This window comes from Xanthomonas sp. WCS2018Noco2-27 (assembly GCF_031843525.1).
Taxonomy (GTDB): Bacteria; Pseudomonadota; Gammaproteobacteria; order Xanthomonadales; family Xanthomonadaceae; genus Xanthomonas.
Genome location: NZ_JAVTIK010000014.1, coordinates 1 through 115,343 on the forward strand (window position 1 = coordinate 1; position 115,343 = coordinate 115,343).

General features: G+C 64.8%; 93 protein-coding genes and 10 other RNA genes (1 of these 103 running past the window's edge). 51 read left to right on the forward strand and 52 right to left on the reverse strand.

All coding sequences use genetic code 11. The features are described from left to right. The first annotated feature begins 173 nt into the window (after nt 1–173). From RQH86_RS18535 to modC, 8 genes are all read left to right on the forward strand, one after another. Nucleotides 174–797 carry an OmpW family outer membrane protein gene (locus RQH86_RS18535; RefSeq protein ID WP_311240348.1) on the forward strand — a complete coding sequence of 208 codons (624 nt, stop codon included), beginning with the start codon at nt 174–176 and terminating at the stop codon, nt 795–797. A 61-nt stretch (nt 798–858) separates the two neighbouring features. Continuing rightward, nucleotides 859–935, forward strand: a non-coding RNA gene (locus tag RQH86_RS18540) — sX9 sRNA. Between the two features lie 126 nt (nt 936–1,061). Continuing rightward, the gene (locus RQH86_RS18545) at nt 1,062–1,676 is read left to right on the forward strand and encodes an OmpW family outer membrane protein (protein WP_311240347.1); all 615 of its coding nucleotides are present in this window, start codon (nt 1,062–1,064) and stop codon (nt 1,674–1,676) included. Nucleotides 1,677–1,803: 127 nt separating this feature from the next. Continuing rightward, nucleotides 1,804–2,577 (forward strand): S1/P1 nuclease, encoded by a 774-nt coding sequence (locus tag RQH86_RS18550; RefSeq protein WP_311240350.1) that lies wholly within the window; start codon nt 1,804–1,806, stop codon nt 2,575–2,577. 13 nt (nt 2,578–2,590) lie between these two features. Next, a complete protein-coding gene (locus RQH86_RS18555; RefSeq protein WP_311240346.1) occupies nt 2,591–3,415 on the forward strand; it encodes an MBL fold metallo-hydrolase in 825 nt (274 codons plus the stop codon). 73 nt (nt 3,416–3,488) lie between these two features. Continuing rightward, complete coding sequence (gene modA, locus RQH86_RS18560) at nt 3,489–4,265, forward strand: molybdate ABC transporter substrate-binding protein (RefSeq protein ID WP_311240345.1); 777 nt, start codon at nt 3,489–3,491, stop codon at nt 4,263–4,265. A 16-nt stretch (nt 4,266–4,281) separates the two neighbouring features. After that, the gene (modB, locus tag RQH86_RS18565) at nt 4,282–4,968 is read left to right on the forward strand and encodes a molybdate ABC transporter permease subunit (protein WP_311240344.1); all 687 of its coding nucleotides are present in this window, start codon (nt 4,282–4,284) and stop codon (nt 4,966–4,968) included. After that, a complete protein-coding gene (gene modC, locus RQH86_RS18570; RefSeq protein ID WP_311240343.1) occupies nt 4,968–5,582 on the forward strand; it encodes a molybdenum ABC transporter ATP-binding protein in 615 nt (204 codons plus the stop codon). Before modB ends, modC begins: the two co-directional genes overlap by 1 nt. Before the next feature lie 134 nt (nt 5,583–5,716). Here the strand turns inward: modC and RQH86_RS18575 are convergent. From RQH86_RS18575 to RQH86_RS18590, 4 genes are all read right to left on the reverse strand, one after another. After that, nucleotides 5,717–5,792, reverse strand: a non-coding RNA gene (locus RQH86_RS18575) — sX9 sRNA. A gap of 158 nt (nt 5,793–5,950) precedes the next feature. Beyond that, a complete protein-coding gene (locus RQH86_RS18580) occupies nt 5,951–6,535 on the reverse strand; it encodes a hypothetical protein (RefSeq protein ID WP_311240342.1) in 585 nt (194 codons plus the stop codon). Continuing rightward, nucleotides 6,532–7,821: a TonB family protein gene (locus RQH86_RS18585; RefSeq protein ID WP_311240341.1), complete on the reverse strand. Its 1,290-nt coding sequence runs from the start codon at nt 7,819–7,821 to the stop codon at nt 6,532–6,534. The genes RQH86_RS18580 and RQH86_RS18585 overlap by 4 nt, the downstream gene beginning before the upstream one ends. Further along, nucleotides 7,811–8,176, reverse strand: a complete 366-nt coding sequence (locus RQH86_RS18590; protein ID WP_115554478.1) for a BlaI/MecI/CopY family transcriptional regulator — start codon at nt 8,174–8,176, stop codon at nt 7,811–7,813. The genes RQH86_RS18585 and RQH86_RS18590 overlap by 11 nt, the downstream gene beginning before the upstream one ends. A 148-nt stretch (nt 8,177–8,324) precedes the next feature. Here RQH86_RS18590 and RQH86_RS18595 point away from each other — a divergent pair, with 148 nt between their 5' ends. The 3 genes from RQH86_RS18595 (at nt 8,325) to RQH86_RS18605 (ending at nt 11,746) form a co-directional block, all read left to right on the forward strand. Beyond that, nucleotides 8,325–10,283, forward strand: a complete 1,959-nt coding sequence (locus tag RQH86_RS18595) for an acetyl-CoA hydrolase/transferase C-terminal domain-containing protein (RefSeq protein WP_311240340.1) — start codon at nt 8,325–8,327, stop codon at nt 10,281–10,283. A gap of 81 nt (nt 10,284–10,364) precedes the next feature. Further along, nucleotides 10,365–10,441: non-coding RNA, sX9 sRNA (locus RQH86_RS18600), on the forward strand. Between the two features lie 129 nt (nt 10,442–10,570). Continuing rightward, the gene (locus RQH86_RS18605) at nt 10,571–11,746 is read left to right on the forward strand and encodes a phosphatidylinositol-specific phospholipase C1-like protein (RefSeq protein WP_311240339.1); all 1,176 of its coding nucleotides are present in this window, start codon (nt 10,571–10,573) and stop codon (nt 11,744–11,746) included. A gap of 120 nt (nt 11,747–11,866) precedes the next feature. On the opposite strand, the gene RQH86_RS18610 is transcribed toward RQH86_RS18605, so the two are convergent. Further along, nucleotides 11,867–11,942: non-coding RNA, sX9 sRNA (locus tag RQH86_RS18610), on the reverse strand. A gap of 77 nt (nt 11,943–12,019) precedes the next feature. On the opposite strand from RQH86_RS18610, the gene RQH86_RS18615 reads away from it, so the two are divergent. The 3 genes from RQH86_RS18615 to RQH86_RS18625 all read left to right on the forward strand — a co-directional run bounded on the left by RQH86_RS18615 (nt 12,020) and on the right by RQH86_RS18625 (nt 16,751). After that, a complete protein-coding gene (locus RQH86_RS18615) occupies nt 12,020–14,734 on the forward strand; it encodes a TonB-dependent receptor (protein ID WP_311240338.1) in 2,715 nt (904 codons plus the stop codon). A 374-nt stretch (nt 14,735–15,108) separates the two neighbouring features. Continuing rightward, nucleotides 15,109–16,038 (forward strand): L,D-transpeptidase, encoded by a 930-nt coding sequence (locus tag RQH86_RS18620; protein ID WP_193552914.1) that lies wholly within the window; start codon nt 15,109–15,111, stop codon nt 16,036–16,038. Nucleotides 16,039–16,040: 2 nt separating this feature from the next. Next, complete coding sequence (locus tag RQH86_RS18625) at nt 16,041–16,751, forward strand: M23 family metallopeptidase (protein ID WP_115554480.1); 711 nt, start codon at nt 16,041–16,043, stop codon at nt 16,749–16,751. A 119-nt stretch (nt 16,752–16,870) separates the two neighbouring features. Here the strand turns inward: RQH86_RS18625 and RQH86_RS18630 are convergent, their stop codons facing one another. Next, entirely contained in the window at nt 16,871–17,635 is a 765-nt protein-coding gene (locus RQH86_RS18630; RefSeq protein ID WP_311240337.1) for an SDR family oxidoreductase, read from the reverse strand. A 33-nt stretch (nt 17,636–17,668) separates the two neighbouring features. Between RQH86_RS18630 and RQH86_RS18635 the strand changes: the two genes are divergently transcribed. Then, nucleotides 17,669–18,646 (forward strand): LysR family transcriptional regulator, encoded by a 978-nt coding sequence (locus tag RQH86_RS18635; RefSeq protein ID WP_311240349.1) that lies wholly within the window; start codon nt 17,669–17,671, stop codon nt 18,644–18,646. A gap of 292 nt (nt 18,647–18,938) precedes the next feature. Here RQH86_RS18635 and fhuE read toward each other — a convergent pair whose 3' ends face one another. Beyond that, nucleotides 18,939–21,122 carry a ferric-rhodotorulic acid/ferric-coprogen receptor FhuE gene (gene fhuE, locus RQH86_RS18640; RefSeq protein ID WP_311240336.1) on the reverse strand — a complete coding sequence of 728 codons (2,184 nt, stop codon included), beginning with the start codon at nt 21,120–21,122 and terminating at the stop codon, nt 18,939–18,941. Nucleotides 21,123–21,733: 611 nt separating this feature from the next. On the opposite strand from fhuE, the gene RQH86_RS18645 reads away from it, so the two are divergent. Next, entirely contained in the window at nt 21,734–22,807 is a 1,074-nt protein-coding gene (locus tag RQH86_RS18645; protein WP_311240335.1) for an alpha/beta hydrolase, read from the forward strand. 278 nt (nt 22,808–23,085) lie between these two features. On the opposite strand, the gene tkt is transcribed toward RQH86_RS18645, so the two are convergent. From tkt to RQH86_RS18710, 13 genes are all read right to left on the reverse strand, one after another. Continuing rightward, the gene (gene tkt, locus RQH86_RS18650) at nt 23,086–25,086 is read right to left on the reverse strand and encodes a transketolase (protein WP_311240334.1); all 2,001 of its coding nucleotides are present in this window, start codon (nt 25,084–25,086) and stop codon (nt 23,086–23,088) included. A gap of 243 nt (nt 25,087–25,329) precedes the next feature. Continuing rightward, the gene (locus RQH86_RS18655) at nt 25,330–26,610 is read right to left on the reverse strand and encodes a dicarboxylate/amino acid:cation symporter (protein WP_115513753.1); all 1,281 of its coding nucleotides are present in this window, start codon (nt 26,608–26,610) and stop codon (nt 25,330–25,332) included. A 1,316-nt stretch (nt 26,611–27,926) separates the two neighbouring features. Next, nucleotides 27,927–29,699 (reverse strand): BatD family protein, encoded by a 1,773-nt coding sequence (locus RQH86_RS18660; RefSeq protein ID WP_311240485.1) that lies wholly within the window; start codon nt 29,697–29,699, stop codon nt 27,927–27,929. Next, nucleotides 29,696–31,525: a tetratricopeptide repeat protein gene (locus RQH86_RS18665; protein ID WP_311240486.1), complete on the reverse strand. Its 1,830-nt coding sequence runs from the start codon at nt 31,523–31,525 to the stop codon at nt 29,696–29,698. The genes RQH86_RS18660 and RQH86_RS18665 overlap by 4 nt, the downstream gene beginning before the upstream one ends. Then, on the reverse strand, nt 31,522–32,529 hold the full coding sequence (locus tag RQH86_RS18670) for a VWA domain-containing protein (protein ID WP_311240487.1): 1,008 nt from the start codon (nt 32,527–32,529) through the stop codon (nt 31,522–31,524). The genes RQH86_RS18665 and RQH86_RS18670 overlap by 4 nt, the downstream gene beginning before the upstream one ends. Then, on the reverse strand, nt 32,526–32,987 hold the full coding sequence (locus RQH86_RS18675; RefSeq protein ID WP_311240495.1) for a DUF4381 domain-containing protein: 462 nt from the start codon (nt 32,985–32,987) through the stop codon (nt 32,526–32,528). Before RQH86_RS18675 ends, RQH86_RS18670 begins: the two co-directional genes overlap by 4 nt. Nucleotides 32,988–32,989: 2 nt before the next feature. Continuing rightward, nucleotides 32,990–33,952 (reverse strand): DUF58 domain-containing protein, encoded by a 963-nt coding sequence (locus RQH86_RS18680; RefSeq protein ID WP_311240488.1) that lies wholly within the window; start codon nt 33,950–33,952, stop codon nt 32,990–32,992. A gap of 22 nt (nt 33,953–33,974) precedes the next feature. Then, nucleotides 33,975–34,994, reverse strand: a complete 1,020-nt coding sequence (locus RQH86_RS18685; protein ID WP_055848668.1) for a MoxR family ATPase — start codon at nt 34,992–34,994, stop codon at nt 33,975–33,977. Nucleotides 34,995–35,282: 288 nt separating this feature from the next. Further along, nucleotides 35,283–37,259, reverse strand: a complete 1,977-nt coding sequence (locus RQH86_RS18690; protein WP_311240489.1) for a type IV pilus secretin PilQ family protein — start codon at nt 37,257–37,259, stop codon at nt 35,283–35,285. Between the two features lie 19 nt (nt 37,260–37,278). Further along, entirely contained in the window at nt 37,279–37,812 is a 534-nt protein-coding gene (locus tag RQH86_RS18695; protein WP_311240490.1) for a pilus assembly protein PilP, read from the reverse strand. Then, nucleotides 37,809–38,474 (reverse strand): type 4a pilus biogenesis protein PilO, encoded by a 666-nt coding sequence (locus RQH86_RS18700; protein WP_311240491.1) that lies wholly within the window; start codon nt 38,472–38,474, stop codon nt 37,809–37,811. The genes RQH86_RS18695 and RQH86_RS18700 overlap by 4 nt, the downstream gene beginning before the upstream one ends. After that, on the reverse strand, nt 38,471–39,256 hold the full coding sequence (locus RQH86_RS18705) for a PilN domain-containing protein (protein WP_311240492.1): 786 nt from the start codon (nt 39,254–39,256) through the stop codon (nt 38,471–38,473). Before RQH86_RS18705 ends, RQH86_RS18700 begins: the two co-directional genes overlap by 4 nt. After that, entirely contained in the window at nt 39,256–40,314 is a 1,059-nt protein-coding gene (locus tag RQH86_RS18710; RefSeq protein ID WP_055848653.1) for a pilus assembly protein PilM, read from the reverse strand. Before RQH86_RS18710 ends, RQH86_RS18705 begins: the two co-directional genes overlap by 1 nt. 119 nt (nt 40,315–40,433) lie before the next feature. Between RQH86_RS18710 and RQH86_RS18715 the strand changes: the two genes are divergently transcribed. Together RQH86_RS18715 and RQH86_RS18720 are read left to right on the forward strand one after the other, a co-directional pair. Further along, complete coding sequence (locus RQH86_RS18715; RefSeq protein WP_311240496.1) at nt 40,434–42,959, forward strand: penicillin-binding protein 1A; 2,526 nt, start codon at nt 40,434–40,436, stop codon at nt 42,957–42,959. Nucleotides 42,960–43,450: 491 nt separating this feature from the next. Then, nucleotides 43,451–44,098, forward strand: a complete 648-nt coding sequence (locus RQH86_RS18720) for a hypothetical protein (RefSeq protein ID WP_311240493.1) — start codon at nt 43,451–43,453, stop codon at nt 44,096–44,098. Nucleotides 44,099–44,274: 176 nt separating this feature from the next. On the opposite strand, the gene RQH86_RS18725 is transcribed toward RQH86_RS18720, so the two are convergent. The 11 genes from RQH86_RS18725 to kdgD form a co-directional block, all read right to left on the reverse strand. Then, a complete protein-coding gene (locus tag RQH86_RS18725) occupies nt 44,275–45,564 on the reverse strand; it encodes a citrate synthase (RefSeq protein WP_039409911.1) in 1,290 nt (429 codons plus the stop codon). 229 nt (nt 45,565–45,793) lie between these two features. Continuing rightward, nucleotides 45,794–46,036 carry a type B 50S ribosomal protein L31 gene (locus RQH86_RS18730; RefSeq protein WP_010364531.1) on the reverse strand — a complete coding sequence of 81 codons (243 nt, stop codon included), beginning with the start codon at nt 46,034–46,036 and terminating at the stop codon, nt 45,794–45,796. 71 nt (nt 46,037–46,107) lie between these two features. Next, nucleotides 46,108–47,046, reverse strand: coding sequence for a nucleoside hydrolase (locus RQH86_RS18735; RefSeq protein ID WP_055848642.1), 939 nt, complete (start codon nt 47,044–47,046; stop codon nt 46,108–46,110). A gap of 145 nt (nt 47,047–47,191) precedes the next feature. After that, nucleotides 47,192–49,336 carry an ATP-dependent DNA helicase RecG gene (recG, locus tag RQH86_RS18740; protein WP_055848639.1) on the reverse strand — a complete coding sequence of 715 codons (2,145 nt, stop codon included), beginning with the start codon at nt 49,334–49,336 and terminating at the stop codon, nt 47,192–47,194. A gap of 39 nt (nt 49,337–49,375) precedes the next feature. Continuing rightward, nucleotides 49,376–49,756: a RidA family protein gene (locus tag RQH86_RS18745; RefSeq protein ID WP_022972872.1), complete on the reverse strand. Its 381-nt coding sequence runs from the start codon at nt 49,754–49,756 to the stop codon at nt 49,376–49,378. A 705-nt stretch (nt 49,757–50,461) separates the two neighbouring features. Continuing rightward, the gene (gene garD, locus RQH86_RS18750; protein WP_311240249.1) at nt 50,462–52,003 is read right to left on the reverse strand and encodes a galactarate dehydratase; all 1,542 of its coding nucleotides are present in this window, start codon (nt 52,001–52,003) and stop codon (nt 50,462–50,464) included. Nucleotides 52,004–52,038: 35 nt separating this feature from the next. Beyond that, entirely contained in the window at nt 52,039–53,310 is a 1,272-nt protein-coding gene (locus RQH86_RS18755) for an OprD family porin (RefSeq protein ID WP_311240250.1), read from the reverse strand. Nucleotides 53,311–53,386: 76 nt separating this feature from the next. Further along, nucleotides 53,387–54,742: a glucarate dehydratase gene (gene gudD / locus RQH86_RS18760; protein ID WP_311240251.1), complete on the reverse strand. Its 1,356-nt coding sequence runs from the start codon at nt 54,740–54,742 to the stop codon at nt 53,387–53,389. A 19-nt stretch (nt 54,743–54,761) separates the two neighbouring features. Next, on the reverse strand, nt 54,762–56,141 hold the full coding sequence (locus RQH86_RS18765; RefSeq protein WP_311240252.1) for an MFS transporter: 1,380 nt from the start codon (nt 56,139–56,141) through the stop codon (nt 54,762–54,764). A 116-nt stretch (nt 56,142–56,257) separates the two neighbouring features. After that, complete coding sequence (locus RQH86_RS18770) at nt 56,258–57,838, reverse strand: aldehyde dehydrogenase (NADP(+)) (RefSeq protein ID WP_311240253.1); 1,581 nt, start codon at nt 57,836–57,838, stop codon at nt 56,258–56,260. Then, the gene (gene kdgD, locus RQH86_RS18775) at nt 57,838–58,755 is read right to left on the reverse strand and encodes a 5-dehydro-4-deoxyglucarate dehydratase (RefSeq protein WP_311240254.1); all 918 of its coding nucleotides are present in this window, start codon (nt 58,753–58,755) and stop codon (nt 57,838–57,840) included. Before kdgD ends, RQH86_RS18770 begins: the two co-directional genes overlap by 1 nt. Before the next feature lie 298 nt (nt 58,756–59,053). Here kdgD and RQH86_RS18780 point away from each other — a divergent pair, with 298 nt between their 5' ends. Then, on the forward strand, nt 59,054–59,923 hold the full coding sequence (locus RQH86_RS18780; RefSeq protein WP_055848622.1) for a LysR family transcriptional regulator: 870 nt from the start codon (nt 59,054–59,056) through the stop codon (nt 59,921–59,923). 76 nt (nt 59,924–59,999) lie between these two features. On the opposite strand, the gene RQH86_RS18785 is transcribed toward RQH86_RS18780, so the two are convergent. Together RQH86_RS18785 and RQH86_RS18790 are read right to left on the reverse strand one after the other, a co-directional pair. After that, nucleotides 60,000–60,076, reverse strand: a non-coding RNA gene (locus RQH86_RS18785) — sX9 sRNA. A gap of 55 nt (nt 60,077–60,131) precedes the next feature. Continuing rightward, a complete protein-coding gene (locus tag RQH86_RS18790; RefSeq protein WP_311240255.1) occupies nt 60,132–62,303 on the reverse strand; it encodes a bifunctional (p)ppGpp synthetase/guanosine-3',5'-bis(diphosphate) 3'-pyrophosphohydrolase in 2,172 nt (723 codons plus the stop codon). Nucleotides 62,304–62,502: 199 nt separating this feature from the next. Here RQH86_RS18790 and RQH86_RS18795 point away from each other — a divergent pair, with 199 nt between their 5' ends. From RQH86_RS18795 to RQH86_RS18835, 9 genes are all read left to right on the forward strand, one after another. Continuing rightward, the gene (locus RQH86_RS18795) at nt 62,503–63,201 is read left to right on the forward strand and encodes an HAD family hydrolase (protein ID WP_311240256.1); all 699 of its coding nucleotides are present in this window, start codon (nt 62,503–62,505) and stop codon (nt 63,199–63,201) included. 25 nt (nt 63,202–63,226) lie between these two features. Then, the gene (locus tag RQH86_RS18800; protein ID WP_311240257.1) at nt 63,227–64,180 is read left to right on the forward strand and encodes a sugar-binding transcriptional regulator; all 954 of its coding nucleotides are present in this window, start codon (nt 63,227–63,229) and stop codon (nt 64,178–64,180) included. A 185-nt stretch (nt 64,181–64,365) separates the two neighbouring features. After that, a complete protein-coding gene (locus RQH86_RS18805; RefSeq protein ID WP_311240258.1) occupies nt 64,366–65,709 on the forward strand; it encodes a sugar ABC transporter substrate-binding protein in 1,344 nt (447 codons plus the stop codon). 130 nt (nt 65,710–65,839) lie between these two features. Continuing rightward, entirely contained in the window at nt 65,840–67,135 is a 1,296-nt protein-coding gene (locus RQH86_RS18810) for a carbohydrate porin (RefSeq protein ID WP_311240259.1), read from the forward strand. Nucleotides 67,136–67,237: 102 nt separating this feature from the next. Beyond that, nucleotides 67,238–68,107 (forward strand): sugar ABC transporter permease, encoded by an 870-nt coding sequence (locus tag RQH86_RS18815; RefSeq protein WP_055848611.1) that lies wholly within the window; start codon nt 67,238–67,240, stop codon nt 68,105–68,107. A gap of 1 nt (nt 68,108) precedes the next feature. Beyond that, entirely contained in the window at nt 68,109–68,939 is an 831-nt protein-coding gene (locus RQH86_RS18820; RefSeq protein WP_311240260.1) for a carbohydrate ABC transporter permease, read from the forward strand. Nucleotides 68,940–68,964: 25 nt separating this feature from the next. Continuing rightward, a complete protein-coding gene (locus tag RQH86_RS18825) occupies nt 68,965–69,984 on the forward strand; it encodes an ABC transporter ATP-binding protein (protein ID WP_055848606.1) in 1,020 nt (339 codons plus the stop codon). 81 nt (nt 69,985–70,065) lie between these two features. After that, a complete protein-coding gene (locus RQH86_RS18830; RefSeq protein ID WP_202974316.1) occupies nt 70,066–70,845 on the forward strand; it encodes an SDR family oxidoreductase in 780 nt (259 codons plus the stop codon). 3 nt (nt 70,846–70,848) lie between these two features. Further along, a complete protein-coding gene (locus RQH86_RS18835) occupies nt 70,849–72,510 on the forward strand; it encodes an FGGY-family carbohydrate kinase (RefSeq protein WP_311240261.1) in 1,662 nt (553 codons plus the stop codon). Between the two features lie 450 nt (nt 72,511–72,960). On the opposite strand, the gene rpoZ is transcribed toward RQH86_RS18835, so the two are convergent. The 3 genes from rpoZ to RQH86_RS18850 all read right to left on the reverse strand — a co-directional run bounded on the left by rpoZ (nt 72,961) and on the right by RQH86_RS18850 (nt 75,193). Further along, nucleotides 72,961–73,260 (reverse strand): DNA-directed RNA polymerase subunit omega, encoded by a 300-nt coding sequence (gene rpoZ / locus RQH86_RS18840; RefSeq protein ID WP_002812428.1) that lies wholly within the window; start codon nt 73,258–73,260, stop codon nt 72,961–72,963. A 308-nt stretch (nt 73,261–73,568) separates the two neighbouring features. Continuing rightward, nucleotides 73,569–74,180: a guanylate kinase gene (gene gmk, locus RQH86_RS18845; protein WP_055848600.1), complete on the reverse strand. Its 612-nt coding sequence runs from the start codon at nt 74,178–74,180 to the stop codon at nt 73,569–73,571. Nucleotides 74,181–74,332: 152 nt separating this feature from the next. Continuing rightward, entirely contained in the window at nt 74,333–75,193 is an 861-nt protein-coding gene (locus tag RQH86_RS18850) for a YicC/YloC family endoribonuclease (protein WP_055848598.1), read from the reverse strand. 113 nt (nt 75,194–75,306) lie between these two features. Between RQH86_RS18850 and rph the strand changes: the two genes are divergently transcribed. The 9 genes from rph (at nt 75,307) to RQH86_RS18895 (ending at nt 83,121) form a co-directional block, all read left to right on the forward strand. After that, the gene (gene rph / locus RQH86_RS18855; RefSeq protein WP_055848595.1) at nt 75,307–76,032 is read left to right on the forward strand and encodes a ribonuclease PH; all 726 of its coding nucleotides are present in this window, start codon (nt 75,307–75,309) and stop codon (nt 76,030–76,032) included. Beyond that, nucleotides 76,029–76,421 (forward strand): VOC family protein, encoded by a 393-nt coding sequence (locus RQH86_RS18860; protein ID WP_311240262.1) that lies wholly within the window; start codon nt 76,029–76,031, stop codon nt 76,419–76,421. The genes rph and RQH86_RS18860 overlap by 4 nt, the downstream gene beginning before the upstream one ends. Continuing rightward, nucleotides 76,418–77,017 carry an RdgB/HAM1 family non-canonical purine NTP pyrophosphatase gene (gene rdgB / locus RQH86_RS18865; RefSeq protein WP_311240263.1) on the forward strand — a complete coding sequence of 200 codons (600 nt, stop codon included), beginning with the start codon at nt 76,418–76,420 and terminating at the stop codon, nt 77,015–77,017. The genes RQH86_RS18860 and rdgB overlap by 4 nt, the downstream gene beginning before the upstream one ends. 16 nt (nt 77,018–77,033) lie before the next feature. Continuing rightward, the gene (hemW, locus tag RQH86_RS18870; protein WP_311240264.1) at nt 77,034–78,191 is read left to right on the forward strand and encodes a radical SAM family heme chaperone HemW; all 1,158 of its coding nucleotides are present in this window, start codon (nt 77,034–77,036) and stop codon (nt 78,189–78,191) included. A 195-nt stretch (nt 78,192–78,386) separates the two neighbouring features. After that, nucleotides 78,387–80,813 carry a DUF1631 domain-containing protein gene (locus RQH86_RS18875; RefSeq protein ID WP_311260602.1) on the forward strand — a complete coding sequence of 809 codons (2,427 nt, stop codon included), beginning with the start codon at nt 78,387–78,389 and terminating at the stop codon, nt 80,811–80,813. Beyond that, nucleotides 80,810–81,157 (forward strand): PilZ domain-containing protein, encoded by a 348-nt coding sequence (locus RQH86_RS18880; RefSeq protein WP_055848580.1) that lies wholly within the window; start codon nt 80,810–80,812, stop codon nt 81,155–81,157. Before RQH86_RS18875 ends, RQH86_RS18880 begins: the two co-directional genes overlap by 4 nt. 59 nt (nt 81,158–81,216) lie before the next feature. Beyond that, complete coding sequence (gene pepQ / locus RQH86_RS18885) at nt 81,217–82,542, forward strand: Xaa-Pro dipeptidase (RefSeq protein ID WP_311240623.1); 1,326 nt, start codon at nt 81,217–81,219, stop codon at nt 82,540–82,542. A 71-nt stretch (nt 82,543–82,613) separates the two neighbouring features. Then, nucleotides 82,614–82,689: non-coding RNA, sX9 sRNA (locus RQH86_RS18890), on the forward strand. Nucleotides 82,690–82,725: 36 nt separating this feature from the next. Beyond that, nucleotides 82,726–83,121: an XVIPCD domain-containing protein gene (locus RQH86_RS18895; RefSeq protein ID WP_055848575.1), complete on the forward strand. Its 396-nt coding sequence runs from the start codon at nt 82,726–82,728 to the stop codon at nt 83,119–83,121. Between the two features lie 99 nt (nt 83,122–83,220). Here RQH86_RS18895 and RQH86_RS18900 read toward each other — a convergent pair. From RQH86_RS18900 to RQH86_RS18910, 3 genes are all read right to left on the reverse strand, one after another. Then, nucleotides 83,221–83,297, reverse strand: a non-coding RNA gene (locus tag RQH86_RS18900) — sX9 sRNA. 211 nt (nt 83,298–83,508) lie between these two features. Next, complete coding sequence (locus tag RQH86_RS18905) at nt 83,509–84,840, reverse strand: aminopeptidase P N-terminal domain-containing protein (RefSeq protein ID WP_311240622.1); 1,332 nt, start codon at nt 84,838–84,840, stop codon at nt 83,509–83,511. A gap of 13 nt (nt 84,841–84,853) precedes the next feature. After that, complete coding sequence (locus RQH86_RS18910; RefSeq protein ID WP_115513786.1) at nt 84,854–85,396, reverse strand: YecA family protein; 543 nt, start codon at nt 85,394–85,396, stop codon at nt 84,854–84,856. Nucleotides 85,397–85,633: 237 nt separating this feature from the next. On the opposite strand from RQH86_RS18910, the gene RQH86_RS18915 reads away from it, so the two are divergent. The 8 genes from RQH86_RS18915 (at nt 85,634) to RQH86_RS18950 (ending at nt 90,730) form a co-directional block, all read left to right on the forward strand. Next, nucleotides 85,634–85,855, forward strand: coding sequence for a TIGR02449 family protein (locus tag RQH86_RS18915; protein WP_311240625.1), 222 nt, complete (start codon nt 85,634–85,636; stop codon nt 85,853–85,855). Beyond that, entirely contained in the window at nt 85,852–86,151 is a 300-nt protein-coding gene (locus RQH86_RS18920) for a cell division protein ZapA (protein ID WP_311240621.1), read from the forward strand. The genes RQH86_RS18915 and RQH86_RS18920 overlap by 4 nt, the downstream gene beginning before the upstream one ends. Before the next feature lie 96 nt (nt 86,152–86,247). Further along, nucleotides 86,248–86,431: non-coding RNA, 6S RNA (gene ssrS / locus RQH86_RS18925), on the forward strand. 846 nt (nt 86,432–87,277) lie between these two features. Next, a complete protein-coding gene (locus RQH86_RS18930) occupies nt 87,278–87,868 on the forward strand; it encodes a 5-formyltetrahydrofolate cyclo-ligase (RefSeq protein ID WP_311240620.1) in 591 nt (196 codons plus the stop codon). After that, the gene (locus tag RQH86_RS18935) at nt 87,865–88,335 is read left to right on the forward strand and encodes an EVE domain-containing protein (RefSeq protein WP_311240619.1); all 471 of its coding nucleotides are present in this window, start codon (nt 87,865–87,867) and stop codon (nt 88,333–88,335) included. The genes RQH86_RS18930 and RQH86_RS18935 overlap by 4 nt, the downstream gene beginning before the upstream one ends. Nucleotides 88,336–88,462: 127 nt before the next feature. Continuing rightward, nucleotides 88,463–89,110 carry a ribose-5-phosphate isomerase RpiA gene (gene rpiA, locus RQH86_RS18940; RefSeq protein ID WP_311240618.1) on the forward strand — a complete coding sequence of 216 codons (648 nt, stop codon included), beginning with the start codon at nt 88,463–88,465 and terminating at the stop codon, nt 89,108–89,110. Between the two features lie 251 nt (nt 89,111–89,361). Further along, nucleotides 89,362–89,808, forward strand: a complete 447-nt coding sequence (locus RQH86_RS18945; protein ID WP_115554515.1) for a DUF192 domain-containing protein — start codon at nt 89,362–89,364, stop codon at nt 89,806–89,808. 40 nt (nt 89,809–89,848) lie between these two features. After that, a complete protein-coding gene (locus tag RQH86_RS18950) occupies nt 89,849–90,730 on the forward strand; it encodes a SirB1 family protein (protein WP_311240617.1) in 882 nt (293 codons plus the stop codon). 698 nt (nt 90,731–91,428) lie between these two features. Here RQH86_RS18950 and RQH86_RS18955 read toward each other — a convergent pair. After that, a complete protein-coding gene (locus RQH86_RS18955) occupies nt 91,429–91,620 on the reverse strand; it encodes a rubredoxin (RefSeq protein WP_082473519.1) in 192 nt (63 codons plus the stop codon). A 72-nt stretch (nt 91,621–91,692) separates the two neighbouring features. Here RQH86_RS18955 and thiE point away from each other — a divergent pair, with 72 nt between their 5' ends. Beyond that, nucleotides 91,693–92,316 (forward strand): thiamine phosphate synthase, encoded by a 624-nt coding sequence (thiE, locus tag RQH86_RS18960; RefSeq protein ID WP_311240615.1) that lies wholly within the window; start codon nt 91,693–91,695, stop codon nt 92,314–92,316. Between the two features lie 1,280 nt (nt 92,317–93,596). After that, nucleotides 93,597–93,672, forward strand: a non-coding RNA gene (locus tag RQH86_RS18965) — sX9 sRNA. 4 nt (nt 93,673–93,676) lie between these two features. Here RQH86_RS18965 and RQH86_RS18970 read toward each other — a convergent pair. Next, nucleotides 93,677–96,859 (reverse strand): TonB-dependent receptor plug domain-containing protein, encoded by a 3,183-nt coding sequence (locus RQH86_RS18970; RefSeq protein ID WP_055848545.1) that lies wholly within the window; start codon nt 96,857–96,859, stop codon nt 93,677–93,679. Between the two features lie 305 nt (nt 96,860–97,164). Between RQH86_RS18970 and hemL the strand changes: the two genes are divergently transcribed. Next, complete coding sequence (hemL, locus tag RQH86_RS18975; RefSeq protein WP_311240373.1) at nt 97,165–98,454, forward strand: glutamate-1-semialdehyde 2,1-aminomutase; 1,290 nt, start codon at nt 97,165–97,167, stop codon at nt 98,452–98,454. A gap of 640 nt (nt 98,455–99,094) precedes the next feature. After that, nucleotides 99,095–101,863 carry a LuxR C-terminal-related transcriptional regulator gene (locus tag RQH86_RS18980; protein ID WP_311240372.1) on the forward strand — a complete coding sequence of 923 codons (2,769 nt, stop codon included), beginning with the start codon at nt 99,095–99,097 and terminating at the stop codon, nt 101,861–101,863. Nucleotides 101,864–102,015: 152 nt separating this feature from the next. On the opposite strand, the gene azu is transcribed toward RQH86_RS18980, so the two are convergent. From azu to RQH86_RS19015, 7 genes are all read right to left on the reverse strand, one after another. After that, nucleotides 102,016–102,465 (reverse strand): azurin, encoded by a 450-nt coding sequence (gene azu, locus RQH86_RS18985; RefSeq protein ID WP_055848532.1) that lies wholly within the window; start codon nt 102,463–102,465, stop codon nt 102,016–102,018. 159 nt (nt 102,466–102,624) lie between these two features. Beyond that, a non-coding RNA gene (locus RQH86_RS18990) (sX9 sRNA) lies at nt 102,625–102,701 on the reverse strand. A gap of 134 nt (nt 102,702–102,835) precedes the next feature. After that, nucleotides 102,836–104,038: a pyridoxal phosphate-dependent aminotransferase gene (locus RQH86_RS18995; protein WP_311240371.1), complete on the reverse strand. Its 1,203-nt coding sequence runs from the start codon at nt 104,036–104,038 to the stop codon at nt 102,836–102,838. Nucleotides 104,039–104,068: 30 nt separating this feature from the next. Continuing rightward, complete coding sequence (locus RQH86_RS19000) at nt 104,069–104,572, reverse strand: RidA family protein (protein WP_311240370.1); 504 nt, start codon at nt 104,570–104,572, stop codon at nt 104,069–104,071. A 22-nt stretch (nt 104,573–104,594) separates the two neighbouring features. Continuing rightward, a complete protein-coding gene (locus tag RQH86_RS19005) occupies nt 104,595–105,020 on the reverse strand; it encodes a cytochrome c (RefSeq protein ID WP_311240369.1) in 426 nt (141 codons plus the stop codon). Continuing rightward, entirely contained in the window at nt 105,017–106,624 is a 1,608-nt protein-coding gene (locus RQH86_RS19010; protein WP_311240368.1) for an NAD(P)/FAD-dependent oxidoreductase, read from the reverse strand. The genes RQH86_RS19005 and RQH86_RS19010 overlap by 4 nt, the downstream gene beginning before the upstream one ends. Nucleotides 106,625–106,691: 67 nt before the next feature. Then, nucleotides 106,692–108,974 (reverse strand): TonB-dependent receptor, encoded by a 2,283-nt coding sequence (locus tag RQH86_RS19015; RefSeq protein ID WP_311240374.1) that lies wholly within the window; start codon nt 108,972–108,974, stop codon nt 106,692–106,694. A gap of 392 nt (nt 108,975–109,366) precedes the next feature. On the opposite strand from RQH86_RS19015, the gene RQH86_RS19020 reads away from it, so the two are divergent. Beyond that, entirely contained in the window at nt 109,367–109,984 is a 618-nt protein-coding gene (locus RQH86_RS19020) for an HAD-IA family hydrolase (protein WP_311240367.1), read from the forward strand. A 241-nt stretch (nt 109,985–110,225) separates the two neighbouring features. On the opposite strand, the gene RQH86_RS19025 is transcribed toward RQH86_RS19020, so the two are convergent. After that, entirely contained in the window at nt 110,226–111,452 is a 1,227-nt protein-coding gene (locus RQH86_RS19025) for an acetylornithine transaminase (RefSeq protein ID WP_311240366.1), read from the reverse strand. 72 nt (nt 111,453–111,524) lie between these two features. Here RQH86_RS19025 and RQH86_RS19030 point away from each other — a divergent pair, with 72 nt between their 5' ends. Further along, entirely contained in the window at nt 111,525–112,397 is an 873-nt protein-coding gene (locus RQH86_RS19030) for an ion transporter (RefSeq protein WP_311240365.1), read from the forward strand. A gap of 276 nt (nt 112,398–112,673) precedes the next feature. On the opposite strand, the gene RQH86_RS19035 is transcribed toward RQH86_RS19030, so the two are convergent. The 3 genes from RQH86_RS19035 to RQH86_RS19045 all read right to left on the reverse strand — a co-directional run. Beyond that, nucleotides 112,674–113,615 (reverse strand): YiiG family protein, encoded by a 942-nt coding sequence (locus tag RQH86_RS19035; RefSeq protein WP_311240364.1) that lies wholly within the window; start codon nt 113,613–113,615, stop codon nt 112,674–112,676. A 120-nt stretch (nt 113,616–113,735) separates the two neighbouring features. Next, nucleotides 113,736–114,722, reverse strand: a complete 987-nt coding sequence (locus tag RQH86_RS19040) for a YiiG family protein (protein ID WP_311240363.1) — start codon at nt 114,720–114,722, stop codon at nt 113,736–113,738. Nucleotides 114,723–115,060: 338 nt separating this feature from the next. Continuing rightward, nucleotides 115,061–115,343, reverse strand: partial view of an NAD(P)-dependent oxidoreductase gene (locus RQH86_RS19045; protein WP_311240362.1) — the end only. Its footprint extends 533 nt past the window's final position; 283 of the gene's 816 nt are visible here — the last part of the coding sequence; the start codon falls outside the window, past its right edge; the stop codon is at nt 115,061–115,063.

Genomic DNA, 115,343 nt, shown 5'->3' on the forward strand with positions numbered 1-115,343 from the left:
GACCGCCACGGCGCGCAGCGCTGCTGCCATTGCGCAGCGACGCTGCAGTCCACGCATGACCACCCGCATCGCGATGCCCCGGCGCGTAGTGGCCTTGGTTTGATCAGGATCAAGGCGGCAGCCGCGCAAACCTACAAGACTTCGTCCAACCCCTGCACACAACGAGAATCTCTATGCGTATGCGCTCTACCCTTCTGCTCGCCGGCTTGGCCGCCAGCCTTGCCAGCGTCCCCGCACTGGCTCAATCCAAAGGCGACTGGACCGTTGCCGTCGGCGCGCACCAGGTTGCTCCTAAATCCGACAATGGCCGCCTGGTCGGTGGCACGCTCGAAGCGGACGTGGGCAAGGACATCAAACCGACCTTTACCGCGGAGTACTTCATCGCCGACAACCTGGGCATCGAGGTACTGGCAGCGCTGCCGTTCGAGCACGACATCGCTCTGCGTGGGCTGGGCCGCGTCGGTAGCACCAAGCATCTGCCGCCGGTAGTGTCGCTGCAGTACCACTTCAACAGCCAGGGCAAGGTGTCGCCGTTCGTCGGCGCCGGCATCAATTACACGCGGTTCTTCGGCACCGACACCCGCGGCGCGTTGGCCGGTAGCCAGCTGGAACTGGACGATTCGTGGGGCCTGGCCCTGCATGCCGGCCTGGACTTCAAGCTCAGCGAGCGCGGCGCGCTGCGCGTCAACGCGCGCTGGATCGACATCGACAGCGAAGCACGCCTCAACGGCACCCGCATCGGCACGGTCAACATCGACCCGCTGGTCTACGGCGCGGCGTACGTCTACCGGTTCTAAGAGCAACTAACAAAAGGGCTGTGCTCACCGCCAGGCGGGTGCGGCTGGCGCTCGGTGCGGCATGTACCACGCGTACATGCCAGTTATGAGCGCGCCGCCCACACCCACCTGACGACTGCTCGCTAGGTTCTGTTAGCCACTCTAAGTCACAGCAGCAAGCCCGGTGCATCTCTGGCACACTTGACGTCCAGGGACGTGCATCCACCGCCGGAGTTGCGGACAGGTTAGTCACGTCGAACGCCTGTCCGACCTACCGGGGATTCCATGAGCATGTTCATCCGCACCGCCCTCGCCATCGCATTGGCCGCTTCGGCCACTCCCGTGCTTGCACAGTCGGCCGGCCACTGGACGACCGGCTACGGCGCGGGCTATGTCTCGCCCAAGTCCGACAGCGGCAACTTCGGCGGCGCACGCGCCGTGATCAAGGGCGCGCCCGCGCTGTCGTTCACCTACGAATACTTCATCCGCAACAATCTCGGTATCGAGGTGCATGCCGCCGTGGCAGGCAAGCACGATCTCGAGCTGGAAGGCGTCGGCAAGGTGGGCAGCTATTGGTCGGTGCCGCCCAGCGTGTTGTTGCAGTACCACATCAATGGCTACGGCACGGTGTCGCCGTTCGTTGGCGTGGGCATCAACTACACCACCTTCCTGGGTGAAGACACCGAGCAAGCGTTCGGCAATAGCGAGCTGCGGTTTGGCGACTCGGTCGGTGCCACCGCGCATGTCGGTGTGGACTTCATCTTCAACGACCGCAGCGGGCTGCGCGTGGATGCACGCTGGACCAATTCGCGCAGCAATGTCGATTTCAATGGCGCGCGGCTTGGCAAGGCGCGGGTCGATCCGTTGACCTATGGCATCTCGTACCTGGTCTATTACTGATCGCGCTGCCACCGTCGCGTTGATGCGCGGCGACGTGGCAACAACAGCCATCAAACCGTCCCGGACGGTTGCGTACAATCGGGGGATGAAGACGTTCTCCCCCTCTCTTGTTGTGCTTGCCGTGGCGCTGACCGCGGCCATCCAGCCCGTCACCGCATTCGCCTGGGGCCCGCAGGGCCACCGTCTGGTGGCGCGCGTTGCCGAAACCGAATTGAGCCCGCAGGCGCGCGCGCAAGTGGCGCAATTGCTTGCCGGCGAGCCGGACCCTACATTGCATGGGGTCGCGAGCTGGGCCGATGAATTGCGCGAACACGATCCTGATCTGGGCAAGCGCTCGGGGCCGTGGCATTACGTCAACCTCGCCGAACACGACTGCGGCTATGCGCCGGCGCGCGATTGCCCGGATGGCAACTGCGTGATCGCTGCACTCGACCGCCAGACTGCCGTGCTTGCCGACCGTCGCCAGCCGCTGGACGCGCGCCGTCAGGCGTTGAAGTTTGTGGTGCATTTTGTCGGCGATATCCATCAGCCAATGCACGCCGGTTATGCGCACGACAAGGGCGGCAACGATTTCCAGCTGCAGGTCGACGGCAAGGGCAGCAACCTGCATGCGTTGTGGGATAGCGGCATGCTCAACGACAGCCACCTCAGCGACGATGCCTACCTGCAACGCCTGCTGGCGCTGCCTGCGGCCACGGCGGTCTCTCCCGCGCTGCCGCCGCCGGCTGCGGCCTGGGCGCAAGCGTCGTGCAAGATCGCCGTCACGCCGGGCGTGTATCCGGCAGCGCACGTGTTGCCGGCCAGCTACATCGCCACATATCGTCCGATTGCCGAGACGCAGTTGCGACTGGCGGGCGACCGACTGGCCGCCGTCCTCAACGCCGCGTTGGCCACTCCCTAACGTGGAGACAGTGATGCAGCCCGAGGTTCTTGCGTTCTTCCATGCCGACAGCAGCACCTTCACCTACGTGGTCGCCGATACGGCGTCCGGCGCGGCGGCGGTGATCGACCCGGCCCTGGACTATGCAGCGGACACCGGCGCCATCAGGACCCACGCCGCGCAGGCCATCGTCGATGCCATCCGGCAACGCGGCTGGCACGTGCACTGGTTGCTGGAAACCCACGCGCATGCCGATCATCTGTCGGCCGCGCAGTGGTTGAAGCAACAGTGGCCCCAGGCGCGGGTCGGGATCGGCGAGGGAATTTGCCAGGTGCAGCAGACGCTAGCGCCGCATTATGCGTTGCCGCAGCACTTTCGCCCCGATGGTTCGCAGTTTGACCATCTGTTTGCCGATGACGAACGCTTTCTGCTTGGCGGCATCGAGGTGCGCGTCATTGCGGTGCCCGGGCACACCAGCGACAGCATTGCGTATCTGATCGGCGATGCGCTGTTTCCCGGCGATTCGTTGTTCATGCCCGACGCGGGCACGGCGCGCTGCGATTTTCCCGGCGGCGATGCGCGGCAGCTGTACGCATCGATCCAGCGCCTGTACGCACTTGCCGACGACACCCGCGTATTCGTCTGCCATGACTACGGCCCCGGTGGCCGGGCAGTGGCGCATCAGACCACCATTGGTGAGCAGCGGCGCAGCAATGTCCATGTGCGCGATGGCGTCGATGTCGAAGCATTCGTCGCCCAACGGCAGGCACGCGACGCTACCCTGCCCGAGCCGAAACTGATCCGGCCCGCATTACAGGCAAACCTTCAGGCGGGCCGCTGCGAGGACGTGGCTCCGTAGCGCCCGTTGGCGTTCGCCACGCCGGTCGGGCGCAGCCGCTATGATCGGTGCCTTCCCTCGGTTGGACATTCCCATGCGAACGATCGGTTTCTGGCAGCGCGCCCTGTGTGCGTTGATGCTCGCTTTGCCCGTCCTGGCCGCTGCGCAGACCCCGCCGGTCACCGTGTTCGCCGCCGCCAGTCTCAAGGAGTCGATGGACGAGGCCGCCGCCGCCTATGAAAAAGCCTCCGGTACGCCGGTGCGGGTGTCGTATGCGGCGAGTTCCGCATTGGCGCGGCAGATCGAACAAGGCGCACCGGCGGATGTGTTTTTCTCGGCCGACCTGGAATGGATGGACTACCTGCAGCAGCGCGGCCTGGTCGTGCCGGCGCAGCGCCGCAACCTGCTCGGCAATACGCTGGTGCTGATCGCACCGGCCACCAGTAAGGTGCGGGTGGATCCACGCACACCCGGCGCCATCGTCAAGGCGCTTGGCGAGAATGGACGCCTGGCAGTGGGCCAGACCAACAGCGTGCCGGCCGGCAAATACGCCGCCGCCTCGCTGCGCAAACTGGGCCAGTGGGATGGGCTGAGCAACCGCCTGGCCGAATCGGAGAGCGTGCGCGCCGCGCTGATGCTGGTCTCGCGCGGCGAAGCGCCGCTGGGCATCGTCTATGGCTCGGATGCACGCGCCGACCCCAAGGTGCGCGTGGTCGCCACCTTTCCCGCAGACAGCCACGACGCCATCGTGTATCCGGTGGCGGCCCTGAAAAACAGCAGCACGCCCGATGCCGCCAAGTTCGTGCAGTGGCTGAGCAGCAAGCCGGCCAAGGCGATCTTCGTGCGTCGCGGCTTTTCGTTGAAGGATTGAGGCACGCCGCCTGTCGATGTTCACCGCTGAAGAAGTCACCGCGATCGGCCTGAGCCTGAAGGTCGCGCTGGTTGCCGCCATTGCCAGCCTGCCGCCGGGCATCGCCTGCGGCTGGCTGCTGGCGCGGCGCCGCTTTCCGGGCAAGGCGCTGCTGGACGCATTGCTGCATCTGCCGCTGGTGATGCCGCCGGTGGTCACCGGGTATGCGTTGCTGGTGATGCTGGGCACACAGGGGCCGATCGGCAGCTGGCTGCTGGAACACCTCGGTGTGCAGTTTGCGTTTCGCTGGACCGGTGCGGCATTGGCCTGCGCGGTGATGGGATTCCCGTTGATGGTGCGCGCGATCCGGCTGTCGATCGAAGCCACCGACCGCCGCCTGGAAGCGGCCGCCGCAACCCTCGGCGCTGGCCCGTGGCGGGTATTTTTCAGCATCACCCTGCCGCTGGCATGGCCGGGCCTGGTGGCCGGCATGGTGCTGGCGTTCGCCAAGGCGCTTGGCGAATTCGGCGCCACAATCACCTTCGTGTCGAATATCCCCGGCGAAACGCAGACGCTGTCGTCGGCCATCTACGGCTTGATGCAGGTGCCGGGCATGGAATCGGGCGTTTGGCGCCTGGCCGGCGTGGCGCTGGCGATCTCGCTGGCGGCGCTGTTGTTGTCCGAGTGGTTGGTGCGCAGACAGTACCGACGCGAGGACGAGTGATGCTGGATCTGGATCTGCACCTGCAACGCGGCCATTTTCAGCGACGTATCCGTATCCAGGACGACGCACGCGTGGTGGCATTGGTTGGCCCCTCCGGTGCCGGCAAGACCAGCGTGCTCAATGCGATTGCCGGCCTAATGCGTCCGCAGGCCGGGCATATCCGCATCGATGGGCGCTGTCTGTTCGATCACGCGCGGGGCGTGGACGTGCCGACGCATCGACGCAGCATTGGCTATGTATTTCAGGATGCGCGGCTGTTCCCGCATCTGGATGTGCGGCGCAACCTGCACTATGGTCGACACGCGCGCGGTGCGGCGCCGTTCGGATTCGACGACGTGGTGGCCTTGCTCGGCATCGGCCCGCTGCTGCATCGCCGCCCGCGCAACCTGTCCGGTGGTGAGGCGCAGCGTGTGGCCATCGGCCGCGCCTTGCTGTCGCAACCGGCCATCCTGTTGTTCGACGAACCGTTGTCTGCACTGGACCAGGCGCGCCGCGAAGAATTGATCCCTTACCTGCAGCGCGTGCGCGACGAGATCCGTCTGCCGATGCTGTACGTCAGCCACAACCCGGATGAAGTGCAGCGCATTGCCGACAGCGTGCATGTGTTGGAGTGAGACGTTGATGGGCGATACGGCGGCGGTGCGGACTGTCCGCTGTATGCGGCAAGCACTCGTGTTGAGCCGACACCCATCACGGTGATCCGCGAGTTATCGTCTGCACGTTGTGGATGATTGCCGCGCCATAGAGCGGCCGATAGAACGTAGCGAGCAGTCGTCAGGTGGGCGTGGACGGCGCGGAGGAGCTGGAGTTTACGCGTGGCACATGCCGCACCGAGCACCGGACGCGCTCGCGGCGGTGAGCGCAGTCGTTTTGTTAGCTGCTCTTAGCTAAACCAGCGCCTATAGGATGACCGTTTGAACATCACTGCTGCACGACAGCTGTCACCACGCACGCCCAGATCACGCGTCGCAATCACGACCCTTCATTGCACAACCTTGCCGGTACGCACGCTCACCTTGCCTTGCCGCACTTCGAAGGTAAACGCGAATGACAACGTCACCGGTACCGGCTCCTCATGCGTCGCGCCGCTGCAATCATCCAGTGCCGCAGGCTGTGCGACACCCGGTGCATACGTGCACAGTGCGGCCGGCACGAATTGCCAGTGCTGCACGGTCGTGCGCACAGCCTGCAGCAGGTCGGTGTTCTCCGGCAGTCGCCCGGCCACGCACTCGTCGCGATCGGACAGGGGGTCCACGCGTTGCACTGCGCCGTCTTCGGCAAGAATCACGTGCGCGCATACCGTGGTTGGCGGCAAGGTCTGACGTGGCGAATCGGCCGGCAGTACCGGGGTCTCGCTGCGCAAGGCGCGCGGCATGCGGAACCGCTGCGTTTCCGCCAGCGTGTACGAGGCTATCGCAGCAGCGCCACCACCACCTGATTGCGGCGACAGCATGCGTTGATCTACCGAATCCTCACGCTGGCTACGCTCCTGCTCCGCCATGCGCTGCGTTGCACATCCGCACAGGCTCAGAGCGACGAGGCTGCACCATGCCAGACCGTACTTCATTGCAGTGCACCTTGTTTTGCGCATCCTGCGGATGCCACGCAGTTATCGGTGCGACTGGATTGCGAAGCGAGGCGCTCATCACCGCTCGCGTCGCTAGACGCACCCGCCTGTTCCGGCGGATCCATCTCGAACCGGACCGGCACACGCACCCGGGAAGCTACTGGCTTGCCGTCTGCAATCGCGGGCTTGAAGCGCCAGTGACGCGCTGCCTCTAGCACGGCCTGATCGAACACTCCGGCTGGCTGGCTGTGCACGATCACGACGTGGTCGGGTGCGCCGCTTGGGCTGACGTCGATCTGCAACTCGACAAGGCCTGCAAGGTTTGCAGCGATCGCTTCGGCTGGATAGCGGGGCGGCGGCATCGTGCTGAAATCCACTGCATTGCCTGGCGTCGGTGTCGCGCTCAGACGCGCAGGCTGGATGACCCAACTGGCAAGAGTGGCGACGGCTGCAACCAACATCACCATGCGCACGTTCCACCGTGCACGCCGCACCTTCAGCGCAGGCGCACGTAGCGCGGCGATGCGTTGCGTCAACGGATGCATCGCGGCCCAGTGGCACGCCAACGGCGACCATCTGTCGCCCAGTTGGCATTTGAGCATCGCCCCTGCATAGCTGCGACGCTTGTCCGGATGGCGCGCAAGCACGGCGGCATCGCACGCCAACTCCTGATCCAGCCGGAATGCACGCCATGCCACATGCAGGAGCGGATTGAACCAGCCGATGCACAGCAGCACGGTCGCCAGCAGGTTGGCGTGCAGATCGCCACGGCGCAGATGCAGTCGCTCGTGGGCCAGGATCAACGCACGCTCGTCGGCGCTATAGCGCGTGGTGAAATCCATCGGCAGCACAATCCGCGGACGCCAGAGTCCGAGCGAGGCCGGCAGACCGACATCATGCGTGGCCAGCCACAGCGTCTTGTCCAACGCATACAGCGCACCGAGACTGCGCATGAAGCGCCGCTGGCCACGCCACATGATGACCGCGCTCAGTACGGCGCCCGCCAGCCACACTGCGATCAGCCATTGCTGCACACCTGGCGCGCCAGTGCCGGCATCTGATGCGAACGGGATAGCAGCCAGCGCCGGCAGCTGCACTACCACCGCACCCACTGGCGGGCCAGGCAGCACCGCCGCCAGCAACGCGAGCGGCACGCTCGCCCAAAGTGCATAGGCTGCCGTGGCGCCCAGCCAGGTGCGCAGCGAACGGCGCAGCAGCAGGCACGCCAGCAACGCAACCGTGGTGTATAGCGTGGCGCGCAGCCACATCAGCGCATCAGGGCTCATCGTCCAACTCCTTGAGCAGACGCTTCAATTCGGCAACGTCGGAGGCGCTGAGCTTTCCGCGTTCGCTGAAGTGCGCCACCAGCGGCGCAACCCGCCCACCGAACAGACGTTGCAGCAGCCCTTCGCTTTGTTGCTGCACCCAGTGGTCGCGCTGGAGCAGCGGCGTATAGAGGTATTTGCGCCCCTCTTTTTGCGCTGCGATGGCGCCCTTGTTGAGCAACCGGTTGAGCAAGGTCTTGACGGTGGGCTCGGCCCAATGGGTCTGCGCCAACGCGGCAACCACCTCGTCCGCCGTGCGCGGCGCATGGTCCCAGAGCACCTGCATCACCACCGCTTCCGCATCGCTGATCGACATGCGATTACATCCGTAATTTTTTGCGATTACATGCGTAAACCGAATGCCTGTCAAGCGGCATGCCTGCATGGCGTTCCGGCGGCACCACCATTGGCGAACACGCACTGCAAGGCGGGCAGCGCCGCATCGGCTCGGCTACCCTGCACGGATGACCGAACATCTCACCGACCTCTCCTCCGCCGTGCAACGGATCCTGCAACGCATCGACGGCCCGTTGCGGGTGGGTGCACCGCTGGGCATCGGCAAGCCGCATCGGCTGTTGAATGCCTTGTACGCGCAGATCGAGAACACGCCCGCACGTCCGCTGGCGTTGTATACCGCGTTGTCGCTCAATCCGCCCAGGCCGGGCAAGGGGCTTGAGGCGCGCTTTGCGGCTGCATTTATCGCACGTCACTTCGGCGAGGACTTCCCGCGGCTTGCATATGTCGATGCCATGTTGCGCGATGCCTTGCCGGCGCATGTGCAGGTGGAAGAGTTCTACATGCAGTCCGGCGGTCTGCTGCAGTCCACGCAGGCGCAGGCCGATTACACCAGCTTGAATTACACGCATGCCGCGGCCGCAGTGGCGCAGCGCGCGCCAAATCTGATCGTGCAGAAAGTCGCGCGCGAACCCGGTGGTACGCGGCTGTCGCTGTCGTGCAACAACGACATCACCCAGGACACGCTGGACGCCGTGCAGGCATTGGGCCTGCCACGCCCGCTGCTGGTGGCCGAAGTGGACCCGCAGCTGCCGTGGATGGGTGGCGCTGCCGCGGTGGATGCAGCGTTCTTCGATCTGATCATCGACCTACCCGGCCCTTCGCCGCGTCTGTTCGGCCTGCCGCGCCAACCGGTGACGACCGTCGATTACGCCATCGGCCTGTATGCAAGCACGCTGGTGCGCGATGGCGGCACCTTGCAGATCGGCATCGGCACGCTGGCCGACGCATTGAGTCATGCCTTGGTACTGCGGCATACCGACAATGCGACCTATCGCCGCGTGCTGCAGGCGCTGGACCCAACCCTGGAGGCGCACCCCAGCGTGTGTGCCAGCGGCGGCCTTGAGCCGTTTGCGATTGGCTTGTATGGCTGCAGCGAAATGCTCAACGAAGGCTTCAAACAATTGGTGGACAGCGGCGTGATTCGCCGCAAGGTGCACGACGATCTACCGCTGATGCAGCGCATCGCCGATGGCAGCGCTGATGCCGCCGATCATGCGCGCCTGGCAACCGAAGGCGAGTTCCTGCACGGCGCGTTCTATCTCGGCTCGCCGGACTTCTATCAATGGCTGCGCGATCTGGATGCCGACACCCGCAATGCCATCGGCATGCGACGCATCAGCGAGATCAATCAGCTGTATGGCGGCAATGAAGCACTGGAGCGGCTGCAGCGCCGCGATGCACGCTTCTTCAATTCCTGCATGATGGCCACCGCGCTCGGTGCGGCGGTCTCCGACGGCCTGGAAGACGGTCGCGTGGTCTCCGGCGTCGGCGGGCAATACAACTTTGTCGCAATGGCGCACGCCCTGCCGCAGGCACGCAGCACCTTGATGCTGCGCGCCACCCGCGATGCCGGCGTAAAGACCGCCAGCAATGTGCGCTGGAGTTACGGCCACATCACGATTCCCCGCCATCTGCGCGACATCTACATCACCGAGTACGGCATCGCCGATCTGCGCCACAAGACCGATCAGGAGTGCGTGCTGGAAATGGCCGGCATCTGCGATGCGCGCTTTCAGGACGCGCTGCTTGCGCAGGCCGCCCAGTCACGCAAGCTGCGCACGGCACCTGTGCTGCCAGCCCGCGCACAACGCAACACGCCCGACGCGCTTGAACAGGCGATGGCGCCATTTCGACGCGATGGCAGCCTGCCCGATTATCCGCTTGGCAGCGATTTCACCGCGGTCGAACAACGCTTGCTACGCGCACTGACATGGCTCAAACGTGCCACCGCCAGCAAGGGCGCGATGCTGGCGACGCTGGCGCGTGCGGTGACATCGCGCGCTACCGACACGGCTGATGACACGGCCTGCCTGCAGCGCATGGCATTGGACACACCGCGCACGATGGGGGAGCGTCTCCAGGCACGATTGCTGGCCTATGCGTTGCGCCAAACAACACCACGATGAAACTAGTCATGTAGAGCGGCTAACAAAAGGACTGCGCTCACCGCCAGGCAGGCGCAGTCGGTGCTCGGTGCTCGGTGCGGCATGTACCACGCGTGCATTCCGGTTTTGAGTGCGCCGTCCGTACCCACCTGACGACGGCTCGCTACGTTTTATTAGCCGCTCTTAGTGATTCACTAGATTCGCCTGCACGCATCGAAGCGACTGACGCACGACGGCAACACTGCGGAAAGATGTGCGTCAAGCTACGCCCGGATGATGGCGACCACCTTGTTTCCTGGTGTCGCCGCATGGGTTTTGTTTCGGTTTTTCCCGCACGTTGTTCAGCCATTTACCGCAAAGCGAAGCAGTCGCGCATCGAACGAAGCAAGCTGCCGCACGCTGCACTGTTTGCCGCCTTGCTCATCAGCAATCTTGCGCTAGCTGCTGCGCCGCGCCTCACCGACCTGCAATACGTCGGGAGCCACAACAGCTACCACGCCGGGTTTGCACCCAGCGAAGCCACACTGCTGAAACAGCTCAATCCCGCGTTGTTCGCGGCACTGGATTACCGCCATCCGCCGCTGACGCAACAGCTGGACGATGGCGTCAGGCAGCTGGAACTGGACGTGTTTGCCGATGCCCAGGGTGGTCGCTACGCACACCCGGCGATCGCCGCGCAGATTGCCAAGGCCGGGCTGCCGCCAGCACCGGCCAGCGCACCCGCGGGCGTGATGGACACACCCGGCTTCAAGGTCCTGCACGTGCAGGACGTTGACCAACGCAGCACGTGCCAGCCGCTGATCGCCTGCCTGCAGCAGGTGCGCGACTGGTCCAGGCAACACCCCGGGCACGTGCCGATCTTCATCCTGCTGGAAACCAAGCAGGCGCCTGTGCAGCTGGGCTTTCCCAGCGTGCAGCCTGAGCCGTTCGATGCAATGGCCATGGATGCATTGGATGCAGAACTGCGCTCGGTCTTTGGACCGGGCGAATACGTCAGCCCCGACCAGGTGCGTGGCAGCGCGCGCACGCTCAACGCGGCGGTGCTTGCGCATGGCTGGCCGTCGCTGGCCGAGACGCGCGGCAAGGTGGTGTTTTTGCTCGACCAACGTACCGCCGGTGCGAGCTATCTGCCGGGACATCCGTCGCTGCGTGGCCGGGTCTGTTTCACCAATGCCGTGCCTGGCGAAGACGATGCCGCATTCACCGAACTCAACGACGGGCCTGCCGACACGATCACGCAGCTGGTGAAAGCAGGCTACCTGGTGCGCACGCGAACCGATGCAGACCTCAAAGAAGCACAGCAACACGACACCACCCGCCGCGACAGCATGCTGGCCAGTGGTGCGCAGCTGCTGAGCACCGACTTTCCCGCACACGAGCCGGCCAATACCGGTTACGAGGTGCGCTTGGATGGCGATGCGGTGGCGCGCTGCAATCCGCAGCGGCCGCCAACGTACTGCAAGGGCGTCGATCTGAGTCACTGATCGGCGCCACTGGCGTTGGCGCACATCGCATAGATGCAAACACAGACCCGCCGCAATGGAAGGCATCGGCACTGCACGCCTGCGCCCGCGTCACGGCCAGACGTTCCTTTCACTTGGAGCGGCTAACAAAACGTAGCGAGCAGTCGTCAGATGGGTGTGGACGGCGCGGAGGAACCGGCGTGTACGCGTGGTACATGCCGCACCGAGCACCGGACGCGCCCGCCTGACGACTGCACAGTAGGTTTGTTAGCTGCTCTTACACGAGCCCCCCGTATGCACACTCCCCGCACCCTCCATCGCCTGAGCTGCGCCATCGCACTGGTGCTGTCTGCACCCGTATTGGCCGAGACGCCCGAGCTGGCTACCACCACGCTGGATTCGGTCAACGTGCAGGCCAAGCATGCTGCCACGCCCGGCTCGCTCAACGAGCAACGCCTGTCCAGCAGCGTCAACAGCGTGATGAGCAAGCAGCAGATCGACGCCATCCCTTCGGGCGGCATCGCCGATGTCGTGGCGCATCTGCCGGGTCTGTCGTCGTACAGCGATATGCATCTGGGCCAGGCCACCACCGGCGAGAACGCCTACGTCAGCATCCGCGGCATGGACGCCAGCTACAACGCGTACACGCTCAACGGCTTCGGCATGCCGGAAACCGATGCGTCGACGCGCGCGATCTCATTGAACATGCTGGCGCCGTTCGGTATCCAGTCGGTGCAGGTGTCCAAGTCGCCCACACCCGACATGCCCGGCGATGCGATTGGCGGTGCGATCGACATGCGTACGCCCAACGCGTTCGATTTCGACCAGGACGTGTATGCCAAGAGCACCGCGCAAGGGCAGCTCAACACGCTGGCCTCGCACCTGGGCGGCAAGCACACCGGCGGCACGTTCCAGCAGGAAATCGCCTGGAAATTCGGTAGCGACCATGCGTTTGGCGTCTACGCATCGGCCTATTACGGCAAGAACAACAACATGGCGCAGGCACCGGCGCCCAACAGCAAATACGTGCCGGCCGATCCCGCACTGGCCAATGCAACCGATCTGCGCGCTGTCGGCCCGTTGAACAGCACGCGCTACAAATACAGCGTGTACACCAGCCAGATCGAACGCTATGGCGGCAACCTGTCGCTCGATTGGCAAGGCGACACCAGCGCACTCTATGCGCGCGCCATCTACGGCAGCTATGGCGTCACCGGGCAGCAGGATCAATCCAGTGCGCGCCTGGAAACCTATCTCAACCAACCCACGGCGGTGCGCGGCGGCTATTTCAATACCCACGACATCGACGAGAAGCTGGCGACCTTGCAGCTTGGCGGGCAGACCACGCTGGACCGTTTGCGCTTGGACTACGGCGCTTCGGTGGGGCGTGGTACGCGCAGCCGGCCGGATTATGTGTCGGCCAGTCTGTATGGCTTTACCCCGGGTAGCTTCGCCTTCGACCTCAGCGACCCGACCTACCCCGGCATCGGCCCCAGCGCGGCGGCGTTGAAGGACTTCTTCTACAACCTGGATTCGTCGCTGCTGTGGAAAGTGCAAGGCCACGATGCCGGCAGTCACGACAACCGCATCAATGCGCATACCGATATCACCTACCAGGTCGATGGCGATGTGCTGGACAGCGTCAAGGTCGGTCTGTCTGCCGATCACTCCGGCCGCGGCGCTTACGATCACCCGTTCTTCCACAAGGATGGCAACTTCGTCACCAACGGGCCGTACTTCGGTGGCCCCAATTACGCCTTCCCCACCGCTGGCGGACCGCCGCTGAGCGCCATTCCCGGCCGTCTTACCTACAACGCCTTCGATGGGCATTACGCAGGTCCGTTCAAGCTGCTGGACCGCAACTGGATGCGCGCACAAGCACTGCCCTACAAATACATCGACGACCCGAACGGCGCGGGCGTCTATACCGCCAACGACTACAACGCCAACACCACCTCCAGCACCGAAGCGATCTATTCGGGCTACGCGATGGCCGCACTGCATATCGGCCAGGTCAGCATCCTGCCCGGCGTGCGCTATGAGTTGACCCGCTACTCGGCCGATTCCTGGCAATCCAGCGGCGACGGCAACAGCGGCAATTTCGTCGGCACCGGCAGCACGTATGGGCAAGTGTTGCCCGGCATCAGCATCAACTATCGGCCCGACGATCTTACGGTCTACCGCGCCTCGCTACGCCGCAGTTTCAGCCGCCCGGCCTTTGGCCTGATTTCCGGCGAGACGGTGTACACCATCGACGACACCCAGCGCGTGGTCGGCATTTCCAAACCCAACCCCGATCTGCAGCCGAGCAAGGCCGACAACGCCGATCTGTCGGCCGAGTTCTACGACCACAACGGCGGCGTGCTCAGCGCCTCGACCTACTACAAGCGCATCACCGGCTTCATCTACACCTCGCAGTCGGCCACCAGCAACGACAACACACTCGGCGGATTGGTGCCCACCGGCACGACCTTCGAAAACGGCGTGCCGGTGACCATGCCGCAGAACGGCGGCACCGCCACGCTATACGGGCTGGAGCTGGCCGGCAGCAAGCGTTTGCAGAACTTGCCGGGCATCTGGAGCAACCTTGGCGTCACCGCCAACCTCACTCTGCAGCGCAGCGAGGCGGACAGCAAACGGGCCGATCAGCCGGAAAAAACCTGGTTGCCGCGTGCCCCCGAGCGCATCTACAACCTGGATCTGTTCTACGACGATGCACACCTGCGCGCAGACCTGAGCTACCACTACACCGGCCTGCAATTGCTGGGGCTGACCAGCGACCAGCTTAATTACTACCTGCAGCCGGTCAAGTCGTTGGACTTCAGCGCCACCTATCACCTGCCGCACCACGTCGACGTGGGCGTGTCGGCCAAGAACTTGCTCAACGCCGCCACGTTCTACGAAACCCAGGGCAAGTCCGATCGCTACATGGCCTACGACCCCGGCGCCGATGGCGCTTATGTGCAGACCGGGCGGGCGTACCTGCTGACACTGGGCTATACCTACTGACGACCAAGCGTGTGCGGCACGCGGCCAAATGCGTGCGCTCGGACGTGGGCGCACAGGTCAGCGGGCGATTATCTGCGAATGAGGCAGGCGGTCGATTTCCGGCAGATGGAGCGGACTTGCACATGCACACCTGTCCGCGACACCGCGCGCAACGTGGCGGTGTCGCGCAGGCGGTCGCGCAACGCAGCACCGTATCGTCGTGATTGGCCACTGGCCGCAGCGATACCACATCTCAAGTCAGTCAACGTGCAGCCATTTCACGCAGAAAGCGCAGCCCGGTCGGGCAAGGTGCGCGCATGCCTTTCCCGGATCTGCACATGCCATCACGCTCTTACGCTCGCGTTTGTTTGCTCGCTCTGTCGTTGAGCGCTTCGCTGTCTGCGCTGGCACAGGCACAGCAAGCCGCGCCTGCTACCGCACCTGCGCCGACGGCTACGCCTGCCGGAAAGGCCGTCGCGACCGGCGCACGCTCGGATCTGCATGCACAGGTACTGCTGGACCGCGCGCATTTTTCGCCGGGGCAGATCGATGGCGAACGTGGCTCGAATCAAAAGCGCGCGGTGTCCGGGTTTCAGGCCGCGCACAACATCAAGGTGACCGGCGAACTGGACGACGCCACCTGGCAGGCATTGCAGGCCGACAGCACGCCGGCGCTGGTGCAATACACACTCACCGATGCCGACGTTGCCGGCCCGTTCCAGCCGATTCCCAAGGGTCCCGCAGAGCAAGCCAAGCTGCCTTCGCTTGGCTATACCTCGGTGGATGAGTCCCTGGGCGAGCGCTTCCACGCCGACCCGGCGCTGCTACGCCAGCTCAACCCCGGCGTGGAGTTGAGCAAGGCCGGCGGCGTGATCCAGGTTCCCAACATCGACGGCGTTGCGCCGCTGGCCAAACCGGCCAAGCTGATCGTAGACAAATCCGACTCGACGCTGCGCCTGTTCGATGCCGACGGTAAGGTCTATGCGCAGTTTCCGGTGTCGTCGGGCAGCAAGCATGATCCATTGCCGATCGGGCGCTGGAAGATCCTGGGCATCTCGCGCGAACCGGTGTTCAAGTACAACCCCAAGCTGTTCTGGGACGCGAAGAAAGGCGATCAAAAAGCCACGTTGCCGGCAGGCCCGAACAATCCGGTTGGCCGGGTGTGGATCGACCTGTCCAAACCGCATTACGGGCTGCACGGTACACCGGAACCCGGCCATGTCGGCAAGACCGAATCGCACGGCTGCGTGCGTCTGACCAATTGGGACGTGGTCAATCTGGCCAGCGTGGTCGGCCCGTCGGTTCCGGTGGTGATGCAGGAGTAAGCATGAAACTGCTGATGATTCTGGTTGCAGGCGTGGCAATCGGTGCAGGCGGCTATTGGTGGCTGGAACGCAGTGCGCCGGAGGCAACGGTCACGCCGTCGGCGAGTGCGCCGACGGTGGTTGCGCAGCCCACCGACACTGCAGTGGTTGCTGCACCTGCTGCGCAACCCGCACCGACATCGCTGCCATCGGATGCTGTGCCTGCACAGCAAAGTCCGGCCGCGCCCGCACCGCCTGCTTCTACTCCGGCAGCCAATATGACATCAGCGGGCACCGGTCTGCTGATCCCGGTACAGGGCATCGACCGCAGCAAATTGCAGGACACCTTCACCGACGCGCGCAGCGAAGGCCGCGTGCATGACGCCATCGACATCCTGGCGCCGGCCGGTACGCCGGTACTTGCGGTGGCAGATGGCACGGTCGAAAAACTGTTCGACAGCGAACGCGGTGGACTGACCGTGTACCAGTTCGAGCCCGGCGGCACGTACTGCTACTACTACGCGCATCTGGAACGCTACGCCGATGGTTTGGCCGAAAAACAGTCCATCAAACGTGGCCAGGTCATCGGCTATGTCGGCAGCACCGGCAATGCCAATCCGGCCGCACCGCATCTGCACTTCGAGATCCATCGCCTGGGGCCGGAAAAGCAGTGGTGGAAGGGAGAGGCGTTGAACCCCTATCCCGTATTGCATGGCGATCAGCCCCTGCAGTGAGGCAACGACGCAACGCCTGGCATACATCGCCGCGCATCGTCATCGCGCTCCCCGCAATGCGCTGGCTTGCAAGCGGTGATGTCGTCGAACGGCATCGCCGCACTGTCTGACTCATCAAATCAGATCAACATCCCGCCCGAGACCTCGATGCGTTGTGCATTGATCCATCCGGTGCCGGGTGCGAGCAACGCTGCCACCACCGGCCCGATGTCGTCCGGCAGACCGGGCCGGCCCAGTGCCGTGACCGAGGACACCATCGCATTGACCTGCGCGTTGTCGCGCACGCTGCCACCATTGAAGTCGGTTTCGATGGCGCCCGGCGCCAGCGTATTTGCGCGAATGCCGCGTGCGCCCAACTCTTTTGCAAGATAGCGGGTGAACACTTCCACCCCGCCCTTCATCATCGCGTAGGCGGACGAACCCGGCAGCGCGAAGCGCGCGAGGCCGCTCGACACATTGAGGATGCGCCCGCCATCGGCGATCAGCGGCAGCAGCGCCTGGGTGAGGAAGTACGGCCCCTTGAGATGGATATCCACCAGCGCATCGAACTGCGCGGGCGTGGTATCGGCAATGGCCGCATGCAATCCGGTGCCGGCATTGTTGACCAGCGCATCGAACTGCGTGCGCCCCCAATCGGCGAGCACGTCCTTCAGCTGCGCAGCGAACGCGCTGAAGGTCTCGGCCTGCGCAACATCCAGCGGCAACGCATGCGCGCGCCGGCCCAGTGCCTGGATTTCGGCCACCACGGTGGCGGCTTCGTCGGCCTGGCTGCGGTAGGTCAGCACGATATCGTTGCCTGCGGCAGCGAGCGCAAGCGCGGCATTGCGGCCCAGGCCGCGACTGCCGCCAGTGATCACGGTGATGGGTGTGGTGGTGGTCGACATCGGCACGCTCCGTAGTGGGTGTGGCCCAGGCTATTGCGCTTGCTGCGCTACATAAATCGGCTCACGCTGATTGCACCGTTCAAGATAATCGACCAATCGATGGACACCCTGGAATCCTTGCGCGCCTTTTTGCGCGTTGCCGAGCTGGGCAGTTTCACCCGCGCCGCCGACACCCTTGGCTTACCCAAGGCTAGCGTGTCGACCGCCGTGCAGCGGCTGGAAGCATCTCTCGGCACACAGCTTTTGCATCGCACCACACGCCGTGTGCAACTCACCGGCGACGGCAAGGCGTTCTATCAGCGCAGCCGCGACCTGCTCGATGACATGGACGAGTTGCACAGCATGTTTCAGCGCGAGCATGGGCAGCTGCGCGGTCGCCTTCGCGTGGACATGTCGGCGGGCATCGCGCGTCATTTCGTGATCCCCGCGTTGCCGGCGTTTCTGGCACGGCACCCACAGCTGGAAGTGGAAATCAGCGGCACCGACCGTCGCGTGGATGTGGTGCGCGAGGGGTTCGACTGCGTGCTGCGTGTGGGCACGCTGGAAGACACCAGCCTGGTCGCACGCCCGCTGGGCGCGTTCCGCATCGTCAGCTGCGCCAGCGCCGAGTATCTTGCACGCCGCGGCATGCCAACGTGCCTGGACGATCTGGCGCAGCACGATCTGGTGCATTACGTGCCAACGCTCGGGCAGCGCTCGCCCGGCTTCGAGTATCACGATGGGCAGCGTTACCAACTGCTGCCCATGCGCGGCCCGGTGACGGTCAACAATGGCGATGCGTATCTGGCTGCTGCGTTGGCGGGGCTGGGCATCATCCAGGCACCGGCAAGCCCGTTGCGCCCGCATCTGGACAGCGGCGCACTGATCGAAGTGCTGGCCGATCTGGCACCCGAGCCGATGCCGGTCACGTTGCTCTACGCGCAACGCCGCCATCTGCCGCAGCGCGTACGCGCTTTCATGGACTGGGTAGCCGAAGTGATGGCACCGCAGTTGCAGCCGTTGTTGCCTTGAGAGAGTGCGATTGCAGTTGCGATCGCGATTTCGACCGTGTGGAGAAGATGCTGCGTTTGGATCGAACGGTGAAACTCGCGCCTCACTCCTGCAGCGCTGTCACTGCATTCCTGGCAACGGCTGCGACCAGCGTTGCGGCATGCGGCGCGAATTTTCCAACGCCACCGCCACCGCAAGCTCCGCGATACGTCAGCACAGAGCGACCCGACACACAAAAAAACACAGGCACCGGTGCAGGTGCCTGTGTCACTTCAGCAGGATCGAACGTCAAACCAGCTGACGTCGCCCTCGATCAGAAGTTGTAGTTGAAGGTCAGCATGCCGTTGCGCGATGCGCCCCATGCGCCGTAGCCACCATTGAATTGCGCGTAATAGCGCTTGTCGAGCAGGTTATCGACGTTGAGCTGCACCGAGAACTGCGGCGACAGACGGTAGCGTGCGAATGCGCTGACCAGGGTGTAGGCACTCTGCTGGAACGTGCCGTACACCGGGTCCACGTAGTACGAACGGTTCTGCCAATTGATACCGCCGCCCACGGTCAGGTCGCTCCACGCACCTTGCGGGGTGTAGCTGTTGAACAACTTGATGGTGGTGCGCGGCAGGTGCGTATTGATCGACGTGCCGCTGTCATCGCGGGCGGTGTAGTGCGAGGCACCGAAGGTCGCATTCCAGCCAGTGGCCAGACGGCCGGACAGCTCGAAGTCGAAGCCTTCGCTGACCACGCCATTGGCCGCCTCAAAAGCAGACTCGCTGCTGCCTGGCACAAAGCCGCCGGTGGCCACGCCCAGGTTGTCCTGCTCGATGCGGAACAGCGCCAGCGAGGCGTTGAGCTGGTCGTCGAACCAGGCGGCTTTGACGCCGGCTTCGTAGCCCTTGCCGCTCAGCGGATCGAGGTAGCCGCCGTTGGCATCGCGCAAGGTCTGCGGGTTGAAGATCTCGGTGTAGCTGACGTAGGTCGACCATACGTCGTCGATGTCGTAGACCAGACCGGCGTACGGGGTGACTTCGGTCTGGCTATCGGAAAACGGCACCAGCCCCTGCGCCGCATCGGCGTTGCCGCCATCGATTTGCCAATCGGTATAGCGCGCGCCCACCAGCAGCGTCAGCGGCTCGGCCAGCGAAAAACGTGCGGCCACGTAGGCGGCCTTCTGCTTGATGGTGCCTTCGCTCTGCACCGTGCGCGGGCTCCAGTTGGGTTCCGGATACGCGCCGTTCCAGCCGAGGTAGCTGTCCAGCGGCGCCGGGAAATCGAAGGTGCCGTTGTTGACGTACTCGCGGCGGTTGTAGCTGGCGCCGGCCACCAGATGATGCTCGCGGCCGAACAACTGGAACGGGCCTTCCGCGTAGACGTCGGCGCCATCGGCCTTGCGCTCGGTCTGGTAGTTGCCCGAATACGGCACCACACCACCGCCGGTGGCGCGGTCGAAGCCGAAGATCGTATAGAACGGATAGAACAGGTGATTGGACGCTTCGGTCTTCTCGTGGCTCACATTGGCTTTGAGGATCCAACCGTTGTCGAAGCTCTGTTGCAGGCTGGCGAAGGTACGCTGCAGACGCGTGTCCCAGAACGTCCAGTCGGCGGCGGGATTGAATGAGCGATCGTAATTGGTGCGGGTGCCATCGCTGTAGAAAAGCGGAAAACCGCCCCAGGTAACGTCGTCGGATTCCTTCTTCTGGTATTCGTAGCCCACGCTCAGTAAGGTGCTGTCGGTGAGGTCGGCATCGATGATCGCCGAGCCGATCTTCTTGCGCAGGTTGTAGCGATCCATATCGGATTCGCCGTCCTGATACACGCCGACCACGCGTGCGCGCACGGTGCCTTCAGGGCTCAGCGGCACGGTGACATCGGCCACGCTGCGGGTCTTGTTGAAGTCGCCACCGCCCACCGACACGGTACCGGTGAAGTCGCGGCTCACTGCATGCTTGCGTACCAGATTGATCGACGCCGACGGGTTGCCCGAGCCGGTCAGCAGGCCGGTGGCGCCACGCACCACTTCCACCCGGTCGTACAACGCCACGTCCAACGCCGAATCGCCATAGCTCCAGGCCTGCTCCATGTACGCCGGAATGCCATCGAACTGGTAGTTGTCGATGTAGAAACCGCGCGCGTAGAACTCCAGCCGCTCGCTATCGCTTTGGGCGACCGAGATGCCGGAGACGTTGTTGAGCACATCGGTGATGCTCTGCAGGTTCTGGTCGTCCATGCGGTCGCGCGTGATCACGCTGACCGACTGCGGAATCTCGCGCAGCGACAGGTTCATGCGCGTGCCGGCGGTGGTCTTTTCCACCGTATAGCCCTTAACCAGCTCGCCCTGCACGTTGAGCCGGTCCAGCGTGGTGACCTCGGCATCGCCGGCCGGCGTTTCGGCCATGGCCTGACCTGCCGACAATGTACACAGCGCGGCAAACACCGCATGCGACAGCGCGCGCGGGCGCGGCCCAATGAGAAGAAGACGCATTACGGTAAGACGGTTCATCACAGCTCCGGCGCAGACAGTCGAGGGCAAGCCGCCACGCGAAGGCGGCGGTATACAGGGGGAGGACGCACCGCGAAACCGCGGCAGTGCAACATTTTAATGGGAATGATTCACATTTTAAATAGGCGGCGTCAGGGTCGGCCGGCAGAAAGGCCGGCCCAAGCGAACGCCACAGCAAAGTTTTGCGCCTGCCAGCGGCCTCGACCGGTACACGCTCCTCGGCCAAGCGGACAGCACATCGAGGCGTCGCTCGCATGCAGCACGGACACATCGGCGCACTGAACTGGCTGCAGCGCTAGCGCGCGACAGCAGTGCCCACTGGCGACGAAGGGAGCGCGATCACAACGGCCCGGTCAGCACGGCCATCGCCACCGCTGACACCTGCGCCGCATCGCCTTGCCATCGCAGATCCCAGCCCCACGCGACTCGCAAACTGATCAGCGTAGTGGCGTGTAGTTACCAGCGAGGATCAGCGAGTACCAGCGATCAACCGATAGATCGCGCACTGCTGCGATCTGCATTGCAGCCGGACTCACGCTGCGGTGATACTCGGATGAGCGCCGCAGGACTGGCTTTGCGTAGCGCAAACACGCAGCACCACGAGGGATCGCATGAAGAAGACTTGGAAGAGTGGCGCGCTGTTGCTGCTTTGCGCCTTTGCTGTCGTCGACGCACACGCGGAAGAAGTCGCAGTGAGCGCTGCCTGCCAGCAGCCGGGCACCAGTGTTACGGAATCCGGCCTTGTGCAGATCGGCGGCATCGCGCAATGGGTCACCATCGACGGGCAGGATTGCCGCAACCCGGTCGTGCTGATCGTGCACGGCGGGCCGGGCAACCCCAATACGCCCTTTGCGCAACAGTTGTTCGGCAGCTGGACGCAGCACTTCACCATCGTGCAATGGGATCAGCGCGGCGCAGGCAAGACCTACGCTGCCAGCACGCCGGCCGATGGCGAAACGTTGACCTTGCAACGGCTGACCGACGATGGCGTGGCGATCGCCCGCTATGCCACGCAACGGCTGGGCAAGCGCACCTTGATCCTCATGGGTGGCTCGTGGGGGTCGGCGCTGGCGGTCAATATCGCAATGGCGCAACCGGACCTGTTTCAGGCCTATGTCGGCACCGCGCAACTGGCCAACTACCAGGACGATATGGCGGCGAGTTACGCAAAGACACTGCAGCTGGCGCGCGCGGCCAGCGATACCGAGGCCATCGGCAAACTGGAAAAGATAGGCCCTCCGCCGTGGACCAACCCGCGCAACTTCGGCATCCTGCGGCGCCTGACACGCACCTACGAAGCGCTGCAGACCGAGCCTGCGCCCGCGGGCTGGTTCACCTTCGCGCCGGACTACGACACGCCGGAATACCGCGCCGCGTACGAGGCAGGAGAGGATTATTCGTTCCTGCAGTTTGTCGGTCTGCACGGCGACGGCATGGGCCCGGGCATCGATCTGCGCACACTGGGCACCCGCTTCGCCATGCCGGTCTATCTGTTGCAGGGCGACCAGGACCTGGTCACGCCAGCAGAGGTCAGCAAAGCCTATTTCGATGCGATTTCTGCCCCGAGCAAGGCGTTTTTGCCGCTACCGCGCACCGGGCACGACCCCAACCCGACCATGATGGACGCGCAGTTGAAGGTACTGGAACGGATTCGTGCAGAGACGCTGGCGAAGCACGCGCGCTAGGAGCGGCGGACGCCACTACTGCACAGCCACCCGGCGGCCTGATGCTGCGTGGTGCAGCACTCTTGCATCAACGGCATGCCGCGACTGCTTGCCCCACGCGTAGACGTGTTCTGCAACTCAGACCTGCCACTTAAGCATTGCGCCCTCTCACCATCACAAGGGCCGGGAGCCGCAACCGATTCCGCAGCAATGTGCGCATCCAACGATGACGTCACTGGCAGCCACAACAAAAAACGCCGGCATTGGCCGGCGTTTTTCTTATCCGCAACGCTGCGCGCTTACAGCGCCTTCGCCGCCTGCACCACATGCTCGGCAGTGATCTTGAAGTACGCGTACAGCTGATCGGCCGGGGCCGAGGCGCCGAAGGTGTCGATACCAACCACATCGCCATCCAGGCCGACGTACTTGCGCCAGAAGCCGGTCACGCCCGCTTCAACCGCCACGCGCTTGCGCACTGCATTGGGCAACACCGATTCGCGATACGCCGCATCCTGGCGATCGAACACATCGGTGGACGGCATCGACACCACGCGTGTCTTCAAACCGGCCGCATCCAGTGTCTTCTTGGCTTCCACCGCCAGACCCACTTCCGAACCGGTGCCGATCAGGATCACGTCCGGCGTGCCGCCGTCGGCATCGGCCAGCACGTAGCCACCGCGTTCGATCAGCTTGATCTGCTCGGCGCTGCGCGGCTGGTGCTGCAAATTCTGGCGGCTGAAGATCAGGCAGCTCGGGCCGTCCTTGCGGGTGATTGCGGCCTTCCAGCTCACCGCCGATTCCACCGCATCGCCCGGGCGCCACACATCGTTGTTGGGGATGTAGCGCAGCGATGCCAGGTGCTCCACGGGCTGATGGGTCGGGCCGTCTTCGCCCAGGCCGATCGAGTCGTGCGTGTACACGTGGATGGCATGCGCCGGATTCAACGCGCTCATACGCACGCCATTACGCGCGTAGTCGCTAAACACCAGGAAGGTGGCGTCGAACGGAATGAAGCCGCCATGCAGCGCCAGACCATTGGCAATGGCGGTCATGCCGAACTCGCGCACGCCGTAATACACGTAGTTGGCATCCGGGTCGTCGGTAGCCACCGACTTGCTGGCCTTCCACAGGGTCAGGTTGGAATGCGCCAGATCGGCCGAGCCGCCGATCAACTCGGGCAGCAACGGCGCAAACGCTTCGATCGCCAGCTGCGAGGCCTTGCGCGAGGCGATGGTCTGGCCGTCTTCCTGCGCCTTGGCGATGTAGGCATCGGCCTGGGCGATGAAGTCGGCCGGCAGCTCGGCGTGCGAGCGACGGGTCAGTTCGGCAGCTTCGGCCGCGTACTGCTTGCCGTACTTGTCGAACAACTGCTCCCACTCGGCCTGACGCAGCGTGCCGGTGCCACCTGCGCGCCAGCCGGCGTAGATTTCTTCGGGAATTTCGAACGGACCGTACGGCCATTCCAGCGCCTTGCGGGCACCTTCCAGCTCTTCCTTACCCAGCGGCGCGCCGTGCGAGGATTCCTTGCCGGCCTTGGTGGGCGCACCGAAGCCAATTTTGGTGCGGCAGCAAATCAGGGTTGGCTTGTCGCTGTTTTCCAGCGCCGCTTCAATCGCCGCCTTGATCTTGTCGGCATCATGCCCGTCCACATCGCGGATCACGTGCCAGCCGTACGCTTCGAAACGCGCCGGTGTGTTGTCGTTGAACCAGCCATCGGTGTTGCCGTCGATGGAGATATGGTTGTTGTCCCAGAACGCGACCAGCTTGCCCAGGCCCCAGGTACCGGCCAGCGAGGCGGCTTCGTGCGAGATGCCTTCCATCAGGCAACCGTCGCCCATGAACACCCAGGTCCGGTGGTCGACGATCTGCAGCTCCGGGCGGTTGTAGCGCTGCGCCAGCAACTTCTCGGCCAGCGCAAAGCCCACTGCATTGGCGAAACCCTGCCCCAGCGGACCGGTGGTGGTTTCCACGCCGGGCGTTTCGCTGCGCTCGGGGTGGCCGGCGGTCTTGCTGTGCAACTGGCGGAACTGCTTGAGCTGCTCGATCGGCAGGTCGTAACCGGTCAGGTGCAACAGCGCGTACTGCAGCATCGAGCCGTGGCCGTTGGACAGCACGAAGCGGTCGCGGTTGAACCACTGCGGGTTGTTCGGGTTGTGCCGGAAATAATCGTTCCACAGCACTTCGGCGATATCGGCCATGCCCATGGGCATGCCGGGATGGCCAGACTTGGCGGCTTCGACCGCATCTGCGGCGAGAAAACGGATGGCGTTGGCCAGCTGGCGGCGGGTGGGCTGGGTCATGGGCGTCTATGGAAGCGGAGGGGAACACCGCTGGAAGCGGAGACCGCTATTCTCCCACAGAGCGTGTTAGCGGGGCCGGGATTGGGGGGTGCGGGAATGGAGAATTGAGAATGGGGAATCGGATGCAGTGTTGCAGCTTGGCAGCTAACGCCGCTCGCACCGCAGTCACCGCTGCGACGGAACCTCACATCACCCGTACCCATCGCACCAGCCCGCTCTTACCCATTCTCGATTCCCGATTCCCTATTCCTCGCCCTTGGCCACCAGGGTCGTCAACGCCAGATCGCCGGTGACATTGAGTGCGGTGCGGCACATGTCCAGGAAATGGTTCACACCCAGGATCATGCCGATGCCGACCGGATTAACCCCAACCATGGCGCAGATCAGCGCCACCACCGGCAGCGAGCCCGACGGCACGCCAGCGGTGCCGATCCCGCCCAGGATGCAGACCAGCATCACCATGAACTGCTGGCCGATGCTCAGGTCGACATTGAAGAACTGCGCCAGGAAGATCACCGTGACGCCCTCGAACAGCGCGGTGCCGTTCTGGTTTGCGGTGGCGCCAACGGTGAGCACAAAGCGCGACACGCGCGGCGGCAGACCCATTTCATCGGCCACGCGCAGGGCGGTGGGCAGGGTTGCGTTACTGGAGGCGGTGGAGAACGCCATCATCGTGGCCTCCTGGGTCTGCTTGAAGAAGCCCAGCGGCGAGCGCCCGGCAAACTTCACCGCCAGCCCGTAGCTGACCACCATGTGCAGGCCCAACGCCAACACCACCACGCCCACGTAGGCGCCCAGGCGGATCAGCAGATCGAACCCGAACAGCGCAGCCAGGTTGAACATGAAGCAGGCCACCGCATACGGGGCCAGACGGATCACCAACCCGATCAAGGTCATCGAAATTTCGAAGATGCCTTCGATGCCGCGCTTGAGCGTGGCGACCTTTTCGTCGGCGGTCAGCACCATGCCGACGCCGAACATCACTGCAAAGAACATCAGCGACAGGATCGCGCCATTGCTCGAGGCCGCCGCGACCACGTTGTTGGGCACGATCGACAACAGCATGTCCATGCCCTGCGGCTGGGTGCCGGAGCTGGAGATGATCTCGCGGGTGCGTTCGGCGTTTTCCTGGATCAGCTGATTGGCCAGCTGCGGGTCCACGCCCGCACCGGGCTTGAGCACATTGACCAGCACCAGACCGAGCAGCACCGCGATGCCGGACAGCACGACGGTATAGCCCAACGTGCGCCAACCCACGCGGCCCAGCGCGCGGATGTCGCCCATCTCGGAAATGCCCATCACCAGTGCCGAAAACAACAGCGGCACGATCAGCATGAAGATCAGATTGAGGAAGATCTGCGAGAACGGCGTGGTCACGTACTTGGTCGCCAGGCGCACCCACTCGGCATCGCTGCCGGCCAGATAGTAGACGGCCAGACCCAGCAATAGGCCGACGGCGAAGCCAATGCCCATCTTCCAATGCAGGGGCAGGCCCGGGCGGCGTGCGGCTGGGGATGCAGTCATCTGGTGGGCCTTGATCTGGACACAAAGGCCGGAGCTTAACAAACGCCATCAAGGCAGCCACGCCGCGCTGCACCTGGCCGAGGGTAGGTGTACCTCTCAACGGCAGTTGCTGCGAGCGTTGCGACGGCAACACACGCATCGCGCGCAAGGCCTGGCAGGTCCGGCCAGTGACCGGCTCGGCTTGAATCAGGAAGCAATTCCCTTACTGCAGCACGCGCATGTACTGCAGCACGCGCTCGTGGGTTGCTTTGTCGAATGCTCGCGCTTGGATGCTCGTGTCGATGCAGGCTGCCATTGCGCTTGGCGCTTGGCGGTTGGTGGTTGGCGCCTGGGACTTTGGGCTTGGCATCAACTCATTTCACTGCGGCTGAGGCCTTGAGCTTTGAGGCCGGATGAATCTTCTAAAGCCAAGCCGGTCGAGGGCGCGGTGCCCTCACCACTTCCGGGACACGCCGTAAATCCGTCCTTGGAGGCTCGGTGGCGGCATCCATGCCGCCACACGGTCCCGCAAGCGGCGAGGACACCGCACCATGACGTTGATCGGTGTTTGCCTGAAAAAGCTGATCGCAGCGCGTGGCACGCTAGTTTGCCGATGCAAGTGGCTGCGTTATCGACTTCAACAAACGTAGGCGCAAAAAGGTAGCGCTAGCGAGCGCCATGGATCGCAGAGCGAACTTACGCATTGCTCGCCCATGCACACCGACCATCGTGACCGGCCCTTGCCCGCTTACCGTCGCGGGACCTTTGGCGGCATGGATGCCGCCAAAGAGCCTAAACGGACGTACTTGCGGCGTGTCCCGCGATGGTGGGTGGGCAAGGGCCCTGCAGCGAAGTGGCCGTTGATCTGCCTGCGTTGGAAGGATGACAAAACGCGCCGTTATCCGAACGCAGGCGTCATGCCTTGCTTGCACCATGCACACCGACACTATTGATTGGTCCTTGCCCGCTCACCGTCGCGGGACCTTACGCGGCATGGATGCCGCGTAAGAGCTTACAAGGACGTACTTGCAGCGTGTCCCGCGATGGTGAGCGGGCAAGGGCCTCGCAGCCAAATCGCAGCCGCAATACCGTGTTTTCGGCAACGCAGCTGATCTCCGGAACTAGAAGCTACGAACACAACCTAGAAAACAATGTTCAGGCGCATGAGTCGACGACACGCTTAGAACCGAAGTGTCCGAATGAGACCTGAGTTCAGAGCGCCAGCCGCACCGACTGGCGACTGCACACGCGTTGTTAACTGCTCTGAGAGCCACAGCGATGCACAACTAAGGCGCCGCCTCATGACCTGTCGGCCTGCGCCGATGCCGCGCAGGCGATCAAGTCGCTGGCGGATACAACGGCGCCAGCACCTCAGGTTCTGCAGCGCTCGCGTGCCGCCAGCGAGGCCCCTTGGCAAAGGCCTCGCGCAATGCCGCACGCGCGCCCGCCACATCGCCATCGCCGCCCCAACGGGCGCGCTGCATGCGTGCCACCGCAGCGCGTTGGGCAGGATCCGCCAGCGCCGCCAGCACGCTGTCGATATCGGCCACGCCAGCCATGCCGCACAGCACGGTGGCCACATCGTCCATGCCACCGCTATCCAGCGCGCGGCGCAACTCGGCCACGCCATGCGTCACGCGCCGGCCAGGCACGGGCGCATCGCCGCCGTTGGCACTGGGAGCACTGTGCAAGCCACCGCGCTTACGCAACAACGCCCACACCAGCGTGACGACCCATAACAACGCAAAGCCCACCGACGCGGCGATCCAGCCCCATGGCCGTTGCGCGGGCAGTGGTGGCTGCAAACTCAGCGTGCCAGCCGTGGGCGCAGGCGCTGCAGCAGTGCTCGACGGGCTTGCGGCGGGTGCAGGCGCAGGCGCCGCGAAAGCGCCACTCCCCGCCGCCACATCCAAGGTCAGATCCGGCACCGAAGCCGTCTTCGCCGCGCCCGCGCCGACGTCCCACCACGCCACCTGCAGACCGGGCACGACCAACGGGCCGGCGCGGTTGGGCACGATCGAATAGCGACGGATCAGCCGCAGCTGCGGCGAGCCGTCCACAAAACGTTCTTCGTATTGCGGCGGCTCGGCGAACACCTGCGCATCGGGCACGCTCGGCGTGGGCAACTCGGGGAACTGTGCCTGGGTGGCGCCACGCGCGCTGGCTTCCACCACGAACTGCGTCGCTTCCCCGGCGGTTGCGCGTTGCGGCGTGGCCGTATAACGCAGCTGCAGGCTACGCAGAGGCAGCCACGGCTGCGGCGCAGCGGCCGGCTGCGCACGCACCTGCAGCGGAATGCTGGCGCTGCGCGCACTCAGTTCGCCATTGCCACGACCGAAATAATCATCGAAGAAACCGCCCACCGAGCGGCCATTGAAGCGCGCCGACGGCAATAGCAAGCGGCCGCTGCGCTCGGGCACTAGCAGATAGCGCCGCTCCACCACGTTGTACTGCCGTCCGTTGACCAGCTTGACCGAACTGACGTCATCGCCGATGCGTTGCAGCGATGCGCCATCGGGCGCTTCGAGATCGAGCTCGCCGGAGGCCAGCTGATTGGCGAAGTACAACCGCACCACCACGCCCACACTTTGCTGCACGTAGGGCTGCGGGTCGTCCACCTGCGTCTGGACGAACACCTCTTCATTGCCCTGCGCTGCGCTTGGCCCGCTGGCAGCGGCGCTGCCGCCACCACTGCGATTTCCATTGCTATTGCTATTGCTTGCCGGATCGTTCGCCGAGGCCACCACCTGCAGTCGCAGTGGCTCGGTGCGTTCGTTGCCGACCCGGATCGCAGGCACGATCAACTCGCCGCTCTTGCGCGGCGTCAACACCACGCCGAATAACGCGCGCACCGTCACCGACCCATTGGTCACCTGCATCTGCTGATTGGCGCTCTTGGCGCCCAGCGCAAAATCGTTGCGCAACGGCGAGTAATCCGGATCGACGCCGCGCTGGTCGGTTTCGATATTCAGCATGACCACATCGCCGGCATTGGCGCTGTCGCGGTCCAGCCAGGCGCGCGTGACCGCCCCCACCGGTGTGCAGACGAACAACATCGTGCTCGCCAGCATGCCGATCGCACCGCGGCGCAAGTGGTGTGTGCCGATCATCGTCCGTCCCGTTGTCTGCGTTCGTATTCCAGCCTGAATTTGGTGCGCAGCAGACTGCCCGGATCGTCCGGCACCCGCCGTAACCACGCATCCACTGCCTGACGTTGCTCGCGCTGCTCCGGCGTCTCGCTTGCCATCGCGGCCTCCGGCTTGCCTTTCGCATCGGCGCCTTTGTCGCCGGCCTGCGCCATGGCTTGCTGCATCTTGCGACGCTGCGCCTCGTCGGCCTGCTGCTGCGCCTTTGCATCGGCCGATTGCGGTGGCGTGTCTTGCTTGCTTTGCTCGCCCTTGCCGTCCTTGGACGGTTGCTGCTGCGACTTGCCGTCCTGCGGTGTCTGCGCGTCGGACGGTGGATCCTTGCCGTCCTGCTTGCCTTGCTCACCTGGGGTGTTCTGTCCATCTTTGCCGGCGTTTTTAGCGTTCTGCTGGTCTTGCCCGGACGACTCCTGACCGGGCTTGTTCTTGCCCGACTGGTTCTGATCCTTGGACTGGCCTTTGCCATCCTTGTCGTTCTGCTGCTGGCGCTTGCGCGCTGCATCGACCGCCGCGCGATTGGCGATCGCATCGGCCTGCTTGGGATGTTCTTTGAGCGCACGATCGTAAGCCGCAATCGCCTCGTCGTACTGGCCTTGTCGCGCCAGCGCATTGCCCAGGTTGTACCGGCCCTCGTCGGTCGGCACGCTTTCGAATGCCTTTTGCGCAGCGGCAAAATCGCCCTTGCGGTACGCCTGCACGCCGGCATCCAGGCGCTGCTGCTGCACCTGATCAGCGCGCTGCCACAAGGTGCCGTCGGCCGCCTGTGCAGGCTGCGCCAGCGGCAACACGCACATCAACGCGACCATCGCCACGACTGCGCGGCGTCGAAACGCCAACAGCGAAAACAGCATCACCGGCAGCACCAGCCAGTAGCCTTCGTCGAGCCAGGTCTTGCCGCCGTTGCCTTCTGAGGTTTCATCGGCCAGCGGCTGCTGCGCGGGATCGAGCACCCCCAGCGCTTGCAGATCGGCGTCGTCCGGCGCGATGCGCGCATAGCGCCCGCCGCCCTGCCCGGCCAGGTCGCGCAGGCTTGCCTCGTCCAGTTTTGCCTGCGCGATCTCGCCGCTGCCGGTGCGGTAGGCGGCGCCACGTGGACTGCCTAGGCCGAGTGCGGAAACATGGAACCCACCTGCGCGCGCGGTGCGTGCGGCGCTTTCCGCCGAGCCGTCGGCACTATCGCTGACCAGCAGGATATCGCCCTGTTTGAAGCCCGCCTGCTGCAACAGCCGGGCGGCCGCATCGATGGCCCTGTCGGCACGTTTGCCGTCCACCGGCATCACCGATGGCGACAGCGCATCCAGAAACAGCGCCACGTTGGCCGCGTCTTCGGTCAATGGCGCAACGGTAAAGCTTTCGCCGGCGTAGACCAGCAGCGCCACGTCGCCGCCAGCGCGCTTGCGCAGCAGCGTGGCCAGTTTGGCGCGGGCCTGCAGCAGGCGCGATGGCGGCAGATCGGTCGCATTGCTGCTGGACGACAGATCCAGCACCACCACCAACGGCATACTCGATTGAAACACCGGGCGCTCGATCTGCCGCCAGCTCGGCCCGCTCATCGCCACCACCGCAAGCGCATAGGTCAGCGCGGCCAGCACGAAGCCCCACCAGCCCCGCCGGCCACCAGCAACCAGCAAGGCCGGCAACAGATGCGCGTCCACGCTGTGGCGCCACACATTGGCGCTGCGTCGACGCAGGTGCCACAGCAGTGCTGCCGGCACGATCAGCAACAGCGCCCACAGCCAATCCGGGCGCAGCAAATGCAGTGCGGCCAATCCTTCAGACAGCGCGTTCATCGCCATCTCCGCGGCAGTACGTAAGCAAGCAAGGCAATCAGCATGGCTGCGCCCAACGGCCAGTGATAGCGTTCCACGCGCGGCTGCACGGATGGGCCGACCGCCTTGACCGGCTCCAGTCGATCCAGCTCGGCATAGATGCCAGCCAATTCTTCGGTATCGCGGGCGCGGAAGAAGCGCCCGCCGGTCTGCTCGGCAATCTTGCGCAAGCCCACCTCATCGATATCGTCGTTGCCGCCTGCCGGAATCGGCACACCGAACAACGAATAACCGCCGCTGCCGCCGAAAGCGATGGTGTGTACACGCACGCCCTCTGCCTTGGCCAATTCGGCCGCCTTCAACGGATTGAGCACACCGGCGGTATTGACGCCATCGGTGAGCAACACCACCACGCGCTGGCCCTGTTTCTGTTCGCGCAGCCGTTTGACCGACAACGCGATCGCATCGCCAATGGCGGTCTCGCGCCCGGCCAGCCCCACCACGCTGTCAGCCAGCTGGTCGCGTACGGAGGTCAGGTCGGCAGTGAGCGGTGTGAGCGCATAGGCGCGCTGGCCGAAGACCAGCAGGCCGACGCGGTCGCCATCGCGCCGATCCAGAAAGTCCGACAATACCGCCTTGGCGGCGGTAAGGCGGTCGACCACATTGCCGCCGAGCACCATGTCCGGCTCGCTCATGCTGCCGGACAGATCCACCGCCAGCATCATCTGCCGCGCCTCGCGCGGCGGCTGGATCACTTCACCCAATTGCTGCGGACGCGCCAGCGCGGCGCACAACAGAAACCAGCCCAGCCACGCCAGCCAGCGCGGCATGCGCAAGGCAGGCACGCGCCGCGCCTGGGCGACTGCATGCAATTGATCGGCATACGGCACACGTAGCGCGGCCGTGTCGGCACGGCGCTGCGGCCAGAACCACATCAGCAGCGGCAGCGGCATCAACCACCACGCCCACGGCCACGCGCAATGCGCCAACGCGTCCTGCCATTGCGACCACTGCAGCCAGTTCATCGCTGGCCCCGCATCAACCGCAAGAAACGTTGCCGCGCCAACGCCTGCACGGCATCCAGATCGGTCACTGCCGGTGCGCGTTGAAACCCACCTTCGAGCAAGGCCCGCCCTGGCCCCTGCGAAAACGCTGGGGTCTTGCTCTTGCGCCCGTCCAGAAACTGCAACCACGCCTCGCCCTGCAAGCGGTCGGCCTGCGCATCCACCGTGCGCGCCGCGCGGCGCAACAGCATCGACAAGGTCGCCAGGCGCTGCGCAGTCGTTGTCGCATGCTGCAGTTCGGCATCAAAGGCAGCCAACCAGCTGCGTTGCTGCCGACGACGGCGCCACCACCAGAACCACGCACTGGCCAGCACCAGCACGAGCGCAGCGATCACCAGCCACCACCCCGGCGCCAACGGCCACCACGACGGCGACGGCGGCAGATGGACATCGCGCAGCGGAAGCGACTGCGGTGCCATCGTCATGCGCCCCGCATCAGCGTGCTGCTGCTCAACCACGCATCGCTGGCATCGTCGGTAGACAGCCGATGCAAGCGCACGCCACGCGATCGCAGCGTCGTGGCCAGCTGTTCCAGCGGTGCGACGAACTCGGCCTGCCAGCGCGCACGCGCGGCCTGGCTTCCGAGGTCCACCGCAATGCGCTCGCCTCGCACATCAAAGCTCAGCGCCCGCGCCGGCGGCGACAGTTCCAGGGGATCGACCAGCACGATCACCACCACCTCGTGATGCAACGCCAGACCAGACCAGCGCGTCGCAGAAATCTTGCTCGCACTTCGCGCATCGGCCAGCACCGTCAGGCGCGCACCAGGACGCAGCAGGCGCGCCGCATGGTCCAACGCAACCTCCAGCCCGGCATCGCCAGACGGCGGTTGCGCATACCAGCGCGCCAATGCATCCAGCACCGGCAGCACACCGCGCTGACCCGACCGCGGTGCAATCGGCGCTTCGCTGGCGGTACCGCGCAACGCGGCAATCCGGTCGCCCTGCCGCTGCGCCAGCCATGCTGCCACCGCGCCAGCGCGCGCCGCCTGCACCGACTTGTAGCGCACCCGCGTCCCGAAAAAGAGCGAAGGCGAGGTATCGGCAACGATCAGACTCAAGCGTTCGCGCTCGGCCTGAAACAATTTGGTATGCGCACGCCCGGTCCGTGCGGTGACGCGCCAATCGATATGCCGCGCATCGTCGCCGGCGACATATTCGCGCGACTCGGCGTACTCCATGCCACGCCCGCGGGTGGCGGCCGGCACTGGCCCCACCAACCCATGTCGGCCACGCCCCGGCTGCCCGCGATGCAACGCGGTGCCGCGCAATGCGATCAACTCGGCAAGGCTCGGGCGCAAGCCATCGCCGGCAACGGACGAGGCAGGATTGGCGGGGGAGGAAGACGGCATCGAAGACATCGGAGTCGGGCGAGAGGGCGGCATCCCTCGGCAACCCGCTGCCCGATCAGGGCAGCGGAATCTTGTCCAGCAACGCAGCGACCAGGCGTTCGCCATCCCAGCCTTCCGCCGTGGCCTCGTAACTGGGCAACACGCGGTGGCGCAGCACGTCCGGCGCAATGGCGCGAATGTCGTCCGGGGTCACGTAGTCGCGCCCGGCCAGCCACGCACGCGCACGCGCACAGCGCTCCAGCGCAATCGAGCCACGCGGGCTCGCGCCCCAGGCAATTCGCCGCGCCAATGCAGGGTCGTAACGTTGCGGATCACGCGAGGCCAGCACGATTTCGATCAGATAGCGCTCGAGCTGTGGCGCCAGATGCACATCCAGCACCACACGTCGTGCGGCGAAGACGTCTTCCAGCGGAATCTTGTCCGGCACGGTCTCGTGCTTTTCCAGCGTGTCGCGCGCCGCTTCGCGTGCCAGACGCAGAATTTCTGCCTCCGCATCGGCCTGCGGATAACCGATACGCACATGCATCAGGAACCGATCCAGTTGCGCCTCGGGCAGCGGGAACGTGCCTTCCTGCTCGATCGGGTTCTGTGTCGCCATCACCAGGAACAGCTGCGGCAGCGCATAGGTATGACGACCGACAGTGACCTGTCGCTCCCCCATCGCTTCCAGCAACGCAGACTGCACTTTGGCGGGCGCGCGATTTATCTCGTCGGCCAGCAGGATGGGATGGAAGATCGGCCCTGGCATGAACTCGAAACGGCTGTCCTGCGGACGCCAGATCTCGGTACCTGTCAGATCGGAGGGCAACAGGTCCGGGGTGAACTGCACCCGCGCGAAGTCGGCTTCCAGTCGCGAGGCCAGCGCACGGATCGCGGTGGTTTTGGCCAACCCTGGCGCGCCCTCGACCAGCAAATGGCCATCGGCCAGCAAGGCGATCAGCAGCCGCTCGACCAGCGCAGACTGACCGACGATGCGCTGCGCCAATGACTCGCGCAGAGAAGTGAATTGACGATGCAGCCGGTCCTCGGCGGGCGCGGCAGCGGCTTCGGGGGGCAATAGCGGCGGTGCGTTCATAGGACCAGTGTGACCGATTCGAACGCAATTGGTTCACTTGCCGATGGCGAGAGGTTCAGTGAGTGACCGGGGTCATGCTCCCACCCAAGCCCTAGCGAGCGTGACCATTTACCGGTTAACAGCGCAGGGCAAACCTGAGAAGCAGAGATCTGGATAGATGCTCAGACGAGCATCAGACTATGCATACACCGCGCTCGGATGCGCGCTTGGCAGCACTCAAGCAGTCTCTAAAAAGTAGACCCTGAAAAAGAAGAAGGCCGCTTTCGCGGCCTCCTTCATGCATTGCGTTCAGCGCGCTGCGCTTGCCACTCGCAATACCTTTGGGGTGACAAAGACCAACAACTCGGCCTTTTCCTTGCTGCGCCCACGCTTCTTGAACAGATTGCCCAGGAAGGGGATATCGCCCAGAAACGGCACCTTCGACACGCTTTCACGATCCGTGAATTCGTATACACCACCGATCACTACCGTCTCGCCATCACCCACCAACACTGCCGTGTTGACTTCCCGACGGTTAATTTCCGGCACGGTACCGTACTGCGGCAGGTCGATAAATCGCGCAACCTCATCCTTTTTGACATTCATGTTTAAGAACACGCGATTGTCGTTCGTAATCGTCGGCGTGACCTTCAGTTCAAGCAGGACTTCCTTGAACTGCACATTGGCCTGGGACCCAGCACCTGCACCGGCCCCGCTAATGGTTACATAACCAATTTCGCGACCCTGCTTGATCACGCCTTCACGTTGATTTGCAGTCACGATACGCGGATTGGAGACCACTTCGCCACGCCCTTCCTCCTGCATCGCTGACAGCTCGATATCCAGATTAAAGTTCGAACCCAACAACGTATATGCCAACCCAGCCGCATTGCTATTGGTAAACCCACCAGCACCCAGATCAATATTTAAGCCCGACGGGAACAAAAATGCTGGCAGCGTACTACTGGTACCAGGGGTTGTGGGCGTCCGAGTATTATTAATCTCATTATTTCGCTGAGCCAGCGTATTTCGGTAATTATTCGCACTTTCAAGCGAGCCACTTAGAATTCCACGCCCAGTTGCACCTGAAATTCCGAATCTCGCACCCAGATCCCGCGCGAACGTATCTGTCGCGATCACGATCCGGCTTTCGATCAACACCTGATCAACCGGGCGATCAATATGCGAGATCAACTCGCGCATCTGCGCGACCTTCTTCGGAATATCGCTAATCATCAGGGTATTGGTGCGCTCATCGGCCACCAAACGGCCGCGTGGCGAGAGGAAACCGTTGTCCTGCTGACCTGCACCGCCTTGTCCGCCCTGACCGCCACCACCGCCACCGCCACCGCCACCGCCACCGCCAATGCCCTTCGCCTCGGTCAGCGCTTTAAAGATCACCGCAGCATTGTGGTAATTGATCTGCACGTAGTCGGTGATCAAATCCTCGCGGTTTTCGATCGCGATGCGGGCGTCTTCCTTGTCCTGCTCGAACTTGGCCAACTCCGGCTGCGGGGCGACCCACACCACACCACCGTCGCGGCGCTTGTCCAGGCCCTTGGCCCGCAGCACGATGTCCAGCGCCTGATCCCACGGCACGTTCATCAAGCGCAGCGTGACATTGCCCTGCACGGTGTCGGAGGCGACGATGTTGAGATTGGATTCCTCGGCGATCAGCTGCAGCACGGTGCGCACCGGCACGTCCTGGAAGTTGAACGTCACCGGGCGACCGCTGTAGCCGCGCGCTGCAATCTGCGCGGCGGCCTGGGTCACCGCTGCCGAGCTCACGCCGCCGACGGCCGGCTGGCCCTTGCGCGGAGTGATCTCGACCACGTACTCGTTGCCGGTCTGATAGGCCAGCGAGTCGAACGCACCCTTGGTCGACAGCACCAATTGCGAACCCGAGCCAGAAGGCTTGACCTCCACACGCTGTACCGGCGTTGCAAAGTCGGTGACGTTGAGCGGGCGCTGCAGTTCCGGCGGAAGCTTGGCGTTGCTGATATCCACCAGCACGCTGTCGCCTTGGGTGCGCAGGTCCGGGCTGGCGCCCTGACCGTCGAACTTCAGGATCAGACGGCCAGCGCCATCTTCGCCGCGTTTGAAATCGATCTTGGACACCGTCAGGCTCGCCGGAGCGGCCTTGGCCGGGTCCTGCGCAGGCTGGGTCAACGCGGCGGCTGCGAACGAGCTGCCACTGGCCAGCGCCAGCGCTAATCCCAACGCGCAAGCCTGGAGCATCGCGTGGCGTCGAACCGGACGCAGCCGCTGTGCATTGGAAAACGTCATCGTGCTATCCCCTATCACTTTATTGATCATCCAATGCGAGTGCGGCCGGCCGTTCAAGCCATCCACCCGCACCGTCCGGCACAAGTTCAATCAGCTCGATGCGGTCTTCGTAGACCCCGGTTACCCGGCCATCGCTCTGTCCCAGATACACACCCGGCCGCACCCGGTACGTCACCTTGTCCGGTGCCATCACCAGCGCGATCAGACCCGAGCCGCCTCCAATGGTCCCCACCATGTCGAGGGCGTCGAGCGGGAAGGCTTCCAACGGTTCCTTGCGCCGGTTCGGATCGGGCCGCGTGCCATTGCTGCCTTCCGCAGTCACCCACGCATCGCTGAACGGGTCGCGCATCACTTGTGCTGCGTATTCGAATGTCTCGAACTGCTGCATCACCGGCAGCGGCTCCAGCGGTGGCGCAGGACGCGCACGCACTTCGGCCACCCAGGCCTCCAGATTCGGCGCATCGCCGGGCGTGCTGGTCACGCCACGCGTACACGCCGGCAATACTGCAATTAGCGCCACGCAGGACAATATCTTGAGCAATTTCATGATCATTGGCCGCCCTTCTTCGCAGCGTCGGCCGCAGCCTTCTCCTGTACGGCCATTTCCTCATCGTCCAGATAACGATAGGTCTTGACCGTGCCGGACAGCTCCAGTGCACCGCGCGGCGTGATGCCGGCCTTGGCATCCCTGGGCTTGAGGTTGATGTCGTGCATGGTCAGGATCACCACGCGCGGCAGCGAGGCCACGCCGCTGACGAAGGCACCGAACTGGTGGTAGCTGCCCACCATGCGCAGAGCGATCGGCTTCTCGGCGTAGAACTCCTTCGGCGATTCCGGACCAGGCTGGAACAACTCGTTCGACAAGCCGCTGGATAGCGCGGTCTGCGAGATGTCAATGATCAGATCCGGCATTTCGGTCTTGCTGGGCAGCTGACGCAGCATCTGCTGCAGCACCTGTTCCATCTGCGCGAGCTGCTGCTTGAGTGGTTCCAGATTCACCGCACGCCCCTGCTGGGTCTCGAACTCCGTACGCAGCGAGGATTCGGTGCCTTCCAGTGCTTCCAGTTCGTCGCGTTTGCTGCTGATCAACAGGAACCAGGCCAGCACCATGATGAACAGGCCGACCACCACGCAGAACACGATGCGTGCCTGCTGCGGCCAACCGCCGATGTTGTTGAAGTCCAGATCGCTGAGCTTGAATGATTTCTTACTCATGACGCCGCCCCCTCCTGCGGCCGATTGGCAGGCGCCGGCGCTGCCTGCGGTGCAGCTGCAGGTGCGCTCGGCGGCGTTGCTGGCGCAGACGCCGCTGCAGGAGCAGCAGGCGTCGTACCGGCCGGCGTTGCACCTGGTGCGGCAGTCCCCGGCGCAGCCGGATCCACCACCGCGGGCGCGGCGCCGTTCTTGTCAGTCTCGTTCGGGTTGGCCAGCTTGACCTTCAGCGTGAACACGTACGGCAACGCCTTGGTGTCCATCGACGAAGCCGCAGGCTGGCCGGCCGCCTTGTCCTGGCTCTTGGCCTCGATGATCGACAGGTCCGGATTGGTCATCCAGCCCGAGCCTTCCAGATTGCGCATGTACGCACTGACGCGCGCATTGGACTGCGAGCGACCTTCCAGGGTCAGGATGTCGCCGTCCTGCTTGATGTTGGTCAGCGCCACGCCATCGGGAATGGTGCGGACCAGCGAATCGAACAGGTGCACCATCTGCGAGCGGTTGGCCTGCAGTTCCTCGATGACTTTCTTGCGGGCGAGCAGACGGTCCTTTTTCTTGTCGAGTTCCTTGATCTCTTCGTTCTGCGCCTTGACCTTGTCGATCTCGGCGGTCAGGAACGCATTGCGCTCGGTCTGCCCACTGATCTGCCCGTCGTAGTAGAACCAGATCAGCGCCGACAACAACACGCCGCCCAACGCGGCGAAGCCCAGCATGGAATAGAACTCACGCTCGCGCGCCTTCCGGCGCTCGGCGCGCCAGGGCAATAGATTGATTCTTGCCATCAGTCAAAGCTCCTCAGGGCCAGGCCGGTGGCGATCATCAATGCAGGCGCATCCAGCGCCAGCGCGTGGGCCTGAACCTTCGGACCCAGCGTCATCTGCGCAAGCGGGTTGGCGACCACGGTGGTCACGCCCAGCTGCTCTTCCACCATCTCCGGCAGACGCGACAGCGCGGCGCAACCGCCGGCCAGCACGATGCAGTCGACGCGATTGAACTCGCTGCCCGCATAGAAGAACTGCAGCAAACGGCTGATCTGCTGCACCGTCGCTTCCTTGAACGGCTCCAGCACTTCGACCTCGTAGCTCTCCGGCAACCCGCCCTGACGCTTGGCCAGGCCGGCTTCTTCGTAGGTCAGGCCATAGCGGCGCATCACTTCGTCGGTGAGCTGCTTGCCGCCGAACACCTGTTCGCGGCTGTACAGGCTACGACCGGAGCGCAGCACGCTCAGCGTGGTCATGGTGGCGCCGATGTCGACCAGGGCCACCACCGCATCGGCGGCCACCGGCAGTTCGCTGGCGACCAGGGCAAAGGCGTTTTCGACCGCGAAGGCCTCCACGTCCATCACCTTGGCGGTGAGACCACCGAGTTCCAGCGCCGATTGGCGCAGCTCCACATTCTCCGAGCGCGAGGCGGCCAGCAGCACCTGGACCATGTCCGGGCTGTTGGGCATCGGGCCGAGCACCTCGAAGTCGAGATTCACTTCCTCGATCGGGTACGGAATGTAATTGGTGGCTTCCAGTTCGACCTGGGCCTCCAGATCGCTGTCGTCCAGATCGGCCGGCATCGGGATCAACTTGGTGATCACCGCCGACCCGGCCACGGCCGCAGCGGCATTCTTGGCCTTGCTGCCGGAGCGGTTGATGGCGCGGCGAATGGCTTCGCCCACCGCCTCCACTTCGACGATGTTCTTTTCCACCACCGCATTCGGCGGCAATGGTTCCACCGCGTAATGTTCCACGCGATAACGGTTCCCGCTGCGCGACAGCTGCAAGAGCTTCACGGCAGTAGAACTAATGTCGACACCAATGAGTGGCGACTGACTCTTGGGTAAAAGCCCCACGGTAACTCCCCTGCCGACGGGCACTTGGACGCATGTCTGCGCCCTCGTATTAATAATCAAATTTTAACAGTTGACAAGCCCTTCACGCGCCAGGCAATGACCTCGCGAACGTGACCCCAGTGCTGTCTTCTGCGATCCCCAGAGTTCGGCCCCAGCCAAACTCGGCGTCATCTATACTCTGTGGCCAAGAAATCTGCAATCGGAATCTCTCTTACATGCCCCGTATTCGCCGTTGGCTGGGCTGGATCCTGGCCACGCTCGTTGTGCTCGCACTGCTCGGCGCTATTGCTGCCGGCGGCCTGTATTACGCCATTTCCTCGAAGTTGCCGGACGTGCAGTCGCTCAAGCGGGTCGAGCTGCAGGAGCCGATGTACGTCTATTCCAGCGATGGCCGGCTGATGGCCGTCTATGGCGAGACCCGGCGCTACCCGATACAGATGAAGGACGTGCCGCTGCGCTTGAAGCAGGCCTTCCTGGCGACCGAGGATGCGCGCTTCTACGAACACGGGGGCGTGGACTACAAGGGCATCGCCCGCGCAGTGTGGCTGCTGGCCAGCACCGACGCCAAGCGCGTGCCGGGCGGCTCGACCATCACCCAGCAGGTGGCGCGGCAGTTCTTCCTCAGCTCCGAATACAGCTACACCCGCAAGCTGGCCGAGATCCTGCTGGCGCGCAAGATCGAGAGCGAACTGAGCAAGGACGAGATCTTCGAGCTGTATCTCAACAAGAGCTTCTTCGGCAACCGCGCCTACGGCGTCGGTGCCGCTGCCGAGTACTACTACGGCAAGAAGATGAGCGAGTTGAGCCTGGACGAGATGGCCTCGCTGGCCGGCATCCCCAAGTTCCCGTCCAGCGGCAACCCGATCAGCAACCCCGAGCGCGCGCGCGAACGCCGCGACTACTACGTGCTGCAGCGCATGGCCGACCTGGGCTTCGTGACCCAGGCCGAGTCCGACGCCGCCAAGGCGGTGCCGATGCACGCCAAGCCGCACGAGCCGCCTGTCGAGGTGTACGCCCCGTACGTGGCCGAGCTGGTGCGCCAGGAGATGATCGCCAAATACGGCGGCGATGTGCTCAACAAGGGTTACCACGTCACCACCACCATCGATTCCACCTTGCAGACCGGTGCCGATGCTGCGATCAGCGAAGGCCTGCGACTGTACGACCACCGCCACGGCTGGCACGGTGTGGAGCAGCATTTCGATGTTGCCGCCGATGCCGATGCGCCGGCATTGGCCAAGCATCTGTCGGGCGTGTTTACTCAGGGCGGCCTGCGCGCAGTGATCGTGGCGCGCACCAATGCCGACGGCGGCGTCACCGTCGTGCAGAGCGACAAGACCGAGCTGACCCTGCCGGCCAGCGCCAGCCGCTGGACCAACAAGACCCCGGCCAAGTTGCTGACGCGCGGCGACCTGACCCGCATCCGTGCCGGCGAGAAGGACGGCGAATGGATCATCGACCAGCTGCCGCGCGGCCAGGCGGCGCTGGTGTCGCTGGATGCCAACAGCGGCGCACTGCGCGCCCTGGTCGGCGGCTTCAGCTTTGCCGGCAACAAGTTCAATCGCGCCACCCAGGCACGCCGCCAGCCAGGTTCCAGCTTCAAGCCGTTCGTGTATGCCTCGGCGTTCGAAAAGGGCTTCAACCCGGCCTCGATCGTGCTGGATGCGCCGGTGGTGTTCCGCGATCGTCGCGGCAAGACCTGGTCGCCGCAGAACGACGGCGGCGGCTTCCGCGGCCCGATGCGGCTGCGCGAGGCGTTGGTGCAATCGCGTAACCTGGTGTCGGTGCGCCTGCTGGATGCGATCGGCGTCGATTTTGCACGTAAATACATCAGCCAGTTCGGTTTCCAGGAAGCCGAGTTGCCGCCGAACCTGTCGATGTCGCTGGGCACCGCGTCGCTGACGCCGCTGTCGGTGGCGCGCGGCTACGCGGTGTTCGCCAATGGCGGCTCGCGCGTGGACACCTGGATCGTGGACGAGGTGAAAGACCGCGACGGCAATGTGGTGTTCAAGGAAGTGCCCGCGGTGGCCTGCCGCACCTGCGCGTTGCAGGGCGGCACCGCCGCGCCGGTGAGCCAGGTAGTGGACGGGTTCAACTTCGGCGCCCAGGCGCCGGCCACGCCGCCCGCGGCTCCGACTGCCGATGCAGCGCCGACGCCAGCAGAAACCGCGCCTGCGGCGATTGCCGAAACCAAGATCGCACCGCGCGCCATCGATGCGCGTACCGCTTACCAGCTGGTGTCGATGATGCGCGACGTAGTCCAGCGCGGCACCGGCACGGCGGCCAAGGTGCTGGGACGCGAAGACGTGGGCGGCAAGACCGGCTCGACCAACGATCACCGCGACGCCTGGTTCTCCGGCTTCGGCGGCCCGTACGCCACCACCGTGTGGGTCGGCCGCGACGACTTCCGTTCGTTGGGCTATCGCGAGTACGGCGGCAAGGCCGCACTGCCGATCTGGATCGACTACATGCGCGTGGCATTGAAGGACAAGCCGATCGCCGCCAACGACCCGCCCGAGGGCATGACCCAGGCCACCATCAATGGCGCGGTCGAATGGGTCAAGAACGAGGATCTGGATCGTCTGCAGGATTACGACTACGGCCTGCAGGAACAGCAGGACGAGAAGGCTTTCGATATCTTCTGACGACGGGAATCGGGAATCGTGAGTGGGGAATCGTGACGGCGCGGCTGTCCGGTTCCCCATTTTTTTGGGCGAGTTTTTGGCAACTGCACGAGTCACCCATGAGTGACGCTGGAGCCGGGCGCGACGCGCTGCTTACTGACCAGCCCTGGCTGGGCGGACATAGCCGGCGACGCTACACGCTGTCCCTTGCTACGCACCAGCCCGGTCGCCAACGCACTGCCCGGACCGATCTTTTGCGCGAGCCGGCAAGCGCAGCAGCTGTTTGAGCACGCACCATCGCCACTCGCTGCTGACCTGGTTGCCGGCGCGGCAGCGCCTGCATCTCACCGGTTGATGCGCTCCTCCCGAAGCTGCGGCCGTGCCCTCCGACACGCAAGGTATCGGCATCGCGCTCCTACGCGATCGCTTCCTCGGAGTGGCCGGGAAGCATTCGCCACGTTTTCATGCGGCTGTTGTAGAGTCGAGCTCAGGTTCATCAGGGGAGCCCGGTCATGCATCACGCACGCCAACACGCCGATACGCGCACCCGAGAACGCCGTCATCGGCTCGCCCACGAGGCCGCCAGATTGATGGCAGAAGGCGGTATCCGCGATTTCCACCAGGCCAAGCTCAAGGCCGCCAGCCGGCTCGGCATCCATGACGACGCATCGCTGCCGCGCAATCGCGAGATCGAAGACGCACTGCGCGAATACCAACGTCTGTTCGCCGGGCCCGACCACGCAGCGCGATTGCGTCAACGCCGCGAAGCCGCCTTGCGTGCGCTGGATTTTCTCCGCTCATTCCAGCCGCGGCTGACCGGCCCGGTCCTGGATGGCACCGCCGATGCAAACGCCCCGGTACAACTGCAGCTGCATAGCGACGACCCGGACGCGGTGCAGCGATTTCTGGAAGAACACCGCATCCCTGCCGAGGCGCGCACGCGCCGTCTGCGACTGGACCGCGAGCGTAACGGCGACTTCCCGGTCTGGCTGTTCAGTGCCGAGGAACTGACCTTCGACCTGACCGTGCTGCCCTACGACGCCCTGCGCCAGGCGCCGCTGTCGCAGCTGGACGAAAAACCGATGCCTCGCGCCTCGGCTGCACAGCTGCGGCAGTTGCTTGCCGACCAGGAGAGTGTCGCCTACCAGCAGCGGGAGTGAGCGCACGCGCGCAAGCGCTCCACTGCTGAGCGCGCCATCAGCACTCACCCGGCGACTGCGCTACGTTTTACCAGCCACTCTTGGCAAGCGCGCCCTGCTCCACTAAACGCACCAGGCCACAACGAAAACGCCCCGCAAGTGCGGGGCGTTCGTTTACGCAGACGACTTTGAGCCGATTAACGCTTGGCGCTGTCGGTGTAATCGCGCTTGTCATAGCCGGTGTAGATCTGGCGCGGACGGCCGATCTTCATTTCCGGGTCGACCTGCTGCTCCAGCCAATGCGACACCCAACCAGCGGTGCGCGCGATGGCAAACATCACGGTGAACATTTCCACCGGGATATTGAGCGCCTTGTAGATCAGGCCCGAATAGAAGTCGACGTTCGGATACAGCTTACGCTGCACGAAGTAATCGTCCTTCAGCGCGGCTTCTTCCAGCTTCAACGCCACTTCCAGCAGCGGATCGTTGACGCCCAGCTCGCCCAGCACCTTGTGGGTCATCTCGCGGATGATCTTGGCGCGCGGATCGAAGTTCTTGTAGACGCGGTGACCGAAGCCCATCAGACGGAACGAGGAGTTCTTGTCCTTGGCCTTGGCCACGGCCGACTCGACGTTATCGGCAGTGCCGATCTCTTCGAGCATCTTCAGCACCGCTTCGTTGGCGCCACCGTGTGCCGGGCCCCACAGTGCGGTGATGCCGGCAGCGACCGACGCGTACGGATTGGCACCGGTCGAACCGACCAGACGCACGGTCGAGGTCGAGGCATTCTGCTCGTGATCGGCGTGCAGAATGAACAGCAGGTCCAGCGCCTTGGCGACAACCGGGTTGATCTCCAGCGGCTCGCTCGGCACTTCGAACATCATGTGCAGGAAGCGGTCGACGTAGTTCAGGTTGTTGCGCGGATAGCGGATCGGCCAGCCGATCGAGTAACGATACGCCGCAGCCGCCAGGGTCGGCACCTTGGCGATCAGACGGATGGCGGCCTGACGGCGCTGCTCCGGATCGTTGAGGTCCAGGGTGTCGTGGTAGAACGCCGACAGCGAGGCGACCGAACCGGCCAGCATGGCCATCGGGTGCGCATCGTGGCGGAAACCGCCGAGGAAGTTCTTCAGCGACTCGTGCATCATCGTGTGATGCGTCACTTCGTGGTCGAACTTCTTGAATTCGTCCGCCGTGGGCAGTTCGCCGTTCATCAGCAGGTACGAAACTTCCAGGAAGCTGGACTTCTCGGCGAGCTGTTCGATCGGATAGCCGCGGTACAACAACACGCCGTTGTCGCCATCGATATAGGTGATGGCCGACTTGCAACTGGCGGTGGCGGTAAAGCCCGAGTCGTAGGTGAACAGACCGGTTTCTTTGGTCAGCTTGGAAATATCGACGCAATCATTGCCCAACGTGGGCTTGAGAACCGGCAGAACAACCGACTTGTCGCCGGCGTTGAGCGTGACCTGATCAAGATCGGACACTGTGTACGCTCCTTCAGTGGAAGGCGCCTGATCCCACATGGGCAGGCACGTGATGGAAGTCCAAGGCATCGCCTCGGATCACGTCATTATCGCACAGCAGCATTTTGGCCGTCGCTTGGACAGAAGTCGTAGACGCACCTGTCGGGACCACGCAAACGAAGCGCCCACGCCCCAAAAAACAACGGCCGCGCAATGCGCGGCCGTTGTCGGTACAGCCCGTCCTGCAAGTTCAGCGCGCGTAGCGCTTCTGGAACTTGTCGATACGGCCGCCGGTGTCGATCACCTTGTGCTTGCCGGTATAGAACGGGTGCGACGCGGAGGAAATTTCCACCTTGATCAGCGGATATTCCTGGCCGTCTTCCCACTTCACGGTCTCTTTCGAGCCCATGGTGGAACGGGTCAGAATCTTGAAATCGGACGTCACGTCGTGAAAGACGACGTCTTTGTAGTTGGGATGCACGTTATCTTTCATGGACTTGGCGCCGGGCTGCCTGGATAAGCCGGTCATTATAGCGGCCTGCATCCGCCCGGCGCAAGTTGGCCCTAGACGCCCGCCAATGCCGCCCCGACCAGGCCGTAGAACCGCTGGCGGTCGTACTCCAGCAGCAGATTGGCATTGTCGGGCGAGCCGCCCTGCCGGTTCCAGTCCACCAGGGTCATGCCGCGGGTGTGCGTGCCGGACAATTCGATATGCACCGGGCGCTGCTCCAGACGCTGGGCGCCGTCCGGGTGCAGGGCGAACGCCATCGCCAGTGCGTCGGCGGCGTACCAGTACTCGCCGCGGCTGTCTTCGGACCACAGGCGGGTCTTGCGCGAGATTTCTTCGTAGAAGCGGGCGCGAGCGCTATCGGCGGCCAGCCATTGCTCGACATCGCGATGCAGCAGGCCGTGCGCGATGGTGGCTTCCCAGTCGGCCACGTCGAAGTGCGGGAAGCCACGGAACACGATGTGTGCGGCCTCCGGGTCGAAGCCGATGTTGAATTCAGCGGCAGGCGTGATGTTGCCGTGCCCGGTCAACGCCCCACCCATCACCACCAGCCGGCCGACGCGCTGCGGCAGGCTCGGGTCCAGGGTCAGCGCCAGGGCCAGATTGGTCAGCGGGCCCAGGGCGACCAGCAACAGCTCGCCCGCGTAGTCGTGCGACAGGCGCAGGATGGCGAGCGCAGCATGCTCGGCCTCGGCGCTGCGCTTGGCCGCCGGCAGGCCGACATCGCCGAAGCCATCGATGCCGTGCACGTGCGCCGCATCGACCGAGGGGTGCAACAGCGGCTGCGGGCAGCCGGCGTACACCGGCACATCCGCGCGGCCGGCGACCTCGCAGACCTTCAAGGCGTTGCGCACGGTGTGCTCCAGCCCCACGTTGCCGGCCGCGATGGTCAGGCCAACCACCTCGTGACGGGTGTCGTTGAAGGCCATCAGCAGCGCCAGCGCGTCATCCACGCCCGGGTCGGTGTCGATCAGCAGCGGTATCTTTTTTGTCATGGGAGTCGGGATTGGGCATTCGGGATTCGTTGCAGCATCTTCGCAAGGATCGGCCGGTCACGCGAACGCCCAGGATGTACAGGCGGCGGCAGCGCTTGCTTTTACGATTCCCGATTCCCGATTCCCGATTCCCGATTCCCACCACTCAAGCGGCGGCATACCGCACTGCGCTGCCGATCCAGCGTGCGACGACACGGTCGGCAATCTCCGGCGCTTCGGCCAGCAACCGCTCGGCCAGCACCTGCACGCGCGGCAGCAACCCGGCGTCGCGGGCCAGGTCGGCGATGCGGAAGCTGGCCAGACCAGTCTGCCGGGTACCGAGCAATTCGCCGGGACCGCGCAATTCCAGATCCTTTTCTGCAATCACAAACCCATCGTTGGTCTGGCGCATGGTTTCCAGGCGTTGGCGCGCCATCATGGACAGCGGCGCCTGATACAACAGCACGCAACTGGACGCTGCGGCGCCGCGGCCAACCCGGCCACGCAGCTGATGCAGCTGCGCCAAGCCGAGACGCTCGGCGTTTTCGATGATCATCAGCGAGGCGTTGGGCACGTCCACGCCGACTTCGATCACCGTGGTGGCGACCAGCAAATCGCTGCGGCGCTGCTTGAAATCGAGCATGGCCTTCTGCTTTTCGGCGGGCTTCATGCGGCCATGCACGAGCGCGACGCGCACGCCGGGCAACTGCGCCGATAAGGCCTCGAAGGTGACTTCGGCAGCCTGCGCTTCGATGCGCGGCGGGCCAGCCGGTGCGGCCTTGCCGGGGTCTTCGCTTTCTTCGATGAGCGTGCACACCCAATATGCCTGCCGTCCTTCGGCGCAGGCGGCGCGGATGCGTTCGACCAGATCGGGGCGCCGTTCTGCGCTCAGGACAATGGTCTGCACCGGCGTACGGCCGGGCGGCAGTTCGTCGATGGCCGACACGTCCAGATCGGCGTAGGTGGACATCGCCAGGGTGCGCGGGATCGGCGTGGCAGTCATCACCAGCTGATGCGGCACGCTGCCGGCGCCCGCCCCCTTGTCGCGCAGTGCCAGACGCTGATGCACACCGAAGCGGTGCTGCTCGTCGATGATGGCCAGCGCCAGGTCGTGGAAGACCACCGCTTCCTGCATCAAGGCATGCGTGCCGACCACCACCTGGGCCTGGCCGGAGGCGACCTCGGCCATCGCCGCAGCGCGCGCCTTGCCGGTGACCTTGCCAGCCAGCCAGACGATGCGCACACCTAGCGGCTCGAGCCAGCCGCGCAGGTTGGTGAGATGTTGCTCGGCCAGCAGTTCGGTGGGCGCGGCCAGTGCGACCTGCTTGCCCTGCTCCACCGCCAGCATCGCTGCCAGGGCCGCAACCACGGTCTTGCCGCTGCCGACATCGCCCTGCACCAGCCGCAGCATCGGCGAGGGCTGCGCCAGGTCGTGCGCGATCTGTTCGAACACGCGTTGCTGCGCACCGGTGAGCTGGAACGGCAATGCGGCGCGCAGCCGCTGCACCAGCGTGCCGTTGCCGGGCAACACAGGCGCATGGAACCGCTGCAGGGCGATGCGTTGGCGACGCAGGCTGAGTTGGTGCGCAAGCAGTTCTTCGAGCGCCAACCGCTGTTGTGCCGGGTGCCCGCCGGCGAGCAGCTGCTGCGGGTCGGTGTTCACCGGTGGGCGGTGCATGGTCAGTAATGCAGTGCGCAGCGAAGGCAGGTGTTCGTCCTGCAGCCAATGCGGCGGCAGCAATTCCAGTGCGGCTTCTGGCGGCAACCGCTCGAGCGCCTGGCCGATGAATTTGCGCAGCGTGGCCGGGCCGACGCCTTCGAGCACCGGATAGACCGGGTCCAGGCTGTCGCCCAGTTGCGCGTCTTCATCCGCCGCCAGCACGCGGTAACTGGGATGGACAATTTCCCAACCGTTCTGGCCGGGCTTGGGCGTGCCGAACACGCGCACGCGCGTGCCGACCGCAAACTGCGCGACCTGCGCGGCGCGAAAATGAAAGAAACGCAGCACCACGCTGCCGTGCGAGGCGTCCGAGATCGCCACGCGCAGCACCGGACGGAAGCGGAAGCCGCGCTCCACCGCCTCCACGCGCCCCTCGATCTGCGCCGGCACGCCGCTTTGCAACTGCGCGATCGTGGTCAGCCGGGTACGGTCTTCGTACCGCAGCGGCAGATGCAGCCACAGGTCCTGCACGCTCAGGATGCCGCGCGCGGCGAACTTGTCGGCCACTTTCGGGCCGACGCCGGGCAGGCTGGACAGCGGAGCCTGGCCGGCGACGGCCAGGCTCGGCGTGGCGACGCGCGCTCGCGGCACGGCGGGTCGGATCAGTCGCGCCGGATCACTCGAGCACCATCACTCGAGCACCATCACCGCATCGACTTCGAAACCGGCGCCCTTGGGCAGGCCGGAGACTTCGATGGTGGAACGCGCCGGGAACGGGGCCTGGAAGTAGTCCTGCATCACCGCATTGACGGCGGCGAACTGGCCCAGGTCGGTGAGATACAGACCCAGACGCACGATCTTGTCGAGCGAGCCACCGGCGGCTTCGGCCACGGCCTTGAGGTTGTCGAACGCGCGGCGCGCCTGCGCACCGATGTCGCCCGGTACGATCTCGCCGGTGGCCGGATCCAGCGGGATCTGCCCGGAGAAATACACGGTGTTGCCGGCGCGCACTGCCTGCGAGTAAGGGCCGATGGCGGCAGGCGCCTGGTCGGTATGGATGATCTGGGACATGGTGACTCCGTCAACACTGAAAACGAACGCACATTGTATCGGCGCATGCCGTTGACGGGCGAATGGGAGGATCTGCGGTGACGGCGCGAGGGCGTTGGCTGGTGGCGTAGCGGCGGGTTGCGTGGTGGGTTGGGTATCTTGCGATGGTGGTAATGGTGATGGTGGCCGTGGCTGTTTGTTTTCGCCTACGCGCGATGGTTTCGGTGCGGCTGTCCGTGTGCGTTGTTGGCGGCTGCGTGACGTGGCGGATGAGGCTGCGCACGTACCCTCATCCGCCCCTTCGGGGCACCTTCTCCCGGCGGGAGAAGGGAACAGTGAGCCCTCACCCGCCACGAGGGCATCTTCTGCCGATTGGAGAAGGGAAGTGGCGAGCCCCTTTGTTGCTGGGAACGGCTAGGCCCTCTTCTGCGGGAGGGGGTTGGGGTGAGGGTCCGGGCGAAGCCACGCCAAGTGAGTGGCGCCATGGCGCGGCAAGCGCTGCGTCGCCGCGATGCTCCAGGGATGCGAGAGATGGCGCGCAGTCGTCACGACGCGCGGATTCGTTCACGACACCGAGGACGCGCAGCCCCACACCGTCCACACCGACTCTGCACAGTCCACACCGACTCTGAAAAACCGACCACGCCTGCGCGACAGCGGAACAGTCGCGCCAAGGGTCGTGTCGTGCCGCCGCTCGGGACCGCAGAGACGCGCAAACCAGCAGGATTAGGTAATCGGCGCCGGATTGAACAAGGCCAGATCGTTATGCAGGCGGTGATGCTCGGTCCAGGTGCGCTGGCCGCTGGCTACGTCCAGATAGCGTTGGAACAACTCCCAGCCCAATTGCTCCAGCGTCTTGGCGCCGGTCGCCACGCCGCCGGCGTCGATGTCCATCAGGTCGGACCAGCGCTGCGCCAGTTCGCTGCGGGTGGCGACCTTGATCACTGGCACCATGGCCAGGCCGTACGGCGTGCCGCGCCCGGTGGTGAAGACATGCAGATTCATGCCGGCCGCCACCTGCAGCGTGCCGCAAACGAAATCGCTGGCTGGGGTTGCGCAGTACTGCAGCCCGCGTCCTTTGACGCGCTCGCCAGGCGGCACCACGCCATTGATCGGCGAGGCGCCGGATTTGGCGATCGAGCCCATTGCCTTTTCGACGATATTGGCCAGCCCGCCCTTCTTGTTGCCGGGCGTGGTGTTGGCGCTGCGGTCGGCCTGGCCGCGCGCCAGGTAGGCGTCGTACCAGGCCATTTCGCGCACCAGCGCCTTGGCCACGTCGGCAGTGGCGGCGCGCGGCACCAACAGGTGGATGCCGTCGCGCACTTCGGTATTTTCCGAGAACATCACCGTGGCACCGGCGCGCACCAACAGGTCGGCAGCCACGCCCATACCTGGGTTGGCGGTGACGCCGGAAAACGCATCGCTGCCGCCGCATTGCATGCCCACCACCAGTTCGCTGGCCGGCACGGTTTCGCGGCGACGCAGGTCCAGATGGCGTAGGCGTTCTTCGGCCATGGCCATGATCGAGCCCACCATGTCGGCAAACCCCAGACTGGCTTCCTGCAGGCGGTAGACGGCGCTGTCGTCGGCGCTGGCATCGTCCGGCAGCAGGCGCTCGGGTGCGAGTTTTTCGCAGCCCAGGCCCACGATCAGCGCCTGCCCGCCGAAGTTGGGGCTGCGCGCGATGTTGCGCAACGTGCGGATGGGGATGATGGCTTCGGGCGCGGTGATCGCCACGCCACAACCGTAGACGTGATTGACCGCCACCACGTCGTCGACATTGGGATACTTGGGCAGCAACTCGGTGCGAATGCGGTCCACCGCGTGACCGAGCACACCCACCACGCATTGCACGCTGGTCATGATGCCCAGGATGTTGCGCGTGCCGACGCTGCCATCGCGGTTGCGATAACCCTGGAAGGTGTAGCCCTCCAAGGGCTCGGGTGCGGGCGCCGCTTGCAGCGACAGATCCAGCGCAGCCAGATCGGGCGCTTCGGGCATGTCCAGCAGGTGCTCGCTCACCCAGGCGCCGCGCGCGATGTCGGCATTGGCGGTGCCGATCACTGCGCCCAGGCGGATCACCGGCGCACCGGCGGGCAGGTCGAACAGCGCCATCTTGTGGCCCTGCGGAATGTGTTCGATGGCGGTGAGCCCGTCCGGAAAAGTGGCACCGGCCGGCGCGCCGTCATCGTTGACGACAATGGCGACGTTGTCGCGCGCATGGGCGCGAATGCTGAGCCAACGAGTAGGTTGCGGGGTTGCGGACATCGTGGGGCTACCTTGCAAGCGTGGGGTGGAGTGCATTACCGGTCGGGGCTGTCGAACTGACGGCGGTACTGCAGGATCAAGCGGTTTTCATCGACATTGCGCTGGTAATTGGAGCGGAAGGTGCCGTTGAACCAGATGACGCTCACATGCTTGAAGCGCTCGCTCTGGAATTGATAGGTGGTCAAGACATCGCGGGCCCACTCGCGGCCTTCGCCGGCATAGGTTGCCGGCTGTGCATGGTCGCCGCTGATGTAGCGCGCCATGACGCTGAGCCCGGGGATGCCGATGCTCTTGCCATCGATGCTGTAACGCAGCTGCCAGCTGCGCTCGCCGCGTTCGAGAAAGTCGTTGATGAAGGTCCAGTTGAAGACATTTCCGTCGGTGCCGCCCGGCCAGGGCATGGCGCTGGGGCCGGACAGGCGTTGATAGCCGGCGCCGAATTCCTGCCCACCCGTGCGCCAGGACAGCATGCTGCTGAACATGCGGTTGTCGATCAACCCGGCACGCGATTGGCCGACATCGTCGGTGCGGAAATAGCGCAGGTCCACACGCAACTGATCCTTGCCGAATTTATGCGTCTGGATCAGGTTGTAGAGCTGCTGCCGGTAGATGTCTTCCATCACCGCGCCCTGATAGCGCAGCTGCGTGCCGGGTGCGACGCTGTAGGTAGCCGAGACCAGATTCAACGCATCCGAATCCGGCGTGCCCAGAAAGCGACGGTTCTTGTTGGTCAAGGTGATCGGCACACGCGAATCGCCGTCGCGGTACCAGGCGCTGGTGAAGCGGGCCAGCAGCAGATCGAGCTTGGGCACGTCCTTGGATTCCAGCGTCACGCCTTGAAACGTCTCCGGCATGATGCGGGTGATGCTGGCGCGCACCAGCGGCTCGTTGGGGATGAAGCTGCCCCACTTCAATTCGGTTTGCGAGGCGCGCAGCTTGAGCGTGGGTGCCACGCGCGCCAGCGCATGTTGCGCAGTGCCGTCGTCGTTATTGGGCAGCAGGCCGGTGCCGCCTTCGGCGCGCACGCCATCGAGCTTCAAATCGCCGATGCCGAGCAGATCCAGCCCTACTCCGATCGGGCCGTGCGTGTAGCCGCTCTTGGCATCCACCACGACGCCCTGCGCCCATTCGGCACGCTTGCCCTGCCCTTCGCCGCTGCGGAAATCGCGGTTGTAATAGAAGTTGAGCGCGGTGACCTCGGCCGTTGCGCCATTCCAGAATCCTGCGTCCGGTTCCTGCGCACGCGCACGTCCGCCCGCACCGACCGCCAGCAGCGCCGCGCTGCCGAGTGCCATTACATGTTTCATCGACCAGCTCTCCACCTGCCAGACCTCTTGGACGCAGCCGCTGCATGCCGTGCATTCGGCTGCAGCCACCGCACGGTTAGCGCACCAGGCACGGCCGCTTGTTGTCGAAGGTCCAGTTGGGAATCAAGGCCTGCATCGCGGCAGCATCATCGCGCGCGCCCAGGCTCAGACGTTGGTAAGTGCGATGCGCCGCTTCCAGCGCATCCATATCGAGTTCGACACCCAAACCGGGCTTTGCCGGCACCTGGATCTGGCCGCCGACGATCTGCAACGGGTGATGGGTCAGGCGTTGGCCGTCCTGCCAGATCCAGTGCGTGTCGATCGCGGTCACCTGCCCCGGCGCTGCGGCGGCCACGTGGGTGAACATCGCCAGCGAAATATCGAAGTGGTTGTTAGAATGCGAGCCCCAGGTCAGGCCCCAGTCGCGGCACAGTTGCGCCACCCGCACCGAGCCTTGCAACGTCCAGAAATGCGGGTCGGCCAGCGGGATATCCACCGACTGCAACTGGATGGCGTGGCCCATCTGCCGCCAGTCGGTGGCGATCATGTTGGTGGCGGTCGGCAAGCCGGTGGCGCGACGGAACTCGGCCATGATCTCGCGGCCGGAATACCCCTCCTGCGCACCGCAAGGGTCTTCGGCATAGGCCATCACGCCGTGCATGTCGCGGCACAGGGCAATGGCCTGATCCAGCGACCACGCGCCATTGGGGTCCAGCGTGATGCGCGCCTGCGGAAAACGTTCGTGCAACGCGACAATGGCCTCGATTTCGTCTTCGCCACGCAATACGCCGCCTTTGAGCTTGAAGTCGCGAAAGCCGTATTTTTCGTAGGCCGCTTCGGCCAGGCGCACGACCGATGCCGGCGTCAAGGCTTCCTGGTCGCGCACCGCCTCCCAGTCATCGCGGGCACCGCCACCGTCGCGATAGTCGAACCCGGTCTTGCGTCGGTCGCCAATGAAAAAGAGGTAGCCCAGCACGTCCACCGCGTCGCGTTGCTGGCCTTCGCCGAGCAGGGCGGCGACCGGTTGATCGAGGAATTGCCCCAGCAGATCCAGCAACGCCGATTCGATGGCGGTTACCGCGTGGATGGTGATGCGCAGATCGAAGGTCTGCAGACCACGTCCGGCGCTGTCGCGGTCTGCAAATGCGGTGCGCACCTGATTGAGGATGCGTTGATACTCGGCGATGGAGCGGTCGCGAATGAGCGGCGCTGCCTCGTGCAGCAAGCCGGCGATGGCTGCGCCGCCAGGCACTTCGCCCACGCCGGTACGGCCGGACGAATCGCGCAGCACCAGCACATTGCGGGTGAAGTACGGCGCGTGCGCGCCACTGAGGTTCAGCAGCATGCTGTCCTGGCCGGCGACCGGCACCACGCGGATGTCGGTGATGCGCGGCGTGGCGCCGATGCTTGCAGGTGCGGTGTGGATATTCATCGAAAGTCTCCGAAGACGGTCACAGCGGTGCGGGCACGGGCATGGACGGGCCGCCGGGCGGGGCCTTGAGTTCCACGCGCTTGATTTCACCCACCACCACCAGATAGGACACCACCGCCAGCAAGGCATTGAGCCCGACGAACACCAGCGCCCATTCGAAGGTGCCGGTGGTGGACACGATGTAGCCGATCACGATCGGCGTGGTGATGCCGGCGATGTTGCCGAAGGTATTGAACAGGCCACCGGACAAGCCGGCGATTTCCTTGGGCGAGGTGTCGGCCACCACCGCCCAGCCGAGTGCGCCGATGCCCTTGCCGAAGAAGGCCAGCGCCATCAGCCCGACCACCATCCATTCGGCCTGCACGTAGTTGCAGCCGATCATCGTCACCGACATCAACATGCCGACCACGATGGGCGTCTTGCGCGAGACGGTGAGCGAATAGCCACGCCGCACCATGCGGTCGGACACATAGCCGCCCAGCACGCCGCCGATAAAGCCGCACACCGCCGGCAACGAGGCCACAAAGCCGGCTTCCAGGATCGACATGCCGCGTTCCTTGACCAGATACACCGGAAACCAGGTCAGAAAGAAGTACGTCAGCGTGGTGATGCAGTACTGGCCGATGTACACGCCCAGCAACATGCGGTTGCACAACAGCTGTTTGGCGTAATGCCATTGCGTGCCCTTGGGCTGGCTACCGGGCTTGTTGCCCTGCTCCATGTCCACCAGCGCGCCGTTGCGCTGGATATAGTCCAGCTCCTGCGCGCTCAAGCGCGGATGTTCGCGCGGGGCATAGATGGTCTTGCGCCATACCAGCGCCAGCAACACACCCACCGCGCCCATCACCAGAAACACGTGTTCCCAGCCCCAGGCGTGCACCAGCCAGCCCATCAGCGGCGCGAAGGCCACGGTGGCGAAGTACTGCGCGGAATTGAAGATCGACGCCGCCAGGCCACGCTCGGCGGTAGGGAACCACGCCGCCACGATGCGGCTATTGCCCGGGAACGACGGCGCTTCGGCAATGCCGACCAGAAAGCGCAGCACGAACAAGGTGGTGACCGCCCAGGTCACAGGCACCCAATCGATAAAGCCCTGCAAGGCGGTGAACAGCGACCAGATCAGCAGCGACAGGCCGTACACGCGCCGCGAGCCGAAGCGATCGAGCAACCAGCCGCCGGGAATCTGCCCGGCCACATACGCCCAACCGAACGCAGAAAAAATGAAACCCATCTGCAGCGCGTCGATGCCCAGCGCATCCTGGACCGCGGAACCGGCGATGGACAAGGTGGCGCGATCTGCATAGTTGATCGTGGTCACCACGAACAACATCAGCAAGATCAGGTAGCGCCTGCGCGGAACCGTCGTTGAACCGACTGTCTTTGAATCGATAGCCATCATCGTTCCTCACCTATGACGATGGAAGCGCAGTGCGCTCCGGTACTCCAAGTGGCGCCTGCAGATGGCGCACCGGACCCTCCTCCGGCACGCCTCAGGCATCGTTGCCTCCGCCGCTATCAGTCGTGTCCCAGCGCGCCATCGACGCGTCGCCACAGCCCGAGCGGGTTGCTGTGCGCCACTGCAGCGGGCAACAGCGCGGCAGGCAGATCCTGGTAGCAGACCGGGCGCAGGAAGCGATCGATCGCCAGCGTGCCCACCGAGGTGCTGCGGCTGTCGGAGGTGGCCGGGAACGGGCCGCCATGCACCATCGCGTGGCAGACCTCCACACCGGTGGGCCAGTCGTTGACCAGGATGCGCCCGGCCTTGCGTTCCAGCACCGGCAGCAACGCGGCGGCCAGGTCGGTATCGCCAGCATCCATGTGCAAGGTGGCGGTGAGCTGGCCTTCCAGGTGCTCGCTCAACGCGCGCAGTTGAGCGATGTCCTTGCAACGCACCAGCAGCGAGGAGGCACCGAAGACTTCGGCCTGCAGCGCCTCATCGGCCAGAAAGGCATCGGCGTCGGTGCCGAACAATGCGGCCGGGCAGCGACCCGCTTCCGGTGCGGCGCCACGTGCCAGCGTGCTGACCTGCGGATGCGCGGCCAGACGCTGCACACCCTGCGCATAGGCCTGGCCAATGCCTGCGGTGAGCATTGCTGCCGGCGACACCGCGTGCAGCGTTTGCGTGGCCGACGCGATAAACGCATCCAGCGCCGGCGAATCGATCGCCAGCAGCAGGCCGGGGTTGGTGCAGAACTGCCCCGCGCCCAAGGTCAGCGAGCCGACGAACGCTTTGCCCAGATCGGATGCACGCGCCTGTAGCGCCTGCGGCAGCAGATATACCGGATTGATCGCACTCATCTCCGCATACACCGGAATCGGCTCGCGGCGTGCGGAAGCGATCTTGACCAAGGCCATGCCGCCAGCACGCGAACCGGTGAAACCCACCGCCTTGATGCGCGCGTCGGCCACCAGCTGCGCGCCGATCTCGATGCCGGCGTCGAACAGCAGCGAGAACACGCCTTCGGGCAGCCCGCACTGCGCCACCGCCGCCTGGATCGCACGGCCCACCAATTCCGACGTGCCCGGATGCGCGCTGTGCGCCTTGACCACCACCGGGCAACCGGCCGCCAATGCCGACGCGGTATCGCCACCGGCCACCGAGAATGCGAGCGGGAAATTACTGGCGCCGAACACCGCCACCGGCCCCAGTGCGATATGCCGCTGGCGCAGATCCGCGCGCGGCAACGGCGTGCGTTGCGGCAGCGCGGGGTCGATGCGGGCCTGCAGCCAGCTGCCTTCGCGCACCACGTTGGCGAACAGACGTAGTTGCCCCACGGTGCGTCCGCGCTCACCTTCCAGACGTGGGCGAGGCAGGCCGCTTTCGCATATGGCGCGTTCAATCAATGCATCGCCCAGCGCCAGAATCTGCTCGGCGATGGTTTCCAGAAAAACCGCGCGCGCTTCCAGCGGCGTTTCGCGATAGGTGTCGAACGCCGCCTGCGCCAGCGCGCAGGCCTGCTGCAGATCCTGTGCGCTCACCGAGCCGAACGCCGGCTGCAATACCGCGCCGCTGGCCGCATCCACCGCATGAAATTCCGCCCCGGCGCCGCGCACGCCGCGCTGCCCGATCAGCGATTCGCCCTTGAGGGTGTGCATCAGCGGCGGCCTCCGATCAGTTGCTTGAGCTGCGCGAATTCGTCTTCGTTGAGATCAGCCAATGGCGTGCGTACCGGACCGGCCGGGCGGCCGACCGCGCGCATGCCGGCCTTGACGATGGACACCGCATAACCGGCGCGACGATTGCGCAGCACCGTGTACGGCAACACGAAGTCGTTGAGCTCGCGGTAGATGGTGGCGTGGTCGCGCGCGCGCACCGCCGCATAGAACGCCAGCGCCCACTCGGGCAGGAAATTGAAGATGGCCGACGAATACGTGGTCACGCCCATTTCCAGATACGGCAGCGCGAAGGTTTCGGCGGTGGGCAGGCCGCCCACGTACAACAGCCGGTCGCCCAGCCGCGCATAGATGCGGGTCATGCGGTCCACATCGCCGATGCCGTCCTTGTAGCCCACCAGGTTGGGGCAGCGCTCGGCCACACGCGCCAGCGTCACATCGTCGAGCTTGGCATTGGCGCGGCCGTAGACGATCACGCCCAGGCTGGTGGCCTTGCAGACGCGCTCGACATGGTCGGCCACGCCGTCGGCATCGCACTCGGTGAGGTACGGCGGAAACAGCAGGATGCCGTCGGCATCGTTACGCTCGGCGGCCTGCGCCATCTCGATCGCAATCGCAGTCCCATAGCCGGCCGGGGCGATCACCGGCATGCGGCCAGCAGTCTCGGTGACGGCCGCGCGCACGGCGCGGTCCACTTCGTCCAGCGTCAGCGAAAACAGCTCGCCGGTGCCGCCCGCCGCAAACAGGCCGGCGGCCGGATGCGAGGACAGCCAGTCCAGATTGCTGCGATAGGCGGGTTCGTCGAAGGCCAGGTCGGCATCGAAATGGGTCACCGGAAACGACAACAGCCCGGCGCCAAGCGCTTGGGCCATTTCGGACGGGGTGTATCTGCTGCTCATCGGACAAACGCTCCTGGGCGGGGGATGCGGTTGATCCTAGAAACGCAGATCGTTGCTGGTCCAAACCAAAGGACGTATTGTTTGATACATAAGTTGAATCAATCGCATCACAGACCGACGTAGTGCGCCGCAAATGGCTGCTTTGCAACGCTTTTTCGACGCGACGTAATTATGGGTTGTTGCGTCCGCCAGCGTCCTTTCTGGCCGAGCGTCGCCTATTCATTCGTGCTGGCCGCGCCGGGATGTTGCGGGTGCAGCATCCGATTCGTGTGTTTTTGCAACGCGAGGCCCGCCCGCCATGTTCGATCTGCAACAACTGCGTTGCTTTGTCGCCGTCGCCGACGAACTGCACTTCCGGCGCGCAGCCGAGCGCCTGAACATGACCCAGCCGCCGCTCAGCCGGCAGATTCAGCTGCTGGAGCACAGCGTCGGCACCGCGCTGCTGGAGCGCAACAGCCGGCATGTGCGGCTGACCCAGGCTGGCCGCAGCCTGCTGGCCGAAGCGCGCGCGATCTTGCGCATGGCCGAGAATGCCGGGCTACGTGCGCGCCGGATCGGCACCGGCGATGCCGGCAGCGTGTCGGTGGGCTTCACCGCCGGTGCCAGTTACCGCTTCCTGCCCGAGGCCATCGCGCGGTGGCGCAGGCAAGCACCGGATGTGGATCTACAGCTCAAGGAGATGGTCAGCCTGGCGCAACTGGATGCGCTGGACGCCGGCCGGCTGGATATCGGCCTGCTGCGCCCACCGATCCAGCGCCAGGGTCTGCACAGCCGCTGCGTGGCACGCGAACCGCTGATCGCCGCGCTACCGGAAGACTCGCCACTGGCGCAACACGACAGCCTGCGCCTGCAGGATTTCGACGGGCAGCCGCTGGTCAATTACGCACCCGATGAAGCGCGCTATTTCTACGATCTGCTGGCGCAGTTGTTCGGTGCGCGCGGCATCGCGCCGCGCTCGGTGCAGTACGTCAGCCAGATCCACTCGGTGTTGGCGCTGGTGCGCGGCGGCATGGGCATGGCACTGGTGCCCGAAGGCGCGAGCGGCCTGCGTTACGCCGGCATCGTGTACCTGCCGCTGCGCGATGAAACCCCTGCCACGCCGGTGGAACTGCATCTGGTGTGGAAGCAGGACAACGACAACCCTGCGCTGCGTCGCTTGATCGCCTGAGCCGGGCAACGCGATTGAGCTGTCACACGCTCACTGCAGCGCAGCCACTGCCCAACGCAACGATCCGGTTTCGAACAGCTAACACCACGTAACGAGCAGTCGTCACGTGGTTGTGGACGGCGCGCTCAGAACCGGAACAGAGGCGTGGTACATGCCGCACCGCTCACCGCCCGCCTGGCGGTGAGCACAGGCCTTTTGTTAGATGCTCTTACTGGCGACCCACGCTCTGCACCACATGCAGGCGCCGCAGCCGGCGCATCACTTCGGCCAGATGGCGGCGGTCGCGCACCTGGATATTGAAGCGCAGCACCGCCGCATTGAAGTCGCGGTCCAGGTAGTCCACACGTTCGATATTGGATTTGCTTTGCGCAATCGCCGCGGCCAACTGCGCCAGCACGCCGGTGCGGTTTTCCACTTCCACCACCAGCGCGGTGTCGTAGTCGCCGGTGACGTTGGAGTCCCAATCGATCGGTACCCAGCGCTCGGGCGATTTGCGCAGCTCGGCCAGGTTGGGGCAATCCAGACGGTGCACCACGATGCCCTTGCCGGCGGTGTGGTAGCCCATGATTTCGTCGCCGGGAATCGGCTGACAACAGTTGGCGAAACTGATCACGCCGCGCTCGCTGCCGTCGATCAGGATCTTTTCGTGCGAGTGCTTGGAGTGCCCGCCGCCGCGCAATTCCGCGTACGCCATCAAGGCCTGTGCGGCCTGGGTGGGCATCCAGTTGCCCAACGCGACATCGGCGAGCAAGGCTTCCAGGCGCGGGTAACGGTGTTCGTTGAGGAAGGCATCCAGCCGGCCCTTGGGCAGGCGTTCCAGCGAAGAGTCCATCGCTTCGAGCGCGCGATCGAGCATGCGATGGCCCAGCTGCACGGCATCTTCGTGTTCGAGCTGCTTGAGCTGGTGGCGGATCGCGGTGCGCGCCTTGCTGCTGACCACAAACTCCAGCCACTGCGGCTTGGGCGTGGCCGAACGCGCGGTGATGATTTCCACTGCCTGCCCGCTGACCAGCTTGGTGCGCAAGGGCACCAGCTTCTTGTCCACGCGCGAGGCCACCGCGCGGTTGCCCACGTCGGTATGCACTGCGTAGGCGAAGTCCAGCGCGGTGGAATTGCGCGGCAGCGCAAGGATCTTGCCCTTGGGCGTGAACAGATAGACCTCGTCCGGGAACAGGTCCACCTTGACGTTGTCCAGGAACTCCAGCGACGAGCCGGCAGCGCGCTGCGAGTCGATCAGCTCCACGATCCAGTCGTGCGCGCGGCTCTGCGCACTATTGGGCGAGGCCGAGCCCACCTTGTAGGTCCAGTGCGCAGCCACGCCGCGCTCGGCGATCAGGTCCATTTCTTCGGTCCGGATCTGTACCTCGATCGGCGAGCCGTAGGGACCGAACAGCACCGTGTGCAGCGACTGATAGCCGTTGGCCTTGGGGATCGCGATGAAATCGCGGAAGCGCCCGTCCAGCGGCTTGAAGGTGGCATGCACCGCGCCGAGCGCGTGATAGCAATCGGCCACGGTGCGTACCACCAGCCGGAAGCCGAACACGTCCATCACCTGGTCGAAGGATTTGTTCTCTTCGTGCATCTTGGAATAGATGCTCCAGGGCGTCTTGATGCGGCTGACCAGCCGGTGTTCCAGCCCTTCCTTGGCCAACCGCTGCGACAGCTGCACTTCCACTTGCGCCATCGATTCGCGCCGCACCACCGGCTGGCTGCGGATATGTTTTTCGATGATGGCGTGACGCCACGGATACAGCGCGCGGAAGCCCAGATTCTGCAACTCGGACTTGATCAGGCTCATGCCCAGGCGCTGGGCGATGGGTGCGTAGATTTCCAGGGTTTCGCGCGCGATGCGGCCACGTGCCTCGGTGCTCTGCGCGCCGAGCGTGCGCATGTTGTGCAGCCGGTCGGCCAGCTTGATCATGATCACACGCAGATCGCGCGACATCGCCAGCAACATCTTGCGGAAGCTTTCCGCCGCCGCTTCCTGGCGGTCGCGGAACTTGAGCTTGTCCAGCTTGGTGACGCCATCGACCAGCTCGGCCACCGCTTCGCCGAATTCGGACGCCAGTTCTTCGCGCGTCAGCGGCGTGTCTTCGATGGTGTCGTGGAGGATCGCGGCGATCAGCGATTCCATGTCCAGGCCCAGCTCGGCAAGCACGCCGGCCACGGCCACCGGATGGGTGATGTAGGGCTCGCCGGACTTGCGGGTCTGGCCGGCATGCGCCACGGCGCCGACTTCCCAGGCACGGCGCAGGATCGGCAGCTGCTCCTTGGGAAGGTAGCTGGCAGCGCGTTCGAGGTGCAGGACGTAGTCGGGGATAGCCGGGTCGGAAGACGGGGACGTCGCCACGGTCGCCTGGGCAGTGGGGCCTGGGTTCATGCGCGAAGACTATGCCAGTGGCCGGTTTGCGGCAACGCGGCATGCGTGCCGCACGCGCTGGCGGCCGGCGATCGGTCGCTGTGCGGCCGCTTCACGCCAGCCACAGCCGCCACAGACGCGCTTCCTGCAACTTTACCCAGCGAAGCGACATTTGCCCGACTGCTACACTCGGGCCCGCGTTAATCCAGGGACCTCACTCATGCACGCTCCGCCCGACCTGCTGATCTTCGACTGCGACGGCGTGCTGGTCGACAGCGAGCCGTTGGCGTGCGCGGTACTGGCCCAGGCACTGCAACAACACGGCGTGGACATCGACATCGACGGGGTCCAGCAGCACTTCCTCGGGCGCAGCCTGGGCAGCGTGCGCGCTCATGTGCAGACGCTGGGGCGCACGCTGCCGGACACCTTCGAGCGCGACCTCAATGCCGCGTTGCTGGCCCGCTTTGGCACCGAATTGCAGCCGATCCCTGGCGTGGCCGCGCTGCTGGACGCAGTGCAGACACCGCGGTGCGTGGCCTCGTCCAGCCATCTTGAGCGGGTGCGCCTGTGCCTGCAGGTCACCGGCCTGGCGGGGCATGTCGGTGCGCACATCTACACCGCCGAGCTGGTCGCCCGCGGCAAGCCTGCGCCCGACCTATTCCTGTTCGCCGCCGACCGCATGCAGGTGGCGCCCGCGGGCTGCCTGGTGATCGAAGACAGCCCCAGCGGCGTGCAAGCCGCCTGCGCGGCCGGGATGCAGGTGTGGGGATTCACCGGCGGCGGCCATCACCGCGCAAGCGCTGCGGCGGCCGCGCTGCTCGCTGCCGCAGGCGCATCGCAGGTGTTTGCAGACATGCCGGCCATCGCCACCGCACTGGGCGCCATCGGCACCAAGCGCCTGGGCACTACGTTAGGCTGAGACTTCCACGCAGACAGATGTGACGATGGCCAACCCCGATAACGACACCAGCCGACTCGATGCCGCAGCCAGAGCGGGCTGGCTGTACTACATCGCCGGCAACACCCAGGACGAGATCGCGCGCAAGCTCAAAGTCTCGCGCGCCACCGCGCAGCGCCTGGTGTCGTTGTGCCTGAGCCAGCGGTTGATCACCTTTCGGCTGGAACATCCGATCGCCGCCTGCATGGATCTGGCCGCGCAGTTGCAGGACCGCTTCGGCATGCGCTATTGCGAGGTCGCGCCCACCGATCCGGCCGACCCGCACCTGGTCACCGGTGTCGCCGAACGCGCGGCAGCGCTGCTGGAATCCACCTTGCGCAGCGATAGTCCGAGCATCATCGGCATCGGCACCGGCCGTGCCATGCGCGCGGCAGTGGAGCGCATTCCTGCGATGCAAACGCGCAATCATCAGCTGGTTTCGCTGGTCGGCAACATTTCCCCGGATGGCTCGGCCAGCCCGTTCGACGCAGTGGCCCGCCTGGCCGATCTGACCGGCGCGCAGCACTACCCGATGCCGCTACCGGTGTTTCTGTCCTCGCAGGAAGAACGCGAAATGCTGCTGGGGATCGAAGCGGTGCGCCGGGTCCGCGCGATCGCTGCAAAGGCCGATCTGCGCCTGGTCGGTGTTGGGCAGCTCGATCAGACCGCGCCGCTGCATGTGGACGGCTTCATCAGCCGCAACGAACTGCTGGACCTGATCCGGCTGGGCGCGGTGGGCGAAGTGATCGGCTGGGCGCTCACCGCAGCCGGCGACATCATCGATGCAGGCACCAACCTGCGTTTGACCAGCGTGCCGCATCCGGTGCCGGCCACCAGCCTGTCGATCGGCGTGGCCGTGGGCAACGCCAAGGTGGGCCCGATCAAGGCCGCGCTGAAGGGCCGCATCCTCAACGGTCTGATCACCGACGAGCACACCGCCAAGGCCTTGCTCGCCAGCTGAGCTGAGCGCATCGCAGCGGGCGTAATGGCAGTTCATTGCTGAAATTTCCCGGCATGCGCGGGCGCCTTGGCGTGCGCCGCGATGCTGCGCTGCAAGATCGAAAGTGCTTTACAGCGTGGTGACGTCGTGGGCATATGCGCATCACACGGGCATTTGCTCAACCAACCTCAAGCTGAGGCACCGGTATGAACACTTCGATCAAGACCCTGATCTGCGCGGCACTGAGCGCATCACTGGCGGCATGCGGCGGAGGCGCGAACAACAGCGGCGCTGCGTCCAAGCAGGACACCCTGGTCATCGCCACCGTCAACAACGGCGACATGATCCGCATGCAGAAGCTGACCTCGGATTTCACCGCCACCCATCCGCAGATCAAGCTCGAGTGGGTCACCCTGGAAGAGAACGTGCTGCGCCAGCGCGTCACCACCGACATCGCGACCAAGGGCGGCCAGTTCGATGTGCTGACCATCGGCACCTACGAGGTGCCAATCTGGGCCGAGCGCGGCTGGCTCAAGCCGCTGACGTTCGATGCGGACTATCAGGTGGACGATCTGATCCCGCAGATCCGCGATGCGGTCAGTCACAAGGGCCAGCTGTATGCAGCGCCGTTCTACGCCGAAGGCTCGATGCTGATGTACCGCACCGACCTGCTGCAAAAGGCCGGCCTGAGCATGCCGGCGCAGCCCTCGTGGAGCTTCGTGGCCGACGCCGCCCGCAAGATGACCGACAAGCAGGCCGGCATCTACGGCATCTGCCTGCGCGGCAAGGCCGGCTGGGGTGAGAACATGGCCTTGATCAGTTCGATGGGCAATGCCTTCGGTGCGCGCTGGTTCGACGAACAATGGAAACCGCAGTTCGACCAGCCGGAATGGAAGGCCGCGCTGCAGACCTATGTGGATGTCATGAAAGACGCCGGCCCGCCGGGTGCTGCGTCCAATGGCTTCAACGAGAACCTTGCGCTGTTCACCGCAGGCAAGTGCGCGATGTGGGTCGATGCCACGGTGGCCGCATCGTTCATCAGCAACCCGAGCGAATCCAAGGTGTCGGACAAGGTCGGTTTTGCCGCGGCGCCGGATGCCGGCAAGGGCAAGACCACCGGCTGGCTATGGGCCTGGAATCTGGCCATCCCGGCAAGTTCGAAAAAGGCCGACAAGGCGCAGGCATTCATCGCCTGGGCCACCAGCAAGCACTACACCGAACTGGTGGCCGGCAAGGAAGGCTGGGGCAATGTGCCGCCGGGCACGCGCCAGTCGCTGTACGCCACGGCCGAGTATCTCAAGGCCGCCCCCTTCGCCAAGCAGACGCTGGCCGCCATCCAGGGCGCCGACACCCATCACCCCACGGTCAAGCCGGTGCCTTATGTCGGCGTGCAGTACGCGGCCATCCCCGAGTTCCAGTCGATCGGCACGACGGTGGGCCAGCAGTTTTCCGCGGCGCTCACCGGCTCGATCAGCGTGGATGAGGCATTGAAGAATGCGCAGGCCGCCACCGAGCGCGAGATGCAGCGGGCCGGCTACCCCAAGCGCTAAGCGCAGCGCTCGCTACGTTTTATCAGCTGCTCCAAGTACAGGTCCGCTGGGCCGGGCACCCTGCCCGGCCCGTCCCTGGCCACAGCCATGCTCCGGCGTTACGGCGCCGCACCTTCCCACGAGGCAATCGATGAAGATCAGGCACACCACACCTGCGCTGACGATGTTGCTCGCTAGCCTGGCCTGCACACAGGCCAGCGCCCAGGCATTCGATCCGGACAAACACATCGGCGGCGACTGGGGCGGCCTGCGCAGCAAGCTGGCCGATGACGGGATCCAGTTCAAACTGGCGCACTTCAGCCAGACCGCCCACAACACCTCCGGCGGACTCCGCGAGCGCACCGCCTATGCCGACCAATTCTTCCTGGGCGGGTACTTTGATCTGCAACGGCTGTGGGGCTGGTCCGGCGCCGATTTCAAACTGGAGATCACCAATCGCAACGGCGAGTTGATCAACAACACCGCCGGCATCCCCACGCTGTTGCAGTCGCAGCAGATTTTTGGACGCGGCGATGTGACGCGCCTGACCCAGTTCTCGCTGACCCAGCGCCTGCTCGACGACAAACTGACGCTGAAAGCCGGCCGCCTGTATCCCAGCGCCGATTTCTTCGCGCTCAACTGCAACTACCAGCACCTGACCTTCTGCAGCGGCGGCTCGTCCAACTACATCAGCAACAACTGGTATGGCGACCCGCTCAGCGCCTGGGGCGGCGTGGTCACTTTCAGCCCGGACAAACGCTGGTTTTTCCGCGTGGGCGGCTACGACGCCAACCCGCAAAACCGATCCACCGACCAAGGCTTGAAGCTTGGCACCTCCGGCGACGACCACGGCACCATGTTGGTGGCCGAAGTGGAGTACAAGCCCGACTACGGCAATGGGATCGATGGCGACTACCGCATCGGTGCGACCCGCAACAGCAACGATCAACTGCGCGTCTACACCCGCTCGGGCGTGCCGACCAGCCTCGGCACCGATCCGGCCGCGCTGCAGGACACCGATCGCGCGTTCTACGCCAATTTCGAACAACAGGTCACCAGCAATGGCGCCGGGGGCGGCTTGCGGTTGTTCGCAAGCGTCATCGACGCCGACGACGAGGTCAGCACCGTGGGTCAGGTGCTGGCGATCGGCGGGTTCTGGAAAGGACTTTCCGCTGCGCGACCGAACGACCGCATCGGCGTGGCCGTCGGCCGCAATGCGCTCAGCGATCGTTTGCGTACGGCGCAAACCCGCTACAACCAGCGCTTGCCCGCGGGCGCGGCGGCCATTGGCGTGCAGCGCTACGAATACCCCATCGAGCTCAATTACAACATCGCCGTCAGCCGCGGGATCGAAGTCATGCCCAGCGTGCAGTACATCCGTCATCCGGGCGGACTGGATGGCAACAACGCCACCATTGTCGGCCTGCAGGTCAGCCTGAATTTCTGACGCCCACCCGGCCCTGCGTTCGACGCCTATCCCGGCGTCGACGCATCCGGCCGCTGCCATGCATTGCAGGCGCGCTGCCTGCCTCCACCCTGGACCTTGCCGATGGCCACCCATCAAACGCAAAAACTCGCACGGTTCCTGATCGCCCCGTCGATCGTGCTGCTGCTGGCCTGGATGATCGTGCCGCTGGCGATGACGGTGTGGTTTTCCACGTTGAACTACAACCTGCTCAACCCGGAACAGACCTTTGTCGGGCTGGGCAATTACCGCTACTTCCTGAGCAACCCGGCGTTTCTCTCTTCGCTGGGCAATACCTTGTTGCTGGTCGGCTCGGTACTGGCGATTACGGCCGTCTTCGGCGTGCTGATCGCGCTGCTGCTGGACCAGGTGTTCGTGGGGCGCCGCATCGTGCGCTTGATGCTGATCGCACCGTTCTTCGTGATGCCGACGGTGAGCGCGCTGATCTGGAAGAACCTGCTGATGCATCCGGTGTCCGGGCTGTTGGCATGGCTATGGCAAAGCGTTGGCCTGACCCCGATCGACTGGTTCACCCAGTACCCGATGTTCTCCATCATCGTCATCGTGGCGTGGCAATGGTTGCCGTTTGCGGTACTGATCCTGCTGACAGCACTGCAGTCGCTGGATGAAGAACAACAGGAAGCCGCGCTGATGGATGGCGCCGGTGCGTTCGACCGCTTCTTCCATCTGACCCTGCCGCATCTGGCGCGCCCGCTGACCATCGTGGTGCTGATCGAAACCATCTTCCTGCTCACCGTGTTCGTGGAAATCTACGTCACCACCGGCGGCGGGCCCGGCCTGCAAACCACCAATCTGGCGTACCTGATCTATTCGCAGGCACTGCTGCAGTACGACGTGGGCGCCGCATCGGCAGGCGGATTGATCGCCGTGGTGCTGGCCAATATCGCGGCCATCTTCCTGGTGCGCATCGTCGGCAAGAACCTGGAGACCTGAGATGGCACGTCGTACGTCCACGTTGCAAATCCTCGTCACCACGGTTGCCGCATGGGTGGTCGGCGGCGTGATCTTCTTCCCGATCCTGTGGATGCTGCTGACCAGCTTCAAGACCGAGGTCGATGCGTTTTCCAGCCCGCCCAGCTTCGTGTTCTTCCATTGGACACTGGAAAACTACGTCGCCGTGCAGGGACGCAGCGACTACTTCGCGCATGCCTGGAATTCGGTGGCGGTATCGCTGGGATCCACCCTGATCGCGCTGGTCATCGCCATCCCTGCCGCGTGGTCGATGGCGTTCTCGCCCACCAAGCGCACACGCGGGATTCTGCTGTGGATGCTATCCACCAAGATGCTGCCGCCGGTGGGCGTGCTGGTGCCGATCTACCTGCTGTACCGCGACTCCGGGCTGCTGGATACGCAACTGGGCCTGATCATCGTGCTGTGCCTGAGCAACCTGCCGATCATGGTCTGGATGCTGTTCAACTACTTCAAGGACATCCCCAAGGACATCCTGGAAGCGGCGCGCATGGACGGCGCCACCATCGGCAAGGAAATCCTCTACATCCTGGCGCCGATGGCCATCCCCGGCATCGCATCTTCACTGCTGCTCAACGTGATCCTGGCCTGGAACGAGGCGTTCTGGTCGTTGAATCTGTCCTCCTCGCAGGCCTCGCCATTGACCGCGTTCATTGCCTCGTATTCGAGCCCGGAAGGCCTGTTCTGGGCCAAGTTGTCGGCCGCCTCGACGATGGCCATCGCGCCGATCCTGGTGCTGGGCTGGTTCTGCCAGAAGCAGCTCGTGCGCGGGCTCACCTTCGGCGCGGTGAAGTAGCTCACTCAACTTTGATAGGTGGTTCATGGGACGCATCACACTGCAAGGTGTCAGCAAATCCTTCGACGACACACAGGTCATCCACGGCGCGGATCTGGAGATCGACGACGGCAAATTCGTGGTCTTCGTCGGCCCCTCCGGCTGCGGCAAGACCACGCTATTGCGCCTGATCGCCGGGCTGGAAGATGTGAGCGGTGGGCGCATCCTCATCGACGGCCAGGACGTGACTGGTCTGGCGCCGGCCAAACGTGGCTTGTCGATGGTGTTTCAGTCGTATGCGCTGTATCCGCACATGAGCGTGCGCAAGAACATCGCCTTCGGCCTGAAAATGGCGCGCGTTCCCAGTGCCGAGATCGAGCGCCGCGTGGCGCAGGCCGCCACCGTGCTCAACCTCACCGATTATCTCGACCGCAAGCCTGGGCAGTTGTCCGGCGGTCAGCGCCAGCGCGTGGCGATCGGCCGCGCCATCGTGCGCGAGCCCAAGGGCTTTCTGTTCGACGAGCCGCTCTCCAATCTGGACGCGGCCTTGCGCGTGCAGATGCGCCTGGAAGTCACCCGCCTGCAGAAGCAGCTCAAGACCACCGCGGTGTATGTGACCCACGACCAGGTCGAGGCGATGACCATGGCCGACGAGATCGTGGTGCTGCAGGCCGGACGCATCGAACAGGTCGGCACGCCGCTGGAGTTGTACGAGCGCCCTGCCAATGTATTCGTGGCCGGCTTCATCGGCTCGCCGCGCATGAATCTGCTGCAGGGCGAGGTAGCCGCGCGCCATGGTGCGGTCACGCTCGGGGTGCGCCCGGAGCACATCGCCGTGCAGCGCGGCAGCCCCGCAACCGGCACCGGCGATGCCTGGCAAGGCAGCGTGATCCAGGCCGAGCATCTGGGCAGCGACACCTTCGTGTACGTGGAGATCCCCGGCGTGGGCACGGTCGATGCGCGTTGCACCGGCGATCTGCGCGTGCACGTCGGCGAGACGGTGACCCTGGTCCCCGACCCGCAGCACCTGCACCGCTTCGACGCGCAGCAACAGGCCATGCGCTGAGCGCGCTCCATCCAAACCTCCCTCCCCCCTCGTTCCTCCCCCGTTTTCGTTCCTCCCCCACGATCAAGACCAGCAGGAGACATGCCGATGTATCTGGACAAGTTCAAACTCGATGGCCGCGTGGCGGTCGTCACCGGCGGCGGCCGCGCGATCGGCCTGGCGATTTGCGAGGCGCTGGCCGAAGCCGGCGCCAAGGTGGTCATTGCCGATCACGATGGCGCAGTGGCCGAGCAAGGCCTGGCGACCCTGCGCAGCAAGGGCCTGGATGCAGAGTTCGTGCAGATGGACGTCACCGATTCGGCACGCGTCACCAGCGTTGCCGATACATTGAACGCGCAGTTCGGCAAGGTGGACATCCTGGTCAACAACGCCGGCATCGCCCGTAGCCAGACCCCGGCCGAAACGGTCACCGACGAGCACTGGCTCAACGTCATCGACGTCAACCTCAATGGCACGTTCTGGTGCTGCCGTGCGTTCGGTAAGCACATGCTGCAAAGTGGCGATGGCGTGATCGTCAACGTCGGCTCGATGTCCGGCTTCATCGTCAACAAACCTCAGGCGCAGGCCTACTACAACGCCTCCAAGGCGGCGGTGCATCACCTGACCAAATCGCTGGCCGCCGAGTGGGGCGCACGCGGCGTGCGCGTCAATGCCGTCGCGCCGACCTATATCGCCACGCCACTCAATGCCTTCGTCAAGGAAGACCCGGCGATGTACGACGCCTGGATCGGCGGTACGCCGATGGGACGGCTGGGCGAAGTGGAAGAAATCGCCTCGGTGGCGCTGTTTCTGGCCTCTCCTGCCGCCAGCCTGATGACCGGCAGTATCGTGCTGGCCGACGGCGGCTATACCTGCTGGTAAGCCATGCAACCGACCAACGAGGCGATCTATATCGGCGTGGACGTGGGCACCGGCAGCGCCCGCGCCGGGCTGTTCGACGCGCGCGGCCAGTTGCTCGGCACCGCGCGCCATGCCATCCAGACCTGGTACCTGCCCGGCGAGATGGTCGAGCAATCTTCCGCAGACATCTGGCAGGCCTGCGTGCAGGCGATCCGCGCCGCGCTGGCACACACCGGCGTTGACGTCGCGCGGGTAGCGGGCATCGGCTTCGATGCCACCTGCTCGCTGGTGGCGGTGGCCGCCGACGGCGGGCCGGTGTGCATCAGCCCCAGCGGCCAGGCCGACCGCGATGTGATCGTGTGGATGGACCACCGCGCCATCGCCCAGGCCGCGCACATCAACGCCACCGACGAGCCGGTGCTGCGCTATGTCGGCGGGCAGATCTCGCCGGAAATGCAGACCCCCAAGCTGCTATGGCTCAAGCAGCACCTGCCCGACAGCTACGCACGCGCGGCGCATTTCTTCGACCTGGCCGACTGGCTGAGCTGGCGTGCCACCGGTAGCACCGCACGCTCGCTCTGCACGGTGACCTGCAAGTGGACCTACGTGCAGCACGAAGGCGGCTGGAGCCGACGTTATTTCGAACGTATCGGCCTGGCCGACCTGCTGGACAATGCGGCCGCGCGGATCGGCAGCGAGGTGGTGCCGCCCGGCACCGCGCTGGGCCAGGGGCTTTCGGCGCAGGCTGCCGACGAATTGGGCCTGCGTGCCGGCATCGCGGTAGGCGCGGCGTTGATCGACGCGCATGCCGGTGCCATCGGCACGCTCGCCAGCCCGTCCGCAGCTGGCCAGCCGATGCCGCTCACCGCGCGGTTGGCCTATATCTTCGGCACCTCGGCCTGCGTGCTGGCCAGCACCCAGACGCCCTGCTTCACGCCCGGGGTCTGGGGGCCTTACGGCTCCGCACTGGTCCCGGGGCTATGGCTCAACGAAGGTGGCCAATCCGCCGCCGGCGTGGCAATCGACACCCTGGTGCGCTCGCATCCGGGCTATGCCGACGCCAACGCACAGGCAACTGCGGCAGGCCAGGATGTGCTGCAGTGGCTGGAAGAACGCGTGCTGGCGCGCGTCGGCAGCGCGTCCCAGGCCGCTGTGCTGGCGCGCGGTCTGCATGTGCTGCCGGACTATCTGGGCAACCGCTCGCCCGATGCCGACCCCAACGCCCGCGCCATGATCGCCGGGCTGACCATCGACCACGATCTGCAAGGTCTGGAAGCGCTGTACGTGGCCGGCGTCTGCGGCCTGGGCTACGGGCTGGCCGACATCATCGATGCGCTGCGCGCGCAGGGGGTGAGGTTCGACAGCGTGATCATGAGTGGCGGCGCCAGCCACAGCCGCCTGGTCCGCCAGTTGATGGCCGATGCCTGCGGCGTGCCGGTGCAGGTCGCGGCCACCGCCGAACCGGTGCTGCTGGGCAGCGCAATGCTGGCCGCGGTGGCCAGTGGCGGCTTTGCCGATCTGCCGGCAGCGATGTCGGCGATGAGCGGCCTGGGCGCGAGCACCACCGCGACGCCGGTGCCCATCGCGCACCTGCATGTCGCAAAACGACGTGGCTACCAGGCCATGCAGGCACTGGATCGGAGCCTGCGTGATGAGATGGCACAGCTGCCGGCGGACGACGACTGATGCCCGCGACGCGCGATAGCGCAGGTGTTGGCAGACAACTCCTGAAGCGTGCATCGCGTGATCGGCGAAGCGTGCAGCGGTAGGCGAAGGCATGGCGACCAGCGCGCCGATTGAGCGCACTGGACCGGTAGCTGCGCTGCTGGGATGGCGCCGCTGCCGGGCGACGACGCCTGAAGCACGCGTCACGCAATCAGTAAGCATATGCAGCGCACCGACGTCGATGAAAACTGCCGACGCACTGTCGCGAGCAGCCGTCGGGCAGCGCCTGCGACGCGCGGGAACCGGAGGGCATGCGCGCCACACGGCGATGCAACGCATGACGGCCAGACACGCGTCATCGAAGCGTCGTGATTCTGCTGATCGCGCCACAGGCCTCAAAACGCAAACAGCCCGCACAAGGCGGGCTGTTTGGACATCGTCATCGTTGGCCACCGCAGTGGCGGGTGACGATCAGTCGTCGTTCTTCGACATGTCTTCGTCGGCGACCACTTCGGCGGCGGCCCATTCCAGCGCTTCGCGCTCGGCACGCTCGCGTTCGGCCTTCTCGACTTCATCGATCAGGGCGTTGTCGATCCGGCGGGCAGCGATCTCGCGCAGCGCCATCACGGTGGGCTTGTCGCTGGCGTCTGCGTTTTCGATCAACGGCTGTACGCCGTTGGCGAGCTGACGGGCGCGCTTGGAGGCCATCATGACCAGCTCGAAACGGTTGTTCACGACTTCCAGGCAATCTTCTACGGTAATGCGGGCCATGCGGGCTCCCGGCGACCAGCAACGGCCGCGCATCGAATGAGGGAAAGGGGGCGGAGTGTACGCCGGCGTCGCTGGGCGGGCAACCGGCGGCCATTCAGTTTGCTTTGAAATCAGCCACTTGGACCACATCGACCAACCCACACCGGCGCCCCGGTGCGCAGAACGCCCCTGCAGGTCCGGCCGGTCAGCCGCCATCCCAGGTCATTCACACCTGCACACATGCCAGTCGTCGACCTGCCGCGTTTGGCGTCGGAGCAACCGCTGCGGGCAGCGTGCATCACGCGCGTGCAAGCGGCCACCCGGCGGGCTCAGTCCAGCAATGCCTGGATCAAGCCGGCATGCCGCTGCTGCTGCGCCTGCCGACGCAGCCGGCTGGCGGTGAAGATGGCGCACATCTCCGAGACCGCGGTGTCGAAGGTCTCGTTGATGATCACGTAATCGAACTCTTCGAAATGCAGCATTTCCTCGCGTGCGGCGGCCAGCCGCTGCGCCATCACATCTTCGCTGTCCTGCCCGCGCTTGCGCATGCGCTCGTCCAGCGCCTGGCGCGACGGCGGCAGGATGAACACGCTCACCGCATCGGGCACTTTCTGGCGGACCTGGCGTGCGCCCTGCCAATCGATCTCCAGCAGCACATCGTGGCCGGCGGCCAACTGCGGCTCCACCGACTGCCGCGCAGTGCCCTTCCAGTCGCCATGCACCCGCGCATATTCGAAAAAGTCGCCCGCTTCGATCATGCCCTGGAACTCGTCTGCCGACACAAAATGGTAGTGCTCGGCATGCCGCTCGCCCGGCCGCGGCGCGCGCGAGGTGAACGAGATCGACAAGGCGATCTTCGGGTCTCGCGCCAAGGTGGCGTTGACGATGCTGCTCTTGCCGGCGCCCGAGGGGGCCGCAACGATATAGAGGGTGCCGCGCATAGGTCAGGGATTCGTGATTGGAGAGTCGGGATTCGCGAACGGGATGCGGACCGGTACCACCGGGGTCGACATGCTACCGGGATTGGACCCAGCCCGCAGATGAGAGGGGCGTGCAGTTGCCCCATCCCGAATCCCGAATCCCCAAATCCCGGCTATTCGATGTTCTGCACCTGCTCGCGGATCTGGTCGATCAGCACCTTCAGATCCACCGCGGCGTTGGAGGTGCGGCTGTCCACCGACTTGGAGCCCAGCGTATTGGCTTCGCGATTGAACTCCTGCAGCAGAAAGTCCAGCCGGCGGCCGACCGGTTCGCGCTGCTTGAGCACGCGGCGGATTTCGGAAATGTGGCTGGACAGACGGTCCAGTTCCTCGTCCACATCGAGCTTCTGCAGCCACAGCACCAGTTCCTGCTCGGCGCGGCCCGGGTCCACCGGATGCGGCAGATCGGCCAGGCGTGCAGCCAGCTTGGCGCGCTGCCCCTCGCGAATCGCCGGGATCAAAACGCGCACCTCGGCGGCGATGCGTTCGATCGCATCCACACGCTCGCTGATCGCCTCGGCCAGCTTGCCGCCTTCGCGCTCGCGCGCAACCACAAAACTGTCGACCACTTCGTCGAGCAAGGCCAGCGCCTGGGCCTGCAGCGCGGGCGCATCCACGTCCTGCACCTGCAACACGCCGGGCAGCTGCAGCAGATCGGTAAAGCCCACCTGCAACTTGGGAAACAGCCCGTCCAGCCGCGTGGCCAGCGCACCTAGCTCCTGCAGCAGCGATTCGTTGACCGCCAGCGTCTGTGCGTTGTCCGGCGCGCGCAAGCGCAGCGTCAGGTCCAGCTTGCCGCGGCTGTTCTTGGCTGCCACGCGTTCGCGCAGCAGCGGCTCCAGCGCACGCAATTCTTCGGGCAGGCGCACGCCCACTTCCAGAAAGCGGTGGTTGACCGAGCGCAGCTCGCAACCAAGCGTGCCCCAGGGCGTGATGCGTTCGCCGCCAGCAAACGCGGTCATGCTTCGGATCATCGTGAATCCCGTGCCGTCAAAGCGCGAATGGTACCCTAGCCGCCCACACCGGCCGGCTGCTGCCCGCCGTGCATTGGCGCCAAGACCCACCTCCCGACTTCCGGACTCATCGCATGACCTTTTCCCGTCCCAGCGGCCGCATGGCCGATCAGCTGCGCCCGGTGCGCATCGAACGCTCCTTCACCCGCCATGCCGAAGGCTCGGTGCTGGTGAGCTTCGGCGACACCCGCGTGCTGTGCACCGCCAGCGTGGAAAACCGCGTGCCGAACTTCCTGCGCGGCAAGGGCGAAGGCTGGGTCACCGCCGAATACGGCATGTTGCCGCGCTCCACCCACACCCGCTCCGACCGCGAAGCCGCACGCGGCAAGCAGGGCGGGCGCACGCTGGAAATCCAGCGACTGATCGGCCGCGCCTTGCGCGCCTGCGTGGATCGCAACGCACTGGGCGAGCGCACCATCACCCTGGACTGCGACGTGCTGCAGGCCGACGGCGGCACCCGTACCGCGGCGATCACCGGCGCCTACGTGGCGCTGGCCGATGCGGTGAACCTGCTGCTCAAGCGCGGCGACATCAAGAAGCATCCGTTGATCGGCGCCGTCGCTGCGGTGTCGGTGGGCATCTATCGCGGCGAGCCGGTGCTGGATCTGGATTACCCGGAAGACAGCGACTGCGACACCGACATGAATGTGGTGATGAACGATGGCGGCGGCTTCATCGAGCTGCAGGGCACCGCCGAAGGTCACGCGTTCCGCCGCGAAGAACTCAACGCGCTGCTCGCTCTGGCCGAAAAGGGCATGGGCGAACTGTTCGCACTGCAACGCGCTGCGCTGGCCGGATGAGCCGGCGCATTGCCCTGACCACGCTGCTGGTCGCCGATTACGATGCGGCCATTGCCTGGTACACCGGAGCGCTGGGCTTCCAGGTGCTGGAAGATCGCGCGTTGGGCGACGGCAAACGCTGGGTGGTGATCGGCCCGGGCAGCACGCAGGACGCCGGCTTGCTGCTTGCGCAGCCGGCCGACGCCGCGCAGCAGGCGCGCATCGGCGACCAGACCGGTGGGCGGGTGGATCATTTTCTCTACACCGACGACTTCTGGCGCGACCACGCGGCGATGCAGGCGTTTGGCGTGGAATTTCTGGAAGCCCCGCGCGAAGAACCGTATGGCACGGTCGTGGTGTTCCGCGATCTGTACGGCACCAAGTGGGATTTGCTGGAGCCCAAGCAATGAAACAACTGGTCCTGGCCAGCGGCAACGCCGGCAAGCTGGAAGAACTGCGCGCGATGCTGGCCGCACTGCCGCTGCGCATCGTCGCGCAAGGCGAACTCGGAGTGGAGGACGTGCCGGAAACCGGCCTGACCTTCGTCGAGAACGCGCTGATCAAGGCACGTCATGCCAGCGCCGTCACCGGCCTGCCCGCTCTGGCCGATGACTCCGGCCTGATCGTCGATGCGCTTGGCGGTGCGCCCGGTTTGTACAGCGCGCGCTATGCCGGCAGCCCGACCAATGCGCAGGCCAACAACGCCAAGTTGCTCGATGCCATGCGCGATATACCCGCCGAACGCCGCAGCGCGCGTTTTTACGCGGTGATCGTGCTGCTGCGTCACCCGGAAGATCCGCAGCCGCTGATCGCCGAAGGCAGCTGGGAAGGCGTGATCACCACGCAACCGCGCGGCGATGGCGGCTTTGGTTACAACCCGGTGTTTTTGGACCCCGTCTACGGCCTGACCGCGGCGGAAATGGACAGCGAGCTGAAGAACCGCCTCAGCCACCGCGCAGTGGCGCTGGCCACGCTGCAGCACAAACTGCACGCGCTCGCGCTGTAACGGACGACCTCACGCAGTGCCCGACCTGATCCCGCCCCCGCTCTCGCTCTACGTGCACCTGCCCTGGTGCGTGCGCAAATGCCCGTACTGCGATTTCAACTCGCATGCGGCCAAGGGCGTATTGCCGTTCGAGGACTACGTGGATGCATTGATCCGCGACCTGGATGCGGATCTGCCGCTGGTATGGGGACGCGTGGTGCATTCGGTGTTCTTCGGTGGGGGCACGCCCAGCCTGTTTCCGGCCGAGGCGATCGACCGCTTTTTGCAGGCCGCAGCGGCGCGGCTGCGGTTTGCGCCGAACCTTGAAATCACCCTGGAAACCAACCCGGGCACGGCCGAACATGGCCGCTTCGAGCACTACCGCGCGGCCGGCGTGAACCGGCTGAGCTTCGGGGTGCAGACCTTCGATGATGTGGCATTGCAGCGGCTGGGTCGCATCCATGACAGCGCCGACGCCGAGCGTGCGATCAAGCTGGCGCAGGATGCCGGCTACGACAATTTCAACATCGACCTGATGTATGCGTTGCCCGAGCAGACGCTACTGCAGGCCGAGCACGATCTTGAGCGCGCTTTCGCGCTGCAGCCCACGCACATGTCGCATTACCAGCTCACGCTGGAACCGAACACGGTGTTCTTTGCGCGGCCGCCCAAGGGCATTCCCGACGACGATGCGGCCTGGGATATCCAGGAACATTGCCAAGCGTTGCTCGCCGACGCCGGCTACGCGCAGTACGAAGTCAGCGCCTACGCCAAACCCGGGCGGCAGTGCGCGCACAACCTCAATTACTGGCGCTTTGGCGATTACCTGGGCATCGGCGCCGGCGCGCACGGCAAGATCAGTTCCGGCGCCGAGCAGCACGTGCTGCGTCGCTGGAAGCACAAGCACCCGCAAACCTATCTGGCCAGCGCCGGCACCGCCGCGTCGATCGGCGGCGATGAAGTCGTGCCGCGCGAGCGCTTGCCGTTCGAATACATGCTCAATCTGTTGCGGCTGCACGAAGGGTTTCGCCTGAGCGATTTCGAGGCATCGACCGGCCTGGCTGCCGCGACCATCGCTGCGCCGGTGGCGCGTGCGGTGGCACAGGGGTGGCTGATCGAGCAGCAAGGACGTGTGGTGCCCACCGAACTGGGCCGCCGCTTTACCAACGATGTGGTCGAACTGTTCCTGAGCTGACCGCGCACGTCGCTCTGCAGGCGTTGTCGGCAAAACGCTGATAAGACGGCTGGCAACTCTGCAGCTACTGGCGCACGCTCCTGCCGACGTACACGCACAGACAGCGACGCATCGACTGCCAGCGCCCACAGGGTCGCTGGGCAGTGGGAAAACATGCTACATAGCTCACGCTTCGCATCGAGCCCACCCTCCCGGATGTCCACGCCCGTTTCTTCCCTGCAGCCCACACTCAGCGGCCCGATCGCCGAGGCACCCGTGTCCGCGCGTGGCCGTCGCCTGCTGGGCATGCTGCATGCGCACTGCGTGCAGGCGCTCAACGGCTCACTGCGGTTGACCATCGTCGAGCTGGAGCGCGAACTGCTGCACCGGGCCGAACATGCGCGCAACAGCCAGATTCAGGCCGATACCTACGCGCAGATGCGTGGGCTACGCGATCACATCGACCAATTCCCGCAGCTGTTCCTGCAGCACCTGGCGCAGGATCTGGCCCTGCTGCGCGAACGCCACACGCTGATGCCGCCCGCCGAGACAACGGCCCAGCCGCAGATGCTGACCCTGGTGGAAGACACCGATATCGACCGCGATATCGTGCTCAGCGAGATCGCCCGCCGCGAAACGGCACGCCGTGCCGATGCGCTGCAATTGCTGGCGCAGCGGCTGGCGGTGATCGGCGCGGTGCCGGAGTTCGAGCTGGACGCCTTGCCGCTTGGCCCCTACACGCTCTGCCGGATCCTGCGCGAGTGCGGCCAGCTGCTGGGCCTCAACCTGGATGGTCAACTGGCGCTGTACAAGGTGTTCGAGCACCAGGTGATGGACCGCTTGGGCGACCTGTACGAGAGCGCCAACGCCACGCTGGCGCAGGAAGGCATTCTGCCGGGGCTGATCTACCACCCGTATCTGGTCAGGCCCACGCAGGTGCAGACACGCCGCACCTTGCCGGACAGCGCAGGCGCGCCCAGGAACGCTGCAACCTCCGGCGCGCCCGGCGCCGCGCACCCGGGCGCGCGCCCGGCCACCGCATGGGCCGGCCAATCCGCGCCAACCGCATGGCAGAGCGCGCTGCTCGATGCGCACGGCACGTCCGCGATTGCGCCCCCCGCAGCAACAACTGCGCAAGCGACCTCACCCGCGCTGGACGACGCCGCACACGCGCTGGACAGCCTGATGTCCTCGGCCCGCCAGTCGCAGGCAGCAGCCAGCGCTGGCATGCATCAGCGCGGCGCGCCGGGCAGCCTGGTGCAGGCCGCCGCTGCACAACCGTCTGTACAGTCCTCTGCGCAGCCCTCCGGCCCTGCCCCGGTCAGCGTGCCCAAGGCCGCGCTCGGCGAGGCGCTGGCCAGCCTGCAAGGCGCGCTGGGCGCGCAGCCGGCTGCAGCATCGCAGGGGTCCGGTATCGATGCGGTGCAACGTCAGGTGCTGGCGCTGTTACGCGCCGAGCACGGCGCAGATGCCGCGCTCTCGCCGCAGGACAACGACACCTTCGACCTGCTCGGTCTGCTCTACGCGCAGATGCAACGCGAAGTGCGCGAGCACACGCCCGCGCAGGCCCTGCTCGCCAAGCTGCAGGTGCCGGTGGTGCGCGCCGCGTTGGCCGACACGCATTTCTTCGTGCGCGACCAGCACCCGGTGCGCGAGTTGCTCAATACCGTGGCCGAGTCCGGCGCGGTGTGGTTAGGGGACGACGACGTCGACCCGCAGCTGTTGCACAAGCTGGGCAGCGCAGTCGACACAATCGTCAACAACTACCAGGGCGACGAGGCGGTGTTTGCAACCGCCAACGACGATATCCAGACGCATCTGCGCAACCTGGCGCGCAAGGCCGAAGTGGCCGAACGCCGGCATGTGGATGCCGCACGCGGCAAGGAACGGCTGGAATCGGCCAAGCAGCAGGCGCAGGCGCGCATCGAGCAACTCTGCGAAGACAGCGCGCCGCCGCGCTTCGTGCAATCGCTGCTGCGCCAGGCGTGGTCTGACGTCCTCACGCTCACCCTGCTGCGGCAAGGCGAGCAATCGCCCGAATGGGACGAGCGCCAGGCCCTGACCGCGCGCATCGCCGAAGTCACCTGCCGCAACAAGGGCCTGCCGACCGACATTGCGCTGGGCACCGACGTCGAAACCGCGTTGCTGCAGGTCGGCTATCACCACGATGAAGCGGCTGCGATCGCGCGGCGCCTGTCCACGCCCGGTGGCGACGATGCGCTCACCTCGCGCACCGAGCTCACCGCCAAACTCAAGGCGCGCGCGCGGCTGGGCGACAAGGGCGACACCGCCGCGCGCAAGCCGGCCATCACGCCGCGAACGCCGGACGAGGAAGCCTGCTACGTGCAGCTGCGCAGCCTGCCTTTCGGCACCTGGTTCGAATTCGTGATCAATCAACAAGGCGACCTGCGTCGGCAGCGCCTGTCCTGGTACAGCCCGATGACCGGCAACGCGCTGTTCGTCAATCAGCGCGGGCAAAAGCTCGGCGAGCAATCGCTGGATGGGCTGGCGCGGCTGATGGCCAGCGGCCAGGCGCGCTTGCTGGTGGAAGAAAAATCGCGGCTGATCGATCGCGCCTGGCATGCCACCGTGCGCACGCTACGCAGTCTGGCTGGCCACTCCCCCACCGAGGCCTCCGCATGATCCAGGACACCCGCCGCGCCCCGCGCCGCCAGCCCAGCGACATGGTGCCGGTGGTCGACATGCTCAGCGACGCGCAGATCGGCCGGGTCGGCAATGTCTCCGAAACCGGCATGCTGCTGCTGGCCTCGGTTCCATTGCACGACGACGCGCTGTATCAGCTGCGTTTCAGCCTGCCCGAGCGCATCGGCCGCGCCACCGAAATCGATGTCGGCGTGCACTTGCTGTGGTCCGAGGCCGCACATGCGCCGGGGCAGGCCTGGGCCGGCTTTCGTTTCCTGAGCATGTCCGAGCCACATCGCCTGCGTCTGCGCGCCTGGATCGCCGAAGAACACATGGTCGGCTGACCGATTCACAGGCTTTGCGGCAAACTTGTGCCCTGCCTTGCATCGCGACCGAGTTCCGCATGACCCAGCCTTCTATGAGCCGCCTGTATTCCGACCACCTGCGCACGCTCACCGCGCGCACGGATGAAGCGCTGCAGCGCGGCGGCTTCGATCACCTGGTGGTGCCCAGCGGCACCACGCACTACCAGCTGTTCGACGACCGCGATTACCCGTTCGCGGTGAACCCGCAGTTCAAGACCTGGGTGCCGCTGACGCGCATCCCCAACAGCTGGCTGATCTACACCCCGGGCCAGCGCCCGACGGTGCTCTTCTATCAGCCGTTCGACTACTGGCATGTAGTGCCCGACGCCCCCAGCGGCTGGTGGGTGGAGCATTGCGACATCCACATCATCCGCACCCCGGACGAGGCCTTGAAGCTGCTGCCCGCGCGCAGCGCACGCTGCGCCATCCTCGGTGAAGCGCAGAGCGCACTGGGCGCCTATGTGCCGAACAACCCGCAGCCGGTCATCGATTACCTGGACTATCAGCGCGCCTTCAAGACGCCGTACGAACTGGCGCTGATGCGCATCGCCCAGCAACTGGCGGTGCCTGGGCATCGCGCGGCCGAAGCGGCGTTTCGCGCTGGCCAGAGCGAATTCGGCATCCATATGGCCTACTGCGCAGCAGTGGGCCAGGACGCCAACACTCTGCCGTACGGCAACATCATCGCGCTCAACGAACATGGCGCAGTGCTGCATTACACCGAGCTGGGCCAACACGCGCCGCAACCGCTGCGCAGCTTTCTGATCGACGCCGGTGCGTCGGCAGACGGTTACGCAAGCGACATCACCCGTACCTACGCCGCCGACCCCGGCAGCGAGTTTCAGGCGCTGATCGACGCCGTCGATGCCGCACAGGTGCGCATGGGCCAGAGCGTGCGCGCCGGGGTGGATTACAAGCAACTGCATGTGGACGCGCATCTAGCCCTGATGGGCATCCTCAAGGATTTCGGCATCCTCACCGTGTCGGCCGAAGCCGCACTGGCCACCGGCCTCAGCGCCGCGTTCTTCCCGCACGGCCTGGGCCACCTGATCGGCCTGCAGGTGCACGATGTGGCCGGCTTCGCCGCCAGCGACCGCGGCGGCCGCATCGAACGCCCGGCAGGCCATCCGGCTCTGCGTCTGACCCGCGTCCTGGAACCCGGCATGGTGGTGACCATCGAACCCGGCGTGTACTTCATCGACATGTTGTTGGACGAAGTGAAAAAGAACGGCCACGCCGCCAGCGTCGACTGGCAGCGCGTGGAGCAGTTCAAGCCCTACGGCGGCATTCGCATCGAAGACGAAGTGGTGTGCACCGATGACGCACCGGAAAACCTGACACGGCCGGTGTTTGCCGCACCTTGATTTAGAGCGGCTCACAAACCGACTGCGCAGCCGCAAGGCGGGCGCGGCCGGTGCTCGGTGCTCGGTGCGGCATGGTCCACTCGTACACTTAGGTTCCTCCGCGCCGTCCACACCCACCTGACGACCGCTAGCTACGTTTTGTTAGCCACTCTTACACTGCACAGCACAGCACGGAGCATCGCCATGAACGATCCACGCCAGACCTCGCACCCCGACCACCCGATGTATCAGCAGATCGAACGCGGCGTGCATGCGATCGACGCCGCGCATGGGCGCGACCCAGACCAGACCAGCGCGCGACTCACTGCCGCCTTGCTGCCATTGGCGAAGGAAGGCGGGCTGTCGCGCGTGGATCACGTGCTGATGAGCGAAGCGAACAAGACCGGCGTGCACGGCGGCGAAAACGTGTTCGTGGTGCAGGGCGATCCCGCTAATCCGACACATCTGCGCGCGCACATGAAAACCGAGCAGGCACTGGCAACGCCCGAAGAACAGTCATTCGAGCGTGCGCGGCAGATCGCCGCACCTGGCGAGGCGCTGCAACAGCCAGAGCGCACGCAGACACCGCAGCTGGGCTAGTGACACTGCCGGCGCGTTGTGCTTACGGCGCGTCAGGCAAGGGCACATCGATGGCGCACGCGCTGGTTGGAAGCACGCTCGGCGCGAATCATTAAGATCGGCTCACACAACGCAGCGAGTCGTCGTCAGGTGGATGAGGACGACGCACTCAGAAACGAAGTGCACGCGCGGTACATGCCGTGCCGAGCACCAGCCAAGCCTGCCTGGCGACTGCACAGTCGTCTTGTTAGCTGCTCCGAGTCCATCCCACATCTTGAGTTGCGTGTGCGGTTGCGCCGGCTGATCAGCCGATTGCGGTGACGCATCGCAACGCCAAGCGTCCAGCGTCTGTGTGGAAGGTGCTGACGGCAACGCGGCTGGCGATCCAGACGCTCGACCTGTCAGCAACTACACCCGGACGCCGGCCATCTCCGCTTCGATCTCATCGGCGCTGCGCGCAAGCGCATCGGTGAGCACGCGGTGCCCATCGGCGGTGATCAGCACATTGTCTTCGGTGCGGATGCCGATGCCGCGCCACTTGGCGTCCACGCTCGTATCGTCAGTCGAGACATACAGCCCTGGCTCGATGGTGAACACCATGCCGGGCTCCAGCAGGCGCGAGTCGCCGGCCAAGCGGTAATCGCCGACATCGTGCACATCCAGACCCAGCCAATGCCCGGTCTTGTGCCGATAGAACCGCTTGTACTGCTCCTCGGCAATGTTGCGCTCCAACTTGCCCTTGAGCAGGCCCAGGCGCAGCAGCCCCTCGGTCAGGGTTTCCACTGCAGCCAGATGGCCGGCCTCGTACGCCACGCCAGGACGCGCCTGTGCGAGCGCAGCCGCCTGCGCCGCATCGACCAGCGCGTGCAGCGCGCGCTGCGCGGGCGTGAAGCGGCCGTTGACCGGGAAGGTACGGGTGATATCGGCTGCATAACCGCGGTATTCGGCACCGGCATCGATCAGCACCAGCTCGCCTTCGCGGCTGCGCGCATTGTTGGCGCGGTAATGCAGCACACACGCGTTGCTGCCGGTGCCGACGATGCTGCCGTACGCAGGCCATGCATCGGCAGCGCGGAATTCGCGCTCCACCTCGGCCTGCAGTTCGTACTCGTGCACGCCCGGGCGCGCCAGCCGCATCGCCGCACGGTGCGCACGCACGCTTATGTCAGCGGCCTGCTGCATCAAGGCGATTTCGTCGCGCGATTTGAACAGGCGCTGCTCGTGCAGCAGATGCCCAAGCTCCAGAAATTCGTGCGGCGGCTGCGCGCCATGACGCACCTGCTCGCGCACCCGCTTGAGCCAGCCGATCAACTTGAGATCGAAATCGACATCGCGCCCGAAGTGATAATAGACCCGGGTGCGGCCTTCCAGCAATCCGGGCAGGATCTCGTCCACGTCGTCGATGGGGTACGCATCGTCCATGCCGTAGCGTTCCACCGCCCCTTCCTGGCCCTCGCGCGGGCCATCCCAGGCTTCGCGCTCGGCATCGCGCTCGCGGCAGAACAGGATCGCTTCGCCATGCTTGCGCCCGGGCACCAACACCAGCACTGCTTCCGGCTCGGGAAACCCGCTCAGATACAAGAAGTCCGAATCCTGCCGATACGGGTAATGGGTGTCGTGGCTGCGGATGCGCTCGGGCGCAGCCGGCAGGATCAGGATGGCCTGCTCGCCGGCCATCTGCATGAGCTGCTTGCGCCGGCGCGCGTATTCGGCCGCGCCGATCCCGGTGAGCTTTTTCATATCGGTGCGGCGATCAGTTCAAGCGTTGACGGAAACGCGGCCCCATTACGCAGTCGCCATGCAGCAACAGCACTGCCACGCGCACGAACTCTTCGATCTCGGCCAGTGCGGTGTCGTCTTCTTCGCCGGCATCGAAGTCGTCGCTGGAGGCCTGCGCCAGACGCGCCAGATCCTGCAACGCTTCCTCGCCCTCTTCGCTCAGCGCCGGGCGCTGCTGCGCGGCCAGCCCGAAACCGCCCAGAAACGCGCGGCACCAGTCGAACAAGGCATCGGTGCGCGCCGGCAGCGGGGCGCCGTCTTCGACCAGCAGCAGCTCGAACGCGAAATCGCGATCTTCCAGCTGCGCCACCGTGACCTGGCGCATCTGATCCAGAGCGCCCCCCTGTTTGGGCGACACCTGCGCGGTGTCGGCCAGGATGCGCGCTAGCCAGTCGCCGCTGTCGGCACCACCGCCGGACAGCCATCCACATAGCCCGCCATGCAACTCCGCCGCAGAGGACGCCAGCGCGAGCTGACGACTTTCAGTTTGCACAGCGGTTACGTCAGGCAGATCCATCGACTCATCCAGGCTAAGGGCAGAAGGCGCCCACGCATGCGCGGGCGATCAGACTTCCCAGTGTATCAAGGCACCCCGTATCGGCTGCTACCGCGACGTTCCATGCAGCGTTCCACGCGCGCTACGCCGGACTGGCGCGATCTGGCCCAAGGCCTTGGCGGGCTTGGCCTGACGGCACGTAAGCCACCGGTCGTCCGGCGCTTGACCGCCGCGCGCACGCGCCCCTATCGTGAGCGCATGGATAACGCTGCCGCCCTCGCTCAACTCCGCGCACTTACCGCCCGCGTGGAGGCGTTGGTCGAGCGAACTCAACGGCTGACCGACGAAAACCGCAGCCTGCGGCACCAACAGGAACAGCTGATCGGCGAGCGCTCGCAGCTGCTGACCAAGAACGAGCAGGCCCGTTCGCGGGTGGAAGCCATGATCGTACGGTTGAAGTCATTGGAGCAGCACACGTGAGTACCACCGAGCCGGTCAGCGTGCGTATTCTGGATCGTGAATACACGGTTGGCGTGACCGCAGAAGAGCGCGAGAGTCTCACCGCCGCAGCGCGGCTGCTGGATCTGCGCATGCGCGAGATTCGCGGCAGCAACCGTATGGCGGCGGTGGATCGCGTCGCGGTGCTGGCCGCACTCAATCTTGCGCACGAACTGCAGCAGGTGCGCGATCAGCAGGCGATCTACGATCGCGAACTGGCCAACACGCTCGACACCTTGAATCGTCGTCTGGACAGCGTTGCCGACACGCCGCGTTGAGGCCTACGTCGCAGTGTCGTCGCAAAGATGAACTTTGCAGGGCGCGCGCCGACGAATGGGCTAGCCATCGCGCAGCAGAGGTCTATAATTCGATTGCGTTCTCTGCTGTAAACGACAGCGTGCAAAACATTCGCCTTGTCCCTTAATTACGACCATGGGGGCGCGACGAAGCCGGGTGTGCAAGTCCGCCTTGTAGCGGGAAGCCCGATGGCCTCACAACGTCCCCACTTGAACCCCGGGTTCAAGGTCGTTTCGCCCGCATCGTCACGGCGGAGAATGCAAATCTGAAACGGCGCCTTCGGGCGTCGTTTCTTTTTGTGCGTTCGTCTTTTTGTGCGCTCGAAGCCTGTCTGTTTGTGCATCCACCGCTTGCAACTAAGGTCTGAGCATGAGCTTGCGGCAGTGATGCCATGTGCGTTTGCACGCTATCTGTGCTCGCGCAGCTATGCCCTGGCGCGTTTACGCCGATTGACACCGCACTGATGCGACGCGTCGCCGGATTGCCGCGGCCATGCCACTGCCCACCGACTCCGTGCTGGGATCGCAGGTACGCGAACCCGAACCCAACACCGCCGAATCGGCACCGTACGCCGATTGACACCGCACTGGTGCGACGCGTCGCCGGATGCCGCGACCATGCCACTGCCCACCGACTCCGTGCTGGGATCGCCGGTGCGCGAACCCGAACCCAACACCGCCGAATCGGCACCGAAGGCGATGCGTGCGCCTTGCACCGCTGCACTTAGGCCTGGTCGCACCTGAACTCATCTCCTTTCGTCGGTTCGATTTCCAATAAAGCCCAGTTGGTGGTTCCGCAGCGCCTGCGCTTCCAGTGACGAAGCCAGATCCTTGCCGCGCGCAGCAGTCCAACCCATCGCGCCACGCGCTCCTGCGAGGATGGTCCACGTGCCGATGGCGCGGCCGCGTGCATGACCACCCACGCATGACGTCGCGCACGCGATGCAATCAGGTGGCCTGTCATGAGAGTGATCCATACGACGACATCGCCAAAAAGATCGGCTCGCATGAAACTCGACGGACTGCCGGCACGCCCCTCCGGACACACCGCTAGGCAGGTGGACGCCTGCCGCCGACAATGTGTCTCCCTCACCGCCGCGAGACCCCAATGACCGAGGACCGAGAGGCGTTGCGCCAGCAGCTACGCGCGCAGCGGCGCAGCCTGCCGGCCACGCAGCGTCTGGCCGCTGCCGATGCACTGGCCGAGCAGTTGCTGGCGCTGCCGTTTGCGCCGCAGACCGGCGCGGTGGCCGGCTACTGGGCGATGGATGGCGAGATCGCCTTGCATCGCTGGCAACTGACCCTGCCGGACGGCGTGCAGTATTGCCTACCGGTGCTGGACGGCCGCGTGTTGCGCTTTGCGCCGTGGCGGCCGGGCCAGGGCCTGGTCAGCAATCGCTACGGCATTCCCGAGCCGGACGTGGAGCGCACCGAGCTGCTTGCACCCGAAGAGATGGCGCTGGTAGTGACCCCGCTCACCGGTTTCGACGCCGCGTGTCGGCGGCTGGGCATGGGGGGTGGCTGGTATGATCGCAGCTTCGCGTTCCGGCATCGCCAGGCGCCACCGCCCTGGCTGGTCGGCGTCGGCTTCGCTGCGCAACAGGTGCCTGCCTTGCCGACCGAATCCTGGGACGTGGCGATGGATGCCATCTGTACCGAACACGCCACTTTCCTGAAAGACGACACACTCTCTGTATGACTGCCCGCAAGCGCTATTGGTTGATGAAGTCCGAGCCGGACACGTTTTCCATCGATGATCTGGAGCGTGTGGGCACCGAGCCGTGGAACGGCGTACGCAATTACCAGGCGCGCAATTTCATGCGCGACGGCATGCAGGTCGGCGATGGCGTGTTGTTTTATCACTCCAACTGCAAGGTGCCCGGCATCGTCGGCATCGCCAAGGTGGCGAGCGCGGCGTACCCGGACGACACCCAGTTCGACCCCACGTCCGATTACCACGACCCCAAGGCCAGCCGCGAAGACCCGCGCTGGATGCTGGTGGACGTGGCGTTCGAGCGCAAACTCAAACGCACGATTTCGCTGGACGAGATCAAGCAGCACGCCGATGCGCTGGGCGAAGGCTTTCCGCTGATTGCGCGCGGCAACCGCCTATCGATCCTGCCGGTGACTGCCGCGCAGTGGAAATTGTTGCTGGCGATGGAGTAGCCGGGAGTAGGGATTCGGGAGTTGCGATTTGCAAATCCCGGCCCAGCCCAGCCGCTCTTGCGATTCCCGATTCCCGATTCCCGATTCCCGATTCCCGATTCCCGACTTCCTAATCCCGAGCCCCAACATGTCCGAAGCAAAACGCCTGGCCGCCGAGAAGGCAATCGATTACGTGGAAGACGGCATGATCGTCGGTGTCGGCACCGGTTCGACGGTGGCCTACTTCATCGATGCGCTGGGGCGTATCGGCCATCGCATCAAGGGGGCAGTGTCCAGCTCCGAACAAAGCACCGCGCGCCTGCGCCAGCACGGCATCGAGGTGCTGGATCTCAACCACACCGGCACGCTGTCGCTGTATGTGGACGGCGCCGACGAGTGCGACCCGAACCGCTGCCTGATCAAGGGCGGCGGTGCGGCGCTGACGCGCGAGAAGATCATTGCCGAAGCCAGCGAACGCTTCATCTGCATCGTCGACCCCAGCAAGCAAGTTCCGGTGCTGGGCAAATTTCCGCTGCCGGTGGAAGTGATTCCGATGGCGCGTAGCCTGGTGGCCCGCCAGATTCTGGCGCTCACCGGCGGCCAGCCGGTGTGGCGCGATGGCGTGGTCACCGACAACGGCAACGTGGTGCTGGACGTGCACAACCTGCAGATCACCGACCCGGTGGCGCTGGAGCGCAGCGTGAACCAGATTCCCGGCGTGGTCTGCGTGGGTTTGTTCGCGCGCCGCCCGGCCGATGTGGTGATCGTCGGCGGCGAGCCGCCGCGCGTGCTCTAACGCGGCTGGCCGTTGCCCGCCTACCGCACGGGACCTTGTGCGGCATGGATGCCGCCTACGCGCCTTCCTGGATGGATTCACGGCGTGTCCCCTGCCGGTAGGCGGGCAGCGGCGCAGCAGCCAAGCCGCAGATCAACCGCCGAATCGATCTCGACGCGTGCGCGACCAACACGCACGTACCCATGCGCCGGCTTGACGCACGCCGGTGCATGGCAGAAGGTGCGCCATCCCTCGCCCCGTCGGTATGCCGCATGCGCCCTGTCCGCTTCCTCGTTCTTGCGTGTCTGATCCTGCTCGGCGGCTGCGCCAGCAGCGGTCCCTGGGTGGAACTGGCCGGCGCCCGCTATCAGGTGGAGCTGGCGCAGAACGATGCCGACCGCACCAAGGGGCTGATGTTCCGCGATGCCATGGATGAAGATCGCGGCATGCTGTTCATCCACGACCGCCAGGAGCCGATGGCGTACTGGATGAAGAACACCAAGATCGCGCTGGACATCCTGTATTTCGACGATCAGCGCCGGCTGGTGTCGCAGCAGCGCAATGTGCCGCCCTGTTCGGCCGGCGATGCCTGCCCGCCTTACCCCAGCAAGGCGCCGGCTCGCTATGTGCTGGAGCTCAATGCCGGCCAGGCGGCCAAGCTCAACCTGCAGGACGGGGCGGAACTTGGTTTCAGTGCGGATATTCCCAAGCTGAAGTGATTCACAGCGATGCGGTGTCTCCTGTCAGGAAGTACCGGACTTGAACCCCGCGCCGCTTGCCGACACTCTTGTCGACATGGTCGACATGCTCCCACTTCCCCATTGGACCGCGCTCGCCAGCCTGGACGACGATGCGGTGCCGTTGATGTCCACCGCGCTGCTGATCGCGCGCGACGAGTATCCGCAGCTGGACGCCGAGCTATACGACACGCTGGTGCAGAGCCACGTCGAGCATCTGCGCCGCGAAGTGGATGCGATCGATCTGTGGCCGTTGAAGATGGCCGCGGTCAATCGCTACCTGTTCGATGAGCTGGGCTACTCGGGCAATCACGACGAGTACTACGACCCGCGCAACAGCTATCTCAACCAGGTATTCGAGCGCCGGCTGGGCAATCCGATCTCGCTGGCGATGGTGCAGATCGAAGTGGCCCGGCGCCTGGGCATCCCGTTGGCGGGCGTGTCGTTCCCGGGACATTTCCTGGTGCGGCTGCCGGTGGACGACGGCGTACTGGTGATGGACCCGTTCAATGGCGGTCGCCCGTTGGGCGTGGACGAGCTACGCGAACGCGCGCGCCCGCACCTGGGGGGCGAAATTCCCGACGACCGCGCTTTGGCGCAGATTCTCGATCCCGCCCCACACCGGGCGATCCTGATCCGCATCCTGCGCAATCTGCACGGCGTCTACGCCGATGCCGAACACTGGGACCGCGCCGCACGCAGCGCCGACCGCATCCTGAAGCTGGTACCAGACCAACCCGAAGCGCTGCGCGACCGCGGCATGGCCTACCTGCACCTGGGCCACCGCAACGGTGCGCGGCATGACCTGACGCGTTATCTGCTGCTCAACCCCAGCGCGCAGGATGCTGCAAACCTGCACGAACATCTGGTGGAATTGAACAGCCAGCGCGCTCGCTCGCACTGACTATTGCCGTCGGGAAACAGCCCCACCCACTAGTGGGGCTTACCTTGAGCCGACCGTGGCAGCTGATACGCGGTTATATACTCGCCGTTCGCGCCATATATAACGATATTATTATAATTGGCATCACTGTAAACCATGTGCGCATGGCAAGGACAGTTTGCCTGGGCTGTCAGCGTTCCATTCGATTGCAGAGTGGCGTCTTGCGCACTCGTTGCTATGGGCAGTCGGGATGCTGCGCCTGGCACAAGCGATAGCACCGCCAGCACATCGTCATTCAGCGCGTTGATCTGAAGAAATTTAAGCCCAGCCTTTTCGAAAACGTAGGCTTTGAAGCGCGGTGACAGGCTCAGATTCGCCTTACCCGCCGGCAACCGCTCACCCAAGCCCTGAATCAGGGACGGTTGGTCGGCCGTGGACGCACTCGCCCCGAATGGAGCTGCAAGGGCCAAGGCCAAGAACATCGTACGCGGCGATATCTTCAACATAAAAATCCTTTTTAGTATTGAAGCGATTTCGGAACCTTGCCCAGCACAGGTACCAGCCGAAAAGCAACGGAGGTTATTGCAGCGACTGCTGGCTACCCAGCAAGGCTACTCTTGTGAAATTCGGATTTCCAATTCCGCACAGCTCTTATCCAGCGAGATCATTCCATTAGTCTCCAAAGATAAGATCAATAAGATTTATCTGTCAGCGTCTCTTCAATCGATCTCCACCATCTCGAAGTCTTCCTTGGTCACGCCGCAATCTGGGCAGGTCCAGGTGTCGGGCACGTCTTGCCAGGCCGTGCCGGGGGCGATGCCTTCTTCGGGGATGCCGTCGGCCTCGTGATAGAGAAATCCGCAGACGACGCACATCCAGGTGCGGTAGGTGGTGGTGGATGTGTCGCTCATTGGATAATCGCGGTCACGCAACGGTGGGACCTGCATTGTCCCATCCCACCTATCGCTTTCGGAAGCGCTGCCATGCCCCAGCTGCAAGACGCCCGCGGCGTCTACCTGATCACCCCCGATGACGCCGATACGCCGCGCCTGCTTGCGCGTACAGCGCCGCTGTTGTCGGGCATCACCTGGCTGCAGTACCGCAACAAGCAGGCGGACGCGGCACTACGGCTGCAGCAGGCCAGCGCCCTGCGCGAGGCCTGCGCCGCCCATGGCGTGCCGCTGATCATCAACGACGATGCGCCGCTGGCAGCGCAGGTCGGCGCGCACGGCGTGCACCTGGGCGAAGACGATGGCGATGTGGCGGCGGCACGCGTGCTGCTGGGGGCGCGGGCAATCATCGGTGTGTCGTGCTACGACGAGATCGATCGCGCGCGCGTCGCGGCCGCCGCAGGCGCCAGCTACGTCGCGTTCGGCGCGTTTTTCCCCACCACTACCAAACAAACGACCCGTCGCGCCACGCCCGCGCTGCTGCAACAGGCGGCCAACCTCGGCGTGCCGCGGGTGGCCATCGGCGGGATCGCGCCGCCGCAGGTCGGTGAGCTGGTCGCTGCAGGCGCCGAGTTGATTGCCGTGGTCAGCGGCATCTATGCCGCACCCGACCCGGTTGCTGCATTGCAGGCGTATCGAGCCGGGTTTGCGCAATAGCATCGCTGGCGGATGACAGCGTTACGGGCGGCCCGCGCCACTCCAGACAGAAGAACGTCTGGAACACGCGTGCGACCGCGCTTGCGAAGCGTTGCTTTGTCTGGAGGCGATCGAATGCCAGCGCAACACTGCAGTGTCGAGGATACGGTGCCCTCGCCATTCCAGACAGAAGCTAGGGTCGGGAGTATGCGTAAGACCGCGATGTCCAAGTGTCACTTTATCTGAAGGCGATCGAATGCCAGGGCAACACCGCAGGATCGAAGGCACAGTGCCCTCGCCATTCCAGACAGAAGCTAGGGTCGGGAGTATGCGTAAGACCGCGATGTCAAAGCGTCGCTTTGTCTGAAGGCGATCGAATGCCAGGGCAACACTGCAGGATCCAGGGCACGCTGCCCTCGCCATTCCAGACCGAAGCTAGATGCGTAAGACCGCAATGTCTGTCGGAATGCGATCGAATGTAGGGGGTAATATCGCGGGATCGAGGGCACGGTGCCCTCGCCAGGACGATGGTCGGTGCCTGGATAGAAAGCTGATTGCAGCACCTCGCGCCGGCTGCCCCCTGTGGGTCGCATCGTCATCGCATTCAACAGACGCTGGCGCAGAGAGGCCTGAAGCTGGCACCCATCGCATACGCATAGCAACGCCGTGCACCGCTCGCACCACGCACACCGCCCCTCTCGACAGGTCCTTGCCCGCCCGCCCTCGCGGGACCTTTGGCGGCATGGATGCCGCCAAAGAGCCTACAGGGACGTACTTGCGGCGTGTCCCGCGAGGGCGGGCGGGCAAGGACCCTGCAGCCAAGCCGCAGACCTGCCGCTCTGCTATTGATCTGTCTGCGCGACCAAGCCACGCACTGCCAAGACAATCGCACTTCGCATCGTGCGTCCTTCAGATGCAATCCATCGCCGAATCAACAATGCAGCAAGTCGAGCGTGCGGCGCCTCGCCGCTTACCGGACACGCAGTGCTGTATCCGTGGAGTCTCCGTAGCCGCATCCATGCCACCACAGGGTTCTGCAAGCGTCGAGGACACCGCACCGTGCAGTTGATCGGGATGGGTTGGAAGGCGAGTTGTTGTGCAGACCGTGTCGAGTTGCTGCGGCGAGTCGCTAGTCAACCCGGAAGATCGAACCAACTGAACACCCTATCGCCCCAACGAAAAACAGCGACGCGTACAAAACGCGTCGCTGCCAGAACACAGTTCTTCGAAGCTATCGCTACGAGCCGCTAACAACGCTACTACGTCGCTGCCAGGCGGGTGCAGCCGGTACTCGGATCGGTATGTACTGCGCGTACGCGCCGCATCTGAGTGCGCCGTCCACACCCGCCTGGCAACTGCTTGCTACGTTTTTTAGCCGCGCTTAGAAGTCGTAGCTCAATGTCACCCGGCCCGAGCGCGGCGCCTGGTAAGCCACCACCTGATTCCACAGCGGGTTGGTGGTGTTGTCGGGCAATTGCGAGAACGGGTAGATGTTGGTTGCGGTCTGCTCGTTGGTGATGTTGAACACATCGAAGCGCAGCGCCAGCTTGCCGTCGGCGAACGCCGGCTTGTAGGTCACGCCCATGTCGAGCTGGGCGATCCAGCCCAGGCGGCCCTGCGAACCGGGAGGCGATGCACTGCCGGTGCCGGTTTCCGGGTTGTAGCAGTAGTGGTACGGCCCGCCAGTGATCGCACTGCCGCCATAGCCGGCCGGATCGCGGCCGCTGTACTCGGTGCCGTAGTAGTTACCCAGGCAGTTATGCGGCGCGCCGGAGATCAGGCTGAAATTGGCCGAAGCGCCCCACTGCGGATTGAACTGGTAGAAGCCGAACAGCTTGAGCTGATGACGGTGGTCGTTGGATTGATCACCATTGAAGTGCTCCATCAACGCCGCATGGTCCCAGCTCTGCGTGGTCGACACCGACGCCTGGCCCTGGTAACTGCCCAACGCGCCGCCGGTGCGCCACAGATCCGAACGCACCTGGCCTTCGGTGGTGCCGTAGCTATGCGACCAGACATAGTTGACCTTGGCGTACCACTGACCGTCGAACGGACGCTCCAGGTTGAATTCCACCGCCGAATAGTTGCGCTTGAACTTCGGGAAGCCCGCCGCCTCACGGCTCACCGATACCTCGTGGAACTGGCCGTCGGTACCGATCACGCCCCAGGTATTGGTCTGGCCAGGATTGATCAGCGATGCACCGGCAACTTGCGAGAAGTCGATGGTGACGCCTTGCGCCGCCGCGGCGTTGATCAGCGCCGTGTTGGAGACGTCGTAGTTCTGATCGTCGATGCCGGCATTGAGACGACGATGCGTGCCGCGCACGCCCAGCACCCAGCCACTTTCGAGTTGCTTGGTAAAGCCGAGAATGACCTCGTCCTGATTCTCGCCTTCGATATCCTTGGCCACCGCAGTGCGCACATCGGCAATGCGGCCGAAACGCGAGTTGGCCGACACCGCAGAACCCAGTTGCTGCGCCAGCACCGGCGTGCCATCGGCATTGATGCCGCTGTAGGTGAAGTAAGTGTCGGTGGTGGTGGCCGGGGTGAACAGGCTCACCGCCGACAGCGGCAGACCGAGGTAGTAACGGCCGAGGTTACCGAACACCTTCAGGCTGGAATCGCCATTGACGTCCCAGCTGAAGCCCAATCGCGGTGCCCAGGCATTGTCCACTTCGATATAGGGGTCGCCGAACGGGGTGTAGTTGGTGAACTCGTCCTTGCGCAGGCCGATGCTCAACAGCAGGTTGTCGGTGACCTGCCACTTGTCTTCGATGTAATACGCGCGTTGCTTGGCTTCGTACGAGTACAGGCTGGTGTTGATGTTGCGCACCGCGTAATAGCCGCTGGAGCCGTTGACCGGGTCGACCAGGCCGGGGCTTGGTGCGCCGATGCCGCCGGCTTCGTTGGCCGACTGGCTGACCAATCCGCCGGTGGCCAGTCCGTTGGGATCGTTGGTCTGGCCGTAGGTCCACGCAAAGCCGGGGCCGGACAGCACCGAGCCGACATCGATGCCTTCGGACTTCTGGTTGTCGATACCGAAGTTGAGCGTGTGGTGGCCGAGACGCCATTCCAGATTCAGGCGCTGATTGTCTTTTTTGTACTCGCGATCGGGCGAACTGACCGAGGTCACCAGCTGATTGCCGATGCGCGGCGTGCCGCCGGTATACGCCGGATTCTGCAGTGCGGCGCTGTTGATGACAGGGCCACCAGCCGCGTCGTAGTTGAACGGGGTCAGTTCGTCGGGCGTTGTCATCTTGCCGTACAGCGCGGTCACGGTGAGGTTGTCGCCGAGGTAGCCGGTGTACTTGCCGGTGAACAGCGTGGGGCCGGTTTTCCAGGTGGATTCGTCGGTGAAGTAACTGCCGCGCTGGCGGTCGACATAGTTGTAACGATAGATCGAGCCGTTGGTCTCTGCCTTGTCGCTGGCACCGGTCACCTCGATCAGGTGGTTGTCGGTGATGTTCCAGTCCACCTTGGCGTACCAGCGCTTTTGCTTGTAATCGTAGTCGGTGAGGCCACCGGTGCGACCGTTGTCGGTGTCGCGATTGGTGCCCACGCGCACGCCGTCCGAATCCACCTGCTCGGCGGCCAGGAAGAAGAACAATTTGTCCTGGATGATTGGCCCGCCGACGTAGGCGCTATAGGTGGTCTGGTTGGCTTCCGCCTCGCTGGCCGGCTGGTACAGGCCGTTGGCTGCTCGCGCGTAGCGGTAAGCGGCGTTGTTGACGGTGCTGCCCTGGCTATCCGGGCGCCAGTAGATATCGCGCTGATTGGCGCGCAAGCCGTTCGGCTCCCAGATGACCGCTGCGCCGAACTTCCATTCGTTGGTGCCGCGCTTGCCGATCTGGTTGATCACGCCACCATTGGCGCGACCGTATTGCGCGCCATAGCCGCCGGTGAAGATTTCCTGCTGATCGATGGCGCCGTACGGCAGGGTCAGACCACCCAGGTTGTTGCTGATGGTGGTGGTGTTGAAGCCGTTGAGGTAATACGCGTTTTCGCTGGCGGCCGAGCCGCCGAAGCTGGGCAGCGAACCACCGAGCGGGCCGTTGTCGAAGCCACCGCTGTTGACCACCACGCCCGGCGCCAGCAGCGCGATCGCTTCGGCGGTGCGGCCCAGCGGAAGTTGCTGCAGCTGTTCGGCGGTGATCACGGTGCGCGTGTCCACGCTGCTGACGTCGATGGTGGTCAGGCCGGCTGCGGTGACGGTGACGCTGTCCATGGTCTGCACGCCGCTCCCCGCGGCGTTGGCGGCGGCAAACGACACATCGGTGTTGGCGCCGACGGTGATGCTGACGTTCTCGCGAGTTTCCACCACCGCGCCATCGCGCTTGACCGTTACCTTGTAGGTGCCCAGCGGCAGGTTGCCGGCGGTGTAGCGGCCGCGCGCATCCACCGGCACTTCGCGACTGAGGCCGCTGTTGTTTTCCACCACCACGCTGGTGCCATTGCCCTGCCCCACGCTGCCGACGATGCTGCCGGTGGTCGACTGCGCGTGTGCACTGCCGATGGCCACAACCAGCGCCAACGCCAAAGCACGCTTCTGGATACTACGGTTCATGCGTTCTCCCCAAGATGGAAACTGCCGGCAACGCGGCTAAATGAACGGGGCCAACGGCCACCGCAATCACACTTTCTGAACCTCGGCAGCGGGGCGCCAATGACCGCACGCCATCAGCTCATACCCAAACTGTCGATACCGTCGCGTTCGATCATAGGCAGCCAAGTTCCCCTACCCGGCGGCTCCGACGGGTAGGCGGGCCTCTGCCGGGTAGGCGCGCGAGGCCGCAGGCCTGACAATGGCGGACGCGATGCCCGTTGCCGGGCGTCGATGCCCCCATCGGTATTCCTCAAGGATCTGCGCGCATGAATCACACCCGCTCCCACGCCCTGTTCGCCCAGGCGCAGACCCTGTTGCCCGGGGGCGTCAATTCACCCGTGCGGGCGTTCAAGTCGGTCGGCGGTGAGCCGTTCTTCGTGGCGCGCGCCGATGGCCCGTATCTCTATGACGTCGACGACAACCGCTACATCGATTACGTAGGCTCGTGGGGGCCGATGATCGCCGGCCACAACCACCCTGCCGTGCGCGACGCGGTGGAACGGGCGATCCGCGATGGGCTGTCGTTCGGTGCGCCCTGCGCGGCCGAGGTCACCATGGCCGAAACCATCACCCGGCTGGTGCCGTCGTGCGAGATGGTGCGCATGGTCAACTCCGGCACCGAAGCCACGCTGTCGGCGGTGCGGCTGGCGCGCGGCGCCACCGGGCGCAATCGCATCATCAAGTTCGAAGGCTGCTATCACGGCCACGGCGACTCGTTCCTGGTCAAAGCCGGCAGCGGCATGCTGACCCTAGGCGTGCCCACCTCGCCAGGCGTGCCGGCGGGCTTGAGCGAGCTGACCGCCACGCTCAGCTTCAACGACTTCGAAGGCGCCACTGCGCTGTTCGACGAGATCGGCGCAGACGTGGCGGCAGTGATCATCGAACCGGTGGTGGGCAACGCCAACTGCATTCCGCCGCTGGCCGGCTACCTGCAGCATCTGCGTACGCTGTGCACGCGGCATGGCGCGCTGCTGATCTTCGATGAAGTGATGACCGGCTTCCGCGTCGCACTGGGGGGCGCGCAGGCGCTGTACGGGGTGACGCCGGACCTGACCACCTTCGGCAAGATCATCGGCGGCGGCATGCCGGTGGGCGCGTATGGCGGCCGTCGCGACCTGATGGAGCAGATCGCGCCCTCCGGGCCGATCTATCAGGCCGGCACCTTGTCGGGCAATCCGGTGGCGATGGCGGCGGGCCTGGCGATGCTGGAGCTGGTGCAGGAGCCGGGCTTCCATGCACGTCTGAGCGAGGCCACCAGCGCGCTGTGCGAAGGCCTGGAAGATGCCGCCCACGCCGCCGGAATCGCAGTCACCACCAATCAGGTCGGCGGCATGTTCGGGCTGTTCTTCACCGACGAAATCGTGGACAGCTACGCGCAGGCCATTGCGTGCGACACCACCAGCTTCAATCGCTTCTTCCACGCGATGCTGCAGCGGGGCGTGTATCTGGCGCCGTCGGCGTACGAAGCGGGCTTCATGTCCAGCGCGCACGATGCGGCGGTGATCGACGCCACGCTTGCAGCGGCACGCGAGGCGTTTGCGGACGTGGCGCGCTAAGCGCGCCCTCGCCGACACGCGTTGCCAGCATGATCGCCGGCCGTGGCCAGCCCACGCCGGCGATCGACCAGGGCATCGACGCCACACGGGCAGTTGCAAGCGTTGAGGCGCCGCTGCAGGCCAGGCAGTGCCTGCGCGGCAAGCGATGCGTCTGCACGCGGTGAGCCTGTACTGCCCGTTCGCTTCAGCCGCTTTACGCGAACGTGCCTGTTTGCCTAATGTCACCGGAGGCAACTGACAAGGCTCCGCAGCGCCCGCACGGCGATGCGAATCGCAGTGACCGGCCTGCGCTCGCGGAGCAGCCGACGTACGCCGGCTGCGATGAATAGGCGCTGCCACTCTCCCGCCCCTCCGCACTGAACAGCCCAAGGGGGCGAACAGTGCCTGACCCAGCGCACAGCCTGCACGGTCGCCTGCGACGGCCACCGCAGTTAGCCCCAGCACACTTTGCTTTTGTCTTACGGCTGTCATACCTTTCTGAAAGGTGCTCACGGACGGGCATGGGTGGGGACCCTCGAAGCAGCCGATCTGTCGTTGTCGCCGTTGTGGTGACAGGCTGGCCGTCGCCGCTGTTTCACTCTGGTTGTGCAGCGTGTCGAGCCGGCGCGCTGCTGACGCTTGTCAGGGCCGCCCTCGCCTCATGTTCAAGCCTGTTGCGTTGCTCACCCCACGCCCGTCGCCGTCGCGCGACCATGCGCTTCCCGATTGGCTGCTTGCCAGCAAGCTGGAGCCGCCATTGCCGCGCCCGGGTGCGGTGGTACGCGAGGTCTTGCTGACGGCACTGGATCAGGCGCAGCTGCGGCCACTCACGCTGCTGCTGGCCCCGCCGGGGTTTGGCAAGACCACCTTGCTTGCGCAATGGCATGCGCGCAGACGCGCGCACGACGATGCGGTGGCGTGGCTGTCGCTGGATGAAGAAGATGCCGATGCGGCACGTTTTCTTGGCCATCTCGCGTTGGCGCTGCAGGGCGCGGGTGCAGATCCGGCGCTGTGTGCCGGCGTGATGCATAACCGCGACCAGGACCCGCGCGATGCGGCCACCGTGTTGATCCGCGCGCTGCGCAGCGCACCGCGGCGCATCAGCGTGATCCTCGACGACTACGACCGGCTCGGGAATGGCCCGGTCGATGAGCTGGTGTTGCGCCTGGTCGAACACAGTGGCGGGCGCCTGCATCTGTTGCTGGCCACGCGTCGCGTGCCGGCATTGCCGCTGGCGCGGCTGGATCTGCAGGCGCACCTCAGCCGCCTTGGCAGCGTGCAACTGGCGCTGGACAACGACGAAGCGCGCGCACTGCTGGGACCGCACATCCCGGCACCGGTGGTCGACGAGCTATTGCGCTACACCGAGGGCTGGCCGGTCGCCTTGCATCTGGCGCGACTGTGGCTGGAAGGCAATGCGCAACGTCAGCAGGAAGTCGCCGCACGTTTTTCCGGGCGCAGCACGCAGATTGCCGCGTATCTGGCCGAACAGGTCGTCAACGATCTCGATGCCGACACGCGCGATCTGCTGTTGCGCACCAGCCTACTCGATCGCGTCAACGCCGCTCTCGCCGATGCGGTGCGCCAACGCGACGACAGCGGCCGGCTGTTGGCGCGGCTGGACCATTTTCATGGCCTGCTGGTGCCGCTGGATGGCGAGCGCGAATGGTTCCGCTATCACCCGTTGTTTGCCGACTTCCTGCAGCAATTACTCGATCGCGACCATCCCGGCCAGGCCGTGCAACTGCATCAGCGCGCGGCGCGCTGGTTCGGCGAGCACCAGCATCTGGCCGACGCCGTGCGCCATGCCGCACGTGGCGAGTGCGGCGACCTGGCCGCCAGTTACATCGCGCGCGCCGGTACCTGGCAATTACTGCTGACCCACGGCATGCATGAAGTGCGCGCGTTGCTGCGCCATTTCGAGCACCGCAGCATCCGCGACACGCCTGCACTGAATCTCACCCAGGCATATCTGCATCTGAAACTGGGCGAGTTCAGTCATGCGCGCCTGTTGCTGGAACGCTTCCGCGATTTCCCGGCCGCCGTGCGCGAGCCGCTACAGCGCGACTACACCGTGGTGGTGGCATTGCTGCGCGACCGCCTGGACGAGATCTGCGGCAATCCGCATGGCCTGACCCAGATTGCCGCGCAGGCGAGCGCATTGGACGAAGACGATCATCTGGGCCGCGGCACCTTGCTGTGCATCTGTGCCACGACCGCGCTGGCACAGGGCGGGTTTGCCGTGGCCGAGCGCTATGCCCTGGCTGCGCGCGATGCGATGCACCGCGGCGGCAGCGATCTGGGCGCCAGTCAGGCGTTGCTCTCGCTCGGCCAGAGCTTTTTCTACCGCGGGCGGCTCGGCGACGCCGAAGCCTGTTATCGGCAAGCGCTGAGCTGGTGCGCACGCACGCCGCAACTGGACCGTGTGCTGGAAGCGGCCGGCAACTGTCTGCTCGCGCAAGTGCACTACGAGCGCGGCCACCACGACGATGCCGCCGACCTGCTGCATCCGGCATTGGAACTGCTGGAGCAGCACGATGGCGGCGTGGACGTGCTGGCGGCCGCGTACGACACCGCGCTGGGTCTGGAACGCGTGCGCGATCACAGCGGGCGTAGTGCGCTGGTGTTGCTTGAGCATGTCGAGCAGATCGCGCATGGGCGCAAGCTGGCGCGACTGTCCGAGCTGGCGTCGGCATGGCGCTTGATGTTGCTGCTGGAGCACCCCGGCAACGCAGCCATCGATGTGGTGATCGCGCGCACTGGCGGCGAGTCCGGGCTGGCGCACACCCTGCGCTCGGCGCATCGCTGGCGCGATCGTGCGGCGATGGGCTTTGCGTTGGCACGTTGGCATCGCCTGGCCGGGCGTAGCCATGCGGCGCTGACCATTCTCGGCCAGATCGAGCAGGCCTGTCTGAGCAGCGATAACGCCTGCCATCTCGCGCGCACCCGCGCCCGCATCGCACTGGTGCTGCAGCAGCGCGGCGAACTGCTCGCTGCCCTGCCGCATTTGTACAGTGCGCTGGACCACGTGGCGCTGACGCAGAGCTGGCAAGCGATCATGGAGCTTGGATTGCCGGCAAAGGCGATGTTGCGCTCGCTGCGCCAACACGACCCGCAAACGGTTGGCGGCACCACGCGTGCATTGACCATCCAGGCGCTGCTCGAACGCCTCAGTGGTGACGACGATCCCGCCAGCGATGTGTTCAGCGAACGCGAACTGGAAGTGCTGGCGCAACTGGCGCGCGGTTATTCCAACAAGCAGATCGCCCGCCACCTGCATTTGTCGGAAAACACGGTCAAATTCCATCTGAAGAATCTTTACCGCAAGCTCGACGCACGCAGCCGCGAGAGTGCATTGGCGCAGGCGCTGCAGCGCGGAGTGTTGCGCGGCGAGGACACGCAGCAGACATCGGATACGCCGCCGCGCTGAGCGGCGTGCACATCATCATGCATCGCGGATGCGCACGCCTGTGACCGCGAAGACACTTGCGCATGCGTGGCGATGCGGTGGCTGTCGCCTGATCGATGCGGCTGCGTCAACGCGGCGAAGGGCGCTGGAGACAGACTCCAAGCGCCCCAGCATCACCCAAACTTCAACGTGCCTTTCATCATCGCCCAGTGCCCGGGGAACGAGCAAAAGAACGTATAGGCGCCGCCCTTGGTGAGTTTGCTGGTTGCAAAGCTGACCGTGGTGCTTTCGCCGCCACCGACCACCTTGGTATGCGCGATCACACGCGCATCGGCCTTGGGCAAGTAACTGTCGGCAATGGTCGAGCGCATGCCGTCATTGGCCACCGCCTGGAAATCGGCGGACTTGGTCAGCACCCAGTTGTGCCCCATCACCGTGGCGGCCATCTTGCCGGCGTGCTTGAGCGTTACATCCACTTGGGTGCAATCGGGTGCAATCGTGATGGCGCTCTGATCGAACTTCATCTGGTCGTTGCCGGTGATGGTCACCGCGCAGGTCCGCGCCCAGGCCGAGGGCGCCATCGCTATCAAGCCAAGCACAGCAATCGTCGAAAACAGCTTCAAGGCAGTCCTCCTGCAATAAGAAAGCGCGGTGTGTGCAAGCGACCGACGCTCGCGCCTGCGCCAGTGCGGTCAGAGTACCGCCTTGACGTTGCCAATGCAGTGCTGCGCCGCCGCACAATGCACTGCGCGCGGCGATCGAGATGCGCCGACGCTAAGAGCGGCTAACAAAACGTAGCGAGCAGTCGTCAGGTGGGTGTGGACGGTGCGCTCAGAACCGGAGTGTACGGGTGGTACATGCTGCACCGGGCACCGGCCGCGCCCGCCTGGCGGCTGCACAGTAGTTTTATTAGCTGCTCTAGACATCCAGCGCATCAAGCGACAGCCACAGCCACAGCTGCAGGATCACCGCGCGGCAGTCGCACAGACAACGCTACGCATAGCGGAAGAAGTCCCGCATTGGGTCGTGCACATCGGCTGTGGCCTGAGGCAGCGGCAGCGGGCCGCGCTTGCCGGCCATCACCTGCACGAACGCCTGCTTGAAGCGTGCCATCTCTTCGGGGGTGCCCACGGTGATCCGCGACCAGGTGGGCCACACCGGCCAACTGCGGCCGATGAACACGCCAAAGGTCGCCATGTCGTCCTTGAAACCTGCTGCGGGCCGCTTCACATCGACCATGAAGCAGTTGCTCTCCGATGCCGTGCACGCGTAGCCCTGCTGACTGAGGAAGTCGATGACGTCCTGCCGCGTGGCTGCAGTGCGTGCACGGCGCTGTGGCACCAGATCGGGATCGCGCAAGCTGGCCAGACCTGCAGCGGCCGCCGTCACCGGCAAGCTGTTGACGCTGTAGAACATCAGCTTGGCAAGCAGCTCCGGGCGCGCGGCCGCGTACCCCAACCGGATGCCGGCCATGCCGTAGAGCTTGGAGAAGGTGCGCAACACCACCACGTCCTCGCCGGCAGCGACCATGTCCACCACGCTGCGGGTGCTATGCGCGAAGTGGATATAGGCCTCATCCACCACCAGCACGCTGCCCTTGGGCTTGTGCGCCAATGCGTAGTCCAGATCCTTGCGTGCGGTGACCGAGCCGGTGGGATTGTTGGGGTTGCAGATGTAGATCACGCCGGCATTGGCATCGGCGGCGCACATCGCCTGCACGTCGTGCGAAAAATCCTTGCGCAACGGCACCTTGATCAACGTGGCGCCATTGCGCGTGGCAGCGCGCCAGCCCGATTCGTAGGTCGGGTCGGCAGTGACCAGCGCAGCACTGGGCGAGGTGAAGGCCAGCATCGTGTAGTCCAGCGGCTCGGTGGAGCCGGCATAAGCCATCAGATGGTTCACCGGCAACTTGAGCTCGGCCGCCAGCGTGGTCATCAGTTCCATCTGGACCTCGCGCAGATAGCGCCCGCCCTGCGGTGCAATCTGCGCAATGGCTCTGACCGCTGCTGCAGACGGGCCATCCGGGAACTCGTTGGAGCCGATCATCACCGGCGACAGCGCGCTGGCGGTGGTTGACACAACGGCAGCGGTGCGTTCGGCGGCGCTGGCAAACAGCGGCAATCCGCCGGTCCCGGCGGCACCTGCAAACAGGGCGGAATCACGCAGAAATCTGCGGCGCGACAGCGGGGTTTTCATAGCCATCTCCAGCAAGGCAGCGACGCAAATTCAAGGACGCACGGCGACCACTTCGATCTCCACCCGATACAGCGGATTGCCCAGCGCAGCGATCTGGAAGGCCGAGCGTGCCGGCAGATTGGGCTGTTCCTTGGTGCCGAAAAACTGGCGGTAGCCTTCCATGAATCCGTTGAAATCCATCTTGCCGCCCATCGCCGGGTCGCCGACCAGAAACACCTGCATCTTCACCACATCGCCCATGCCCAGGCCGAGCGATTTGAGCTGGTCCTGGATCTGCTTCAACACGCTCACCGTCTGCGCCTTGGTGTCGCCGTAGGCGGCCGCAGAATCCTTCGGCACGCTGGTATCCACCACTGCCGGCACCTTGCCGCTGACATACACGGTGGCCTTGCCGGCCGGAACTTCCACTGCGGCGGCAATGGGGAAATCGCTATTGGGAATCTTGTGGCGGATCACCTCGGCAGCAGTTGCAGCGCTGAGGCCTGCAGACAACACGACGGTGGCAACGAGGGCATTGACGGCGGGACGGAACATGGCAACTCCTTGGAAGAGAGAATCAGTGACGCAGCAGCTTGACGTCGTCGGCGGTGACACGCTCGGCATGGTCGTTGCCGAAATGGGTGCGCACATAGCTCACCACTTCGGCCACCTGACGATCTGTGAGCATGTCGCCAAATCCCGGCATGCCGGCGTTGCCGTCGAGCACCATCATGGTGACGTAGGGCGCAGCCGCCAGCTTGGGATTTCCCGCAAGCGCCGGGTATTCACCGGCGCCTTGCGCACCGCTGCCGGCCGGCATGTGGCAGCCCTGGCAGACCGCGCGGTAGACATGCTCGCCGGAGGCGGTGGCGAACCCCTTTTGTGGATACAGCGCGGTGGCGTCGGAACTTTGCGCCTGCGCATCGCGCAGACCGGGCGGAAGCAGCGCAGCGCCGATGACCAGCGCAACGGCCGCAACACACACACGTGGCAACAGACTCATGCGCGACCTCCGCCGGCAATGACCTTGCGATGCAGGCGGCCGACGACATCGTGTGCCGACAGGATCGCGCCCTCCTGCCAGGCCGGGATATAGGACACATGCTCGCCCGCCAGCGCCAGGCGGCCGTCGATCTGACAGAGCGGCTCGTAATGTTCGGCACGCGCCTGCTCGCTCCACATGCCAAAGCAGCCGTGGGTAAACGGCACGCGGTGCCAACCGACTGCAATGCCGTTTTCGAATTCGCGCGGATATTGCGGGTGCAATTGCGTGCCGTATTCGACGGCCTTGCGCACCCGCTGCTCGGGACTCATCGAAGTGAATTGATAGGCATCCAGCCCCCACACGTAGGCACCGAGCAGCACCCCCTTGCCGGCGCTGTGATAACCGGTGCTGGGATAGCTGATCAAGGTGATCGGCAGATCGGTATAGCTGATGCCGCCGTAGATGGCCTCGTCCTCTTCCCAGAAACGTCGTTTGAATTGCAGGCCCACCTTGACCGACGCGGCATACGGCACCTTGCCGATCGCGGTGGTCATCGCGTCGCTGGCGGTGGTAGGAATCCGGCTGAGCACCGACAACGGAATCGTGCAGATGCACCAGTCCGCACTGGCCACGCGCTCTTCGCCGCCGCGGGTGGCATCCTGCCAGGACACGCGCACGCCGCTGCCGTCCTGATCGATCTTGGTGACCTTGGCGTTGTAGGTGATGGCATCGCCGAGCTGGCGCGCGAACGCCTTGCCGATCTGGTCCATGCCGCCCACCGGCTGAAACATGGTGGTCTGCATTTCGTAGTTGTTGCCGGCCGCCAGCGTGGTCCATAGCCGCGAACGCAGCACGTCCTGCACGCTGAAGGGGTCTGAAAATTCCGGCTTGCCCGACAAGCCGCCACCGGGGTAGCGCGCAAAGCCACGCCGCTCGCTGCTGTCTTTGCCTTTGACGTAGCCGAAGTTGCGATCGAGCGCCCCCCAGGTACGTAGCGATTCCAACAGCACTTCCTGATCCTCGCGGCTGACTGCGGTATCTAGTGCGTGCTGCTGCGTGCACTTGGCCAGCAACTCGGAGACATGGCCCTTGTAATCGGCATCGATCGCGCGGAACCGCTGCGGTGTGCCATCGAAGCCGTTCTGGCTATGCAGCAGCGCGTTGTAGTTGACCTGGTTGAACGCTTCCAACGCCACACCGAACTGCTTGCAGTAACTCAACACCGCCTTGTGGTGATGCGGAATGCGCCACGGCCCCGGATTGAGATACAACCCATCGTCGAACTGGCAGTGCTGGGTTGCGCCACCGAGTTCGGTGTAACGATCGCCGCCACGCAACGTCCAGTTACGGCCACCGGGGCGGCCGTTGTATTCCAGCACCTGCACGCGATAGCCGGCCTTGCGCAGTTCGAAGGCCGCGGTCATCCCCGCCAGGCCCGCGCCCAGAATCAGCACCGATGCGCCCTTCGGGTCGCCATCCAGCTGCATTGGGCCGGTAAAGCGCGATTCGGCCGCCATGCCCAGGCTGCTCATCGCCTGATACATCATCGCGCCGCCAGCGGTCATGCCGATGCGCGCCAGCAGTTGCCGCCGCGTCATCGCCCCAGTGTGATTGCCTTGCATCAACGCACATCCCCTGCATGTCATGGACAGTCGCGCGGCCGGCCGCAATGCCGGCCGCGTCGATCACTCAAAATCGGTAAGACAGGCTTGCGAATAGCTGGCGTGGTGCGATCAGCTGGTATGAGCCGGAACTTTCGTTGGGAAACACCGCACCGATCGCATTGTCCTTGTCGAACAGGTTGTAGGCCGACAATTGCAAGCGGCCACCGGCAAGAAACCCGGCATCGCCGCCTTGATACCCAACACTTCCGTTGACGATGAAGGTGGCATCCACCTGGTCGGTATTGAGCGTGTCGCCGTAGCGCTTGCCGGTGTATTTGGTGTCGAGGTTGGCGAAGAAGTGCTCGCCTTCCCAACCGCCGTTGACGCTGAACATCAGCTTGGGCGCATCCGGTACGTCATTGCCTTCCACCTGCACCAGCGCGCCGCTGACCGGGCCGAAATAGTTGTCCTGGAACTCGGAGGTGTTCCAGGTCAGCGATGCACCGAGCCGCCAGCCCGGCGCCGGCTTCCACATGCCGGACAGCTCCGCACCATAGGTCTGCACGTCGCCGACGTTGGCGTACACGGTGGGCGCCACCACCAGCGGGTCCGGGTCGGTCAGCGCGATGATGCGGTTGGAATAATCGATCTTGTAGGCGGCTAGATAACCGCTCCACTGCGTGGATTCGGCACGGATGCCGATATCGATGTTGGTGGATTCTTCCGGCGCGATATCCGGATTGAACGCACCGGAGGTCAGCGCCAGCCGCGGCGCGGAACTGAAGTTTTCCGCGTAGTTGGCAAACACCTGCACGCCCTCGGCCAGCTGGAAGCTTGCACCGACCTGCGGCTGAAACCAGTCGCTGTTCTTGATGGTCACCGCGCGACGCACACCGACATTGAAGTCGTCCAGATTGGCGATCCCGTTGTAGTCGCGTTTGACATCCAGCCCCTTGGCACCGAACTCCATCGTCAACCGGTCATCCAGCAGGCGCAGCGTGTCCTTGACGTAGAGCTGCTTCACCTCGGTGGAGAAGTGGTTGTCGTAATAGATCACGATCGGCAAGGCGCTCTTGAGCAAAGCGCCGGTGGCCGGGTCCAGGTTGTACAGCGGGCGCACCTGATCGAAGTCGTAACTCTCGTACCAGGCGCCCACTTCCAGCTTGTTGTGCTCGGTCTCCCACGCCACGGCCGTGGTCAAACCGTAGCGATCGCCGCCCATGATTTCTTCGCGCCGCGTCATCGCACCGACGCGGGTGACATTGCCAGTGGCATCGACAATCTGCGGGTCGTTGATGGCGATATCGGTGCGCCCTGGGGTGCCGGCAATCGCATCGTTGTACAACCCGGTAGCGGTACTCGGCGGCGTGCCGCCGACACCGTAGCCATGCTTGTTTTCGTAGTAGCCGGTGAAGGTGACGCCGATGGCGTCTTTGAACATGAAATCGCCGTGCAGGCTGAGCAGCGAATCGCGGCGGCCGTTCTGCCATTCGCTGTAATGCTCGGCATCCACTTCCGGATTGCCGGTGATGCGTTCGTGCAGATCCCACGACACCGAACCGTCGGAGTTGTACGACTGCACGTCGTAATCCTTGCGGTTGTTGTAGATCCAGCCCAACGTCAGGCTGCCGGCATCCCAGGCCTGGCGCACCTTGGCTTCGAAGTGATCGCTCTTCTGCGTGGCCGGCTCCATGTCCCACACCCCGCCCTGCGTGCGCGATGCGGAGAGGTAGGCACTCGGCCCGCCGTCCCACCACTCCGGCGTATCCAGACGCACAAAACTGCGTACCAGATCGTCCGAGCCGATGGTCTGGGTGAGATTGCCGCTCCAGCTATCGCCGCCCTTGGGTGGCAGACTGGTGTAGCGGATCGCACCACCGAGTGCGTGATAGGAGGGCTGGGTGACATCGCCCGAGCCGGCGGACACCGTGACATCGAGCAGGTTTTCGCTGGAGACGTAGCGGGTGATCGGCCCGCCTTCGCGGGTGTCGAAGGTTTCGATCGGAATGCCGTCCAGTGTCACGCCGATCTGGTTGGCGGAAAATCCGCGGATGGTCATCGAATCGCCGAACTCGTACAGCCCGAACGGGTCGGTGGTCTGCACGTTGACGCCGGGCAGACTGGCCAGCAGCTGTTGGGGTGCCACGCCTGGTACCTGGGCCTGGATCTCGTCCATCGAAATGGAGGCAGTGGTACGCGTGGAGCCGGTGCCGACCACGCTGACCGCGTCCAGAGTGCGCGCCTCCTGCGCCAGTGCCGGCAGGCTGTGCGCGCCGGACATCAGCAGGGTCATCGAGGCGAGCGTGTGGCGACGCGTGGCGGCGGTGAGAATGGCGGCCATCGCGGTCGCCAACTGATCGGTGTTCAAGCGCTTAGGCATGCAATCGACCCCTGGAATGTACTGCGTGCTGAGTGACCGGACCCGCTCCCCAAGACCGGCTGATACCGCAGATGCGGCATGGATCGACCATACCCAGCGAGGTTGCGCCGCAGACGCGGTGCGGAGGGTAGGGTCTGCGCGTGCGGGTAGGTTCTTACCGAGCTAGAACCTTTGAATCCGTAGCGCAGACACTCAGGTTGGCGTGCCCGTGGACGCGCAGGGCTTCCGCGACAAGGCGTACGCGACCGCCGTACGCGGGTGTGAGACGTCGCGCGCCACGCGCCTACCCGTTCGCGCGTATCAGGGCATAGAAGATCCCGCATGCTTGCGATGCAGCGGCAGATCGACAACGCTGCGTGCCCACCTCATGAGCACGCCCCATGTCGCCTGTACGCCCGTCCTTGCTGCTGCTGGATTTCGATGGCGTGTTGGCCAGCTATTCGCGCCCGCGCCGGCTGGCCGCACTGGCGACTGCAGCTACATGTACGCCGCAGCGCGTGCAGCAGGTCCTGTTCGAACAGGGACTGGAGCGTGCCTACGATGCCGGTGAGCTCGACACGCAGGTCTATCTGACCCAATTGAGCGACGGGCTGGGACATCCGATCGACCGCGCCACCTGGATCGCGGCACGCGTTGCAGCGTGCCGCGCAGATCCCGCGGTGGTAGCGCAGGTGCTGGCGGTGTCGGCGACGACCGCGGTGGCGGTGCTCACCAACAACGGCCCGTTGATGGCGGAGGCGATCGCGCAACTCGTGCCGTCGCTGTTTCCGTTACTGCAGGGCCGCGTACTGTGCAGCGGTGCGTTAGGCGGCAGAAAACCGCAGCTGGAGGTGTATCAGCGCGCGCTTGCGCAGCTGGGTGCGGAACCGGCACGCACCTTGTTCGTCGATGACCTATTCGTCAACGTCCGCGGCGCCCGCGCCGCCGGATTGCATGCCGATACCGTGCGCGATGCCCGTGCATTGCGGCGTGTGTTGAAGCGGTATGGGTTGGGGTGAGACTGGGAATACCGTCAATCGTGCACAAATACGCAACCAGACCAGTCGCAGTAAAACCCAACTGCACCAACTAGCCCCTCTCCCGTCGGGAGAGGGGTTGGGGTGAGGGTACGGTGTTGCGATACAGGGCCGTCACCTAGACACCGCCTTACGCAATCCACAAACGCACCGGCTCACGCGTCACACGCCTTACCAATCAGCGCCCTACCAGCCGCCAACACGCAGCCGATCAAGCAACCCATCACCGCTGCGCGGCGTACTCGGCAATCGCCCGGCGCAGACGCGCCAGGCCGTCGGCCAGCTCGGCGTCGGTCAGATTGAGTGCCGGCACAAAACGCAGCACATCCGGGCCGGCCTGCAGCAGCAGCAAACCATGCTTGGCTGCCAGATCCAGCAGCGCACCGGCCTGGCCGGCATGCGCCGGTGCCAACACCGCGCCGAGCATCAACCCACGCCCGCGCACCTGTGCAAACAGGCCAAACTCGGCATTGAGCGCTTCCAGGCCCGCACGCAACGCCGCCGACTGCCGCTCCACATTTTCGGCAATCTGCGGCGAGGCGAGCTTGCGCAGCGCCACGCGCGCCACCGCGGCAGCCAGCGGATTGCCGCCGAAGGTGGTGCCGTGCGCGCCGAACTGCATGGTCTCGGCGACCTTGGGGCCGGCCAGCATCGCGCCGATTGGGAACCCGCCACCCAGCGCCTTGGCCAGCGTCACGATGTCCGGCGTCACCTGCTCCTGCCAATGCGCGAACAACGTTCCGGTGCGGCCCATGCCGCATTGAATTTCGTCCAGCACCAACAAGGCATCGTGTCGATCGCACAATGCGCGCACCTGCGCCAGGAAGCCCGGCGCCGCCGGCATCACCCCGCCCTCGCCCTGGATCGGCTCCAGCATCACCGCAGCTACGTCGCCGCTGGCCATCGCCGCTTCCAGCGCCGCCACATCGTTGAAATCCACATAGCGGAATCCGCCCGGCAGCGGCTCGTAGCCTTCCTGATATTTCGGCTGCGCGGTGGCGGTGACCGAGGCCAGCGTGCGGCCATGGAAGCTGCCACGGAACGTCACGATGACGCGCTTGTCGGCTGGGCGGCCCTGATTGCTGGCCCATTTGCGTACCAGCTTGATGGCCGCCTCGTTGGCTTCGGTGCCGGAGTTGCACAGAAAGACTTTTTCGGCAAAACGCGACGCGCCGACCAGTTCCTCGGCCAGCCGCAGCGGCGGCTCGCTGTAGAAGATGTTGCTGGTGTGCCACAGCTTGCCCGCCTGCTCGGTGAGCGCGGCGACCAGATCCGCATCGTTATGGCCCAGCCCGCTCACCGCGATGCCGGAGGACAGATCCAGATATTCGCGCCCCGCGTCATCCCATACGCGACTGCCCTGACCGCGCTCCAGCACCACCTGGCGCGGGCGATACACCGGCAGGTAGTAGTGCGCGAGGGACAGGGGCGAATCGGCAGCGGTGCTCATGATGGTGGGTCGCAGAAGCGGAGGGAGAACCTGCATTCTCGCGCATTCGCCGGCCTGCGGCACAATGTGCGCATGCGCCCTTTCTCCGATCCTCAGCTCACTCCCGCCACCGCCGACGGCCGGCGCCGGCAGTGGTTCGACATCATCTACCGCCACGACACGCGCCCATCGCGCAATTTCGACCTGATGCTGGTGGTGGCGATCCTGACCAGCGTGGTGGTGATCATGATCGACAGCGTGCCGCGCATCCATGCGCATTCGGCGCACTGGCTGGTGCCGCTGGAATGGGCATTCACGGTCCTGTTCACCATCGAGTACGTGGCGCGCCTGGCGGTGGTGCGGCGCCCGCTGCACTACGCGCTCAGCGTGTGGGGCGTGATCGACCTGCTGTCGATCCTGCCCAGCTATCTGTCGTTCTTCGTGCCGGGCGCACAGACCTTGCTGGTCGTGCGCGTGCTGCGCATCCTGCGCCTGTTCCGCATCCTCAAACTCACTCGCTATATCCAGGAAAGCGGGCAATTGGTGGACGCGTTATGGCGCAGCCGCCGCAAGGTGCTGGTGTTCCTGTTCACCGTGCTCACCATCACCGTGATCGCCGGTGCCACGATGTATGTCATCGAAGGCCCGCAACACGGTTTCACCAGCATCCCGACCAGCATGTACTGGGCCATCGTCACCATGGCTACGGTGGGCTTTGGCGATCTGGTGCCGCAAACCACGCTGGGCCGCTTCGTCACCTCGGCACTGATCCTGATCGGCTATAGCATCATCGCCGTGCCCACCGGCATCTACACCGCCGAACTTGCCACCACGCTGCGCGAAGGTGACCACACCGGTCGGCGCGACGTTCGCAACTGCGCCCGCTGCGGGCTGGAAGGCCACGCATCGGACGCGCGCTATTGCCGGCAATGCGCCGAGCCGCTGCCGGATATCGCCAACGGCTGATGCAAGGCGGCAGCGCACAGGCATCGACGGGAGGCAAATCAGGTGGTGGGCATCACCACCGTAAGCTGTGTGACCGGTGCGCAGGCAATCGCCGCTCACACTGCCGCAGCACGAGGTTGGCGCATCCGTCTCGCAGCACAGTGGCCAACCAACAACCGGCGCGCGATCGCCGGCACGTTGCGGACCGCATGACCGAAGCAACCCACGTCCTGCCAACGCAGCCCTGGCACCCGAAAGAGCGCGCCAGGTGCTGAGCGCAGCCGCTGCAGGTCGCGCTTACTGCGACATGCGGTTACTCATGTCGATCAGATCGTTGTAGCTGGCCAGCACTGCCTGGCGCGTTCCGCCCGGCGGGATCGAGCCGCTTTCCAGCAGCATCTGCTCGCTCTTGCTCAGCGGTGTGTTGGTACGAATGCGCTCGACCAGACGTCCGGACTCGCGCGCCAGCTTATCGGCAGCGCGTTCCATGTGTCCCCACATCGCATCACCCTGGCCCACCTTGGCTTTCTGCGCCTCTTCCAGAATGCTCTGGTAACGCGCGAGCTGGCTTTGCGCTGCCGCAAGATCCGGTGCATTGCTATCCAACACCTGCACCAGATGCTTGCCTTCACCGGTGATCTTCAAGTGATACCACGACGCGCTGCGGCCTTCTTCCTTTTCGATCGCATCGATCCGCGCCTGACGCCGAGTGTCTTCGTTGCGGTCCAGCGCCGCATTCATCGCGTCGCCCGCATCGAAGAACGCTGCGTAGGCCTGCATCAACGGCGCATGCAGCGCACGCATGCCCTTGCCGTCGTCGCGCAGATAATCCTCGCGATCGTAATACCGCGCTGCTTCGCCGATGCGCTCATTGAGCGTGGCAAACCGCTGCTGATAGGTCTTTGCTACCGGGTCGAGTTCGGCGTTGGCCGGTTGCTGCGCCAGTGCGGCAGTCATCGGTGCGCCGCAAGCCTCGACCCGATGCGACAGCACCGTTCCCGGTGCACGGATATTTTCTTCCTTGCCCGTTGGCCCAGCCTGCGGGTCCTTCATCCAGCCGGTGTAGGTCTGGTAACTCTCATGCAGCGGCTGCTGGACACCGTTGAAGCAGGCGATGTAGGCATTGATCTTGTCGGCATCGGGCGCAGCCGCAACCGGCGCATCTTTCTGGCAGCCGGCGAGCAGTGCGGCAAGTGCAACCGCTGCGCTGAGCGGTGCGTAACGAAGTGGATGGCGCATGCGGTGGTTCCTGTGCAGTGGTGAAGAAATGAGGTGAGGTGAGCAACGGTCGATCGCGTGCGTTGTCGTCAGCGCCCGGCATATGGCCGCACGCGCTGCATCGTGCGATGACGCTGGCAACTACTGTCGATTGCTCTCGGACACCAACGCGTTGTAGGTATTGAGCAACTTGCGCGGCGATCCTTCCGGCGCCAGCGAGGGGCTATCGAGCCAGCCCTCTTCGATGCGGCTGTAGGGCGTCTTGTCGACCACGCGTTTTACCCGCGCCTTGGCCTGCCTGCGGAAGTCTTCCGCAGCGGTTTCGAAGCTGTTCCATTTGAGTTTGTCCGGCTCCTGGTCCGCCACCTTGGCATGCGCCTCGTCGGAGAGGCGGTTGAAGCCGTCAAGCAGCGTGTTTGCACGCGCGGTGTCGAACTGATCTTCCTGCAGTACGTCGGTCAGTTGCTTGGCATCGAGCATCATCGACAGCCGGTAATACTCGCGCGTGCGTCCCTCCTCGCGCTCCAGCGTCTTGAGCGTTTCGCGATGCGCTGCATCATTCTGCGCTTCCAGCTCGGCACCGAATGCGCTGCTGGCCTCGGCATAACGCTCCAGCGCCGCCATCAACGGCGCGTGCAGTTGCTTGCCCTTGGCGAACTGGTCGCCTTCATCATCCTGGCGCGCGTAGTAATCGGCCACCTGGTGACTGATCGGCCGCAGCGCCTGCAAGGCCGCGTGATACTCCCGAGCCGCAGTATCCAGTGCCGGCAGCGACGGTTGCGCCGCAGCCGCCGCGCTAACAGGCGCATCGCACTCCTTCATGTCGAAGTCGCTGATGTCGTAGGGGCCGGCCACACGCGTTTCGCGCCCGCTGGGGCCGGCGGCTGCATCGTCCATCGAACCGATGTAATGCTTGGCACCGGTATGCACCGGCAGATCGACGCGGTTGAAGCAATCGATATACGCACCGAGTTTGGCGTTGAGCGCATGCTGCGCATCGCTCGGCGCATCGGCGCTCTTGCTTGCCGCCGCGTTGCCGGTCGGCGTGGTCTGTTTGCTGCAGCCGGCGCAGAGCGCAAGCACGAACAGGGCGGGCGCAAACGCGCCGGGCTTCAGGAACACGGGCAAACGTCCTTGTTGGAAACGATTTCAGCCGCGCACGATAGCAAACTGCGGCGTGAAATCATCGTGCTCAGCAGCGAAGCGGACGGCGGCGTTCGTCTGCGCGGCAGGCGGTGATGCGCACAAGGTCAATCCGTTTTTTCGTGGACGAATGATTCGCAGCGTCTGTATCGATGGATCGGCGCACGGCCACCTGCACCGCGCTTGGAGCTATAAAAACCAGAGCGAGCAGTCGTCGGGCAAATGTGGACGGCGCACCCGGCACCGCAACGGATGAGCCGTACACGCCGCGCCGAGCACCGGCCGCGCCCGCCTGTCGGCTACGCAGTCGTTCTGTCAGCCGCTCAGTCGAGAAACAGATCCGGCAGCAAGGCCCGTGACGGATCGACCGCATAACCGCTGAAGTCGGTGACACCGGCCTGCGTCAGCACCTCTTCGTCGATCAGAAACTGCCCGTGGAAACCGGCCGCAGTGCGGGTCAGCACCGCATGCGCCGCATCGGCCACGATCTCCGGGCGACGGCAGGCAGCGGCGTCCACGCCCGGCAGCATGTTGACCGCATCGGTGGCAATCACCGTGCGCGGCCACAACGCATTGACCGCCACGCCCTGCGGGCCGAACTCAGCG

Coding starts and splice junctions, on each gene's coding strand:
- RQH86_RS18535 (WP_311240348.1), top strand. CDS start 174: ATGCGTATGCGCTCTACCCTTCTGCTCGCCGGCTTGGCCGCCAGCCTT.
- RQH86_RS18545 (WP_311240347.1), top strand. CDS start 1,062: ATGAGCATGTTCATCCGCACCGCCCTCGCCATCGCATTGGCCGCTTCG.
- RQH86_RS18555 (WP_311240346.1), top strand. CDS start 2,591: ATGCAGCCCGAGGTTCTTGCGTTCTTCCATGCCGACAGCAGCACCTTC.
- modA (WP_311240345.1), top strand. CDS start 3,489: ATGCGAACGATCGGTTTCTGGCAGCGCGCCCTGTGTGCGTTGATGCTC.
- modB (WP_311240344.1), top strand. CDS start 4,282: ATGTTCACCGCTGAAGAAGTCACCGCGATCGGCCTGAGCCTGAAGGTC.
- modC (WP_311240343.1), top strand. CDS start 4,968: ATGCTGGATCTGGATCTGCACCTGCAACGCGGCCATTTTCAGCGACGT.
- RQH86_RS18580 (WP_311240342.1), bottom strand. CDS start 6,535: ATGAAGTACGGTCTGGCATGGTGCAGCCTCGTCGCTCTGAGCCTGTGC.
- RQH86_RS18585 (WP_311240341.1), bottom strand. CDS start 7,821: ATGAGCCCTGATGCGCTGATGTGGCTGCGCGCCACGCTATACACCACG.
- RQH86_RS18590 (WP_115554478.1), bottom strand. CDS start 8,176: ATGTCGATCAGCGATGCGGAAGCGGTGGTGATGCAGGTGCTCTGGGAC.
- RQH86_RS18595 (WP_311240340.1), top strand. CDS start 8,325: ATGACCGAACATCTCACCGACCTCTCCTCCGCCGTGCAACGGATCCTG.
- RQH86_RS18605 (WP_311240339.1), top strand. CDS start 10,571: ATGGGTTTTGTTTCGGTTTTTCCCGCACGTTGTTCAGCCATTTACCGC.
- RQH86_RS18615 (WP_311240338.1), top strand. CDS start 12,020: ATGCACACTCCCCGCACCCTCCATCGCCTGAGCTGCGCCATCGCACTG.
- RQH86_RS18625 (WP_115554480.1), top strand. CDS start 16,041: ATGAAACTGCTGATGATTCTGGTTGCAGGCGTGGCAATCGGTGCAGGC.
- RQH86_RS18630 (WP_311240337.1), bottom strand. CDS start 17,635: ATGTCGACCACCACCACACCCATCACCGTGATCACTGGCGGCAGTCGC.
- fhuE (WP_311240336.1), bottom strand. CDS start 21,122: ATGAACCGTCTTACCGTAATGCGTCTTCTTCTCATTGGGCCGCGCCCG.
- RQH86_RS18645 (WP_311240335.1), top strand. CDS start 21,734: ATGAAGAAGACTTGGAAGAGTGGCGCGCTGTTGCTGCTTTGCGCCTTT.
- tkt (WP_311240334.1), bottom strand. CDS start 25,086: ATGACCCAGCCCACCCGCCGCCAGCTGGCCAACGCCATCCGTTTTCTC.
- RQH86_RS18655 (WP_115513753.1), bottom strand. CDS start 26,610: ATGACTGCATCCCCAGCCGCACGCCGCCCGGGCCTGCCCCTGCATTGG.
- RQH86_RS18660 (WP_311240485.1), bottom strand. CDS start 29,699: ATGATCGGCACACACCACTTGCGCCGCGGTGCGATCGGCATGCTGGCG.
- RQH86_RS18665 (WP_311240486.1), bottom strand. CDS start 31,525: ATGAACGCGCTGTCTGAAGGATTGGCCGCACTGCATTTGCTGCGCCCG.
- RQH86_RS18670 (WP_311240487.1), bottom strand. CDS start 32,529: ATGAACTGGCTGCAGTGGTCGCAATGGCAGGACGCGTTGGCGCATTGC.
- RQH86_RS18675 (WP_311240495.1), bottom strand. CDS start 32,987: ATGGCACCGCAGTCGCTTCCGCTGCGCGATGTCCATCTGCCGCCGTCG.
- RQH86_RS18680 (WP_311240488.1), bottom strand. CDS start 33,952: ATGCCGCCCTCTCGCCCGACTCCGATGTCTTCGATGCCGTCTTCCTCC.
- RQH86_RS18685 (WP_055848668.1), bottom strand. CDS start 34,994: ATGAACGCACCGCCGCTATTGCCCCCCGAAGCCGCTGCCGCGCCCGCC.
- RQH86_RS18690 (WP_311240489.1), bottom strand. CDS start 37,259: ATGACGTTTTCCAATGCACAGCGGCTGCGTCCGGTTCGACGCCACGCG.
- RQH86_RS18695 (WP_311240490.1), bottom strand. CDS start 37,812: ATGATCATGAAATTGCTCAAGATATTGTCCTGCGTGGCGCTAATTGCA.
- RQH86_RS18700 (WP_311240491.1), bottom strand. CDS start 38,474: ATGAGTAAGAAATCATTCAAGCTCAGCGATCTGGACTTCAACAACATC.
- RQH86_RS18705 (WP_311240492.1), bottom strand. CDS start 39,256: ATGGCAAGAATCAATCTATTGCCCTGGCGCGCCGAGCGCCGGAAGGCG.
- RQH86_RS18720 (WP_311240493.1), top strand. CDS start 43,451: ATGCATCACGCACGCCAACACGCCGATACGCGCACCCGAGAACGCCGT.
- RQH86_RS18730 (WP_010364531.1), bottom strand. CDS start 46,036: ATGAAAGATAACGTGCATCCCAACTACAAAGACGTCGTCTTTCACGAC.
- RQH86_RS18735 (WP_055848642.1), bottom strand. CDS start 47,046: ATGACAAAAAAGATACCGCTGCTGATCGACACCGACCCGGGCGTGGAT.
- RQH86_RS18745 (WP_022972872.1), bottom strand. CDS start 49,756: ATGTCCCAGATCATCCATACCGACCAGGCGCCTGCCGCCATCGGCCCT.
- garD (WP_311240249.1), bottom strand. CDS start 52,003: ATGTCCGCAACCCCGCAACCTACTCGTTGGCTCAGCATTCGCGCCCAT.
- RQH86_RS18755 (WP_311240250.1), bottom strand. CDS start 53,310: ATGAAACATGTAATGGCACTCGGCAGCGCGGCGCTGCTGGCGGTCGGT.
- gudD (WP_311240251.1), bottom strand. CDS start 54,742: ATGAATATCCACACCGCACCTGCAAGCATCGGCGCCACGCCGCGCATC.
- RQH86_RS18765 (WP_311240252.1), bottom strand. CDS start 56,141: ATGATGGCTATCGATTCAAAGACAGTCGGTTCAACGACGGTTCCGCGC.
- RQH86_RS18770 (WP_311240253.1), bottom strand. CDS start 57,838: ATGCACACCCTCAAGGGCGAATCGCTGATCGGGCAGCGCGGCGTGCGC.
- kdgD (WP_311240254.1), bottom strand. CDS start 58,755: ATGAGCAGCAGATACACCCCGTCCGAAATGGCCCAAGCGCTTGGCGCC.
- RQH86_RS18780 (WP_055848622.1), top strand. CDS start 59,054: ATGTTCGATCTGCAACAACTGCGTTGCTTTGTCGCCGTCGCCGACGAA.
- RQH86_RS18790 (WP_311240255.1), bottom strand. CDS start 62,303: ATGAACCCAGGCCCCACTGCCCAGGCGACCGTGGCGACGTCCCCGTCT.
- RQH86_RS18795 (WP_311240256.1), top strand. CDS start 62,503: ATGCACGCTCCGCCCGACCTGCTGATCTTCGACTGCGACGGCGTGCTG.
- RQH86_RS18800 (WP_311240257.1), top strand. CDS start 63,227: ATGGCCAACCCCGATAACGACACCAGCCGACTCGATGCCGCAGCCAGA.
- RQH86_RS18805 (WP_311240258.1), top strand. CDS start 64,366: ATGAACACTTCGATCAAGACCCTGATCTGCGCGGCACTGAGCGCATCA.
- RQH86_RS18810 (WP_311240259.1), top strand. CDS start 65,840: ATGAAGATCAGGCACACCACACCTGCGCTGACGATGTTGCTCGCTAGC.
- RQH86_RS18815 (WP_055848611.1), top strand. CDS start 67,238: ATGGCCACCCATCAAACGCAAAAACTCGCACGGTTCCTGATCGCCCCG.
- RQH86_RS18820 (WP_311240260.1), top strand. CDS start 68,109: ATGGCACGTCGTACGTCCACGTTGCAAATCCTCGTCACCACGGTTGCC.
- RQH86_RS18825 (WP_055848606.1), top strand. CDS start 68,965: ATGGGACGCATCACACTGCAAGGTGTCAGCAAATCCTTCGACGACACA.
- RQH86_RS18830 (WP_202974316.1), top strand. CDS start 70,066: ATGCCGATGTATCTGGACAAGTTCAAACTCGATGGCCGCGTGGCGGTC.
- RQH86_RS18835 (WP_311240261.1), top strand. CDS start 70,849: ATGCAACCGACCAACGAGGCGATCTATATCGGCGTGGACGTGGGCACC.
- rpoZ (WP_002812428.1), bottom strand. CDS start 73,260: ATGGCCCGCATTACCGTAGAAGATTGCCTGGAAGTCGTGAACAACCGT.
- gmk (WP_055848600.1), bottom strand. CDS start 74,180: ATGCGCGGCACCCTCTATATCGTTGCGGCCCCCTCGGGCGCCGGCAAG.
- RQH86_RS18850 (WP_055848598.1), bottom strand. CDS start 75,193: ATGATCCGAAGCATGACCGCGTTTGCTGGCGGCGAACGCATCACGCCC.
- rph (WP_055848595.1), top strand. CDS start 75,307: ATGACCTTTTCCCGTCCCAGCGGCCGCATGGCCGATCAGCTGCGCCCG.
- RQH86_RS18860 (WP_311240262.1), top strand. CDS start 76,029: ATGAGCCGGCGCATTGCCCTGACCACGCTGCTGGTCGCCGATTACGAT.
- rdgB (WP_311240263.1), top strand. CDS start 76,418: ATGAAACAACTGGTCCTGGCCAGCGGCAACGCCGGCAAGCTGGAAGAA.
- RQH86_RS18875 (WP_311260602.1), top strand. CDS start 78,387: ATGTCCACGCCCGTTTCTTCCCTGCAGCCCACACTCAGCGGCCCGATC.
- RQH86_RS18880 (WP_055848580.1), top strand. CDS start 80,810: ATGATCCAGGACACCCGCCGCGCCCCGCGCCGCCAGCCCAGCGACATG.
- pepQ (WP_311240623.1), top strand. CDS start 81,217: ATGACCCAGCCTTCTATGAGCCGCCTGTATTCCGACCACCTGCGCACG.
- RQH86_RS18895 (WP_055848575.1), top strand. CDS start 82,726: ATGAACGATCCACGCCAGACCTCGCACCCCGACCACCCGATGTATCAG.
- RQH86_RS18905 (WP_311240622.1), bottom strand. CDS start 84,840: ATGAAAAAGCTCACCGGGATCGGCGCGGCCGAATACGCGCGCCGGCGC.
- RQH86_RS18910 (WP_115513786.1), bottom strand. CDS start 85,396: ATGGATCTGCCTGACGTAACCGCTGTGCAAACTGAAAGTCGTCAGCTC.
- RQH86_RS18915 (WP_311240625.1), top strand. CDS start 85,634: ATGGATAACGCTGCCGCCCTCGCTCAACTCCGCGCACTTACCGCCCGC.
- RQH86_RS18930 (WP_311240620.1), top strand. CDS start 87,278: ATGACCGAGGACCGAGAGGCGTTGCGCCAGCAGCTACGCGCGCAGCGG.
- RQH86_RS18935 (WP_311240619.1), top strand. CDS start 87,865: ATGACTGCCCGCAAGCGCTATTGGTTGATGAAGTCCGAGCCGGACACG.
- rpiA (WP_311240618.1), top strand. CDS start 88,463: ATGTCCGAAGCAAAACGCCTGGCCGCCGAGAAGGCAATCGATTACGTG.
- RQH86_RS18945 (WP_115554515.1), top strand. CDS start 89,362: ATGCGCCCTGTCCGCTTCCTCGTTCTTGCGTGTCTGATCCTGCTCGGC.
- RQH86_RS18955 (WP_082473519.1), bottom strand. CDS start 91,620: ATGAGCGACACATCCACCACCACCTACCGCACCTGGATGTGCGTCGTC.
- thiE (WP_311240615.1), top strand. CDS start 91,693: ATGCCCCAGCTGCAAGACGCCCGCGGCGTCTACCTGATCACCCCCGAT.
- RQH86_RS18970 (WP_055848545.1), bottom strand. CDS start 96,859: ATGAACCGTAGTATCCAGAAGCGTGCTTTGGCGTTGGCGCTGGTTGTG.
- hemL (WP_311240373.1), top strand. CDS start 97,165: ATGAATCACACCCGCTCCCACGCCCTGTTCGCCCAGGCGCAGACCCTG.
- RQH86_RS18980 (WP_311240372.1), top strand. CDS start 99,095: ATGTTCAAGCCTGTTGCGTTGCTCACCCCACGCCCGTCGCCGTCGCGC.
- RQH86_RS18995 (WP_311240371.1), bottom strand. CDS start 104,038: ATGAAAACCCCGCTGTCGCGCCGCAGATTTCTGCGTGATTCCGCCCTG.
- RQH86_RS19000 (WP_311240370.1), bottom strand. CDS start 104,572: ATGTTCCGTCCCGCCGTCAATGCCCTCGTTGCCACCGTCGTGTTGTCT.
- RQH86_RS19005 (WP_311240369.1), bottom strand. CDS start 105,020: ATGAGTCTGTTGCCACGTGTGTGTGTTGCGGCCGTTGCGCTGGTCATC.
- RQH86_RS19010 (WP_311240368.1), bottom strand. CDS start 106,624: ATGCAAGGCAATCACACTGGGGCGATGACGCGGCGGCAACTGCTGGCG.
- RQH86_RS19020 (WP_311240367.1), top strand. CDS start 109,367: ATGTCGCCTGTACGCCCGTCCTTGCTGCTGCTGGATTTCGATGGCGTG.
- RQH86_RS19025 (WP_311240366.1), bottom strand. CDS start 111,452: ATGAGCACCGCTGCCGATTCGCCCCTGTCCCTCGCGCACTACTACCTG.
- RQH86_RS19030 (WP_311240365.1), top strand. CDS start 111,525: ATGCGCCCTTTCTCCGATCCTCAGCTCACTCCCGCCACCGCCGACGGC.
- RQH86_RS19035 (WP_311240364.1), bottom strand. CDS start 113,615: ATGCGCCATCCACTTCGTTACGCACCGCTCAGCGCAGCGGTTGCACTT.